Source organism: Methylovorus menthalis (assembly GCF_020523625.1).
GTDB classification, from domain to species: Bacteria; Pseudomonadota; Gammaproteobacteria; order Burkholderiales; family Methylophilaceae; genus Methylovorus; species Methylovorus menthalis.
Map to the genome: position 1 here is coordinate 132601 of NZ_JAJAQH010000001.1, position 115343 is coordinate 247943.

The following is a 115343-nucleotide window of genomic DNA, read 5'->3' on the forward strand; positions in this document are numbered from 1 at the left end:
TGCGTGAAACCCTGAAAACCGCTGAGCGTATCGGCATCGCCCAGATCGTGATGCGCACCAAGCAGCACCTGGCCGCGCTGATGGTGGTGGATCAGGTGATCGTGCTCAACATGCTGCGCTACGCGGAGGATATCCGTCCGGCCGAGGCATTGGGCTTGCCGGAGGAAAGTGCCAGCAAGGTCCGCGTGAGTGACAAGGAAATCAAAATGGCGCATGCCTTGGTCGAAGACATGACGGAACCCTGGAACCCTGAGCAGTTTCATGACCATTTTCGCGAAGACATTCTGGCGCTGGTGAAAAAGAAAACTCGCAACAAGCAAACGCATGCCGTCATGGAGCCCGAAGACGACATCCCGGCCGACACCTCATCCAGCAATATCGTGGATCTGATGGCGCTGCTGAAAGAGAGCATCGGCCGCCGTATAAAGCCTGAAAAAAAGCCATCTGAAAAAGCCGCAGATAAAAAAGCGGAACAGCATGAGCAACAGCCCGCCCCTCGCAAAGCCACTCGAAGATAGGAGCTCACCATGGGTCTCAATCATTACTGGCAAAAACGCAATTTCAATATAACCCCTGAGCCTGCAGGCACCGTCGCCAGCGCTGGCGATACCCTGGCGTTTTATATCCAGCGTCATCACGCGCGGCGCTTGCATTATGACTTTCGGCTGGAGCTGGATGGCGTGCTGAAAAGCTGGGCGATCCCCAAAGGCCCGACCCTGGACCCCAAGGAAAAGCGCTTGGCGGTACATGTGGAAGACCACCCGCTGGAATACGGGCACTTTGAAGGACAGATTCCCGAGCATCAGTATGGCGCCGGGCGCGTGGTGCTGTGGGACTGCGGCACCTGGGAACCGCTGGAAGAGCCGCATGCCGGTTACCAGAAAGGCGCTCTCAAATTCATGCTGCATGGCGAAAAATTGTCCGGCAAATGGGCATTGGTACGCATGGGTAAAAAGCCTGCGGAGGGATCCTCTGAAAAGGAAAATTGGCTGCTGATCAAGGAAAAGGATGATGTAGCGCAAAGCGGCGACGATGCCAATATCACCGAGACGCGGCCGGAAAGCATACGCAATCTTTTCAGCGGGGATGCGCACCGGCCCCTGCAGAGCCCTGACAGAAAAAGCATGACTGGCGCAACGTCCACCACGCGCGCGCGCAAGTCCACCAAAACAGAAGAAATACGGCAAGAAGACATTGTGCAATCGTCTGGCAAACCAGAACCCATGCCTACCACCATGCAACCGCAACTGGCGTTGCTGGCGAAAAAAGCACCGCTGGGGGAAGACTGGCTGACCGAAGTGAAATTTGATGGTTATCGCATGCTGGCGCGTCGTGAGCAAGGGAAAGTCAGGCTTTACTCGCGGAATGGCCACGACTGGACGGCAAAATGGAAAGGCATTGCCGACGCCCTCAAGCAATTGCCGGTAGACCAGGCCTGGCTCGATGGCGAGCTGGTGGCATTACAGGCCGATGGCAAGGTCAGCTTCCAGGCATTGCAGGATGCCATGCAAACCAATAGTGCAGCCACCCTGGCCTATTTCATATTTGACCTTATGTACCTGAATGGTCACGATCTTCGGCGGTTACCCTTGATCAAGCGCAAGGCCTTGCTGAAAACGCTGCTGGCGCACTCTGCCGAAGATGGCCCGCTGCATTACAGTGACCATATTGCAGGCAATGCGCCGGAAGTGTTTGACCATGCCTGCCTGCATGATCTTGAAGGGGTCATTGCCAAGCGCGCAGATGCCCCTTATCAGCCGCGGCGCTCTGACGACTGGCTGAAAGTAAAATGCGGCTTGCGCCAGGAATTTGTCATCGGCGGCTACACTGATCCCGCGGGTAATCGGCAGGGGTTTGGCGCGCTGCTGCTAGGGGTGTATGACGCCGACGGAGCCCTGCATTATGCTGGACGCGTGGGCACGGGGTTTACCGAAACCACGCTGACCCAGCTGAGCCGGCAATTTGGCCGCTTGCAACGGGCAAGCTCGCCATTTCGCGGCAAGCTGACCGGGCTGCAAATGCGCGGCGTGCACTGGCTGACGCCCAAGCTGGTGGCAGAAGTGCGCTTCGCGCAATGGACCGATAGCCAGATCGTGCGGCATGCCGCTTTTGTCGGTGTGCGTCAGGATAAACCAGCACGCGACATCGTGCATGAAACCTCGGTCACACCGCCCCTGCCATCTGCAAATACCGCATCCGCCACCGAGCCCCCCCGACCAAAAAGCCCGCAACGCGGCGCGTCTGAACGTGATATCGCGGGTGTGCGACTGACGCATCCAGGAAAGATCCTGTTCGCCCAAGCCCAGCTGAGCAAGCAGGATCTGGCGCATTACTACGAAGAAATCGCGCCATGGATATTGCCGCAACTGCAGGGTCGCCCCTTGTCCCTGGTGCGCTGCCCGACGGGTGCCGGACAGCAATGCTTTTTCCAGAAGCATGCCGCCATGACCATCCCGGACAATGTGCGGCGTATTCAGGTGCCGGTCAGCGGATTTTCGGATGATTACATGGTGGTGGATGATCTGCCCGCGTTAATTTCCCTGGTGCAAATGGGCGTACTGGAGATACACACCTGGGGTTCACGCGAGGGCCATCTGGAGCAGCCGGACCGTATCATTTTCGACCTCGACCCGGACGAAACCCTCAAATGGACCACCGTGGTGGAAAGTGCTCAACTGGTGCGTGCATTGTTGCAGGCGCTGGGCTTGGAGAGCTTTGCCAAAACCACGGGCGGAAAAGGCATACACGTGGTGATCCCGATCGTGCCAGAACATAGCTGGAAGACCATCAAGGCTTTCAGCAAGGCGACCGCGCAGTATCTTGAGAAACAACTGCCCGACCGCTTTACTGCAAACATGTCCAAGGAAAAGCGCACCGGCAAAGTGTTTATCGACTATTTGCGCAATGCGCCAGGTGCCACGGCGATTGCCGCCTACTCCAGCCGGGCAAAACCGACGGCTACCGTGTCCGTGCCGATATCATGGGATGAACTGAATATGGGGATAAGGTCTGATACGTTCACCGTTGCCACGTTGCCAGAGCGTCTTGCGCAGCTGAAACAAGACCCTTGGCAGGACTATGAGCGCCTGCGGCAACATATCACCACCGCCATGCTGGAGATGTTTACCTGACGGTGGGCTGAGGGCTGACCTTCATTCCTCACCTTCGTCCCTGACCTCTCACCAGCAGGGCGAAAACATCCAGGCCACTATCCATAGCACCAGCACCAGCAGGGAAAACAGCAATCCACTCCAGACACCAAGATAAGCCACAAAACTAACGGGCGTAGGCTGATCAGCTGTTACATGAGCATGAGCGCTGGATTGCTCCTGCTGTTTGGCAGCCGCGGTCATGCGCCGCCAAAGGCGCCAGGCATGCATGGCGATGAGAAAATTCACCACAAAAGCCAGGAGTGGCAAGCTCTGCAACACCAGGTCAGGCACATGCAAGGCAGGCACGCCGCAGGCAGGCATCGCCCAGACATACAGCAAGGTGAGGCTGATAAGCGCCAGGGCTGGAGCGAGCAACAAGGCTAGCCAGCTGCTCATGCCAGGCTTCCTGAATAACTCGCCTTATGTTGGATCGTCATGTTCATTCCCGATACGACTGACAAGACTATTCATCATGAGCTCTACCGTTAGCGCGCGGTATAAGACCTGGCCTTATCGCCATGTCGGATAATTTCATGGCTGGCTGGATTTTCCCGAGCACCCTGGCAAGCCAACGGGTATGTATGTCCGGTCTTCAACTCGCCGCCACAAAAGAAAAACGGGGCTAATGGTGAGCCCCGTTATCCTGACTTTTTCAAACCCGCGGATTAACCACGATTGGGGCGTACGCGCTCCCATAAATAGCGCAGGCTGAATTTATCGCGCGGGCGAGGCTTGTAGTTGGTCTTGTGCACTTCAATATCTTCGTAAATACGCTTGGAGGCCGTGTAGTAATAAAGCGCCATGGATTTGCGCGTGATGTCATCCGGGGTATTGAGTGGCTCGGGATGTCCGTGGTTACTTTCCTCGTCGGTATTGAACACCACACAGCGATTGAAAATGGGCGCCACTTTTTTCACGCACTGGGTCATCTTCTTGTCCCACAATTCCAGATCACCGCCATACTCCGGCTGCCAATCCTTGTTGAGGTAAATGATCATGTTGAGCCTGCGTTCCAGGTGCATGGATTTATTGATGCGAAAATCCGAATGCACGCCAAGCAGTCCGCCACGGCTGGTCTCATGAAAGCCGCCGCCATTGAAATAGGGATCGGGGATCAGGCCATCAATGCCTGTCATTTTTTGCAGGAACATCAATACAGGCGCCGAGTTTACAAAGGCAAACACCTCACGCAACTCGCGATTGCAGGCATTGGGGCTGATCTGGCGTTTATGCAGCCCGCGGTAACCACGCTCGTACACTTTTTCGTTGCTGGTCGCCTCGCGCGGAAACTGATCAAGAATGGACTGAGCCAGGGCTTCCGGCAAAAAATTGTCGATAACGATATGCGGAAAAGGCTCGGCCGCCTGGTACTGGCTCGCCAGTGTTTCCCCACAAGCCATGGCTAGAGACTCTTCAAGATAAGGCCCATCCTGCGTTTCAATCGGAAGGGTCAGGCTGACTGTTTGCATCAATGCTCCTTGCGTCTTTCGTGGTGCAAGCACACCTCATGATGTGCGATAGACGATGATTATAAGCGGGCTTGCGCCCTGTCGATAAAGCAAAGCCCCTTCCAAGGGTGGCAAGGGGCAAAACCGTTACCCATCGGATAAACGGCCATAACTACTGCAAATTTAACGCCATGCCAGCGCATGCCTGCCAGCAAGGTAAATGGCCGCTGCCGACGGAATACAGGCTCAAATTATCCCATCAACCCACGCGTCTTAGAACAGAAATTACATCTTCAGGCTTTAAAAATGTCAGCGATGGATGGAGGGGATGCCTGCGCCAGGATAAGCCTCCTCTGATACTGTACCCCATACCATGCATTCAGCCGCCCTTGCACTCAAGGCCGGGATTCAGCATTTTGAGTTGCTCAATTGCCGCTTGTATGGCGCCATCAGTCCCACCCGGCGCTTGGACTTCATCCGGCACCAGCGCCGGGGCATCATCAGACAGGGGGGCCACCTTGGCCACACCATATCCACTCGGGGCTTCATTCGGCAGGGCCGCACGACCGCTGATCTGATAACTGCGGTAAATGGAGGGAATCCCTTCTTCGTCCAGGGTGTCACTGGTAAAAAAGATGCGGATTGATACGGCGGGCAATGAATTCTCGGCTGTCATGTCATACCTCCATAAAATGATGATCAGTGCTGGGCCAACTATGCAGGCTGAATAAAGCATCATACTACTGATTGAAGAAGAGGCGTTTTACTCCACCTCTCCCTTCGCCTGGCTGCTCAGGAAGCTGCTGTGGCGGCTCACCTTCATGTGAGTACAGGCTGGCGCTTGCGTTCCCTGCCTGTAGCGGCACACGAGGTCAACCTGCCATTTGCAGGCTCCTCATGTAACGGCAAATGGGGTTAGAATGCCTGTCCAGTCGCTTAACCGTTGGTTTTTTTGGGGGGTGAACATGAGTGATCTTTATGGCGCGCAGCACCGCGTGTTGCAGCAGCAGTTTGATACCGTCAGCATGGCTGACCGGGTGAGCGAATTTATCGTCGTTCCCGACATTAGCGATGAGCATCGTGGTTTCATCGAGAGCCGTGACATGTTTTTTCTTTCCACCGTGGATCACCGCGGCTTTCCTACCTGCTCTTATAAAGGGGGCAGCACAGGCTTCGTAAAGGTGCTGGACAGCAAGACCCTGGCCTTCCCTAGCCTGGACGGCAATGGCATGTATCTGTCCATGGGCAACATGACCCTAAACCCGAAAATCGGCATGCTGTTTATCGACTTTGAGCACCCACACCGAGTGCGCGTGCACGGCACAGCGCAGATTGTGCCCAATGACCCCTTGTTGCAGGAATACAAGGAGGCAGAACTGGTGGTGCGCGTGACGATAGAGGAAATATTCATCAACTGTCCGCGCTACATCCACCCTCACCAGCGCGTGGCGACATCGCGTTATGTGCCGCAAGCAGATTGCCCAACGCCCCTGCCGCAATGGAAGCGTATTGACGGCCTGCAGGATGCCTTGCCAGCCCGCGACCAGCATGTGGCGGAATCGCTGGGAGGGACGATCAGCTTTGAACAATATGCCGAGCTGGTCATGAAAGGCGAGGGTTAGAAGATCGCTGCCGCGCATTCGGGACCCAATCCGGAGCCGGCATCTGCCAGCGGGCGCTATAATGCCAGCTGGCAGATCGGGCGCGTCAGGCGCCAGAAATAACAGGGATAACAATGGCAAGTTGTGAATTATGTGCAGTGCCAGGGGGCGAGCTGCAATGGCAGGACGAATTCTGCCGGGTAGTACGGGTGGAAGATCAGGATTACCCAGGCTTTTGCCGGGTGATACTTAACCGTCATGTAAAAGAGATGACGGACCTGGCTAGCGAAGATCAATTACGCCTGATGCAAGTGGTCTTCAAGGTGGAACAGGCCGTGCGCAAGGTCATGCGGCCAGACAAGATCAACCTCGCCAGCTTGGGCAACATGACGCCGCATGTGCACTGGCATGTTATCCCGCGCTATAAACGTGACCGGCATTTTCCTGCCGCCATATGGGCTCCCGCCCGCCGCGAAACCATGGCGCATACCCTGGATGCCGCCACGGCCAGTGCGCTGAAACAGGAAATCCAGCAGATGCTTGGCTAGCCACCCGCAGGGCCTGCCCGCTGAAAAGGGCTAGCCCTGCAAAATCAGCCGCTCAACCGGCTTGCCATTGATGAGATGCGATTCAATGATCTCATCAATGTCTTCGTTGTCCACAAAGCCGTACCAGACAGCCTCCGGGTAAATCACCAGCAGCGGGCCTTCACTGCAGCGATCCAGGCAGCCTGCCCGGTTGATACGAACATTGCCCTTGCCGCTCAGCTTGAGCTTTTTGATGCGCGATTTCATGTAATCAAAGGCCGCCTCAGCGCCGTGATTGGCGCAGCAGTCCGAACCATCCTCGCGCTTGTTAAGGCAGAAAAACACGTGATGCTGAAAATAGGGTGTCATGGCGTTCATTTTCATGAGGCAAGTTTATGAAGAGCATGGCCGCACAATGAAGGCGGCTATTCCGTGGTCAGACTGTCCTGACGGGTAAAGTTCCAGGTGCGGGTCACACTCAGGATATCCGTATCGGCGCGTACGTTTTCCGGGAACGGGGCAAAAGGCGCAGCCAGCTCCACAATGCGGCGCGCACCGTCATCCAGCTCTTTATGGCCTGAACTCTGGTTGATCTCAATCTTGTCCAGGGTGCCATCCGCACGGATGGAGACGGTCATGGTCAGCTTGCCGTACAGTTTTTTATCCTTGGCAGCTTCGGGATAGTTAAGGCTGCCGACCTTCTCGACCTTCTGCCGCCAGTTATCCACGTAGGCGGCAAAGCGATACTCCTGCGCGCGGGCTCCGATAAACTTGCGCTTGGGACGCTTCTGGTACTCATCCTGTTGCTTGGCAATCTGCGCTTCCAGTCTCGCCATATCCAGGCTGCTGGCCAGCAGATCGGCGGCTTTGAGCGACTTGCTGCTGGCTGCCTGCTCGCCGGTTTCCGGTTTCACGGCGGCCGCTTCCTGCATGGGGCGGGTATCCACCTTGTTGGTCGATTGCATCTGATGCATCAGCTCCTGCACCTGTTTCTCCAGCTCCGCCACTTTTTGTTGGCGACGCTCCGCTTCAGAGGTAGCAGAAGACGCCTGCATCGCACTTTGGCGGGACTGCGCTTCCGGCTTGGGGGTGGTTTGCTTGGGTGGCTGGTCAGGCGGTGGCAATGCCGATTTCATGCGGCGGTCAGCATCGGTATTACCGCCGCGATTCAGGTTGGCCTGGGCCAGTGCATCGGCTTTCTCTGGCCTGCTTTCCGTTTTGGTGTTGACCAGAACAATATCCATGGACGACATTTTGTCCTTGAGCACCTGCAAATCAGGCGCCTTGAAATCCAGGCTGGCAATGATCGCAATATGCAGCATGGCCGACACCAGCAAGGTGACGCCCAGCGCATCCAGTCGGCTTAACATGCGCAAGTTCAAGCAGCCAGCCTTTCCAGCAGTTTTTGATGGATACCGCCAAAACCACCATTGCTCATGACCAGAATATGGTCACCGCTGCGTGCTTCGCTGGCTATCGCTTCGACCAGCTTCGTCATGTCGGTTTCCACTTGGGCAATATCGCCCATGCCGTGCAGGGCTTCGGCTGCATCCCAGCCCAGATTGGCGCCATAGCAGTAAACACGATCGGCCGCGGTGAGGCTGGCGGGCAAAGCAGCTTTCATCACCCCCAGCTTCATGGTGTTGGAGCGCGGCTCCAGCACGGCCAGAATACGCGCCGCACCGACCTTGGCACGCAAGCCTTCCAGCGTGGTGGTAATAGCGGTGGGGTGGTGTGCAAAATCATCGTAAACCGTAATGCCATTGACTTCGCCGCGCACTTCCATGCGGCGCTTCACATTCTGGAATTCGGCAAGCGCAGCAATGCCCACCTCGACCGGCACGCCCACATGGCGTGCAGCGGCTAGCGCCGCCAGGGCATTCATGCGGTTATGCTCGCCCAGCAGGCTCCAATGCACACGTCCCAACACCTGCTCACCTAGCACGACATCAAAGCTGCCCTCGGCATCGGCTGCGCCTGCATGCCAGCCGTGAGCGTCGCCAAAGGTTTCCACCGGGGTCCAGCAGCCGCGGTCAATCACGCACTGCAAGCTCTCCTCGCGCCCATTGGCCACCACCAGGCCCTGCTGCGGCACCGTGCGCACCAGATGGTGAAACTGGGTTTCAATAGCGGTCAGGTCGGCAAAGATATCGGCATGGTCAAATTCAAGATTGTTGAGCACCGCCGTGCGTGGACGATAGTGTACAAACTTGGAACGCTTGTCGAAAAACGCCGTGTCGTACTCATCGGCCTCAATCACGAAAAAGGGCGAGCAACCCTGTGGTTCCTGACGCGGCGCACCCGGCAAGCGGGCTGATATACCAAAATTCTGTGGCACGCCGCCAATCAAAAAGCCAGGAGCCAGACCAGCGTACTCCAGTATCCAGGCCAGCATGGAGCTGGTGGTGGTTTTGCCATGCGTGCCCGCTACCGCCAGCACCCATTTATCCCGCAACACATTTTCGGCCAGCCACTGTGGGCCGGAAACATACGGCAAGCCACGATTGAGGATTTCCTCCATCAAGGGGTTACCGCGGGTCACCACATTGCCAATGACGTAAATATCAGGATTAAGCGCGGTTTGCTCGGGAGAGAAACCTTCGGTCAAGGCGATGCCTTGCGCCTCCAGTTGCGTGCTCATCGGCGGGTAGACGTTGGCATCGCAACCTGTCACGCGATGACCTGCTGCCTTGGCCAGCACTGCAATGCCGCCCATGAATGTGCCGCAAATGCCGAGGATGTGAATATGCATGATGTGTTCTTAACGAGTGATGACGGGAAAGGAATGTATCCGAGTTGTAAAAACTATTGCTTAATGATCCCGTTAGCTTTTAAAGTATTTAAACAATAGTGTCCTGCACCATTTTATGCATAATGATAAGCGATAGCAGGACTAAAAGGCAGTCAGTATCAGTTGAATATGGGGAGCATCGTTGATGAGTAGCGCAGTAATCGAGCCTTTCGGCTCAGGAGGGGCCGATGTCTTTCTCGGACGCCAGCCCATATTGACTGCGAATCGGAAAATCATCGCCTACGAGCTGTTGTTCCGATCGGAAGCCAGCCTCTCGGCGGACGTAGTAGACGATGTGCTTGCCACCTCCACCGTCATCGTCAACATGCTGAGTGAATTCGGCCTTGAGCTGGTGCTTGGTAATGAAGACGCCTTTCTGAATGTCTCTGCCAGCTTGCTGATGAGCGAGACGCTGGAATTGTTGCCGCCCGAGCGCGTGATCCTCGAAATTCTGGAAGATGTTCCCATCAATGCGCAAATTGTCGAACGCTGCGCAGCATTAAAAGAGATGGGCTTCCGCATCGCGCTGGATGACTTTCTTTACCGCCCGGAATACGACCATATCCTGCCGCTGGTCGATATCGTCAAAGTCGATCTGACGCTAACGCCCCTCAAGCACATGGCCCCCTCACTGACCGTGTTGCGCAAGCATGGTCACATTCAACTCCTCGCTGAAAAAGTCCAGAACGAAGATGAATTTGAAGCCTTCAAGAAACTCGGCTTCGAGCTGTTTCAAGGCTATTTTTTCGCCCAGCCCGTGATCCTGCAAGGCAAAAAACCCCAGCCCAACCAGATGACGCTGATGCGCATCATGGGCATGCTGATCAGTGATGCCAATCTGCAAGCGCTGGAAGAGCCCTTCAAGCAAAGCCCTGATCTGTCGGTCAGCCTGCTGCGCCTGGTCAACTCGGTTGGTATCAGTGGTGGCCGTCAGCAGGAAATCGGCTCCATTCGCCAGGCCATTGCCGTGCTGGGCCAGCGCCAGCTTCTGCGCTGGGTACAGCTCTTGATGTATGTTTCGCCCGAAGCCGGTAACGCCAGCAACCTGATGCAGCAAGTGGCCAGCCGCGCCCGCCTGATGGAGCTCATCGCGCTCAAGCTGCAATCGCCCGAACCGCGCTTCAGTGACCAGGCATTCATGGTCGGCATGCTGTCCTTGGTCGATGCCGTGCTGCAGGTGCCTATTGAGAAAATCCTGAATGAAATTGGCCTGATGGAGCACCTGAAACAGGCGATCCTTGCGCATGAAGGCCCGCTAGGCCAATTATTGCAACTGGCCCAGGAAATAGAACGCACCGACTTTGAAGCCGTGCGCGCTGACCTGCATGCGCTTGGCATCAGTGTCGGTGACTTTACCGCCATCCAGCTGCAAGCCATGCAATGGGCCGCAGAGCTTAACAAGCAGGCAGTCTGAAACCCTGATGTTCGCGGGTGATTAAGGGGTTGATTAAAGAAAAAGCCGGAGTGATTCCGGCTTTTTCATTTCGATGGTGCAGATTAACTGGTTAAATACAAAATCAGAACTTGAGCCGCAAACTCAGTAGCGCACTACGTGGCGCTCCTGGCGTATTGTATAAATCAGCGCCGCCATGGGCAGAGATGTAATACTCCTTATCTAACAAGTTGTTCAACGTCAGGCGCAAATCATAGCGTTTGGTCTCATAAAAAGCGCTGGCGTCAAAGCGGGTATAGCCGGGCAGTTTAACGACATTGCTGGCCGAGGCATACTGATCACCGACTAACACCACGCCCCCCGCCAGGCCAAAACCATTACCAAATCGGTGCGATACCCAGAGATTGGCGCTATGCCGCGGAGTGAGACTGGCTCGATTACCTTCCAGCGCCACACGCGTAGGTTCCCCGACGATATTGACGGCCATGGTCGAAGGCGAGTCGGTAATCTTGGCATCCATATAGGCATAACCAGCATTCACGTCCCAGCCTTCGGCCAGGCGCCCCATGGCGGATAACTCCAGCCCATCGGTGCGTTGCTCGCCGATGGGTATCTGTCGATTGCTGTTGGCAGGGTCTGCGCTCTTGATGTTGGTGCGCTCAAGCCGGAACAGCGAAACCATGGTCGACAGATTGCCATTCAGCCAGTCCAGCTTGGCGCCCACCTCATAATTGGTGGTTTCTTCAGGAGCCAGCTGGGCAGCATTGTTGGTGAACGACAAGTTGAAGGTTTCCTGCGATGGCTGGAATGACTTGGTAAAAGAGCCATACAAGCTGACATTATCCGCTGGCTGATAAACCAGGCCGGCACGCGGGCTCCATTCTTTGTCCACACGATCAAGCTTGGCCGGGCTCAGATTGTCTTTTGTCTCCTGATTGAAGCGGTCATAGCGGGCGCCCACCAGAGCTTTCCAGCGCTCGGACAAGCTCACCAAATCCTGCACGTAAAACGCAGCCGTCGTACTGGTGCCGGTAGAATCTGAAGGACTTAGGCCCACACGTACAGAAGGGGTCAACACTGGGTTGTACAGGCTCACGGATGCAGGGTTCTGGTAATTTCCAGACATAGCATCTTTCTTCTGTTCGCCAAACTCCATGCCAAACAGCAAAGCATGCTCAAGGCCAAATGCGCGCGTTTTGATACTGAGATCGGTCTGGTTGAAATAGCCATCCTCCTCGCGCTGAACGGTGCTGTAGCGCCGGTTGGCTATTGGGTTGCTGATGGTGCCAGTAATGCTGCTAACCACCGTGTTGTTGCGGTCAAGATCATAGTGATACATGCGGAAAGCATTGCGCAGCTTCACATCCTCGCTGAATTTGTGTTCCAGCACAAAAGAGCCAGCACTGACGCGGCTTTGCACATAGTCATCGCGCCGCGCATTGGCCGATCCATAATACGTATCTATATTGACCTTGACCGGACGACCATTGATGGCAGGCACGCCAAAGTCATTCAGTCGGCGATCGTCAAGATATTCAGCCTGCAACAAAAGGCGTGTTTTTTCGGAAATATCAAACTGGATGGATGGCGCAATAAATTCACGATCAGTAAAGGATTGATCGCGGAAACCATCGCTCTTCTGGCGAGCACCCGTGATACGCAAAGCCACATTGTCCCCTAGCGGCTGGTTGATATCTGCCTCGTAGCGTTGGAAATCATAGCTGCCAATGGTCGTGGTGAGATTAATCATCGGCTTGTCAAACGGCTTCTTGGTAATGCGATTGATCAGACCGCCAGATGAGCCGCGCCCATACAGCACCGCAGCAGGCCCTTTCAATACCTCAATCTGCTCCACATTAGCAAGATCACGGAAATAAAGCGCATCATCGCGGATGCCATCCACGAACTGATCGGCAATCGCGCTGAATCCGCGGATATTCACCTGGTCGCGCTGACCATCGCCATTGCTGAAGCCAATGCCGGGCACATTGCGCAGTGCATCTTGCAACGATATGGCACCCTGATCTTCCATCAATGCCTTGGGGATAACATTCACTGTCTGCGGAATATCACGCAAAGGCGCCTCGATTTTTGCTGCCGTGGTGCTGACAACAGCCTGATAAGGAGAAGAAACTTCTTTTTGCGCCTTTACCTTCACCTCCTCCAGCTCGCTGGGGTTGTCTTCGGAGTTTGGCATGGCGCCGAATGAAGCTGTGGAAATACTGCTGAATACAAACATTAATGCTAAATGCAATGCGGAATAGCGATACATGGCCCCCTGAGCCTTTCTAGTTTTTTTACTAACTGATGAGATGAATTGCATTGGGCAGATGTGATCTGCTGGGTGGGGACCGCTGAACTACGTCGGTGGGTGGTGACTTGCCTATCCAATGATGTTAATTATTGTAAATGACAATTGTTCTCAATTGCAACAGAAGTATTTTTATGCTGCCGCCTGGTCAGCAACCAGAGCTGCTACACATGTGTAGCAGTAACATCTTGAGGGACAATGGCAGGGCGCGATGCAAAACGAAAGCAAGGCAGAAAGAAAGATAGGGGAAACAAGGCCGCAGGGGAAGGACGCGCAGCAAAGGGAAGTTGAAGAAAGCAGCAATATCCAGCCAGAGACAAGACATTACCATGTGGAGAGCATGGCCCTCCCCACATGGCGGCATCAAGTCATTGCTATAAATTAGGCGCGAGCCAGCGTTCCAGATAGTCTTCTGTCAGGCCACGTCTTGCCGCCATATCCTTCAGTTGATCCTGGCCTATCTTGTCCACGCTGAAGTACTTGGCGTCAGCATGCGCCAGATAAAACCCGGACACGGCAGCGGCAGGCATCATCGCCAGCGACTCGGTCAGCGTCATGCCGATTTCCTCGCACTGCATGACCTGGAACATATCGGGCTTCACGGTATGATCTGGACAGGCCGGATAACCGGGCGCCGGGCGAATACCGTGGTATTGCTCCTTGATCAGCGCGTCATTATCCAGCTTTTCGTCAGCGGCATACCCCCACAGATCGGTACGCACACGGGCGTGCAGGTACTCGGCAAAGGCCTCCGCCAGTCTATCGGCCAGCGACTTCAGCATGATGCTGCTGTAATCGTCGTGATCGTTCTCAAAGCGTTGCAGGTATTTATCGATGCCCAGCCCGCCGGTCACCGCAAACATGCCAATGTAATCGGCCACACCCGATGCCTTGGGTGCAATGTAATCCGCCAGGCACTGATTGGGGCGTGCCACGCCATCAATCACTGGCTTGGCAGTCTGCTGGCGCATGCCATACCAGGTAAAGGCGACCTGGCTGCGGGTATCGTCCGTGTAGATTTCAATGTCATCATCATTGACAGTGTTGGCAGGCAATAGCGCCACAATGCCGTTAGCCGTCAGCCAGCGGCCTTCAATGATTTTTTTCAGCATGGCCTGGCCCTCTGCCAGCAGCTTGGTGGCTGCTTCGCCAACCACGCTATCGGTCAGGATGGCAGGATAAAAGCCCGCCAGATCCCATGTCTGGAAAAACGGACCCCAGTCGATGTATTCGGCAATGGTGGCCAGATCAATATTCTTGAATACGCGCCGACCAATAAACTTGGGCTTCACCGGGGCATGCTTACCATCAAATGCGACTCTCACTTTGTTGGCACGGGCCTGCGCCAGCGTCAGCATGGTGGGGCCTTTTTTATTGGCATGCTGGGTACGGGCACGGTCATAATCCGCCGCGACTTCGCTGATATAGCTCTCACGCTGCTCAGGCGTCAGCAGCGACTGCATGACGGATACCGAGCGCGAGGCATCCGGCACGTAGATCACGGGCCCTTCATAATTGGGCGCAATCTTGACGGCCGTGTGCGCACGCGAAGTCGTCGCACCGCCAATCAACAGCGGTATCTTCAGCATGCGGAAGTGCGGGTCGCGCTGCATCTCTTTGGCGACATAGGCCATTTCTTCCAGCGAAGGTGTAATCAGGCCCGACAAGCCGATGATGTCCGCATTCTCGACCTTGGCGGTGGCCAGGATTTCCGAGCACGGCACCATCACCCCCATATTGACCACCTCGAAATTGTTGCACTGCAACACCACCGACACGATGTTTTTGCCAATATCGTGCACATCGCCTTTTACCGTGGCGATCACCACCTTGCCCTTGGGTTTGGCAGCCACGCCGGTGCGTTTTTCTTCCGCGGCTTTTTCTTCCTCAATAAAGGGAATCAGGTGAGCCACTGCCTGCTTCATCACACGCGCAGACTTCACCACCTGCGGCAGGAACATCTTGCCCTGGCCAAACAGGTCGCCCACCACATTCATGCCGTCCATCAGCGGGCCTTCGATCACATTGATCGGGCGGCCGCCTGCAGCCATCACTTGCTGGCGGGCTTCTTCGGTGTCTTCCACAATAAATTCAGTGATGCCATGCACCATGGCATGCTCCAGCCGCTTGCCAACTGACACCGGCTGTTCGGGCGTGCCGCGCCATTCCAGCGTGGGCGCTTCCTTCTTGCCTCCCGCTGTCAGGGTGGCGGCAATTTCGATCATGCGTTCCGTGGCATCTTCGCGGCGATTCAGCACCACGTCTTCCACACGCTCACGCAACTCGGCTGGCAGATCATCATAAACACCGACCATGCCTGCATTAACGATACCCATGGTCATGCCCGCTTTGATGGCGTGATAGAGGAACACGGTATGGATGGCTTCGCGTGCCGGATCATTGCCGCGGAAGCTGAAGCTCACATTGGAAACCCCACCGGAAATCTTGGCGTAAGGCAGGTTTTCCTTGATCCAGCGCGTGGCATTGATGAAGTCCACCGCGTAGTTGTTGTGCTCTTCAATCCCCGTGGCAACGGCGAAGATATTGGGGTCAAAGATGATGTCTTCGGGCGGAAAATCCGCCTCCGTCACTAGCAGGTCATAGGCACGCTGGCAGATCTCGATCTTGCGCTCGTAGGTGTCCGCCTGGCCTTTTTCATCAAAGGCCATGACAATCACCGCCGCGCCATAACGCCGGCACAAGCGCGCCTGCCGCAGGAACTCCGCTTCGCCTTCCTTCATGGAGATGGAGTTGACGATGGACTTGCCCTGCACACATTTCAAGCCCGCCTCAATGACTTCCCATTTGGAAGAGTCGATCATGATGGGCACGCGGGCGATATCGGGCTCTGAGGCAACCAGATTCAAGAAATGCGTCATCGCCTTCACGGCGTCCAGCATGCCTTCATCCATATTGATATCGATCACCTGGGCGCCGTTTTCCACCTGCTGGCGCGCCACCTGCAAAGCTTCTTCATATTGCTCGTTCAGGATCATGCGGGCAAAGGCCTTGGAGCCGGTGACATTGGTACGCTCACCCACATTCACAAACAGGGAGCTGTCATCAATGATAAATGGCTCCAGACCGGCCAGCAGGGTGGCATGGCGAGGCGCAGGCACTTGGCGTGGGGCGATACTTTTCACCGTCTCGGCAATGGCCTGGATATGCGCAGGCGTGGTGCCGCAGCAGCCGCCTGCCACATTCACAAAACCACTCTCGGCAAACTCCTTGAGCAGGCTGGAAGTATCTTGCGGCTCTTCATCAAAGCCGGTGTCCGACATCGGGTTGGGCAAACCGGCATTGGGATAGATACAGACAAAGGTATCGGCGATCTTGGACAACTCTTCCGCATAAGGCCGCATCAACGCTGCACCCAGCGCACAGTTAAGGCCTATGGTCAGTGGCCGGGCATGGCGCACGGAATGCCAGAAGGCCGGTACGGTCTGGCCAGAGAGTATGCGTCCGGACGCATCTGTTACCGTGCCCGAAATCATGATGGGCAAGCGTTTTCCACTTTGCTCAAAATAGGCATCAATCGCAAACAGCGCCGCCTTGCAATTCAGCGTATCAAAAATGGTTTCCACCAGCAGGATATCGGCACCGCCTTCCACCAGCGCGATGGTCTGCTCCAGGTACGCCTTTACCAGCTGATCGAACGTGATATTGCGGGCAGCCGGGTCGTTAACGTCGGGGGAAATGGACGCGGTTTTTGGCGTAGGGCCGAGAGCACCTGCCACGAAGCGAGGCTTGTCCGGCGTGCTGTATTTGTCGCAAGCGGCACGCGCAAGCTTGGCGGCTTCCAAGTTCATCTCAAACGCGAGGTGCGCCATGTGGTAATCGTCCTGCGCGACCGTGGTCGCCCCGAAGGTATTGGTCTCGATAATATCGGCGCCTGCGGCCAGATATTGCTCGTGGATTTCCTGAATGATGTGCGGCTGGGTCAGGGTCAGCAGCTCATTATTGCCTTTGACGAACAGTTCACGCACCTCGCCTTCGGCAGGGGCCGCATGTGGCTGACCACACCCACAGCCATCACCATTGGGGCAGAACGCCACCCCTGGCTTGAAATCGGCAAACCGGCCCTGAGGCCCACCGCGGTAATCTTCTTCCGTCAGCTTGTAGCGCTGAATCATGGTCCCCATGGCGCCATCCAGAATCAGGATGCGCTTCGCCAGCAACTCGCGCAAGCGAACCTCGGTGGCAGAGATGGAGACGGCAGAGGATAAAGTAGACGGCTGGTTCATGGGGCGCTCATATATAGATGGCTAGTCAGCATGACTACCATGCGCAGACCTCGCGGTCGGCGGGTGTTAAGACAAAGGCGTCATTATAAAACAGGCACTGCTTTCAGGCACAGGCGATTGTTTATGCGCAGCTTTCCCTAGCTCATATGCAACGAGGGTTATAGGACTGCAATTGTGATATCGGGTTCAGATCAAGGCATTTTCAGAGATGATTTGCCTGCCACCACCTATCAGTGCCAGACATCGTTCCCGATTCAAACCACCGATGTGCCGAGCAAGCTGCCTATCCAGTAGGTCATGGCACCCGCAGCACCACCAATCAAGAGCATGCGCAGGCCACCCTGCAAGGCATTTCGCCCGGTAAACAAGGATAAGGCAGCGCCTATGCCAAACAAGGCAAGCGCAGTCAGCACAATCGCGCCCGTCAGTGCATGCGCGCCACCACCCAGCAGATATGGCAGCAAAGGCACCAGCCCACCCAGCGTAAACGCGAGGAATGAGGAAAGGGCCGCTGTCCATGGCGAACCCAGCTCGTCAGGATTCAAGCCTAATTCTTCACGTGCCAGGGCATCCAGACCTTTCTCCGGGTCAGCCACCATGCGTTGCGCCAATGCCTGCGCTTCGCTTTCATTCAAGCCTCTAGCCTGATAAATCAGCTGCAGCTCGCGCGCCTCTTGTTCGGGGTATTGCGCCAACTCATCGCGCTCAAGCCCAATCTGATATTCAAACATTTCGCGTTGCGAGCGCATGGAAATATATTCGCCTGCCGCCATGGAAAATGCCCCGGCCAGCAAGCCAGCCACGCCGGTCATGAGGATGGTCGACACATTGGCCGCCGCCCCGGCGACGCCCATCACCAGACAGGCAATCGATACAAGGCCGTCATTGACACCAAACACGGCAGCGCGCAAACCACCACTGGTACCCGCATTGCGATGGCTGAGCCCGACGTCATCAATCGAAAGCGGCGTAGGGTGTTCATTCTGCTGGCGCGGCTGCCGGTAAACCGATAAGCCGCGTATCTTGATAGCGGCCAGCAATGGCTTCAATCGCCTTACCCCCAGTTTACGTAGCAGCAGCAAAACCAAGCGAGTACGTAAATCCGGCTGATACGTATCCGGCATCGCCAAGCCTTTGGCAGCGCCTTGCTTATGCCATATCCCGGCTTGAAACTCCGCCTCGGCAGCCAGCTGCTTGAACAGAGCGCGATGCGCCTCGACGGGCTCCTGCACTGACATTTGCTTGTAAATGCAGGCAGATCGCATTTCTTCAAGCCAGGCCGAATGGTATTTTTCCATGAGTTAAGCCTTATATTTCGTGCTTGCGGTACTGAATGGCCTCAGCCACATGCGGGGTAGCGATATCATTGGCGCCTGCCAGGTCAGCAATGGTGCGCGCCAGCTTCAATATCCGATGATACGCCCTTGCTGAGAGATTCAGCCGGTTGATGGCCTGCTTGAGCAGGACTTGCCCGCTTGCATCCAGCTCGCACCAGGCATCTATCTCATGACTTTCCAGCAAGGCATTGGCTTTACCCTGACGCTGCATTTGCAAGCCGCGCGCCACCTCAACCCGGTGGCGGACTACCTCACTGCTTTCGCTACTTTCGCGCGCCAGCAACTCGTCATCGCGCAAAGCAGGTACTTCTATATGCATGTCAATGCGATCCATTAAAGGGCCGGAAAGGCGATGCCGATAGCGCGACACCTGGTCAGGCGTACAGCGGCATTTGTTGTTGTAATGTCCGAGGTAGCCGCAGGGGCAAGGATTCATGGCCGCCACCAGCTGAAAGCGCGCCGGGAAGTCTGCCTGCCGTGCAGCGCGCGAAATGGTAATGCGGCCGGACTCCAGCGGCTCGCGCAGCACCTCAAGGACCTTGCGATCAAACTCCGGCACTTCATCCAGAAACAGAATGCCATGATGCGCCAGGGATATTTCTCCGGGACGCGGCACACTGCCACCGCCCACCAGCGCCACCGCCGACGCCGTATGGTGCGGAGCGCGGTAAGGTCGCTGCCGCCATGCACTGGCCCGAAACGCACCATTGAGTGACTGAATGGCAGCGGATTCCAGGGCCTCCTCTTCGGTCATGGCAGGCAAAATACCGGGCAATCTGGCCGCCAGCATGGACTTCCCCGTACCCGGTGGCCCCTGCATCAGGATGCTGTGTCCGCCTGCTGCGGCCACTTCCAATGCGCGCTTGGCATGCGCCTGACCTTTCACCTCGGCGAAGTCAGCATAGGCTAGCGTAGATGAGAGCAATTCGGGCTGCTGCAATGCCAGCGAGGACTGCCCGAGCAGGTGGGCACATACTGCGAGCAAACTGCTGGCAGGCAGTATTTGCGCATCCGTCACCAGCGAGGCCTCAGCCGCACTGGCCTCGGGCAAAATAAAAGCCCGGCCATCGCGCCAGGCTTTGTAGGTCATGGCCAATGCCCCTTTTACTGGGCGTAGCTCCCCGGTGAGGGCAAGCTCTCCAGCCATTTCGTATTGCGCCAAGCCCTCTATGGGCAATTGGCCAGAAGCAGCCAGAATCCCGATAGCGATCGGCAAATCATAGCGTCCACTTTCCTTGTCTGAAAAATCTTGATAAATGAAAGCGGGTATGATGATATTTGATAATGGAAGAATTTCTAAAGCAGCTAGACCACAACGTTTACGACGAATCATGGCTTCGCCAATTCGTTGGGGACGCTGATATGCCCGCGCGGAAGATTGGCGTAAGCCGCTTTTACATGCGCGGTTACGTAGCGTCCCGCAAAGGGCTACCTTCGCAACAAGCTGAGTCTTTGCTTGAGCATGATTTTTTAACGCTGCTTGAATATGACCCCCGTGTAGAGAGATTTGTAGCTCAACCTTTTACCATTGAGTGGAATGACAAGAATGGAAAGCGGCGAAAATATACTCCGGACGTTATTGTAAAGTATTCCTGTTTGGCTCAGTTTCATGAACCATGGCTCAAGACTACTATTTTTGAAGTCAAGCCACGTAACAAGCTAAAGGAAGACTGGGATGAATTACGTCCAAAATTTCGCGCCGCCATTGGCTGGGCCAAGGAGTTTGGATGCACCTTTCATTTAGTCACCGACCAGGAAATCAGAACACCATTTCTAAAAAATGCTCGGCACCTTCTTGGCTATGGGCATCCCAGTCAGTTTGAAAGCAATGAAGCCCTGTGGCCTGATCGTTTCTTTCTCGTTCAAAATGCTATGGTTTATCTGAAACAATCCACTCCCAGCGAACTCATCCGTGCAATTACTGACAATACAGATCATCAAGCGGAATTGATCCCTTATCTGTGGAGCTGCATCAAAAAAGGCATTATTGGTGCCAATCTTGAATTACCTCTTTCTATGAACTCTCCCATTTGGTGGAACCGAAATGATGAAAACAGGCAATGAACTATTACTCGGCCCAGGTTCTATTATTGATGTGGACAACGAGCGTTTCATTGTTCTGGCATTCGATGGACTTGATGGTGTTAAAGCAAGAAATATAGCCACACATGTTGATAAACGGATTCAATTCTCAGCCATCACCAAATTTTATGGTGGTAAGCAAGATAGTCGAAGAGTGGATATCGAAGATATTCCGAAGCATGAATGGGATCGAATCTCGCATATCTACAAAACTATCAAGCCTTTATTAGAAAACCTTTCCCGAACAGAAAAGGATGTGAGGTCGATAGCCGATGTTCTTGAGTTATCCACTATTACAATTTATCGCTACATAAAGAAAATTCAACAAGAGGGCACCATTTCCTGTTTACTCCGCAAGCCACGAACTGATAAAAACACAAAAAGAATACTTGATGAGTCTGAAGTTGTCATTAAGCAGGTATTGGTGGAAGAGTTCCTTAAAGATAAAAAGATCAGCCCAACTGCTGCATTCGATGAAATTCGGAGAAGATGTAGGAACTCAAAATTACCTGTTCCTTCAAAGCAAACCGTGGTCAGAAGGATCAATGACATCAGCTTGTTGGAAAAAGCTGAAAAACGTGATGGCTATAATAAATCTCTAGATTTTCTGCCGAAGGAGGGATCTGTTCCTGATGCAGAAATTCTCAATTCATTATGGCAAATTGATCATACGATGATAGATGTCATGCTGGTTGATACAGAGCATCGCATCACTATCGGCAGACCATGGATTACTATCATTATTGATGTTTTCTCACGGATGGTGATGGGTTGGTATGTTTCTTTTGACCCTCCTGGAGCACTAGGCACAGGGGTCTGCATAACCCGGGCAATACTTAGCAAAGATGAATTTCTAACCCGGTTGGGTATTGATTACCCATGGCCGAGTCAAGGCTTCCCGAAAATAATTCAATGTGATAACGCTAAGGAGTTTCGGGGCAATATGCTAAATGCGGCGGCCTCCCGCCATCTGTTCGACCTGCGGTTCCGTCCGGTCAAGAAACCTCACTATGGTGCTCATATTGAGCGCCTTCAGGGCACGTTATTAAAACGAATGCATAGATTGGACGGTACTACATTCTCCCGGTCTCATGAGCGCGGCGAATATAACTCGGAAAAAAATGCCACGATGACATTGGAAGATTTTGAAAAGTGGCTAGCCAATCTAATTCTCGGCCAGTACCACCATGAGGTACATGGTGCCTTAGGTTGCTCACCCTTACAAAAATTCAAAGAAGGCCTATTTGGGACTGACACCACACCAGGCATCGGGAAAATCAGGATTAATACTGATCCACAACTTCTCACGTATGACTTTCTTCCGTTGGTGACGCGCACCATCCAGCCATACGGAATTGTCGTTGATGGTATCGAATACCATGACCCTGTGCTTGATAAGTGGATAGGTTCACATACTCCAGGAAAAACACGAGAAAAGCGCAAGTTCAATTTCAGACGCGATCCCCGGGATATTAGTGCTTTGCTATTCCTTGATCCTGATGTTCAGCAGATTTACCGTATCCCATATCGTGAAGCCACGCATCCCGCCATCAGCCTTTGGGAATTACGTGAGGTGAAACGCCACTTAAAGAAAACCACAGGACAAGACGAGGCTAGCGAGGAGATTATTTTTAGAGCCTTTAACGAAATGCGGAGTATTGAAGATAATGCTCGCAATCTCACGAAAGCGGCCAGACGTGGTAACGAGCGCCGTAGGCAGCATAAAGTGAATGCTGTCTCCAACCGAGTTTCTACAGTCGCGAAACCGACAATAGCCTCGCCTGAGAAAGTATTGAATTCGGATGTCGATTTCAACAACCTTCAACCCTTTGATGAAATCGAGTCTATGTAATGAAAGTTCGGACGGATAGCCTTCTGAGCCCTGAAGATCTAGGGCGCATTGGTAGCATGAAGCAAACGCCATGGGTTGGCTATGATCGGGCAGTCATGATACGTCAAGAAATGGACGCGTTGGTGCGACAGCCACGACTTCCTCGTCCATCTAATCTGGTATTGGTCGGAGATAGTAATAATGGCAAAAGTACAATTCTTCGGAATTTTTGCAAAAAACACTTTCCACAGAATCAACTCAACTCGCCAAATACAAAACTCCCCGTGGTAATGGTGCAAACCCCACCTCATGCAAATGAGGGACGCTTATATTACGAAATCCTGACCGAGCTTGGCGCTGCATCTTCCCCCAATGAATCAGAGACCTCAAAGCTAGCAAGAATTAAACTGATATTCGAACACTTAGATACTAAGGTACTCATATTAGATGACTTATTTAACATAGGCAGCAGTACGATCGCTCTCCGAAGACGTTTTCTAAATGCCTTGCGTAACTTGGGAAATGAATGCGGAGTTTCAATTATTGGCGCGGGAACTCCTGAAATTTTAAACATTCTTGCCAGCGACCCCTCCATACAAAATCGCTTCAAACCTTTATTTCTACCTAGGTGGAATAAAGACGAATCTATAGGGGAGTTTGCAAGAATCATGAGTTCATTACAGGAGAGCTTGATGCTCAAGGAACAAAAACCTTTTAAGGGTAGGGAATTTTTCGAGCGCTTACTGGTATTCAGTGAAGGCTTGCTTGGTGAAGCTATTGCTTTACTACATTTATTAGCAGAAAACGCTATCCGTACAGGGAAGGAGTGTATTGAAGCGGAAGATATAACACGCGAACATTTGAAAAAAATTAATTGGGTCTCCCCAAAAGATCGTTCCAGACATACCGGTGATCTCTACTAGAAATCGAGAATTCAAATGGCACTTTCGAACGCAGCCATTGCCAGATGAGCTGCTGTCGTCCTGGCTCGTAAGATACAGCACTGGCATGATCATGAAGCTGCAGGCCTTCACGACGCATAACCTGGGTCAGCAACCACAATTCTGGACTAATGACGTAGATCGCACCATTAATACTTCCTTATGTTCCACTCTTGGGAACGCAAGTGACATCGCGCCTGACGAATGCAAAAACACAACTCTTGAGGCATTCTCTACCGAAGAGGTGTAAGAATTTTTGTGTAAACAGTCATTTTGGCAGGAATCTGCCGCTACCTTAGTTAGGAGTAAAAATGACCGACTCAACTAAAGCAATACCCATGGAAATCGTCGACGGGGTGTTCTCAAAATATCAGAGGCCCGAAGATCTCACCGGTGAAAACGGCCTGATCAAGCAACTGACCAAAGCGCTGGTCGAGCGTGTTTTGGAGACGGAGATGGCTGAACATCTAGGCCACGCCAAAAACGAAACTGTCAGCAATGCCACGGGGAATACGCGTAATGGCAAATCCAAGAAAACGCTCAAAGGTGACTTTGGTGAAATGGACATTTACGTTCCACGCGACCGGGAAGGCAGCTTCGAGCCTCAGCTCATCCCCAAATACAAAACCAGGTTCACCAATTTTGATGAGCAGATTATTGCACTCTACTCCCGAGGAATGACCACCCGTCAAATCCAAAGCTACCTGGAAGAAATGTATGGTGCCGACGTCTCGCCTACGCTTATTTCAAACGTAACAGATGCCGTCAACGATGAAGTGAAAGCCTGGCAGCAGCGCCCACTGGACGAGGTTTACCCTATCGTTTACCTGGATTGCATTCATGTAAAAATCCGTGATGCTGGCAGTGTTCGAGCTAAGGCAGTCTACCTAGCTGTCGGCATTAATATGGAGGGCGAAAAAGAAATGCTGGGTATCTGGATCGCGCAGACTGAGGGAGCCAAGTTCTGGCTGCAGGTGGTGACGGAGCTAAAGAACCGAGGGGTTCAGGATATTTTCATTGCTTGTGTTGATGGGCTGAAGGGTTTCCCCGAGGCCATTGAAACCGTATTCCCTCAGACAGCTGTCCAGCTATGCATCGTCCATATGGTTCGCTACAGCATGAATTACGTCCATTGGAAGCTACGCAAAGAGGTCGCCACGGACCTAAAGCACATTTATCAGTCGGCGACCTTAGCGGAGGCCGAAGAATGCCTAACCGCGTTCGAAAAGAAATGGGATGCCACCTACCCTCCGATAGCGCAATCATGGCGGCGTAACTGGTATCGCATTACCCCATTCTTTGATTACCCTCCAGAGATTCGTCGCGCCATATATACGACCAATGCCATCGAATCCGTTAACATGAGTCTACGAAGAATCATTAAGCACCGTGGGTCGTTTCCGAATGATGAGTCCTTGATAAAGCTGTTCTATTTGGCATTGAACAACATCAGCCAAAACTGGGATATGCCGATACGGGACTGGAAGAGTGCATTGAACCGGTTTAGCATTCAGTTCGAGAGCCGAATGCGAACCTGTAAAGTCTGGCCGTTTACACAAAATTATACCCAGTCTCGGTGTAGCCTCTTAATTTTTTTAGAGATTAGATCGCGGCGTGATGTCCGATACAAATCCAATCGCATGCGGAGGCAGTATCCGGCGGATAGCATGGCTGTGGCAGGGCCCTGAGTAATTAAAAAACTTCACTCGGCTGAGCTCTCGATATTATTAGGGTGAGATTTGGGGCTATTGCTCACGCCAGCCTGAGTTTAGAAATCAACTTTAATCTGAGTTCACGGAGGCATGACCATGGACTACCCCCGCCATTCTGCACTGTCCGGCTTATCCATTGAGCAGCTTGAATCGCTACTAAACTCTCTGCCAGTTCCTTTATCGTGGGCACTTCTCGAAACCGGTGAAATTATGTTCATGAATGCAAAGTTTACTGAAACATTCGGTTATGTGAAGGGAGACTTTTCAACTATACCAGACTGGATTGCTACAGCTTATCCAACTGAAGAGCAACGCCAATTAACTACCTCAGAGTGGATGAAGTATATACATGCCCCTCCTGAAATGGCATATGAAATTCCTGTTCTAGAGGTAGTGGTGATTTGCAAAGATGGATCTCAAAAAGTAGCAGAACACTCTGGTGTCATTTTGCCTAAAGCAGGTTTAGCTCTTGCCACTTTTATTGATATCACTGAGCGGAAGGCGGCGGAACAAGAGAGCAAAGTACTTGCAGAAACTTGTCCACTAACAGGTTTGCTTAATCGACGGGCCTTTGATGCTCATCTAGAGCATGAGATATGGATGGCAAACCGCGAAAGTAAACATCTGGCGTTAGTTTTGGCTGATCTGGATCATTTCAAATCTATAAATGATACTTACGGGCATCAGACTGGGGATGCTGTATTGAAGGAGTTCGCTGGCAGGCTTAAGCAGTCGCTAAGAGCCACTGACAACGTGGCCCGGCTTGGAGGGGATGAGTTTTCGCTGATATTGAGTAATGTAAAAGATAAAGACGCAATCCTCGTCTGTGAAAAAATTCTAAAATTCATGGATGAGCCTATTCATGTCAATGGCATAGCCATTAACATTGGATGCAGTCTAGGTATTGCGGAGTTTCCCATTGATGCTCCCAATGCTTATAAACTCTTTATGGCGGCGGATGAAGCGCTATATGAATCAAAAGGTAAAGGCAGAGGATGTTGGACGGCTTTCAGCCAAACTGTTCCGCGATAAACTCGTCCAGCGCGCTACGCGCCTCCCACTCTTTAGTTGCGATAATCCATCATTGTTTCGCGCAGGGCCCGGCTTGGAGCTGGCCCACCATTTTCCAATGCCATGCGAGCTTCTGCATCGATTTCGTCTTCGGCAGTAATCATCGCAAGCTTTGCGGCTTGCCATCTCTTAGTCAGCAGATCTAGTTCAATAAGTACCTCTGGATGGGTCATTGTCATTCCTTAAAACACACCCTGGTCCGCCCTAATAATCTATATAAAATGACAGTAGTGCCTGATTGTTGTCAGATGAATATCGTTTGATTCATGCGCCTAGCTCCCTCCATGCCAACTCACGTCGTTCTACTATTACTCTTCGCAGCCCTTCTACATGCAGCTTGGAACGCACTCCTACGTAGCGGAGTCGACAGACTTTGGTCAATGACGGTCATGTGCCTCTCAATCGTGATAGCCAGTGCTCCAGCCGCTGTCTTTTTAAATCCACCCGCCAAAGCTAGTTGGATCTATGCAGCACTTTCAGCAGGACTGCATGTGGGTTACAACCTTTTTCTTATTAGGAGTTATCAAGTAGGCGAGCTCGTGCAAACTTATCCGATTGCACGTGGTTCCTCACCCATCATTATCACCCTCGCAGCTTCATTTTTTGCGAGTGAGAGTATCGGCCCAAGCGCTCTTCTTGGAATTGCCTTGGTATCAGGTGGCATTATTTCCTTGAGCTTTATTGGAAAAAAACTGGGAACTACTGGTGTCGCCCATTCCTTGGGGACTGGATGTTTCATTGCCGCTTACAGTGTGATTGACGGTATAGGTGTGCGATTATCTGGCGCTCCGATGGCATACACAATGTGGATGTGTGCCTTATGGGGCATCCTAATGCTATCGATGTATATAGGCATGCGCGACGCGAAAAGCTTATTTACTATTCGTGCAGGATTCATTCCTGCCTTTATCGGCGGACTGGTCTCCCTTCTGGCTTATGGCATTGTCATCTATGCAATGTCCGTTGCTCCCATGGGTGCCGTATCGGCATTACGCGAAACCAGTGTCCTATTTGTCGCATTCATTGGTTATTTTTTTCTTGGCGAGACGCTTAGTGTCCGAAAGGTATTGGCGTGCACAGCAATCGCCTTAGGCATAATAATCATTGGCTGATGGCTGCCTGATTTACAGCTCATCTCAAAAGAGTGATGAAAATATTTTATATATTTAGCGAGATGTGACCAATGGTCACGGATGACTGTTAGGACGCGATGACTTTTATGAAAGGATAAGTATGCTTGAATATCCAACCGTCGCACTTGTTGGTCCAGGTGCGATCGGCACGACCATAGCGGCGGCTCTTCATGAGGTTGGACGTACGCCAACCATTTGCGGACGCACGGCGCATGAGTTTTTAGAGCTAGTTTCCGATGGCGGCCGTATCGTTGTTCCTGGGCCCGTGCTGACTAATCCGGCCAGCATCACAAATACATGCGATCTAGTTTTTGTCGCGGTCAAAACAACACAGACTGAGGCCATCGGACCATGGCTTTCTGCCTTGTGTGGCCCTCGGACAGTAATTTGCGCCCTGCAAAACGGCATCGAGCAGAAAACCCTCTTCGCGCCATATTTATCCGGCAGCTCATTACTACCATCAGTGGTGTGGTTTCCTGCTGAACGAAAAGCAGATGCCTTGGTGCGGCTACGTGGCAAAGCCCGCCTTACCTTACCGGACACACCAGCAGCCAACGTGGTGCTCTCCGCATTAAGTGGCACATGGTGCTCGGTTGAAGTTGCGGGAAATTTCACATCAATCGCTTGGCAAAAGCTGTTACAAAATGCGGTGGCGGGTTTAATGGTTTTAACGGGCCGCCGTGCTGGCATGTTTTCCAGAGCGGACATTAATAGTTTATCGCTAGCCTATCTATGGGAGTGCCTTGAAGTTGCTCGCGCGGAAGGAGCAATATTAGGCGATGAAGTGCCGCAACAAATCGTGGAGAAATTCCGTCACTCTCCGGCAGACCTAGGCACTTCCATTCTTGCCGACCGCCAAGCTGGTCGCACTCTCGAATGGGACTGCCGGAACGGAGTAATTCAGCGACTCGGCCGACTGCATGGAGTTCCTACACCTATTAGTGATTTGATTGTGCCCCTTTTGGTAGCGGCAAGTGAAGGCCCTGGTTAATGCTTATTAAAGTGCAACCACCTCCTTTAAGGTGGTTGCTGTTTTTTTCTAGTCATCCAAAAAATAAGTAGCAACCCAGAAAAATAAATGAGGAGTAGAAGCCCGCTAGGACAACGATAAAGATTTATGATCCAAGAAATAGCCATGAGGAGGCCCGCACTGGGAAATGCTTGGATTGCCATTTTCAATGTGAAGAATTTTCATTTTGCTCTAATCGATCATTGAAAATTAACGAGTGGTATAGCCGCCGTTAGCAAAAATGGTTTGCCCGGTAATCCACCACCCCTCAGTTACTAAAAAACGCACAATCGGTGCAATGTCTTCGATATCAGTAAGTCCTTTTCGTGACCACCCACTCAAAGCTGCTGCTGAAGCATGATAGGCCGCCGCTTCTTTACTTTCTTGCCCATAGAAAAATGGAGTATCCATTGGGCCTGGCCCAATTGCGTTGACACTTATCCCTCTTGAACCAAATTCTTTTGATGCCGCGCGCGTAAAGTGCTCCACAGCGGCTTTACTGCCTGGGTAAATAGCATAGCTATCAGTGTAGGCGGCCAGCAGGGAAGTTACGATGGTAACAAGACTGCCGCCATTGCTAAGTGTGCGGCCGGCTTGCTGAATAAAAAAGAAAGCAGCTTTCGCGTTGGCATCAAATGACTGATCGAAATCAACCTCTGTCACATCCAATATTGGCTTCTTGATTACCACTCCCACCGTATTGATCGCAATGTCTATCTGCCCAAACCGTTTCAATGCTTCATCAAAAAGTTTTGCATTATTTTCCGCAATTGACAGGTCAGCTTGAAAGGCGAAAGCATCGACGCCTTCTGCTTTAAGTATGGACACTGTTTTGTCGGCATCTGATTTTGATGATGCGCTGTGATAATGAATGGCCGCGCCACGCAACCCTGATTCTGCAAATTGCTGCGCAATCAATGCGCCCAAGTTCTTACCCCCGCCTGCGATTACAGCAACCTTGTTTTTGAGTGTTCGTGATGCCATTGTTAAATCTCCATTGTTAAGATAAAGGTATACCTACAACTTTTTTTCAATATTCACCTGAACGATTGGTGATTACAATTCTTAAGTTTTGGATAGATAATCTATAAATCGCTAACAATGCAGGTGGCCTATGGATAGGATGGATACACTGAAAATTTTCATCCGAGTTACTGAGTTGAAAAGTTTCAGTAGGGCAGCTGAGGATTTGGCCTTGCCACGAGCGACTGTATCTGCGGCAGTTGCCCAGCTAGAGGCAGCGGTTGGGACTCGCTTATTGCAACGTACAACCCGAAAGCTCAGCCTGACTCAAGATGGATTCTCTATTTTAGAGCGTGCTCATATGCTGCTTGACGAATTCGAGGCCCTGCATCATCAGTTTCGGGCGAACTCAGCCCCTTTAATTGGGAAGTTGAATGTTGATTTGCCGAGCCGCATTGCCAGAAGAGTGGTAATACCTGCTTTGCCAGATTTTTTGGCCCGCCATCCAGAGCTTCATATCACTGTGGGAGCGGACGACAGAATTATTGATTTAATTGAAGAAGGGGTCGACTGTGCCATTCGGTTAGGGCCATTATCGGAAAATAGCCTCGTAGCCAAATATCTTGGGACGGTCGAAATGATTAACTGCGCTAGCCCCAGTTATGTGAAAGCGAACAGCAAACTAGAAACTATCGATGATTTAGTTTTCCACACTGCCGTCCATTACGGTAGTAAACGTAATGGCAACTTAAATGCAACGGAAACCGATTGGCTGTATTTAGATAGCGATGGGTTGCAAAAGTCCGTACCAATCCCCTGCCGCATCAGCGTGCACACGGCTGAAACTTATATAGCGTCTGCAGTCGCAGGCTTAGGTTTAATCCAAGTACCAGCTTTCGATGTTAGAAACCTGCTTGAAGAAAAACAATTGATTGAAGTGATGCCCCTCTTCCGCCCAGCCCCACTTCCTGTGAATGCACTATATCCGCATCGTAAGCATCTTTCGCCCAGAGTTAGAATATTTATTGAATGGGTGGGAAGCCTAATAGAGCGAAAAATAAATTTCTGACTAGTCATTTAGATAGCAATCTCATATCTTGAGTTAGTACAGAGATAGGAAGCTGCCTCGGCTCATGGAATTTCTCCCAGAGCTAACTTTTCTTAACCTGAGAATATTTAATTACGGTTGGCTACGTCAAGTAATGTGGCTGGCAAAGGAAAGTTTGCATCGTAATTCGAGTCGGATGGAGGGAAAAATCAGTTGAAAACAGCCGCAAGGAACCTCTCATGTTCGTTCTTTTGAAAAGTATGCTTAACCCTCTTTTCCTGTAATCCACTAGGCAACGGCACATCGGTCGACTTTAACTGTGCCATTTTATTTAGAATAAATTTTAACGCATCACTCGAAATCTCGCCTTGATTCTCATCCCAAATTATTATGGTCGCTGATTCCTTCGCTCGCTTATGCTGAACCTCAATTACATAGCGCGTCCTCTGATTATGATTGGTGATTTTTGCTATTAAGACAGTGCGCCTAATTCTTCTCGGTGGGTTATCAAGGAAAATCCAATTGTTGATGATATTTCCACCTCCCAAAACGTTGTAGTCGACCTCATCAATGAGCGCTTTCTCCGGCTGAGTCACAAGCATGTAATCGACGCTGGCCAAGCTAAGTGTTTTTATTCGTTTTAAATGATGCAAAACTTCCAAATTTTCCCGGAAGCTAACTTGAGTTTCAGTTTCTATTGTTTCAACAGTATTTGTCACATGAGGTATTAAACCCTTGATATGCGCTGTACCTACTGTCGACTTTGAGGTGCTTCTCGGCAATACCGAAGCAGTGACGACCTTTTTTACAAATCTCTTAGGTTTTTCACGTTTTTGATTTTCAAGACTTTTTTCTTTGAATATTTTGCTTGTCTGGATTTTAACGAGCTCCGGGAATCGCTCAGCTATTTCATTTTCCTCGATTTGGAAATTCCCAAAGATAGAGTTTGGGTTGTCAGGAACCAACTCTTCGAGCTCATCCAAGCGCCCTGGGTATGCTCTTGGCCAGGTGCTCGCTTTCAAAGTCTCTGAATTAATATTGATTTTTTCAGTTCGATCCCGGCTGTGACCATTATCCCGCCCCCATTTCAACTCGGTGTATTCACTTGGTATCCAGTTACATTTCAGCAACCGTGTAATTAAAAGGCTTCCATTCCCTAAGGAACGAGACCTAAAAGTAAACTCTACTTGACCATCAATGGGCGGCCTTGCATACAACATCCGAGAGTACCGCTCGTTTTTATGATAAACGGCACCTTTAATAAATATCTCCTTCGCTCGCTTCAGAGCAAACTCATTCCATACAAATCGTGCAAGGAAATGTGCATCTGCATCCAACATCCCCTTTCGCAACCATATTAATGCCTTTTTATCATTCAGCTTTGAGGCCTCAGCATCCCATAAATCAATATTGGGATTTAAGAACGCTCCCGATAAAAAAGCATTGGCCATAACGCTTGAGGTCGCGTAGAAAAAGCGAAATATCTCCGTACAAGGAACGATATAGCGAAATTTGTTATCCGGCTCACCTACAGTTAGAAAAAATTGGTTTGCCTGATAATCAGACTTCTCCAAGCCAGATTTATTCGGAATTATTAGTTTTTTCTCATGATCAAAAGTATATCGATCGATGATTTCGATATTGTTTTCAGCAAAATTCAGCTTTTCCTTTAACTCCTTCTCAAAGAAAGGCAGAGGTGCTGATTGAGGGATACCATTTTTAATCACCGTTCCGATAGGTATTCTTGCAAGTTCGCCAATGGGCATATCTACAATTTGATATTCGCCACTAACGCTAGCTCGGGAAAGGCCGCTTGATCCTTTATCAGTAAGTTTTTGTAAATACGCTTTTATGATCTTCGCATTTCCCTCATAAGGACCCAACTGATCTAATTTCCCATACCAAACTAATCGCCAAAATCCTTGTTGCGCAAGGCTTTGATGACGAATGCCCGAAATATCACTATCAGATACCACGGCATACTTTCAAATATCGTGGAACATTTACATTTATCGAGGTTTTTTGGGCCTTGGGCAGATCAGCGGGCGCCAGGTTGACCGTAATGCGGCGAGCAGGAAACTCGAACTGCGCCGTCTGCAAGGCAGCCCGCACTCTGTCCTTGCTCTCCTTCACCTCAGCTTCGGGTAAACCGACGATCGTAAAGCTGGGTAATCCATTTGCCAGGTGTACTTCCACCTCCACAGGTGGTGCATCCATGCCACACAATGCACGACTTTTGATGACCGCAAGTGACATATTCGGGACCTACCTGTTGGTTTTTTGCAACAAAACTTCAAGTTCTGTCAGTTTTTGTTCCATTTTTTCCAACTTCTGCTGCGCCTCACCTAGCTGTTGCCTTGCAACCCGCAACAAATCGGCCTGTACGTCAAATTCCTCGCGAGAAACCAGCTCCAACTTGGTGAATGCGCCCTGTAATAGTGCATTCAAATTCTTTTCCAGATCACCCAATGGGGATGATTTTGAAATTTCCTTTATTTTCAACGACAAGTCATTCAAAAAATCAGTGTTCATGTTTCATTTACCTCCATCCATTACGCCATATCGGCTGTTATTCAGTGCGCGCATACAACTGTAAACGCACCATAGGGGTGCCGCAAATTATTGTAAACAAGGAAATACTCTCATTGTTTCACCCAGCTCATTACTTTAGCATTGTAACTCAATGTTTTTCCGTGCTTTGTCTTTTTGGCACGAGTGTTGCTTTATGTTTGTTGCTCGTTTTATGTTGTTTTTTTACTCTGAAAGGAAATTCAATGCGTAAATCGCTTTTACTGGTAGCCGTTCTTGGCACCTTCGCAGCACCTGCTGCCGTTTTGGCCGCCGACGCTGCCGCTGAAGAAGCTACTTCGCCACACACTTTCTCTTACAACATTGGCCTCTATAGCCAATACATCTTCCGTGGCTTGACCCAAACTGGTCGCGAGCCAGCTCTGCAAGGCGGCGTTGACTACTCCCACTCCAGCGGTTTCTACCTGGGTTCCTGGGGTTCTAACGTTAGCTGGGTAAAGGATGGCGGCTACAAGCAAGATTCCAGCCTTGAAGTTGACGTTTACGGTGGCTACAAGAATACCATTGGCGACACTGGCATTACTTATGACATCGGTGCCCTGCAATACCTCTATCCAGGTTCCAAGGAAAGTGGCTTGGGCGCTGCTGGCCTGACCGATCCAAACACCACTGAAATCTACGGTGCTCTGGGCTGGAATTGGATCACTGTAAAGAACTCTTATGTTGTTTCCAAGGGTGCTTTCGGTGTTGAAGATGGTCGCGGTTCCAACTATGTTGAAGCTAACGTTCTGTACCCATTCGCTGACACTGGCTACTCGCTGATCGCTCACGTTGGTTATCAGTACTTTGACGGCACATCCACTGCCGGTGCAACTCGCCTCGACAACGACAAGGTATATACCTACACCGATTGGAAACTGGGTGCAGTTAAGACCTGGGCTAACGGCGTTAACGTTGGTGGTTACTACACCGGCACCGATGCTGGTGACGACGGCTGGAAAAATGCTGGTACCAACAACCGCAACCTGGGCCGTGATGCATTCACGTTCTTCGTTCAAAAAACCTTCTAAATTCATTTAACCCTCAAGGTTAAATTGTTTAGTTAAACTGGGATGAGGCGGCTGAGCAACCCGCCTCATCACTTTCAACACTCATCAGGAGACACGCATGAAATTCGTATCCGCGATCATCAAGCCATTCAAGCTTGACGAGGTACGGGAGGCTCTTTCCGCCATCGGCGTACAGGGGATCACCGTTACTGAAGTCAAGGGTTTTGGACGTCAAAAGGGCCACACCGAGCTGTATCGTGGTGCCGAATATGTCGTCGATTTTCTGCCAAAAGTAAAACTCGAAGTCGCCATTAAGGACGACATGCTCGATCAGGTGATTGAAGTGATTGAGAAATCCGCCACCACCGGCAAAATCGGCGATGGCAAAATTTTCATTTTTGATCTTGAGCAGGTTTATCGCATCCGCACCGGTGAAACCGGTCCTGACGCGCTCTAATAGGGGACAGCCATGAAACGATTTTTATCTCTGATTACATTAGTTGGTATGTTGGGCCTGGGCACACTGGGCGCCAGCACCATTGGTTTTGCCGAAGATGAAGCTCCGGCAGCCACCACCACCGAGGCGGCACCTGCTGCTGCCCCAGCTGAAGCAGCGCCAGCCGCTGAAGCAGCTGCTCCCGCAGAAGCAGCACCGGCTGCTGCTGCTGAAGAACCAAAAATGGATACCGGCAGCACTGCCTGGATGATCACAGCTACCGTACTGGTCGTGATGATGGCCGTACCTGGCCTGGCACTGTTCTACGGCGGCCTGGTTCGCACCAAGAACATGCTGTCCGTTGGCATGCAGGTATTCGTTGCTTTCTCCCTGATTTCCGTCCTGTGGGCCGTGTATGGCTACAGCATGGCCTTCTCGGAAGGGAATGCGATTGTCGGCGGATTAAGCAAAGCTTTCCTGGCAGGTGTGACGCCTGACAGCCTCAGCGGTGTTATCCCTGAGTATGTCTTCATCACCTTCCAGCTGACCTTTGCTGCCATTACGCCAGCCCTGATCATTGGTGGTTTCTCCGAGCGTACCAAGTTCCCAGCTGTACTGCTGTTCCTGGCACTGTGGGTGACCTTCGTTTACATCCCTATCGCCCACATGGTTTGGGGCGGTGGTCTGCTGAGCGATGCTGGCCCATTGTTTAACGGTCACGGCGCTAAGGACTTTGCTGGTGGTACTGTTGTTCACATCAACGCTGGTATTGCAGCGCTGGTGGGTGCACTGGTTATCGGCAAGCGCATTGGTTACGGCAAAGAAGCCATGCCTCCACACAACCTGGTGATGACGCTGATTGGCGCCTCCCTGCTGTGGGTGGGTTGGTTCGGTTTCAACGTAGGTAGCGAACTGGCTGTTGACGGTGTTGCTGGTCTGGTTCTGATCAATACACAACTGGCTACTGGCGCTGCTGTTGTTGGCTGGGTATTTGCTGAATGGCTGTTCAAGGGCAAACCAAGCATGTTGGGTGCTGCTTCTGGCGCGATTGCTGGTCTGGTTGCCATCACTCCTGCTTGCGGCTTCATCGGCCCAATGGGTTCCATCATCCTCGGCTTCCTGGCCAGCTTCATCAGCCTCTGGGCCGTTACCAAGCTGAAAAATGCTCTGGGTTATGATGACTCTCTGGATGTATTCGGCGTACACGGTATTGCTGGTATCCTGGGTGCTATTGCAACGGGTGCACTGATGTCTGCAGACTTCGGCGGCGTTGGTTATGCTGAAGGCGTGACCATGAGCCAGCAAGTGACAACCCAAGCCATCGCAGTAGGTATCACTGTGGTATGGACTGGCGTGATCAGCTACATCCTGTTCAAGATTGTTGACATCGTCATCGGCCTGCGCGCAAGCGAAGAGTCCGAGCGCGAAGGTCTGGACACCACTGAACATGGTGAACGTGCTTACCACTACTAAGCCTTAACGCTTAAGTAGCAGTTAGTCAAAACGGGCGCAGCAATGCGCCCGTTTTTTTATTGTCTAGACTCCATCAAAAGCCAACTCCTCTTACAGCCCAGCATCTAATCTCGTTCCGGTTGGCATGATAGGCAGCTGCTTGGTTTTGCACATCAATGGTGCACAAATGCACATTTTTAGCTTTGAGAAGCTATTCATACTCAGAGAATGGCCCCAAAATGGAGGCAGAAAAGCTGGCACAGCGTTTGCTTATGTATGACTAGGCATAAATTGCTCCACACCTCGGTGTTAAGAACATTTTATTGCTCGGTTTCCATGCATTATCTCCTCCTCTTCGGGCGCAATCTGCGCCCGTTTTTTTTAGGCAGATGGATGCAACTAAGCTAAAATCCTACGGACTCATACAATTTGATTGAATATGGTCCCTCATCTCACAACGGCCTTGACTGGCCCCCTGTTATCCCTTGAGCAACGCATGCTGGCAGCCATGCCGCAAATCGAACATTGGTTCCGTAGCCAATGGGCGGAATACAGCGTTCCCTTTTATGCGTCGGTTGATTTGCGCAATGCGGGTTTCAAACTGGCCCCGGTAGATACCAACCTCTATCCCGGCGGATTCAATAACCTTAATCCAGAATTTTTATCCCTCTGCGTGCAGGCCGCCATGAGCGCCGTAGAGAAGATCTGTCCGGATGCCAGGCGTCTGCTGGTCATTCCTGAAAACCATACGCGCAATACCTTTTATCTGCGCAATGTGGCAGCACTGACCAATATCCTGCGGCATGCTGGCCTGGAGGTACGGATAGGCAGCATTTCCCCCGAGATTACCGAACCCACCCATCTGGAAACTCACGATGGCGGCAGCATCCTGCTCGAGCCAGTACAACGCAAAGGCAACCGCCTGGTGCTGGATGATTTCGACAGCTGCGCCATTCTGCTCAATAACGATTTATCCGGTGGCGTGCCGGAGATCCTGCAGGGTCTGGAACAGACCCTGATCCCCCCCTTGCATGCTGGCTGGGCCACCCGCCGCAAATCGCAGCACTTCAGTGCCTACAACCGCGTTGCCAAAGACTTCGCCAACCTGCTTGGCATTGATGAGTGGCTGCTGAACCCATACTTTGATACCTGCAGCGGCCTGGATTTTCATGCGCGCGTGGGAGAAGCCGAGCTTGCGGAAAAAGTGGATCAGTTACTGGCCAAAATTCGGATCAAGTACGCCGAGTATGGGGTTGAGCAAGATCCTTTTGTCATCGTAAAAGCCGATGCAGGCACCTACGGCATGGGTATCATGACCGTGAAAAGCCCCGACGATGTCAAAGACCTCAACCGCAAGCAGCGCAATAAAATGGCTGTGGTCAAAGAAGGCATGCAAGTATCAGAGGTGATCCTGCAAGAGGGGGTATACACCTTTGAATGTATCCATGATGCGGTTGCTGAGCCTGTGGTCTACATGATGGATCATTTTGTGGTGGGCGGTTTTTACCGCGTACATACTGGCCGTGGCATCGACGAAAACCTCAATGCGCCGGGCATGCACTTCGAACCGCTGGCCTTCGAGAAACCATGCTCTCTTCCCGACTGTGCGGGTGCGCCTGATGCACCACCCAATCGCTTCTATGCCTATGGCGTGGTCGCGCGACTCGCCTTGCTGGCAGCGGCAATTGAGCTGCAAGAACACGACCCAGACCAATAATTATGCGGCTACTCTTCATCCTGGACCCGCTGGACAAGCTGGTCAGTTACAAGGACACCAGCCTCGCCATCATGCGCGAGGCAGCACGTCGCGGCCACGCCCTGGCTGTATGTGAGCAACAGCAAGTGCTACTGCGCCATGACAAAGTCACCGTGCAGTATCGCGACTTTGCCTTTGGCGAGCATGGCTATGTGCTGGGAGAGTTGCAGGAAACAGCGCCCGAGCAGTTTGAGGCGGTGCTGATGCGTAAAGACCCGCCGTTTGATAATGAATTTCTCTATAGCACATACCTGCTGGAAATGGCCGAGCGGCAAGGCGCACGCATATTGAACGCGCCACAGGCTCTACGCGGCTGGAACGAAAAACTCTCCATCACCCGCTTCCCACAATTTGCGCCGCCATTTCTGGTAACACGCCAGCGGGCGCTGATTCGTGAGTTTTTGGCCACCCACGGCGATATCGTGGTCAAGCCGCTGGATGGCATGGGCGGCAGTAGCGTGTTCCGCTTAACGCAGCAAGACCCTAACATCGGCGTCATCCTGGAAACCATCACCGATTTTGAGCGCCGCACCATCATGGCCCAGCGCTACCTGCCGGAGATCGTCAAAGGCGATAAACGTATCCTGATCATCAATGGTGAACCCGTGCCGTATGCCTTGGCACGCATCCCGCAAAATGGGGAAACACGTGGCAACCTGGCAGCGGGTGGCAAAGGCGTAGCGCAACTGTTAACCGAACGCGATCGCGAAATTGCCACGACGGTAGGCAAGGTATTAAAAGCGAATGGTCTCTTCCTGGTGGGATTGGATGTGATTGGCGACAGCCTGACAGAAGTGAATGTCACCAGCCCGACGGGCATGGTGGAAATAGCCGCGCAGACTGACTGCAATCCGGCAGTACTCATGGTGGATGCCCTGGAAATATTGCATCAGGCATAAAAAAGCGGCTATTTCTCGCGAAATAGCCGCTGCCTGTCCACCGTAACTTTCAACTATTCTGTCGTAATCTCGCGCCAGCTTGATCGAGTTGGCGTTTGAGAGGTTCCCGGCAATGGTGGTGGAGTACTGGAGGCTAAGGGGGCATTCGTATCCCCACCCACAGTAGATGTGGTATAGCGCAGACTCCCATTGGGCAGGGTATACAACGACAACCCTGTTACCAAACCACCCGACGAGTTATAGCTGCCCTGCGCGCTACTGCCCGCCGTAGTAAATCGTCCGGTTTTGTAATCAAAGAAATATATCCAGCTATCCCCGCCCGGACTGCAGGCATCCCCACTGGGAATCCCACTTGCCACCACCAGTGTCCCCAGTCCCAGCTGGGGATTGACGAATACGCGCTCGCCGGTAGTAGGAAGATCCGCATACCAGCTGCCATTGACACCCGTGCCACTTACGGTAGCCGAGTTCCCCGATTTAGTGATTGTGATGGGATTGGCTCTTGGATTACTAATTGCCGAGCCAGTATCGCGCAGAGCATAAATGCTCTGAACACCAGTCGTTGCCAAGTCGGTCAGTCCGAGATAAGCACCGGTGGCCACATACACGATATGCGCAGTGCTGCCTGAAATCGCACCTAGCTGAGGTTTGGTCGTGATGGGCTGCGCGGTGTTGCCATATTTCAGCTGTGCCAGTGTGGTGACATTGTAATCACTCATGTTAAAGCGCCAGACATTCCCTAACAGATCGCCGCCATATACCTGGGTGATGGTGGCATCCGCATTCGGGTTATCCGCCCAGCCAGCGATGCGGGATAATCCACTCGGTGTCGTCGTATCGCCCACGCCAGTTGACACCTTCTTGATCAGTGCGCCGGTGAGCGCATTGAGCACATACAAGTAGCCTTTGCCATCGCCTGGCGTAACATTGTTATACCCCGATGTAACCATCACCACCCAGGTACCATTGGGCAATTTACCGATCACCGCATTGCCAAAGCTGTAACCCAGGTTGTCATCAGCGACGTCGCAATAGGTACTGTCACTGCAAAACTCCCACAAACCTTTCGGTGCAGTAGGGTCAGTGACGTCAAGTGCGTAGTAGCCACGACCGCCCCCATTCAAGCCACCGACCAGGATGGTTTTCCAACCACCACCAGCAAAGATATCCATGACAATAGGCGAACCATCCACATAGTATTTATGTTTGGAAGAATAATTTTTATCAGCCAGCGCATACATATTCTGCATGACCACCCGCGGCACAAACGCCCAGCGCTCGGCGCCGGTGTCCGTATTGAATGCATGCAACATCCCGTCGTTGCCCCCCACATACAGCGTGCCTGGACGATTGCTATTGGCTGACTTGAATGTCCCATAGCTAGGCGAGACATAATCGCCAAAATTGTAGCGAGGCGCTTTCACATAAGCCGGAATGGAGTTGGCCAAGTCGCCCAGCACGTGATCGCGATCCCGGAAAGCCTTGCCGGCTTGTGGATTGCTTCCCACATTTTCATGCTGGCTTTGGCCGCGCAAGAAATTAATAAGATTGGTAGCGTTATTGGCAATGGTCTGGGTCGTCGAGTTAAGTACCGGGCACTGCGATAGCTTGCTGCACTGGTTGGTAAACAGTAGCACCTCGGTAGAGCTGAGGTTAGCGGTATTAAATGGCACCAAGGCTCGGCTGGTATTCATTTTGTAGATAGTACGCGTATCCGTATCAATACCGCCCTTGGCGTCGAGCTGGCTTTGGGCGGACCAAAGGTTGGCCGAGGTGGCCAAGCCAGTGGTCAAGTCGACGGTGCCCGCGACTATTTCACCATCCCACTTCACCGTGCGATAGGTGGCATTAAAAGCATAGTTATCCCCTGAAGTCAGATTCGGGCTACTGGTGGTCGCGGCAGATGCATCAGTTGACTTGGTATTCACCGCTGCCAAGGCAGTTTGTAACCCGGAAGTTACGGCAGAGGGATCGGATGCGCTGAAATAACGACCTCGGCCATTGACGGCGGCATGCCAGAGATCGTCCACAGCAGTCAGCGTGTCGGCAACCGGCAGGGGCCAATTCTTGACGCCATCGATAATGTCCTTGAAGTCGCCCTGTGGCGTCTGGTAATAAGGATCGTATTCCAGCTCACCATTCAGACCCAGACCCAAGGTAAAGGTCACCATATGCTGCTGGTTGTTATTGTCGGTAGGCGACTTCAACAGATCACTGGCTGGCATGGAAGGCCGCAGGTCGGTCTGGTAATAATACAGGGCCACATCCGCCAAAGTGTTGGTAGCGTTGGCGACGCCGCCATCGTATACACCATCGGCACGCTTGGCGTAGCCGGTGTTGGTGTTGTCCTGATTGCCGATGGCGCTTGTACCATCCAGCTGCACGCCAGCATTCCCATTCCAGTAGCCGTCCGTAGTCAGAATGGTGAAATTCTGCTGGCAGGAATACTGCATCGGGTCATCCGTCGTCATGGAGTTGATACCATTGGTCTTGCCACCATAGTAGCGTCCCACGCGCGAGAGCGCCTCGCGCAAGGGCGTACCACCACTCGGGTCCATGCCATACAGGCGCTGATACCATGTTTTCTTGTTGGTGGCGTTAAAGGTATCCAGCTTGAGGAATTTGCTGGCAGCGGTGTTCAGTGTAATAAACCCCACCCGGTAAGCATCATCCAGCGAGCTGAAAGCCCGACCTGCGGAGCTTTTCATGTTCATCATGCGCGTGCGGTAATAGGCATACCAGTTGGCAAAATTGTTCATTTCCTCGGTATAACTGCAAGTACTGCCACTGCAGTCTGTGCGATTTTCACCCTTGGTAAAAGTAGCCCCGGAAACAATATTCACACGCTTGAATTTTCCATACCGCGCATACCGAAACCCAGTGTTCAGGTTAAATGCAGCCTGGCAACTACCGGTAGCCGGGTTGGTAGTCGTTCCGGCATTGGCATTGCTGGAGCAATACCGCACATACGCCGGAACACTGTAGGTCGTAGTAGCCGCAGCCTGCACATTGCAGGTTTTCAAATCTGTTCTTGTGCAGTATTCGGTAGGGGTAATCAGGTAATAATGCGGAGAGGAATTAATCGTGGCGGGATACCGATAGGTTCCGGTCGTCGAAGTATAAGGCGTGGTTCTGTCATTATCAGGGAAGTCGTAATCGTCATAGGAACCGCTACTGCGATAGTCGACCCCATTACGCTTGCAAGTGGTACCGTTTGAATTGCAGTAAACCCGCTCAGGGAACGCCGTTTGAATATTCACGGTACCCGAAGTCTGCCCACAGCTGGTATTCATCGTATGCCCATTGGTACGCACCGCAGTCCAAGTGGTTTGACTTGGCAGATTGGAAGTCGGGTCACAAGGGTTAACTGGCGGTGTGTACGTAATATTCGGGTTGTAATAGGTACCGTTATGGTAAAAACTGTAAAACGGAGGGTCACCCCCATCCGTCATGGCCGCCCCATCGTCCCGGCCACCTGAGCACTCGGTTGAGCCACTGCTCATGCGGCGGCAGTTGTAGATAGTCCCCGCCGAGTTACTATTGCTTACGTTATCTGGCAAATAGTTGAAATCCATACTGCCCGAATCATCGAGAACGAACATGACATTCGGCTTTACCACGGTGCCTGAATTGTTGGAGATAGGCGCACTGGCGATATCGGTAAGGGCAGCCTCAGTGGGCAAGGCCATAGCCAAGCCCAGCGCAGCCAGAAAAACCGACAACCACTTTCCATGTTTTCTGTTTAGCATTTTCCTGACTCCTAAGGCTTCACTGTAACTGTGCTCTGGGTAATGCTCACCGCATTACGAGGGCCTTTTACACGGGTGGTTACGCGGTAATACACCATGTATGCGCCTGTATAGCCCCCCCCGCCACCGCCTTCCGAGCCTCCGGCGTTCTGCGGGTTGCCATCGGCGATCGTGCGCTTGATGCAGATTTGTCCATTCCCCCCCGTCGGATCAAAGGCGACACTTGCCAGCTTGCACATGCGCTGGATGACATATTGCGTAGTATTGCCCGCACCATCGCTCGACAGCGTGACGGCCTGGGTCCAGGCCGACTCTGCTATCCAATTGCGGTCATTCCATACGGCGAGGGTCGAGCCTGGCGAGCCACCGTTATCAGGCACCGATGAGAAATAACCATTGCCAGGACTATCCGAAGTGAGCGATGGCTGATTGGCAGACAGCCATTGGTAAGCCGTCTGAACTCCGCGGTCCGAGGACATCAATGCTGACTTTTTGAAAGCCACATTGCCCGCAATGATATTGCCGGTATCCACGGAACGCACCAACGCCACTCCTGCCAGCGTCATTGCCACCAGGAAGATTAGGGCTAGGAACAGCACCACACCGCGTTGTGAGTTGGGTAATGAGCGCATGATCAGGGAGTCCATATCAGGTTACGCAAGACATTGGTGGTCTCGAACACCCGATAGCGATAACACTGCCAATCGGCATTGGTGCCCACATTGCTGAAGGTCTTGGTGGTTGTGCCATCCGGCCGCCAGACTGGTAAGGTCGTGGTGACATTGCAGGCGGGTTCGCGCTTGATGCTACGCGCCACCAGACCATAACGTACCGCCTTGACCTGCTCCCAAGCGCTGTTGAGGGCAGCGAAGTTGGCTCCGGTAGGCGTCACCGTATCCCACGTTTCAATCACGTCATCGTTATCGGTATCCTTGCCATACTCGGCCTGCAGGTCGACGATATCAGCGGCAATAATGCTTTGCGACCCCGTCATATTATTGGTTTGCACCAGATTTCTACGCCCGGCGCTATCCTGCACGATGCTGTAACTATTATTAACTGGAGCTGGCCCCAGGTTGAACAACAAGCTACCTCCACCATACACCGGCAGAACGCCATCGTTATAGCGAAATGCCTGTGTTACAGGCCCCAGCTGGTAACTCCCCGTCTCATGTTTCACCCGATCGTCGGTGTTATCTGCACCGCTGTACTGGATCACATCTCCCGTTCCGGTGGTAGCATCCGCCAGCACTAGCACATCCCCCAAGCTGTAGCCATAAACGCTATAGGTTTCCATATTGTTGGAATTGACGTTAATGCTATCTGTACCGCTTCTCATGTCTCCTCGCGTATATTCGGGCACACTGGTAGTGGCGGCATTGCCATAGCTCACAACAATGGTATCGGGTGCATTGGCAGCGCCCTGCATAATCAGGATGGGCGCAAAGACAAAGGGTGTTGCAGCCACCGTGCGTGGACCAGAGTCGTTGATATTAACCGTTCCGCCCATGAAGCCTGAGCCTGCGCAAGGGCCCGTGCAGGCTGTAACGTTCATGCCATAGCCTGCCTGCCGCATATCCTTGTCCATCAGCAGCATCGCCAGGGCCCCATTTTGCTGGGCGTCGCTGCCACTGGTCGTGGTCTGCTTGCTCTGCTCGGTAATGGAAAACACTTGCAAAATGACCAGACTCCCAAGCAGAGCGATGATGATGCCCACCATCAACTCGACCAGACTGAATCCACTGGAAAAACGCTTGATTGTCATTATGTCTTTCCGCTGATATAGGAGACCGAACGGAAATTGTGCCGGCCTTCATTGGCCGTCGCCCCAGGCGCCTGCCAGAAAATACTCACTGTTACGGTCCAGCCATTGGCGGCACTGCCAGCGACGGTTATGGTAGGCGGGTTCAAGTTGCCTTGCACATTGACCCCCGGCAAGGTGTTGATATTGGAAAGCCAAGGTGCGAGTGCTGTTGCCGTCCCACCGGGGTAGGCATAGGTCGAAATATTGGGCACGTCGGCCCACATGAGAGAGACAATGCGCTCGGCATACAGGCTGGCCTCCAGGCGATATTGGGCGTCGGCCACGGTTTTGATCGCCGAGGCATGCAAGCCCACAATCGCCAGAATTCCTATCGAAAAAATCAGGATGGCAATCAGGCCCTCCAGCAAAATAGAGCCTTGCTGGGCAGACCGCTGTTGATGTGGCACAGGAATCAGCATTTACGGCCATCTCCACTCAAGGTGACATTCGGATCACAGCTGCGCACTGTGGAGCCGCGGATTTGAATACGCAAATCCTTGCTTTGCTCAGTAGTAATGCTGTCGTTATCAATCGTGATGTCGCTGATGGAACTCGCCAATGACACACCACCAACATCCGGATCCGGTATACGACCCAGACCATTAAAGGTAATAGTGGCAGCGCCGCCGGGGATCACCGTGGTTTTCACCGAGCTCGCGCTTTCTGAAGCTTCGCGGCTCTGGATAATGGCCGGGCAATCCTGCAGGCCGTCGCCATCGTTATCCCCCACCGCAGTCAAGCAGCCCACGCGCCATCCAGTCTGGTCTACCAGGGTAAAACGCACTTGGGCATTCCGCCGCACCGCCTCAGCCCGCGCAAGCTGCAGGCCATTCAGAATAGCCTCGGATGCCGACCGGATTTGCACATTCGCCATGAAAATACGAAAGCTGGGAATCGCCACTGCTGCCAAAATGCCGACGATACTGATCACAATCAGTATTTCAATCAGCGTGAACCCTGACGCACGAGCGGTTGGCATTAGCAGCTGCCCCCTGCCTTGGTGAGCCAACAGGTCGCCGAAGTCTGGGTCGTACTCCCAAACTTGGTCTGTGAGGTTTTCGCATTGTTCTGATCTATGGTGTAGATAAAGTTGAGCATAGGGCCAGTACCTCTGGCAGTGATCGTGTAGCTCTGCCCGCCATTATTGGTTACGCACGCCACATCAAAATGATCAACTGGTGAGGGCATCGCACCGCAAGCCCCTCCATTCACATATGTACGGTTATCCTGATAATAGCGTTCCATGCGGTTACGCATTTGCGACAACTCCGCCGTTGCCTGGGGAATCTGAGCCCGCTTCACGTAATCGGTGTAACTGGGATAGGCGATGGCAGCCAGGATGCCAACGATGGCAACTGTAATCATCAACTCGATCAATGTAAAACCAGCTTGCTGGCAATCTCGGAATACTTGGCGCATGGCATAACCTTTCTGGGTAGCTTGATCATGCTTATCTTAGCGTGCAAACGCCAGTCCCGCCCGACGTATGGTCAATTTTGGGCGATAAGCGGCATGGAAGGCTTACGCAATGCGATAAAAAGGCTTTGTGCTAAAATGAAGCGGCTTTCACTCGTACAGGCATACCCTTCATGCGCGCAGTTCTCATCGGCCTTTTATTCTCTATCAGCTTGGCTGCCTGTGGCACCAAGGGGCCGCTCTACATCCCCGAAAAGCAATACCCGCTCGACCCTGCCGAGCGGAAAGCGGTACCAAAATCTCCCAAACAAAATAACGATCAGGTGCCTTAATTCAGTGTTAATCCTGAATACCTGCACCCGCCCATACACCCATATTTCATAGACCAATATCACGTGAACGCATTTCAACTCAAGAACGGCCAGCTGCACGCCGAACAAGTGCCTCTTAAGCAGTTGGCAGAGGAATTCTCCACCCCTTGCTACGTTTATTCCCGACAAGCGCTGGAAACGGCCTATCGCGATTTTCAGCAAGGTTTTGCTGGCGTAGATCATCTGGTGTGCTTTGCCGTCAAGGCCAACCCCAGCCTGGGCGTATTGAGTGTATTTGCCAAGCTGGGCGCCGGGTTTGATATTGTGTCTGGCGGCGAGCTGGCGCGAGTGCTGGCAGCTGGTGGCGATGCATCCAAAGTGGTGTTTTCCGGCGTGGGTAAAACCGCTGATGAAATGCGGGCGGCCCTGGCAGCAGGGATTTTCTGCTTTAACGTGGAGTCGGCTGCCGAGCTGGGGCGACTGAATGATGTGGCAGGCAGCATGGGCAAGGTTGCCCCGGTATCTCTGCGTGTGAATCCGAACGTGGACGCCAAAACCCACCCCTATATTTCCACCGGCCTCAAGAACAACAAGTTTGGCGTTGCCTACGAGCAATCGCTGGCGCTTTACCAGCAAGCGGCTGCCATGCCCAATATTGATGTGCATGGCGTTGATTGCCATATCGGCTCGCAGCTGACCGAGCTGTCTCCATTTCTGGATGCGTTTGACCGCGTGTTGGCGTTGGTCGACCAACTGGAGGCAGCTGGCATTGCTATCCGCCATATCGATGCAGGCGGCGGTATTGGTATTTGCTACAACGAAGAAACGCCACCGGATTTTGGTGCCTATGCCGCTGCCATGCTGAAGAAGCTGGGAGATCGTAAGGTCAAGCTGGTGTTTGAACCTGGCCGCGCGTTGGTAGGTAATGCCGGTACATTGCTGACACGTGTTGAATATCTCAAACACACGGAAGCAAAGAATTTTGCCATTGTAGATGCCGCCATGAATGACCTCATGCGGCCCGCGCTTTACGATGCCTACCACCAGATTGCCGAAGTCAGCCCGGATGCCACGCCCAAGCAGGTGTATGAAATCGTGGGCCCGGTATGTGAAAGCGGCGACTTTCTCGGACATGACCGTGAGCTGGGCCTGAAGCAAGGTGATCTGCTGGCGATCCTGTCAGCGGGCGCCTATGGCATGAGCATGAGCTCCAATTACAACACTCGCCCCCGAGCAGCGGAAGTCATGGTCGATGGCACAAGCTATCAACTCATCCGCAAGCGAGAAACCATTGCCGAGCTGTTTGCGCTGGAAAATGTAGTCAAAGACTGATCTCATCCATCTGCAAACAACAAAAAAGCGAACGGTTGCACGTTCGCTTTTTTATTTGGCTCGACTACTGCCAGGCCGCTTTACTCCACCAGCTTAATCAAAAATCACTGTCTTGTTGGCGTAGAGCAAAATACGGTTTTCAATATGCCAGCGTACCGCACGCGACAGCACCACGCGCTCCAGGTCACGCCCCTTCTGGATCAAGTCCTCCACCTGGTCGCGATGGGAAATACGCGCAATGTCCTGCTCGATAATCGGGCCTTCATCCAGCACTTCGGTCACATAATGACTGGTCGCTCCGATCAGCTTCACGCCGCGTTCAAACGCCCGGTGATAGGGGCGAGCGCCAATAAAGGCAGGCAGGAATGAATGGTGAATATTGATGATGCGCTGCGGGTAACGCTGCACAAAAGCGGGCGACAATATCTGCATGTAGCGCGCCAGTACGATCAGGTCCACGCCGTATTGATCAAACAGCGCAAACTGCTGGGCTTCGGCTTCCGCCTTGTTGTCACGGTTCACCTCTACATAATGGAACGGGATGCCATGGTACTCGGCCAGCCGCTCGGTATGTCGGTGATTGCTGACAATCAGCGGAATCTCGCAGGCCAGCTCACCGCTTTGATGCCGGTGCAGCAAATCCACCAGGCAATGATCGTATTGCGACACCATGATCGCCATGCGGGTACTCTTCTGACCCAGCTTGAGCTGCCAGGTCATGCTGAAACGCTCGGCTATCGGCGTGAAATGCTCGGCAAAATTATCGGCATTGATGGCGGAATCACTCAGATCCCACTCAACCCGCATCAAAAACAGGCCGTTTTCCGCATCCTGATGCTGATCAGCATGCAGGATATTGGCATTGTGGCGGTATAAAAAATCCGCAATTCCTGCAACGATCCCTTTCTGGTCCGGGCAGGTCACCAGCAATGTGGCGGTATTCTTCATCATGGTCAGGTCGGCAATGCCGTCTTTTTTCGAAAAAACAGGATTATAGCAACTAAGGCCAGCACAAACGAATAGGCGCATCCTGAATCAGTGCAAGCCGGGCAGGGTTGTGGTATCTTTTACCTTGATAACTGCTTCCAAGCCGCCACCCGCCTCAAGCACCGATACCCGTGAAAAAACAACTACCCATTATCTTTATCGCCTTCATCCTGCCCATTACCGCCATGCTCTGGTGGTGGGGGCTTTTCAGCACACCCAAGCTGCAAATCGAGCAGGCAGGCGATTATCACTATGCCTACCTTGAAGCACAGGGTGTTTACTCCAAACTTGGAGAAACGCTGGCCGAGGTCAAGCAGGAGCTGGACAGGCAAGGCATCAGCCACGGCGCCGAGGTCACGCTGGTCATGACCGACCCTCGCAAAACCAAGCCTGCCGACCTGCTGGCGCGTACCGGCTACATGATTCCAGCAGATGCAAAACTGCAATCTCCGCTCAAAAGCGCGACCATCCCCAAGCGCGAAGTCGTCGCCGTCAGCATCAAGGCGCATCCTTTGCTGGCCTACGGCAAAACCTACGGTGCCCTATTGGACTATACGAATCAGCACCACTCTTCATTACAATTACCTACGCTGGAAATTTTCGACAACAGCGTATTACGGGTAGAAATGCCGTTATCGCATGAACCGCAGGATGCATCTCCATGAATTTCATTGTTCTGGTCAGCGCTCTCGCTCTCAGTTACTACCGGCCGCATAAAAGCCTGGATTGGCTTTTTCACGCCTGCACTCCTTATGCGCAACTGCTGGAGCGCAACTTTAATGGCGGCAAAAATCGGCACGGCGTCGTGGCCTGGACACTGGGCGCAATGCTGCCCTCCATCGTGATCGGATTTCTTTATTACGGGCTGATGGAGCTTAACGTCATCATTGGCATGCTGTTCGGCATTGCAGTGCTGTATCTCATCCTGCGCTTCAGCCGGTTCAGCCAGCGCGCCGAGCGCATTGCCACCGCCCTTGCCGACAAAAACATAGACGAAGCCCGCATGCTACTCAGTCAGTGGGAACCCCCGCTGGAAACCAGCCACTACAATGCCGCCGAAGTCGCGCGCGTCAGCATCGAAACCACGCTGCGCCGCGCCCACCAGGGGCTTTTCGGCCCTATTTTCTGGTTTGTGCTGCTGGGCCCGGGCGGCGCTCTGCTGTATCGGCTCTCGCATCTCCTCATGCAAAGCTGGGAACCCCATCTGGATAACCATTTCCATCGCTTTGCCCATCGTGCATTCGAGTGGCTGGACTGGCTGCCTATCCGCATTTCGGGCGCATGCTTTGCGATTGTTGGCGACTTTGAAGATGCCGTCTATTGCTGGCGCACGCAGGCTGCGGGCTGGCCTGAGCAGTCCTTGGGTATCATCTTGGCGAGTGGCGCTGGAGCCTTGGGCGTCAGACTAGGCGAGCCTCTGCCGTATCGCGGCGTGTTGCAGTTCCGCCCCGAGCTGGGCCTAGGCGATGAAGCCGATGCTGACTATCTCAAAAGCGCTGTCGGCCTAGTCTGGCGTGTACTGGTTTTACTGGTCGGCCTGTTGCTGCTGTTAACCTTTGCCCACTGGTTGGGCAACTAGGGCAGCCTCGCGCTACCCCTCATCGTTAAGCTGAATCGAAGACATTTTATGGATATCGTACTTGCCAACCCCCGCGGCTTCTGTGCTGGCGTAGATCGCGCCATCATCATTGTGGAACAGGCGCTTGAGAAATTTGGTGCGCCTATCTACGTGCGCCACGAAGTCGTGCACAACAAATTTGTCGTGGACGAACTCAAGCGCAAGGGCGCCGTGTTTATTGAGGAGCTGGAAGAAGTCCCGCCAGGCAACACCGTGATTTTCAGTGCGCATGGTGTATCGCGCGAAGTCCGTACCGATGCCGAGGCACGCGGCCTGCGCGTGTTTGATGCCACCTGCCCCTTAGTCACCAAGGTCCATAATGAAGTCGCCAAAATGCGCCAGGATGGCAAGGAGATCGTGATGATCGGCCATAAGGGGCATCCTGAAGTAGAAGGCACCATGGGACAGTCCGATGGCGGTATGCACCTGGTAGAAAAGCCGGAAGACGTAGACAATCTTCAGGTCAAAGATCCTGCCAAACTCGCCTATGTAACGCAGACGACGCTCTCCATCGATGATGCCGCGTCCATCGTCACTGCTCTCAAGGATAAATTTCCGCTCATCAGCGCGCCAAAAAGCGACTCCATCTGCTATGCCACGCAAAACCGGCAAGATGCCGTCAAAGCCATGGCCAAAGATTGCGATTTGGTGATCGTGGTGGGTTCGCCGAATAGCTCCAACTCAAACCGCTTGCGTGAAGTAGCGCAGAATCAGGGCATTGAGTCCTATATGGTCGACAACGCCAGCTATCTGAATGCCGAATGGCTCACTGGCAAAAAACGCATAGGTGTTTCGGCGGGCGCGTCAGCTCCTGAGGTACTGGTAAAAGAAGTCATCCAGCGCCTGCAGGAAATGGGCGCCGCCGAGGTCACCGAGTTGCAGGGTGTCGTTGAGAACGTGGTGTTTCAACTTCCCAAGAATCTCAAATCCGCCTGAAACAGACTCAATAAAAAAGCCCCGCAGTGCGGGGCTTTTTTATTGATGCATGAGCGCTTAATGGCCAATCACTTTTTGAGATTATCAAGACTGAAAGCCGTTTTAGGGTTAACCGCCAGAATGATCATGCCGCCCGCAATCGCCATATACTGCATAAAGACGATAGGCTCATTAAGCTTGAGAATGACCGCGACGAATACCGAATAGATCGCCAGAGCAATCGCCGCACCCCGGGTTTTGAAGCCCAGGAACAGCAAACTGCCAGCCACCAGCTGCACCAGTATCATGATAGGGGCGAACACGGTGCCCAGACCATGTTGTGCCAGAAAATCCTGATAGGCAGAATAACCGTCTGGATTCTTGAAAATCAGCATCAATTGGATAATGATGGAAACCAGATAAATTTGCGCCAGCAGCAGACGACCGATCAGACTGAAAAATTTGTTCATACACACTTTCCTGAGTTGGTAACATGGCAAAACGGCATGATGCCTGCAAGCATGACTGGCCGCAAGCCCGCAACACGGAGGAGCAAGCATGAGAATCGTCATTATCGTTGGAGCTTTATTGCTTGTCGCATGCAGCCCCGAGCCCGACCACAGCACCCCAAAAGTCGCCGAAGAGGCACGTGCGGCGCTGGATCAGGCCAAGCAGGTAGAAAATACCCTGCAGCAATCGGAGCAGTCACAGCGCGAGCAGATTGAGCATGCCTCCGAGTAATACCTGCCCAGGTTACGTCATCAAGCCAGTGTGCTGGCAGCAGGCAGGGGCATCCCTGATGTATGTGCGCCGCGCGGTGTTCATGCAGGAGCAACAGGTACCGGATTCTCTGGAGTGGGATGGGCTGGACGAAGATGCGCATCATCTGCTGGCCTGCACCTTTGGACAGGAGGTGATCGGTTGCGCGCGCATACTGCCAGACGGACATATTGGCCGCATGGCGGTGATGCCGACATGGCGCGGCCATGGCGTCGGCCGGGCATTGCTGGATAAAGCCGTGCTGCATTGCAGCCAGCAAGGACTGCACGCAGTCAAACTATCTGCGCAAACCCATGCCATTGCCTTTTACCAGAAGGCCGGTTTTGTGGTGTGCAGCGCAGTCTATATGGATGCGGGCATACCGCATTGCGACATGATCCTCACGCTTTAACCACCGCAACGACTGTTTGCCCCACCCTGCCCGCTTGGGTAAAATGCAGGGTCAAGATTTTCTTCAAACTCTCTCTTTTTCTTATCCCACAAAAGGAATTCCGCATGTCAAAAATTATCATGAAAGCCGGTGAAGCTACCGTATTCAGCGAAGGCAAAGACGTTACCGCAGCGATGCCCGAAATCGTCATTGGCGCTGTAGACGGCCCGGTTGGTACCGCATTTGCCAACATGATGGCGCAGAGCAAGGGCCACACGGCCATGTTCGCCGTACGCGATATCAACCAGCTGGTGCGCCCTGCCAGCATGATGGTACCTAAAGTCACGCTGAAGGATTCCACCAACATCGAACTGTTCGGTGGCCTGGTACAAGCTGCTACCGCTGACGCGATTCTGGACTGTGTGATCGAAGGCATCATCCCCAAGGATCAGGTCAACGACCTGTGCATTATCAGTCTGGTATGGATTGATCCGGGCTGTGCTGCATTGGCCAAGGAAGGCACGCTGGACAAGGCTGACATGTACAAGAACAACTACGATGCCACCAAGCTCGCCATCAAGCGCGCGCTGAACGATGAGCCGACCATCGATGAGCTGATCGCCAATCGTCACAAGATCAAGCATTGCATGTGGGAAGACAGCTGGGATCAGAAGTAATCAGCCCCGCTGAGCGCTGATATGGATAGTCTCGGCATCGTTAGCTGAGATCACCATCATAAAAAACCCCGGAAGGTTAACCTTTCCGGGGTTTTTTATTGGCTTGCAGCCTGAATTCAGCAGTGACGGATTCAGGTCTTACCTGTCAGTGCTTAATACTTCTTCACCAGCTCGGGGGAGAATGGCTCCAGCACGCAACGCAACTCCAGCACTTTTGCCTTGTTAGGGGCTTTGTCTGTCGTGGCGTCAAATTCAATCACGCTCTGGTCACGATTGGTCCAGATAAAACCACCGGCCTTGTTCACATTGCCTGCCATGTATTGCACGGCTTCGGAGCATGCACTCACATCATCATAAACCCCTGTTTTAATGAGGTAGTGATTATCCAGATGATCAAGTATTGCGACCATACTGCTCCATTGGCCCGCACGTGGTTGGGGAACACTCACATCGGCGGCCATGGCATTGCCAGCCAACATCAGAATAGCGGCGGCAGTCAGGGTTTTCATAGCTTGCATCGTCTTCTCCTTTTTTATATCAACATTATCAATCAAGCATAGGTACGACCATGCATGGCTTGAAAAGTTGAGATATTTATAGCGAGAACCGCCTGATGCGCCTCTGGAAAGCCTTGCGCAGGCTCATTTCAGTTGCGCCAGATCATCAATGACATTGACAGGACCAAGCTGCCCCAGCAGCCCGGCACGTTGCAGTTTGTACCGCACATTGGCACGCATTCCACACAGTACTAGGCGCGTATCGTGTTTATTGCAGGTATCACGCAGATCCCACAAGGCCTGCATGCCCGTCGCATCCACAAACGGCACGTGCTCCAGGCGCAATACCAGCACGCGCGCATGAGCATGCACATGCTCAAGCGTCGTTTCCAGCCGCTCGGCCGCCGCAAAGAAAAAAGGCCCTTCAATATCGAACACCACGGTTTGCGGTGGCAAGACATAGCCATGATGAGCGGCGTGCTGCTGCACCTGCTCATCCGGCTGCTGAGTGAGCACCACGGCATCGGACATCCGCTTCATGAACAGAAGGGCAGCCAGCAATACGCCGATATTGACGGCGATCACCAGATCGCCAAACACAGTCAGCAAAAAGGTAATCAGCAGCACCGCCACATCCGCACGCGGTGCTGTGGTAAGCATATGGCGGAAGCGGTCGATTTCACTCATGTTCCACGCCACCACAAACAGTATGGCCGACAGGGCGCACAAGGGAATATGCGCAGCCAGCGGCGCCAGTATCAACACAATCAACACCAGGGTGAATGCATGCACCAGTCCTGAAATCGGACTGGTGGCCCCATTCCGAATATTGGTCGCCGTACGCGCAATCGCTCCAGTGGAGGCAAAACCACCAAACAGCGGCGAGAAGATATTGGCAATACCTTGGCCCACCAGCTCCTGATTGGAATTATGGCGGGTGCCCGCCATGCCATCTGCCACCACGGCGGATAGCAGAGATTCAATCGCCCCCAGCAAGGCAATGGTAAACGCGGGGCCAATCAGATGCAGCACTTCTGACAGGCTGGTCTCAGGCCAGGCAAATTGCGGCAATTGTTGCGGAATACCGCCAAACGCACTGCCTATGGTCGCCACACCATCTAACCCCAGGCCGGCATGCAGCAAGGTTGCCGCCAGCATGGCCACCAAGGGCGCGGGAATACGCTTCAGCACGCGCGGGGAATACAGGAGGATTACCAGAGTAAATGCGGCCAACAGCAAAGTAGGAACATGGGCATGCGGAACGGACTGCAACAGATGCCATAGTTTCTGGTGAAAATGCTCGGCACCTGGCTGTATGGGCAAGCCGAGAAAATCCTTCCACTGCCCTACGAAAATGATGACGGCGATGCCACTAGTGAACCCAATGATGACCGGATCCGGGATATAGCGGATAACGCCCCCCATGCGCGCGAGCCCCATGCCGATAAGCATGAATCCGGCCATCAGCGTGGCAATCTGCAAGCCTGATATGCCGTACTGTGCGGTAATTCCCGAAAGGATGACGATAAAGGCGCCGGTGGGACCGGCAATCTGCAAGCGGCTACCACCAAAGAGCGAGGTCAGGGCGCCAGCGACGATAGCGGTGTACAAACCCTGCTCGGGTTTGGCACCGGAAGCAATGGCAAACGCCATGGCCAGCGGCAAGGCCACCACGCCCACAATCACACCAGACACAATATTCGCTACCCAATGCTCCCGGGTAAGCAATCCTGTGCGTTTGGCTTCAAGTATGGCAATCATGGTGGTGCAACCATTCTTGCACACAATACCCGCTCACTTCAAACGGGTATTACGCTACGTGGAAAATGTTGGTCATTCGGGAGGCAAAGTTGCGCAAGGCCACTCGAGCATTGCGCGAAGATGATGGCTTAAATCAGCGCTGTTTGCTGCCAGCGCAATTGCTCCAGCAGCACGCGCACCGGCGCTGGTATGCCAGCCTGCACTGCGGCTTCCAGCGTCAGCCATTGGGTATTGGGGGTTTGATTTGCCATCAGCGCCGTTTCGACCGCCAGAGGCTGCGGCAATATATGCAGCTTGAAATGGCTGAACACATGGGTCAGCGTGCCAAACGGCGGCAATTTCTGCGTCTGGACACCATAGCGCTCGGCGGCGGCCTGCTGCGCATCCAGTGCACTATCGACTTCCGGCAGACTCCATAAGCCGCCCCAGATGCCGGAGGCGGGGCGCTTTTCCAGCATAACCTGATTGTCATGCAGCAATATCAGCATGGTGGTGGATTTTTCCGGGATTACCTTGCGGGGTTTTGATGCGGGCAGTTCGCGCGTGCGCCCTTCCCGATAAGCCAGACAGCTCGTCTGCAAGGGACAGGCATCGCACCGTGGACGGCTGCGCGTGCACAAGGTCGCGCCCATATCCATCAGCGCCTGGGCATAGGGGCCGTGTTCGCTTGTGGGTTGCAAGCGCTCAGCCAGCGCCCACATCGTCTGCTCTACGCGCGGCAATCCAGGCCAGCCCTCAATGGCGAAATGGCGCGCGAACACGCGCTTTACATTACCATCCAGTATCGGGTGTGGCGCCTCGAATGCGAAGGAAGCGATGGCGGAAGCCGTCGAGCGGCCTATGCCCGGCAAGGCCTGTATCGCTTCCAGCGTTTGCGGGAACACACCACCATGCTCCTGCATTACCTGCTGGGCCGCCTTGTGTAGATTGCGCGCCCGGGAGTAATAACCCAGGCCGCTCCAGTGCTGCATGACATCATCCTGTGTCGCTGTCGCCAGACTGGCAATGGTAGGAAAGCGCTGCATGAAACGCTGGTAATAACCGATGACCGCCGCAACTTGGGTTTGCTGCAACATAATTTCGGACACCCAGATGGCATAAGGGTCACGCGTTTGCTGCCAGGGTAAATCATGGCGGCCATAGCGCTTCTGCCAAGCAATCAGCCTGCTGGCGAACTCGGCACCCAAGTCTTCTCCTGCAGGCTTTTGCGCAAGAGTATGTACCAACTCAGCCATGAGCAACTCCGTGACTGTTTTTCAACCAGGCCATGACGTGCAAGGCATCCTGATCTGGCGGGAATACGGGGTAAAAACAGGTGGCGATCACTCCATCGCGCAAGATCATCGTGAGCCGCTTGTTAAGCCGCTGCCCCGCGACCTCAAAGGTCGGCAGACGCAGGGCATCGGTAAAGTAGGCACTGGCATCACTCAACAGCGCGAAAGGTAAATGCAGGCGGTTCGCCGCTTCTTGCTGGTACGCCGTGGATTGCTGACTCAAGCCGAAAACCTGTGCGCCAAGGGCGTTTAGTTGGGCATGATGATCAGCATAAGCGCAGGCCTGCGGCGTGCAGCCACGGGCACCGGGTATCAAATCCCACCCATCAGGCAGCGCTGTATCCGGCCGCCCAGTCATGGGATAGCAATACAGCACCACCCAACCGGGGATTTGCCTGAGATTCACTTCCGCGCCATCGGTCGCCATCAAGGTTATGTTAGGCAAGGCAAGGCCCGGCAGGTGATCACAAGCACCGTCATCCAGCGGGACAGGCAAGTTGGCAGGCAGTTGCGTCAGCACAGGCCCCAAGAATTAAAACCCCAGCAACTTGTTGAGTTTTTTCTTGGCCTTGTCTTCTGTCGTCTCTTTGGGCGTAGCATCCGTACCGGATGACTTCTCGTCCGCAGGTGGCGTAGTGGTGGTGGCGTCTTTCTTGCCACCGAGGAGGGATTTCAATGCATCTTCCTTGTTGCCACCCATTAGATTCTTGACGGCCTCGCCCTTGGTGCCGCCCACGCCATCCAGCAGCTTGTTCTTGGCAATGGCAGCGCCCAGGCCAGCAAAGTCGATGGCGTAAGCTGGCTGGGAAAAGGTACCGCTGAGCTTGATGGGAATCGTCAGGCCATTCATCTCAGACAAGTCCGAGCCGCCTTGACCCTTGAGCGTATTCACCACCGTCGGCTTGGCTACGTAATCCAGGGTTTCATTGGCAATATCGATATCGCCACTGCCGGTAATGCGGAACAGGGGCGCCTTCATGCTGAGGTCTTCGTTATGCGCCACGCCATTTTTGATCGTAAAGCTGGCCGACATTTCACTGAAATCGGTCTTCTTGCTTTTATCCCCAGTCACATTGCTCTGGCCCTTCAGCACATTCAGCTTGTCCTTCACGCCGCGCAGCGTGCCTGCGATATCAATCCCCTTCACGGCACCATCGGCAAGGTTAAGTGCTGCCTTGCCGTTCAGGGCTTTTTTTAGGGCGCTGACGGTCCCTCCCTGCGTCGTGATATCGAGATTGAGCGTGCCCTTGCCGCTCAGCATGTCGTTGTTGATGGCATCGGTAAGCAAGGGGCCAATGGCGATGCCTTTCATGTCCTGCCTGACGGCGATGCTGGGCGTGCTGCGGGCATCCACCTTCAGGCTGCCATTCATACTGCCCTCATACAGATTGGCCGACAGCGGCGCCAACTCGGCCACGCCATCCTCCGCTTTCAGCTTGAGGCGCACGTTGGTAGACTTGATATTGGCGACCTTGAGCCACCCTATGCGCAGCTCACCATTGGCATTGAATTGCTTGAGCGCACTCAGATCAATGGGCGCATCGGTCTGCGGCTTTTTGCCCGCATCGCCAGGCTTGGCCGGAGGCGCATCGGACTTGGTGATGTATTTGTCGGCATCCAGCTTGTCGATATCAATATCAAAGCGGTAAATGGGATTGGCAAAGCGGCTGATACCGAGGCTACCGGCAATCTGGCTGTCATCCAGCTTCACGCTCAGCGGCTTGATATCCAGCGCCTGCCCGTCGGCTTTGACGCCAAGCTTGAGATTACTCAGCTGGTATTTGTCATACACAATGCGGCCCATCTGCACATTGCCTTGCAAGCGTAACTTGGCAAGAGCAGAGAGATCAGCGGGTTTGGCTGGCGTGGCTTTATCCGTGCTGACTGGCTTGCTGGTGTCCTTGCTGGCTGGTGCTCCCAGCAGGGCGTTCAGGTCCAGTGCATCGCCGGTCAGGTTAAAGCGGATGTCCGGCTGATCAAACTTGCTGAGAGCCACATCGCCCTTGAGTCGGGTGGCATCCAGATTCAGCGTGAAGTCACTATTCACCAGCTGCTGTTTGGCATCGGCATGCAGCTTGAAGGCAAAATCGCCCTGCAACTCGCGCTTGGGCAAGGTCGGATCATTCACCTTGATCTTGCCCACCAGCTTGGGCAGATCAAATACTTGGGTTTCAAGATTGCCTGTGAAGGGCGAATTGAAGGTGCTTTGCAGCTGATGCTGCCCCTGCTTCACATTCACCTCACCGCTAATACCACTACTCTGCACGGCCTTGGGCGAGCCTTTGAGATCGGCCAGCACCAGCTTGGCAGTAAGGGTGTCGCTGCCTTTTTCCTGGCTGACATCGATGCTGGCCTGCTTGCCGCTGACAGTATCCTGCTGCACGCGGATTTGCGGCGCATCCAGCGCCACTTTCAGCTTGGCGCCATCCTGCGTTGCCGCCAGAGCGAGCTTGAGGCTGTCCAACAGCAATTCCATATGCTCCAGACGCGCATCCACATCGCCACTGAGTGTCAGATCAGCGTCTTTCAGAGTGGCGATATCACCCTTGATGCCTGTATCCAGTCCCTTGACGGCAAAATGCTGTTGCTCGGGATCGGCCAACACATTGCCCTTGATGCTGACGCTTGCCTTAATGGCAGGATTATTCGCCTCCAGCTCAAAATCGCTCGCCAAGTCAAACGGGGTGCCAAGCGCCACATGCCCGGTCTTCAGGTTGAATTTGCGCAGCGCCAGCTGCTTGTCCGTCATCTCGTCGCGCAGGTTCAAGGCGGCATTGGTGACGTTGATGCCATCAATATCAAACTTGATCTGCTCGGACTCTTCCTCATCCTTGCTCATCAGATCGTCAAAGTTGGTGGTGCCATCCTTGTAGCGCACGATATTGGCACGCACGCCGTCCACATACACCGTATCCACCACCAGCTGCTTTTTCAGCAACGGCAGCAAGGCCAGTGAGACCTTGAGGCCATCGACGGCGGCAAACTCTTTGTCACTGCTGTGTTCGGATATGGAAATGCGGCCGAGATCAGCCCCGATGCTGGGCCAGAAGGCGAGCTTGATATCGCCATCGAGGTGTAGCGTGCGCTGCTTTTTTTCTTTCACCAGATTGATGACGGTCTGCTTGTAATCGTTGGGGTTGAATGTGGCGGCCACAATGCCGACCACCACCAGCAAGATGACAACAACACCTGCCAGGCCAATCAGGCCGAATTTGAGTAGTTTATTCATGCACAACGCCCCTCGTATTTGCAGCCTGCCTGGCACGGCGGCTACTTATTAGTGATTCAACGCACCCTGACAATCTGACGCATCAATGGCTGGGTCAGCCACCCCAACCAAATCTGGACATGGCCTCCGCCCCCAGATAGTAAATGCCAAAGAAGAAAAATCCAAAATAGACCGTGGTGAAGATCAACCAGAAAAAGGCAATCATCACCATCAGGCCATCGCGCTCCAGCTGGCCTATGCAATAAAACAGCACCGCCAGCCCCGGCAGCACATTATTAAGCGGCAACACGCCAAAGGGAATCGCCATCAAGAGACCAGAGGCGATGAGGATGAAACCGCCTATCTTGCGACCGCGCTCCCCTTCCACCAACCGTGGATAGCGTTGTGGTCGGCTGAAACGACGGCAGAACCCGACCACCTTGATGCTGATTTTTGCCAGCATACGCCAGCTTTTTTCGCTCATGGTCACGCCGCGGATTTTTTGTGGCAGTACCGGTGATTCTGCCCCGCGCCACAGTTGCCAACCCAGTGCGGCAAAGGTGAAGCCACCCAGCACAGTGAGAGGCCCCAGCGGAATTGGCTGCAACAAGGGCAATACCAGTATCAGCGCGATCAAGCCGAAGGCGGCATGATCCAGGCTATCCAGCGCCTCGCCCAGGGCGAGCGGACGCTGACGGGCTGTATCGGCAAAGCCACTCAGTATTTCGACAACCCGCTCGTAACTATGCATGCCTTAAGCAAACTTGAGGAAGTAGATCAACACCAGCGTGCCAAACACAATGCGGTAGTAGGCAAATGCACGGAAATCGTGGTTAGCCACATAGCGAATCAGGGTTTTCACCGCAATCAACGCGGCAATGAAGGCCATGATGAACCCCACGGCAAACATGGGAATATCGTCCGCGCTGAACAGGGCGCGGTTTTTGAACACGTCGTAACCACTGGCCGCCAGCATGACCGGGATCGCCAGAAAGAACGAAAACTCGGTAGCCGCCTTGCGCGACAAGCCAAACAGCATGCCACCCAGGATGGTGGCACCCGAACGCGAGGTACCTGGAATCATTGCCAGCGATTGGGCAAACCCGACCTTGAGAGCCTGCAAGGGCGTAATGTCATCCAACGTGGCCGCTTTGTGCACGACATCCTTGCCATCAAAATGGCGTTCAATCCACAGGATCAGAAAACCACCCACGATCAGCGCAACCGCCACATTAATGGGCGAAAACAGATGGGTCTTGATAAAGCTGTGAAAGATCAGCCCCAGCACTGCCGCTGGCAGAAATCCGATAAATACATTCAGCACAAAGCGTTGTGATTTCGGGTTGCTGGTCAGCCCCTGGGCGATCCCGGTAAGGCGCGTGCGGTATTCCCAGCATACCGCCAGAATGGCACCCAGCTGGATGACGATCTCGAATACCTTGCCTTTGTCGTCGTTAAAATTGAGCAGATCACCTGCCACGATCAAGTGGCCGGTACTGCTGATGGGGAGGAACTCGGTGGCGCCTTCAAGGATGCCGAGAATAGCGGCTTTGAGGAGTAACAGCAAATCCATGGATATTATTTCTCTTGTTCAGTGTGTAGTAAAAGGCTGAGCTTAAGCCAGCAACATGACCCCCATATTGCTATCCAGACCCAAGCAACTTATGGGCCTGAAAATCCCTTTGCTCGCCCTTAGAGACGACGCCAGGCTGACATGGCCTGCGCCATCAGCTCGGATTGGGTTTGCGGCACCTTGCCGTCGGGGCTGAGACGATCTACAACCTTGGGCAGGTAATTCGCCAAGGTTTGCGCGACGTCAGCAAGCGACATATGAAACTTTTGCGCGATATCGGTCAGTGTTTGTGTGCCCAATGCGCCCTCGACCTGTTCAGGTGCTAGGGGGAGATTTTCCCCATTGGCCAGCCAGGAGTCGACCTCTTCTGCCATGCCGGCATCCCTGAATTTTTTCAGTACGCCAGGCGCACCACCATTACGTTCGATAATCTCAAGGGCGACCTGAAACATGCGGCCTTGCTCGCCCCCCATTTTTGCGGCCACTGAGCCTGCAATGCTACTGAATAAACCCATGATTCAGCTCCTTTCAGTACTGCCTGGTATCTTCCCAGGCAATGTGATTCCCCCTGGGGCTTATAGAAATAAACCGCGTTGCATTAAAACCGTTCGCCGGGGCGCAGATAACGCCATTGGCCGGGTGGCAGCTTGCCCAACGCCACACTGCCAATACGCACGCGCTTCAGGCCCACCACGTTGAGGCCAACCTGCTCGCACATGCGACGAATCTGGCGCTTGCGCCCTTCGCGCAATACAAAGCGCAACTGGTCTTCATTCTGCCAGGACACCTTGGCCGGTTTCAGCTGCACGCCATCCAGCGTGAGGCCGAAATTAAGCTTGCGCAGCCCCTCATCCGACAGGGTGCCTTCCACCCGCACCAGGTATTCTTTTTCGGTCTGAGAATCCTCGCCGATCAATTGCCGGGCAACGCGGCCATCCTGCGTCAGCACCAGTAGCCCGGTGGAATCAATATCCAGCCGTCCGGCCGGGGCCAGTCCTTTGAGGAATCCACGTCTGAACTCTTTTTGTACCGGGTCTTCCGCCCAGTGATTATCGGGATGCACCAGCACCACAGCTGGCTCGTAGCCATCTTCCGCCTGGCCGGATACATAGCCCACCGGCTTGTGCAGCAGAATAGTAACGATCTCGGATTGATGCTTCTCCGCTTCTTTACTGACTTCGATGTTCGCGTCGGGTTCCACGCGGGAGCCCAATTCATCCACCACCTTGCCATTCACCCGCACCCAGCCATTCACAATCCACTCATCTGCTTCGCGCCGTGAGCACAAGCCCAGCTCGGCCATGCGCTTTGAAAGGCGCGGCAAATCGGGCTGCGATGCGACAGGTTTGGGTGTGAACATGGGATTCTGGGTACGATCCCGATTGAAATCACCAGCGACAAACCCATCCCGTGCCTTGCCACCCCGGCGCGGGGTATCGCGGTCACTGGCCAACCGATCAGCGCGGTCTGCTGCAGGGCGGCGTGGCCGCTCGCTACGTTCGGCCGGACGCTCGTCGCGGCTCCGGCTATCTGGTCGTGCGGTTTCCGTACGGGGGCGTGATTCGCTGCTACGTGCAGGCCGATCAGCAGCAGAGCGCTCTGGTCTTGTGCCATCAGGCCTTGCACCAGCAGACCGTGAACTATCCGGTCTGGCAGAGTCTGATCTTGCATTCTCTGATCTGGCACGGTCTGACGGGGAGCGATCTGCTGCTGGTCGCCGTGCGGGCTGGCGCTCACTTACATCCCGGGCTGCCACTACCCGGCGCGGGCGATCACTATCAGCGGGGCTTTCGGCCGCCTGATGTTCATGCAGGGTGCCATCATGACGATGATTACGCTGACGCTTGGGTGCAGCGCGATCAGCAGAAGGGCGGGCACTGACTGCACGTGCTGGCTTGTTGGCAGGAGCGCGCACTTCAGCATCCTGGACGGACACATTGGCAGCAGGCTTTGAGGCAGCATCACGTGGACGCTTGGCCGGGTCTGCGCGCCGCACCGGTTTACGGCCAGAGGGAGCATTGGAATCAGCGGGCGTTGCTTTGGGGGGGAGTTTTAAAGTGGTCACAGCTAGGGTCTCGTAAGACAAGGCTAGATTTTACCTTGATCGTGGGATGCATGCGCAGCGGAATCGCAAGAAATAAAAAAGCAGGCGCGAACGCCTGCTTTTCCAATTCAAGGGCTTAAGGTATCGGAAAAGGATTAAACCTTCTGATACACCTCGGAACCCTTCTTCACGAACTCAATCGCTTTCTCCTGCATGCCCTTGCTCAGGGCTTCTTTTTCGTCCAGGCCCAGCTTGTCAGCGTAATCGCGCACATCCTGCGTGATCTTCATCGAGCAGAAGTGCGGGCCGCACATGGAGCAGAAGTGAGCCTGCTTGGCGCCTTCCTGTGGCAGGGTTTCGTCGTGGAATTCCTTGGCTTTTTCCGGATCCAGACCAAGATTGAACTGGTCTTCCCAGCGGAATTCAAAACGTGCCTTGGACAAGGCATTGTCACGAATCTGCGCGCCAGGGTGGCCCTTGGCCAAGTCGGCTGCGTGGGCGGCAATCTTGTAGGTGATGATGCCCACACGCACGTCTTCCTTGTCTGGCAGACCCAAATGCTCCTTGGGCGTCACGTAGCACAGCATGGCACAACCGTACCAGCCGATCATGGCAGCGCCGATACCGGAGGTGATGTGGTCGTAACCGGGGGCAATATCGGTGGTCAATGGTCCCAGCGTGTAGAACGGGGCTTCGCCACAGTGCTCCAGTTGCAGATCCATGTTTTCCTTGATGAGGTGCATGGGCACATGACCAGGGCCTTCGATCATGCACTGGACGTCGTGCTTCCAGGCGATCTGGGTCAATTCGCCCAGGGTCTTCAGCTCGGCAAACTGGGCTTCGTCATTGGCATCGTAGATGGATCCAGGACGCAGGCCATCACCCAGACTGAAGGAAACATCGTACTGCTTCATGATCTGGCAGATGTCTTCGAAATGCTCGTACAAGAAGCTTTCCTTGTGGTGGGCCAGACACCATTTGGCCATGATGGAACCGCCGCGTGACACGATACCGGTCATGCGCTTGGCCGTCATCGGGATGTAAGCCAGACGAACACCCGCGTGAATGGTGAAATAGTCGACGCCTTGTTCGGCTTGCTCGATCAGCGTGTCACGGAAGATTTCCCAAGTGAGGTCTTCGGCCTTGCCGTCGACTTTTTCCAGCGCTTGGTAAATCGGCACGGTACCAATCGGCACTGGGCTGTTGCGGATGATCCACTCGCGGGTTTCGTGGATGTTTTTACCGGTGGACAGATCCATCACGGTGTCACCACCCCAACGGGTACCCCAGACCATTTTTTCCACCTCTTCGGAGATGGAAGAACCGAGCGCGGAGTTACCGATATTGGCGTTGATCTTCACCAGGAAATTGCGGCCAATGATCATCGGCTCGATTTCAGGGTGATTGATATTGGCAGGAATAATCGCGCGGCCACGGGCCACTTCATCGCGGACAAATTCCGGCGTAATCACCTGAGGAATGCTGGCACCAAAATGCTGACCCGCATGCTGGGTTTGCAGCAGCTCGCTCATGTTTTCGCGGCGCTGGTTTTCGCGGATGGCGATGTATTCCATTTCCGGCGTGATGATGCCACGGCGGGCGTAGTGCATCTGGCTCACGTTCATGCCGGGCTTGGCACGCAGTGGCGTGCGCGTCAGGTTGAAGCGCATTTCGGCCAGCTTGGGGTCTTCCTTGCGCTGCTTGCCGAAGTCGGAGGTCGGGCCATCCAGCTGCTCGGTATCATTGCGCTCGGCAATCCAGCCAGCACGCAGGGCAGGCAAGCCATTGCGGATGTCGATGTTGATATCAGGATCAGTGTAGGGGCCGGAAGTGTCATATACGACAACCGGTGGATTCTTTTCTGCGCCAAACGCCGATGGTGTGTCGGAAAGCGAGATTTCGCGGAAAGGTACGCGAATATCAGGACGCGAGCCTTCCACATAGATTTTGCGCGATTTGGCAAATGGCTGCGTCGCGCCCGCGTCTACTTCAGCGGTCTCGTTCAGGAATTTGTTCAGGTTTTTATCAGTGGCGTTCATGTGATGCTCCAAAAGATGCAGGGAGCACGAACAGGCTTCACGGGGAAATGTACAGGAGGGTACGGTGTGAGGCTTATCGGCTTCCCTACGGCGGGATTATCCGCGTCAGGTTCAAAGGGTAACTCTCACTCTATAACCCTGATTAGATAAAGGATTAAGAGACCCCCAGCAATAGGCGAAAGTTACGCGAAACCAGCAATAAAAGCAAGTTTGAAGGACTTGTGGTTGAAGCAGGCAAGCACCATAAAAAAAGGCACGGGCATGCGAAATTGCATACCCGTGCCCAAAGACGCAAGGCGCTAAGGGGCCAGCGCTAGCGTTTCTTTTCTGCGACTTTCAACCCCTCTTCCACATCCTGTCGGCGACCGGTATCGGCATCTTCACGACCGGGGCGGGCAGGCGCAGCCAGGGCCTTTTTGTAGTACTCCACCGCCTTGGCATAGTCGCCCTGTCCACTCAGGAAATCGGCATAGAAGTAGTTGGGATCTATGCCCGTAGGGTTGAGTTGCAGCGCTTTTTCCAGATACTCGCGGGCTTTTTTCTTGTCACCAAAACCAATGGGCCAGCCCGGTACCTTGTAATAGAGTGAACCCAGCGAGGTATAAATCGAACCATTCAGCGCATTCGGATTGATTTTCTCGGCGGCAAGCAACAGGTCGCGTGACTTTTCGGCGAGCTTGAGCGCACCCAGACCACCCTTGGCCTTGGCGTAGGTGCTGAGAATAATGGCTTCCCAGATCATGGATTCAGGCGCACCCGGGTTGGCTGCGCTTACCTGATGCGCTTCCTCCGACAGGGTTTTCAACGCGGCTTCCTGCTGAGCATCGGGTATCTGGTAATTGGCATGAGCCCAGTCATGCTGCAGCTTGACGATGGCAGGGTCTACCTTGTCATCGGCGTATACCGGGACGGCAAGCAGCGCTGTGCCGAGCAGGCAAAGGGCAATAAAAGTACGTTTCATCGAATTTCTCCTAAGGGATGTTGTTTGCGATTCACAAAGGGGGCAGCGAGGCGCGCCTGTTTTTTCATGCCGAAATTGACCAGTTTGGGCAGGGTGCTATTCAGCCAGGCAAAAAAGGATTCTGGCTGGCCGATGTAGTACTCCTCGCATTCGCGGGCAATGGCGCACACAATCTGGCGCGCCACGTCTTGCGGTGCATCCAGCGAAATATTGGCAGCACGCAACATATGAGTGGTGGTGGCATCGTTCAAAGGTGTATCTACAGCTCGAGGGGCAATATACGTTACCTGCACTGGCGTATCGACCAGCTCGCGACGTAGCGATTGCGAAAATCCGCGTATGGCAAACTTGCTGGCGCAATAGCTGGCGTAATGCGGAAAGCCAATACTGCCGAAAATGGAACCGATGTTGACCAGCTGCCCTTGCTGCCTGGTCAAAAAGTGCGGTAGTGCCGCCCGCGCTAGCAAGATTGGTGCGGTGACATTGGTCTGAATAATCTGCGCAATGCGCTCCGGGCTCTGCTCTTCAAACTGGATGAAATCCATGACCCCGGCATTGTTGATCAGGATATCCAGCCCGCCCAGCTGCTGAACGGCGGCGTCCACTACTCCCTGCGCAGCATTGGGATGCTCCAGATCCGCCACGATGGAAATACGCTCGCCGGGCATGCCACTCAAGGTATGCAGCAGTTCCTGCAATTTACCAGGGTGGCGGCCCACCAGCGCGAGATGGGCGCCTTGCGACGCCAGTTCGATGGCCAACGCCTGACCGATACCACCGGTGGCACCCGTCAGCAGGATACGGGCATTCTGGATATTCATGCGGCCTCCTGAAATGCGGCGGGCAGAAAGCGCTCACCCAGCTCGCGGAAAATATTGCCATACAACTGGTAAAACACGCGGGCACTGTGGATCAGCTGTGCCCTGTCATCCGTATCTTCAAGGCGATTGACCAGACCTTCGTAAAAAGCGGTATGCCCGACATCCAGCGCACCGTGGGAGGTGAGGTAAGTAAAGCTCCCATTGCCCAAGCCCAAGCTGGTTCGGATGGCTTCGCCGGCCTGTGTTGCCAGTGCGGTGCTGGTACCTTCAAGCACCAGCACCATGCCGAAGAATCCAATCGGATTGACGCGCTGTATGGTGTCGTGGGCATAGGCCACCATGATCTCGGTGGCAAGCCCGGGCTTGCCATGGCGCACGGCTTCGGCATCGCCACCACTGGCCTTGATGTCATTCAGAATCCACTCCTGATGCCCCAGCTCTTCTTCAATATATTCGGCCACCGCCTCACGCAACCATTCATAACGCTCAGGCAGGCGGGCACCGCAGGCCATCAATAGCGGCACGGTATGTTTGACATGGTGATAAGCCTCGGTCAAAAACGCGATATAGGCATCCAGGCTCACCTGACCGCTGGCACCCGCACGAATCAGGGGCAGGCTGAACAGGGCATTTCGTTGCGACTCGGTCGCAGCAAGCAATTCATCATAAAACGGCATGTTGGTCTCTTTCATACAAAGGATTTATACGCGCAGCATATTGCTGCCAGATGGCATCGCGCCGCAGCCTGCCATTCGGGGTGAGCTGCTGGTTTTGCGGGGTAAAGGGATGTTCGGCCAACATCCACTGCTGCACGCGGGCATAGTCCGGCAGCGTCTGGTTGGCCTGTTGCACGGCGGCTTCAATCTGCGCGTGTATATCGCCGGAAACGCGCGGCACAATCACAGCCACATTCCATGGACGCGCCTCACCGAACACGGCGACCTGGGCGATCACCGGCGACAAGGCGAGCTCGCTTTCTACCCATTCCGGCGATACATTGCGTCCATACGATGTGATGAAGATATTCTTTTTACGGCCCGTGATATGCAGATAGCCATCGCCATCCAGATAGCCAATATCGCCAGTCGGCCAATAAGTCACATGCATGGCAGGCTGGGCGGCGTAGCCCAGCAGGGTGCTGCCCGCCACCAGCAACTCACCATCACTGGCAAACGCCAGTTGCACATGCGGCAAGAGCTTGCCCACGCTGCCAGGGCGCTGCTGACCGGGCGAATTAAAAGCCACCACCGAAGCGCACTCCGACAATCCATAACCCTCGCATACCGGCAAGCCCAGCTCTTCTGCGCGCTGCAGCAAACGGGGCGCCACGCGGGCGCCACCCACGGCAATCAGGCGCAGGCTCGTGGGAGGAGCCCAGCCAGACTCGGCGGCCATGACCAGCGCACGCAAAAGTTCAGGAATCAGCAACAGAGTGGTCGGATTGGTTTCCTGTATGGTTTGCAGTAACTGCGGCACATTGAGGCCGGACGCACCACTCAAGCCGACGCGGGCCGAGGAATACAAGGTCGTGGTGGCACCCACCAGCAAAGGCAAGTAAAGCCCGGCGATGTTTTCCAGCAAGGTCGACAGGGGCAGGATACTGAGATGACTATCCTGCGCGGAAGCAGCCGTCGCATCGGCGAGCGAGCGGCTTACCTGCTCCATGGCCTGCGCACTAAGGCACACCCCTTTGGGCTGGCCAGTAGTGCCGGAGGTATAGGTCACCTTGGCCGTGCCTGGCGGCAACGCTCTGGGTTCGCTGTTTTCAAACTGCAGACGGCTGACCAGTTGCCCGCCCACCAGCTGGTGATGCTTGCTGATAAGGCGATACCCCTGAGCCAGAAGCAACTGCTCCATGACCATGGGCTGCTGGCAAAACAAGGTATCGATGCCAGCATCACGGATGGCATGCATAATTTGCTGCGGCGAGAAAAAACCGGGCACCGGTACTACCGGCACCTGCAGTTCCAGGCAAGCTAAGTCCAGCAAGGCCCAGGCCGGGTCATTCTCCATGGCAATAGCGATTGCTTGTGGCATGCCGGATTGTTTTATGAAGGCGGCGGCGGCATGGATTTCTGCGGGCAGGGCTTTGTAAGAGATGCTGCCATGACTGCCACGCAAGGCTGGATGATCGGGCCTGGACTCTGCGTGCTGCTGAATCGCGTTAAGTATCGACATATTGGCTCCTATTGCATCCGACGCACGGCAAGCACTTGCGGTGTATTGTCATAATAGCTGCCCCAGTCAGGACGCTCTTCGGCAGGCAAGCGCTGAATGTCGGCTGCCCCCAGATGTACCAGCTGCATGTTCAGCTTGAGCAGGGCATTGCGCAACACAGGCGTGGCGGTAAATACGGCCCACTCGGCCTGACTGCCATGCAGGTAAAGACTCACGCTGGCGAGCAGATGGCGAATATGTACGGGCTGGAATACGGCCAGATTGCCCACCTCAATAATCTGGTCGCGCGCCACTTGCTTGCCGGTAGCGGCACTCAGGATCAAATCGACCGGCTGATCGAGATAGGTTTCCAGAAACAGCGGTTGCTCGGCAGCATGTCGCACGCCACACACCGCATGCAGATTGCCCTCGTCATCGCGCAGGCTCATGAGTGTCGGCATGAAATGGCGTATGCGCGCGCCATGCACCAGACGAAACACGCTGCGGACAAACTGCTCCAGCTCAGCGCGATCATGGGCATCCGGCGCGGCCAGCGTGGTTTGCAAGCCACCCGCCATATGCAGCGGAACGATCGCTTGCTGGCGCTTGGTCGTATATGACTGATGCGCTTGAGTTATTTTCTGAGGATCAAAGCTCGGTGCCGGCAACATGACGACTCTCCTGTAAGTGATAGTCATCATGTCGCAATCGGCATGCCATCCCGAAAAAATATAAACTATATATTTACAATCAATAACTTAGCTTATATCATGGGAATTATAGAAGCGCAGGAATTGTGAGTACAACACCGAAATCATACAAAAATTGCAGGGATTGCCTGGCAAGCGAAGGGAGCAACCATCGCGATTCATCGAAAAAACCGCTATGAGGCAAGCACTTAGGGTGGGCAGTTCAGCGCAGGCTGACTGGTAGTAAACGACCCGTCGCCCAGCAACCAAGCCACGGCCTTGACCCGGGCATCCACCTTGCAGGCATCCACATAACCTATACCACCCGGCGTATCCGCCACGTAGCGCAAAACTGCCTCCTGCGAGGAAACCACATGTGGCGGTGTGGTGCCGTGGTAATACACTTCGTTCCAGTATTCGGCTTGCGCCTCAGGCAAACTGCCAAGCACGCGCTGCGAAAACTGTCGCCGCTGTGGACTATCCGTCGGCAGGTTAACCGGTTGCATGCGCACACCTTCTGACCAGTAGAGTTTTTTGCGCCAGTAAATCAGCGAGAGGTCTACCAGGCTGCCAATCTTGCCGCTCTGTGTCTTGGGCACCACCACGGCCAGAGTATCGGCGGGAGCAGCCAGCGGCTGACCCATGCACAGCAGCAATGTCCAGCCAAGCAACAACACGCTCATACACTGGCGGGGCGCAGGCATTATCAGACGGTCTCGATATCGCAGCATGGCCGGGCGGGATAGCATCAGAACAAAATAGCAAACGAAGTAAAGAAGCCCTTGGGGGCATCGGCGCGCTCCTCGTCGCCGCCCACATACTCGAGCTTCAATACCCGGTTAGGCTGCATCCGCCACGCGGCCCCCAACACCCAACGCTCAGCCGAGCCTTCTGCCGGGCGCTTGAAATTTTCCAAGCGGCCAACCGCAAACCAGCGATTACCCAAAGGCGCCACTGCCTGCACATAAGCACCACTGCCGCCGTCACGGTTATTGCTGTAATAGCGCTGATAGGCTTCGCCGCTGAACTCCCAGTCCTCATGCTTTACCATGAAGTCGGCCCCCATCATCCGGAATTGCGGGGTGCCGGGGATATCCTCGGTAAACTCCATCAGGGTCACGCCCAGGTTCAGTTTGCCTGTAAAGGCAAAACGCGCACCGTGGGTATCGCGGTACTGGATTTCATCGCCATCCAGATGCTGATCCTCCAGCGCCTCCATGAAAAACGTGTACTCGAACGCACGGTTATCAAACGACTTGGCGCCATACAGCATGACGCCATTAGTGGATTGCGGGAACAAGCGGCTGGTTGCCAGCGGACGGGTGGTGGTCCACACCAGCGGCGCTGCGTGGATGAGATTCCAGCGGCCAGCCGGGGTCAGGAATCGGCCAGCACGCAGATTGTATTGTTCGGAGATGTTGTAATCGAAGTAGAAGCGCTCAAGATCGATGCGCGCGCCATCGTTGGTCAAGCCATGGCCGGACTTCCAGCTGACGGGTTTTTCCTGCTCAAGCTCAGCAAAAAATCGCCAGCGGCCTTCGCCCTCCCAGCGCAGCAAAAAGCTCACTTCTTCCAGACTGGCTTCGGATTTGCCACCGGAATGCACATTCAAATACGCACTGGAGTAGCCGCCCAGCTTGAAGCCGTCGAGAAAACCGCCCGCCGTATCGTCCGCCGCAGCAGACTTGCAGAGGCTGAGGGCGACGACTACACTCAACACCCCATAGCAGCTTAATGCACGCATAAATTCCCCAGCGTATGAATCACCCAAATGACACCATCCCTTGCCTCAAGCGAGCCGCGTTTTGCGAAGAGCGCCTGATGCCGATTTGCGGATTCTCGCATTGAAACCATGCTGAGCAAAGCGCTACCGATCCGCTTGATCCTGTTAGGGGCGTTTCTGCTGGCAGGCTTGCTGCCGACCCTGCTGATTACCGGCATGGCATTCTACGAGGCCCGCAGCGCCCTCAAGACCGAAATCAAGCGTGACATGACCACGCGCGCGATCGCCACGGCCGATGAAGTGGATCGCATGATGTTTGAGCGTTTGCAGAACGTGGCGTCGTGGAGCCAGCTCGAAATCATGCAGGAAATCCGCATTGATGACGTCGACAAACGCCTGTCCAAATTCCTGAGCGACCTCAAACAAAGCTACCGCGACATTTATGTCGAGCTCTATGTCGTGAATAACGAAGGCCTGATCGTCGCTTCGAGCAATATTCAGCATATCGGCCAGCGCCATGCGCCTATCCAGCCCTGGCAGAAAGCCAGACTGCCACAAACACAGATCAGCCTGGGGACCATTGCCCATGACCAGTTGCCGATACTCGCCACTATTTACAGTACCTCTACCGAGGCGCCGGTCGGTCAATTGGTGGCCGTATTCGACTGGCTGCAGATACAGCATGTGCTGGAAAGTGCGGTCACCGGCCGTAGCGCAGCCGCGCTATACGATGATCAGCAGCATCTCCTCAGCAGCACCAGCCGCTGGCATGCCATCCACCTGGCAAAAAAGCTGAGCAGCCATGCCAAGACCAATGGCTATCAGAACTTTGCCGGGTTTGACTGGCGCGTGGACATTCTGCAAAACCGGGCACAGGCCATGACGCCGGTGCGCCAGATGGCGTATATCTTCCTGGCCTTACTGCTGGTCACCGTGGCGCTGGCGACCTTGATTGCGGTACCGGTCGCCCGCGCGATTACCCGGCCCATCGCCAAGCTGACGGATTTTGCCCTTGGCTTTATGCGTGCACCAAGCAATATGGCCCCGCCGCGCGGTGGCCCGGCCGAGATTGATGCCATGTCCCACGCGTTTGCGCGCATGATCGAGGATCTGGAGCGCTCCAAGGAAAACCTCACTCGCGCCGCCAAGCTCGCGGTCGTTGGCGAAATGGCGGCCGCCATGAGTCACGAAGTGCGCACGCCCCTGGGCATTTTGCGCTCGTCAGCGCAGGTGTTGCTGCGCGAACCCACCCTCAGCGAAGAAGGCCGCGAAGTGTGCGGTTTCATCATCAGCGAAACTGAGCGCCTGAACAAACTGGTCTCGACCCTCATCGACTCGGCCCGGCCACGCCTGCCCAACTTCACACCGGTAGACCTCAGCCAGCTGTGTGCGCAGTCGGCCGCCATGCTACGCATGCAGGCCGAGAAAAAGCATATCGTGCTGGAAACCCAGCTGGATGCAAGCTTGATTGCCACCTGCGACCCGGAACAGATGACGCAGGTATTGCTCAACCTGCTGTTGAATGCCATTCAGGTATTGCCGGATGGCGGCCATATCGTGCTGAGCAGCAGCACGGCCGGTGATCATGCCTGCATTACGGTTTCCGATAATGGCCCGGGCATTCCCGAAGACCAGCGCGAGCAGGTGTTCGACCCGTTCTTTACCAAGCGTAGCGGCGGCATCGGCCTGGGCCTGTCGGTGGTGCGGCAGATTGTGCAGGCACATCATGGCAGCATACGCGCAGGCACGAGCTCGCTGGGCGGCGCTGAATTTCGTATTTTGTTACCTCTTTCCGGAGTAGAAAAATAATGTCCACACTCAAACGCATCCTGGCGCTGGACGATGAACCCAATATGCGCCGACTGCTGGAAATCAGCCTGCGGCAAGCGGGTTACCAGCCCGTCATCGCCGAGCATGGCCGTCAGGCGCTGGATATCCTGCGCGAAGGCGGCGCCGACCTGGTGGTGAGTGATTTGCACATGCCGGTGATGGATGGCTTGCAACTGCTGCAAGCCATGCAGAAAGAAGGGCTGGAAGTGCCGGTGATCATCGTGACGGCACAGGGCGAGATCAGCACCGCCGTGGCGGCCATGAAGCTGGGCGCGTCAGATTATATTTTGCGGCCGTTTGACCTGGAAACCCTGGAAATTGCCATTGACCGCGCGCTTTCGCTCAGCCGCCTCAAACTCGAAAACCAGTTTTTGCGCGAAGAGGCACATGGCGAAGACGGCATGATAGGCCAGAGCCCGGCCATGCAGCGCGTTCAGCAAGCCATACGGCAAGTGGCCCCGGAAAAAGCGACGACCCTCATTGTGGGCGAAACCGGCACCGGCAAGGAGCTGGTGGCGCGTGGCGTGCATCAGCTTTCACCGCGCAAGGATGCGCTGTTTGTGGCGGTCAATTGTGCGGCGATTCCCTCCGAAATGCTGGAGTCGGAATTATTTGGCCATGAACGCGGCGCCTTTACTGGCGCTATCAAGGAACGCATAGGCAAATTCGAACTGGCCGATGGCGGCACCTTGTTTCTGGACGAAGTGACAGAAATGCCGGTCAATCTGCAAGCCAAATTGCTGCGCGCACTCCAGGAGGGCGTGATCGAACGCTTGGGCAGCAACCGCGCCACCGCCGTGGATATCCGCGTGATCGCCGCCACCAATCGCGACCCCATGCAAGCCGTCAAGGAAGGCAAGTTGCGCGAGGATCTCTATTACCGCCTGAATGTGTTCCGCATTGACTTGCCGCCATTGCGCGATCGCAGCGGCGACATACCGCTGCTGGTGTCGCACTTTCTGCAAAAACGCCAGGCCAGCATCAGTGAGGCCGCCCTGTTTGCGCTGCAATCGTATGCCTGGCCGGGCAATGTGCGCGAGCTGGAGAACGTGCTGGAACGCGCATGCATTGTCTGCGGCAACTCTGCTATTGAACCTCAGCATCTGCCTGCGGATATCCTGCAGTCCAGCCCGCTGCCCACCTCCCCATCAGGGGAAACTGCGACAGCAGTATTGTCGTTACCGCTGGCTACCGAGGCGCTGGAGAAAAAACTGATAGAAGCCGCGTTGCGCCAGAGCAAGGGCAATAAAAGCCGAGCGGCCAAGCTGCTAGACATCAGCGAGCGTTCCCTGTGGTACAAGCTCAGCCGGTATAAGCTGGATGATGAGCCAGCAGCGGATTCAAGTCATTGAAATCAGCCAGGTAAAACTGATTGAACCGGATTGATTGAAACTCGGAGTGCAGGCGCTATAATCAAGCACTCACTGACCATGCGATGGAAGCCACACTATGCATAAGGATGTAGAACAAGCGCGTTTCAACATGATTGAGCAGCAGATCCGCACATGGGAGGTGCTGGACGCGCGCGTGCTGGATCTTTTAAGCCAGGTGCCACGTGAGGACTTTGTGCCGGAGCAGTATCGCGGCCTGGCCTTTGCCGATCTGGAGATTCCCATAGGTGCTGGCCAGCAGATGCTTTCTCCCAAAATGGAAGGCCGCATCGTGCAGGCGCTGGAAATCAGCAAAACCGACCGCGTGCTTGAAATCGGCACCGGCAGTGGTTACCTGACCGCCTTGCTGGCAACGCTCGCCAAGGAGGTCGTCAGCCTGGAAATTCATGCCGACCTCAGCGTCGCCGCCCAGCGCAAACTACAGCAGCACGGCATACACAATGTGAGCCTGGAAATTGCCGATGGCAGCCAGGGCTGGGCCAATGGCGCACCGTATGATGTCATCGTATTCACCGGATCGCTGCCTTTGCTGCCTGTGATTGCTGAACAGCAGCTTGCCACCAATGGCCGCCTGTTTGCCGTGGTAGGCGAAGGCCCAGCCATGGAAGCTACCATGATACGTCGCGTCAGCGCCGACAGTTTCCGCCACGATGTGCTGTTTGAAACCTCGGTGCCTCCTCTGGAAAACGCGCCTCACCCAGCTCGCTTCGAATTCTAAGCTCCATCATGCGCTTTTATTGGTATGTACTCGTGCTGGCAGCGTACAGCCTGTCGGCTCAGGCTGCTCCTGCCCAGCAGAATCTGGTAGACCTTTACCAGCTCGCCCTCAGCGGCGACCCCAGCTGGGCCGCCGCCAAAAATGCCCATCTCGCGGCGCAGGAAAAACTGGAGCAGGGCAAATCCCTTTACCTGCCGACCGTGACTGCCAGCAGCAATGCCAGCCACTCGGAAACCGACATCCGCTACATGGGTAGCGCCACGGTATTTCGCAATGGCGGGCGCGAATCGTTTGATACCTTTGGCTATGGCGTCAGCGTCAGCCAACCGATTTATCGCAAGCAGATCAGCGCTCAATTTGCCCAGGCAAAAAGCCAGGTAAGCCAGGCAGATAAACAGCTGGTGCTTGCCAGACAAACGTTGATGCTGCGTATTTCGCAGGCCTATTTTGATACCCTGCAGGCGCAAGACAGGCTGGACCTGATCAATGCCCAGAAATCGGCCATCAGTGGTCAGCTGGAGCAAGCCCGCGCCAACTTTGAAGCAGGCACGGCCACCATTACCGATGTTAATGAAGCGCAAGCCCGCTACGATCTGCTGCAGGCGCAGGAGATTGCCAGCCTGAATGATATGGAAGTAAAACGCCGCACGCTGCAAGCCATCACGGGGCAGCAACCGGCTATCCGACTGGCCCCTGCCATGGCCGACCTGCAGCCGGCATCACCCGAACCCGCTAATATGGAAACCTGGGTTAGCATGGCCGAGCAGAGCAACCTGAATATCCTGATTCAGCAGCAGTTGCTGGATATTGCCACGCAAGAGATTGAGCGCCAGCATGCCGGTCACCTACCCACGCTGGATGCGGTAGGCAACTACACCGACACCCGCGCCAGTAGCGGAATTAACGGCTTTGGCACCGATCTGCAAAACGCCACGATAGGCGTGCAACTACAAATCCCCCTGTATCAGGGCGGGCTGGTAAATTCGCGCGTACGTGAAGCCGTCGCCAACAAGAACAAGGCGCTAGACGACCTGGAAGCCGCACGCAGACAGGCCGAGCTGGATACGCGCGAAGCTTACCTGACTCTGGTCAGCAGCATCGCCCAGGTGCGTGCTTACGAACAGGCACTGAGCTCAAGCCAAAGCCAGCTGGACTCTACCAATCTCGGCTACGAAGTCGGCGTGCGCAATAGCGTGGATGTGCTCAACGCCCAGCAGCAGCTTTTCAGCGCCAAGCGGGATTTGCTGCAAGCCCGCTACAACTACCTGCTAGGGATGCTCAAGCTCAAATCTGCCACAGGCCAGCTTTCGGATGCCGACATGATCACCGTCAACCAGCATCTGGCATCCGGGGAATTGGCAAAGCCATGAGCAAACCGCCTTTTCTTGCCCAGCGCCACTTGAGCCAAGTGGTCGTGATTGATGTGCAAGAAAAGCTTTGCGCCGCCATGCCTGCCGAGGAGGCACAAACGGTGGTTCGTAACATCGGCATATTGCTGCAGGCAGCGGCCTTGCTGGAAGTACCACGACTGTATACCGAGCAATATCCGCAGGGGCTTGGGCCTACCCTGGAAACATTGCTGCCTTGGCTGGGCGATGTTCCCCGCATTGAGAAAACCGTGTTTTCGTGCTGGCAGGCGCCGGGTTTCCGCCAGCACCTGACGAGTGACAGGCCGCAGGTCATACTGACCGGCATGGAAGCGCATATTTGCGTGTTGCAAACCGCGCTTGACCTGCAAGCCCATGGGCATCAGGTGATTGTCGCGGCGGATGCCGTGCTTTCACGCCAGACACTGCACCGAGACAATGCCCTGCAACGTTTATCGCAGGCGGGCATTATCGTCAGCAACACCGAATCCATCGCGTTTGAATGGCTGGGCGCTGCTGGCAGCGATGCCTTCAAGCAGATCAGCAGGCTGATCCGTTAACCGACCATGACGTTTGCAGGCCTTTCCTGGCGACGTCTTGCGTTTATCCTGCTGATTGCCTGGGGCGCGTATCACCACTGGCAGCAGCGTGCCGAACAGCATGGGCCGGGCGTCATCGCCGCCGACAGTCCGCAACAGCAGCGCATCTCCCACGCCACCTCATTCCTACTGAACAACTACACCATTACCCCGCTGGCAGAGTTCAGCCTGCAAGCCCGCGTACTCTCCACCCAGCGTTACCAGCTGGACCGGGCGGCGCAGCTGGCACCGGTAGACCTGGCGCTTGGCTGGGGCCGCATGTCGGATGAGACAGTGTTATCCAAGATCAATATTAGCCAGAGTGGTCGCTTTTACTTCTGGCGCGTCGAGCAGTTTCCCATCCCGCGCGAAGAAATCGAAAGCCACAGCGCCAATATGCACATGGTGCCTGCGGACGACACCATTGCGCGACAACTGAGCGCCATACGGGTGGGGCAACGCGTGCGGATTCAGGGGCAGCTGATTGAGGCAAAAGGGGTGGATGGCTGGACCTGGCGCAGCTCGCTTACCCGCACCGATACCGGCAATGGCGCATGCGAACTAGTGCTGGTGAAATCACTCGCCGTGGAATGACCCTGAAGCAGGGCATGGAACCCGGATGTCGATGGAACGAAGCTATACACCTGAGAGTGGCCGGGGAACGCAGATGATTGCGGTTGGATCAACGGTTGTCGCCAGTAGTGAAACTGAGCAGCCGGATGGTTTAAACCATCCGGATTAACTAAGGGGTCTGCGGTGCCAGGTAGCGCGCCACCAGATCACATACTTTGTGCACAGCCCCGCCTGCACTGTGGCTGAACTCAATGGCCGCCCAGCCCATAGCCTGCCTGGCCTCGGGGTCACCGAGCAAGCGCTGCATGGCCTTGGCCAACTCACCAGAGTCTCGCACCCGCCAGGCGGCACGGTCCGCAATGGCAAACTCGGCGGCGGCCTCAAAATTAAAGGTATGTGGCCCGACTAGCACAGGCTTACCCATGGCGCAGGCCTCAATCAGATTCTGCCCGCCATAGGGCAACAAGCTGCCGCCGATAAACGCCAGGTCGCAAGCCGCATAGTAGGTAAACATCTCCCCCATGCTGTCGCCGAGGATGACTTCAACATGCATGGCCGCGGCTTCTTCCACGGTGATATGCGCCAGCCGCGAGCGCTGCAGATAGGAATATCCGCGTTTTTTCAGTAACTGGGCGACTTCCGCAAACCGTTGCGGATGGCGAGGCACCAGAATGGTCAACAGATGTGGCACATCCGCCGCGCGTATCGCATCCAGAATCTGCTCTTCTTCGCCTTCCCTTGTGCTGGCCGCCAGAAACACCGGGCGATTGCGCCCCACCAACTCGCCCAGCCGCTCGCGCAAGGCAGCGCCCAGTACATCAGCATCGGCAGGTGGCTCCACATCAAACTTGAGATTGCCGCATATGGTGACGTTTTGCGCCCCTAGCGATTGCAAACGCTGCTTGTCCTGCTCGGTCTGGGCGGCGATAGCGCTCAAGCGCACCAGGCCTTGCTCGGTGAGGCGGGCCACTTTGCCATAGCCATGGGCCGATTTGGCGGACATGCGGGCATTGACCAGCAACAGCGGAATCTGCCGTGCATGGCAGGCTGCGATGAGGTTGAACCACAACTCGGTTTCCAGGATCAATCCTATCTCAGGCTTGAAATGACGCAGAAAACGGGCAACGGCGCCTGGGGTATCGTAAGGCAGGTAAACGCGGTCTACCTTTTCGCCAAACAATTGCTCGCTGGTGACCCGGCCCGTGGGGGTGGTGTGGGTAAATAGAATGCGGTGACGTGGATAGCGCGCTTGCAAAGCCAGCACCAGCGGCGCCGCGGCGCGGGTCTCGCCCACCGACACGCAGTGCAGCCAGATCACAGGCTGGGCAGGCGCCCCACGATAAAAACCAAAGCGCTCACCCCAATGGTGCAAATACTCTGGCTGACGCCGCAGACCACGCCACAACAGCTTGATAGGGGCGAATGGCAACAGGCCATAGAGCAGCAAGGTATAGAGGAAGCGAGGCATAAAGCTATTTTCGCACATATCCTCCGCCGGGTTCATCCTTGATCACATGCGACGGCGTCATGACAGGCCAACAGTACTGAAACGGGCATGCAGCAATGCCTGAAAAGGTCAATATCGCGGACGGAAATTTATTTTTACGGTTGTTAGCAAGGGCTCACCTTTACGCTAAAGCCTGCCCGCTGGCGTCTTGTCATTTCATGCACAAAAGCGAGCACTGAAATGGCGCGGATGCACCGAAAAATCTTCTTGACCATCACAAGGAAATGACATAATTTTGCACAAAAGCACAATATATTGTGGTCTTGCCTTAAATCAGACCTAGAAGGCCAGGCCTAAAATAACCAGCTTGATTAACCCATCAAGCATCGCCACAAGGAAGGATCCCTACATGCTAAAAGCTGTGAAAGCTTCAGACAACGCCACGCAAGAAGTCCCCATGCAACCGGTTTCACTCGACATCTGGGACAAGAAATATCGCCTGAAGACCAAGCAAGGCGATCATATCGATGCGGACATGGATGACACCTACAAGCGTGTTGCCCGTGCATTGGCCGATGCTGAAGAAACCGATGCCAAGCGCAGCTTCTGGTACGAGCGTTTTCTGTGGGCACTACGTCGCGGTGCCATCCCTGCTGGCCGTATTACTTCCAATGCTGGTGCGCAAGAGCACAAGCCCGCTACCAGCACCATCAACTGCACCGTGTCCGGCATTATTGAAGACAGCATGGACGGCATTCTGGAAAAAGTACACGAAGCTGGCCTGACCCTGAAGGCAGGTTGCGGCATTGGCTATGAATTCTCCACGCTGCGCCCCAAGGGCGCGTTTGTGGCTGGCGCCGGTGCTTATACCAGCGGCCCGCTGTCGTTCATGGATATCTACGACAAGATGTGTTTCACCGTGTCCAGCGCTGGCGGACGCCGTGGCGCACAAATGGCCACTTTTGATATTTCGCACCCTGATGTCACTGACTTCATCAAGGCCAAGCGCGAAGCTGGCCGCCTGCGTCAGTTCAATCTGTCGACCCTGATCACCAAAGAATTCATGGAAGCGGTGAAGGCCGATGCCGAGTGGAAACTGGCTTTCCCTGTCACCGAAAAAGAGGCCAATCAGGACAGCCTGAATCTGGAAGACCCCAACCAGGTGGTGTGGCGCGAATGGCCAGTCAAGAACAAGTACCTCACCCGTGAATCCGACGGCAAAGTGGCTTGCCGCGTGTACAAGATCATCAAGGCGCAACGTCTGTGGGATGTGATCATGTCCTCGACTTACGACTTCGCCGAGCCAGGTTTCATCCTGATCGACCGCGTCAATGAAATGAACAACAACTGGTTCTGCGAAAACATCCGCGCCACCAACCCTTGCGGTGAGCAACCACTGCCCCCTTATGGCGCCTGCCTGCTGGGCTCGGTCAACCTGACCAAGTTCGTACGTGAGCCTTTCACCGACAAAGCCTGGTTTGACTGGGAAGAGTATCGTGAAGTCGTCGCCACCTTCACCCGCATGCTGGACAACGTGGTGGAAGTGAACGGCCTGCCACTGCCACAACAGCAAGCTGAAATCATGCGCAAGCGCCGTCACGGCATGGGCTATCTGGGCCTGGGTTCTACCCTGACCATGCTGAAGATGAAATACGGCGATGATGCATCGCTCACCTTCACCGAAGAAGTGACCAAGATCATGGCCGAAGTGGGCTGGCAAGTCGGTGTTGAACTGGCCGAAGAAAAAGGCGCAGCACCCATCATGGATGAAGAATTCGTGGTGACTGCTGACCTGCTGGCAAAACGTCCGGAAATGGTCAAAGACGGCATCAAGCTGGGCGACAAGGTCAAAGGCAAGGTGTTGATGGGCCTCTACAGCCGCTACATGCAGCAGTTCCCCGAAAAGCTGCGCAAGCAGATCGCCAAGAATGGCGTGCGCTTTACGCACCACAGCTCGATTGCGCCAACCGGCACCATCTCGCTCAGCCTGGCCAATAACGCCAGTAACGGCATTGAGCCATCCTTCGCCCACCACTATGCCCGCAACGTGATCCGTGAAGGCAAGAAGTCCAAGGAAAAGGTCGACGTATTCTCATATGAACTGCTGGCTTACCGCGAGCTGATCAATGCCGGCGCCATGCCTTTCTCGGATAAACCCGAAGAGCAGTTGCCGGAATACTTCATGGATTCCTCCACCATCAGCGCCAAGGCACACGTGGACATCCAGGCCGCTGCACAGAAGTGGATCGACAGCTCCATCTCCAAAACCATCAACGTCCCCACGGACTATGACTTTGGTGACTTCAAGGACATCTACCTCTACGCCTACGAAAAAGGCCTGAAGGGCTGCACCACCTTCCGCTTCAACCCGGAAGCCTTCCAGGGCGTGCTGGTCACCGAAAAAGACCTCGAAAACACCACCTACAAATTCACGCTGGATGACGGCTCGGTAGTCGAAGTCAAAGGCAATGAAGAAATCGAATACGACGGTGAAATCCACTCAGCAGCCAATCTGTATGACGCGCTGAAAGAGGGTTACTACGGCAAGTTTTAATCGTAGCGCGTGAAGCGCTACGGTATGGGCATGGGATATCGATCCCTGCCCAACTGACAGGAGAACAATATGGCTATCAAAATAGAAAAAAAGATCACCGGCTACAGCGTAGTCACCGAAGAAGACAAGGCCAAAGAAGCCGCCAATATTGCGCAACAGCAAGCTCATGAGCAGCAAGCCGCGCAGAAAATGGCCGAGATTGTGCAACTCGGCGAGCCGCTCAGCCGCCCGGAAATGCTGGTAGGCAACACCTACAAGATCAAAACCCCGGTCACCGAGCACGCGCTCTACATCACGATTAACGACGTGATCATGAACGAAGGCACCCCGCAGGAACACCGTCGCCCATTTGAAGTCTTCATCAACTCCAAAAACATGGAGCACTTCCAGTGGATCGTCGCCCTCACCCGCGTCATGTCCGCCGTGTTCCGCAAAGGCGGCGACGTCACCTTCCTGGTAGAAGAGTTACGCAGCGTGTTTGAACCCAGCGGCGGCTACTTCAAAAAAGGCGGCAAATTCATCCCCAGCCTGGTCGCTGAAATCGGCGAAGTGCTAGAACAACATTTCTACCAGATCGGCATGCTGAAAAAACCCGGCCTGGACGAACACCAGAAAAAACTGATCGAGGAAAAGAAAACCGAATACCTCGAAAAGCACGCCCACGAACCGAGAAACGAAGAGGGCTTTCCGCCTGGTGCCCAGCTTTGTAACAAGTGCAATACCAAAGCCGCCATCGTCATGGACGGCTGCCTGACCTGCCTCAATTGCGGCGACAGCAAATGTGGTTAATGTGATGTGAATAAACCCGCGAAAGCGGGCTGCTGTTCTGCGCACCATAAGATGCAAGTTTGACCCATAAGCCGCAAGTTGAGACACCATAAAATGCAAGTAAATAGAAAGTCCGCGATTGCGGGCTTTCTAATCAGGAGATTTCAAGGTTTTTCCTTTTTTAGGATATCCATTTACCTATGTACTCGCATAATGAGTAGATGAGAAAACCACGGACCAGCCATTTCCACCAGACCTTAGACTCTCTGGATCCCCTCCATAAAGCCACCGTAAACCATATGCCCAGAATGCTACAGGTGGAATAAATGAGTAAAAGCGTTAAACCTAACAGCGTTTTTGAGTGAATCAGGGAAATTGATAGGAATAATATTATTGAATAGACCATCCCTGTAAAAATGAGGGCTAGAAATAGGTCCAATGGCCTATATTCGCCGTTCCAACCCTTTTTTAAGATAAGCTTCATACAGATTCTGTTTTGTGAATTCTCAATCTTGATTCCAAGCCCCGTGCCTGGCCAGCTTCGCTAGCCGTCACTACTCCATCTGGCTCCCCATCAAGATTTACTCTGGGGGCACCTTCAATAATGGAAGCCCAGTATCTTCGGGTTCGGCACCATTTGCTTAACGCTTCCTTAAGCCTAACCTCATCAAGCGCAATCTCACCTTTTCTTGCCACGAGGTCAGCATAGATGCCGATCTTCAGCGGAAGCTTGGGGGCAGGGTTCTTGGGAAAGGTGCGAGGGAACAGTTTCTGCAAGCGCCCAATTGCCAGGAGAACCGGATCGACCGGTGGTCCAGGTTTCTTTGGGCTTCCTGATTGTTTCGGTGAACGGGAGGGCTTCTGGGGAGCCGCCGCTGCGAGTTGTTTCTTAAGTTCTGCTAGTTGTTCGAAGCCCATGGTGTGCAAAGTATTGGTGTAGAAAAATTTGGTAAATTAAGCCTGTTTATTTAGGTTGGACAAACTCTGATTGATTTCCTCTCCAGTGATTAATTCGTCCGAGTCTTCGTAATCTTCAGGCTTGTTGTAATCGTATTCGATATTAATACTTGCCGTTAGGGTAGAGTGTGAAGGTTAAACCCCAGATTCGTTCACCCGTTGTGGCTAGGAGGTCGTCTCGAAGGAAAAGCGCTGCATCCAGCCCATCCCAAATGATAATACGATCATTGGAGAACCCACCTAACTCGTCTACTATGTCGCCATACTCTAGCCAATGCATGCCTCTTGCCATGCTATTCAAAATTCTCATATTACATACTGCGCGGTCCCACTGCCGCCCATCAATAAACCCTACTAAATATTGAGCCAACAACCCGTAGGCGTCTTCAACAGAATTAATTTTCATGAAATTCTCACTGAGTAAAGCGGAAAGGCACGATTTTTCCATTTATCGTAGCCTCAACAACAAATAAATTGGGCCTTCCTGCACCGTTAGCCGGATATCCCACATCAATCTTAACATTTACAGTTTTACCAGCCTTGAGTTCCCCCGCCAGATAGCGCTCCATATCTCGCCAATCCTGTCGGTTCAGGGTGGCAGCTTGCGGAACAAGATTGATTTTATCGCCCGTGCCACCAAGACTTGATGCAATTAGGTGTCCACCTTCATCCCCTGCATCGCCGCATTTGCCTGTTGTGCATTGTTGGTAGAGGCTGCGGTCCACAGTTTTTTCCTCAGAATCCATCTATCAGTTGCTTGAAATATTCAATAACGAAATTAACACCCCCCCCCAAGCGGACTCAGATCAATTCAGAAACGTGCGTTCGACCTCTATAGAAGAGTTACACAATTTTAATAATCCCTGATGTAAAAAGACCTAAGCCAAACCAAACAATCCCGATAACTATTGCTTTGGAAAAATCTCCTTCTTGAAACTTTCCAAGTAGCCCTTTAAGTACGTAGAAAAGTAGAATTAGTTCAATTGCCCAGTGGATAAATTTTATGATTACCATAGCGGATATGGTACGACTTGAATAAGCCGACGTAATATTTGATTAATCAATAGTTATAATCTGTTGGCTACAAAGTCGCAGGGGTTGTAGCGATTCACAGCATCTCCATTTCACGTAGTTTACTCAGCATCGCAGCCAATTTACGGATTTTCCTACCAAGTTCGGTCGCCTCTGGCCCTAATGAAATATATGCACCTACATGCTCACCTTGGTTTGTCGACTCTACGTATTTACATTGAATGAGCAAGGCACTATTGATAGTTTTGATCTCAAATCGAATAGCGTTAGCGCGAAATTCTTTCAGTGTCTTTGCTTTTGAAGCTTTAAATACAGGCCAGTCGCTAGGTTTCATTATGGTTTTGTTCAAGATATCTGGAGAGATTGAGTAGCATTCGAGTAATTTGTCATAAATAGCATTTCCAATCTCCTCGTCACTTGCGTTTAGGAAGTCTAAATTAATGACTTCGCCGCACTCCATAATCGAAGTGGTGGTTGTGACAAAAATCTTTGCATGATAAAGATAAAGAACAGCTCGCAATTCTTGATACACAAGACTGTTAGGGTATTTTTTCCTGATTAATTCTCGCCTGCTATGTAGGCCTCGACCATCTCTTTTATAATCAACATGAGATAGGTCAAGCTTTTTGCAAAAAATGCTGAAGATCATTGGTTCACCGTTACTAGTTTCAACACATCAGTCGGATTTTCAAAGCTGATAAATCGTGCTTTTGGCAAAGGCTTTCCATGATCGAGTCTGTCAGAAGAATTAGATTACCATCTGGTAACAAGACTTTATCTTCAGTAGATACAGATTTAAGTGCAAATTTATATTGAATCTGTGCTGCACTTAAGCTTTTGATGTCTGATTCGCTCATCATCCAAGATTTACCAATCACGTGTAGGAGACTCTGTAATATTGGTGGCAATGCCAGTATCTATGTCAATTTGATACCGTCCGCCATAGTTAACGGATAGCCCATACAGAGTGAGTCCATCTACCCATTTTCCAGTTTTTGTGAGATCGTTTCCTTCTGAATCCAGCAAGTAAAGAGTTGTGAACGGCTTCCTTGCATGTCGAATGGTTTCAGGATCGCCTTCATCGCCCTTATCCACTTCCGCCATGATGCGCTCCCAGTTAATGGCACCTTTATCATCTCGCTGCACCTGCCACAATACGTTACCATTCTTGTCGAGACGGAAGATGTTGTGGTTGTGGTCGTAAATTGGAATGATTTCATCTTCATCTCCGATTAAACAATTGGATATGGCGATGACTCCACCATCAGGTAACGCTACGCTTATTGAAATGTTTCTTGCAATATCATCAGTCATTTGAGCGGCCTCGGATTTGTAAACCATGAATTAAACGCCTTTTGTTCAGCTTCAGTTTTTGGCTTATTCGTTACCTCAAACTGCACGCCCCCACCACCATTCCCAAGAATACCGTTCGCCGTACTCGCACGCATGGTTTGACCAGCGGGAATATTGACATCAGTAACGTATGTAGGCAGTTGGCTTAAGGCAAACTTGTCCTTGATCTGTTGGGGGCTGAGTCCCTCAATATCGGAAGCACGCATCATCCAACTGGCGGCTTGTGATGTTTGACTTGCTCCTTCTCCAACATACACTCGCACAAACTTATCCCCACTGGCAGGCGTGGTGTAAGTATAGACTTTGGTGCCAGGCAAATAGGAAGGTAGGTATGAAGGATTATCATCAACTATTTTTTTGTTCAGTGGCGCCACAGACTCTGCCTGTACTTCAACGCCTGCGGGCAGCTTGCTTTTGACATCGCTATTGGCTTTGGCAAGCAGACCGCCTCTCACCACTGGTAATGCCGTGTTGCCAACTAGCGCTGCTGCGGTTTCACTGATTTCCAGCCATTTGACGTAGCTATTCTGCTTGTCTATCGCCTGGACAATATCTTGGATGTCAGGGTCAGTGATGCCAGTGGAGAAGGGTACTTCAAGCACATAGTATAAAGCCTTGGGGTTAGGGTCGATACCCGTTGCCAGGGTCTCGTCAAGAAAGTTATTTTGCTGTTGATCGCTGACTGTTTTCCACTTTTCTGCAATGGCGCGTTTCTCTGCCACCGTGCAATTTCTGGCCTTGCAATCAGACAATTCCTGGTTGAATTTTTCAATATCGGCATGTTTTAGATAATTGTTGGCAGTAGCAGCCAGGCTCGCGCCTGCGCCGCCATCTCCCGCCAAGGCTGCGCCAATCGCGACCGCAGTGGATTCGATGAGCGCCTGCTTGGCGACATCAGGCAAATCCATCTCGGCGATCTTGTTGCCTATGAATGGAATGACGCTTTGGCTGGCACCCGCACCCACTGCGCCAGCCAGACTGCCAGTTGTTAATCCACCCAAAGCTGCATGCAGGGCTACGCGATAAGCACCACCTTCTTCCCAAAGCTTGGACTCATCACGCAATTGCTGTGCGGTAGCAGTATCGCCAGCATCTTGTGCTTGCTGCGCCTGATCTTTGAGGTCTTTCGCTTTGTTAGTTGCATAATCGCCCAATGCCTTGGGAGCCACCTGGCTGAATGCCTGGGTGATTTGCACCTGAGCATTGAGGCTGCGCTCGACTTGCTCTTTGTCAAATATCTGACCGAGTGTGCCAGCGGTGCTGTTGCCTTGGTTGTCAACGGCGTTGCCGTTGTCGTCGATATGGACGTCGCGGTTAAGGGCGAGCACGGTGGTGGTGGCGTCTTGCCCGGTCTTGGTTTGTTGGGCGGTGCTGTCGGTGATGGCGAGGCTGCCACCACTGATGCCACTAACGGTGACGCTGCTACTGCTGCCACTTTCACTGCCGGTGCCTGCTGCTGCGGTGGGGCTATTTTTGTAGCCGCCGCCATTGGGTTGCTCGGTTAAGCCGATACCGCCACTAAAGCTGCTGCTTTCGCCTTTGTATTCTGCACTGTTGTTGATATTGCTGACCGTTAGGGTGTCGGTGGTGAGGCTGTTCTTGTTGCCTGCGATGGCCGTCTCATTGCTGGCGATCACAGCACCCTTGAGATCCGTGTTGCCATTCACATTGACCTGGAAGCCACCGTCACCGGCATAGATGCCCGCCTGCTCATTGACGCTGGCGTAGTCGCTGTTAATTTTGGTGTTGCTGATATTGGCTGAGGCACCTAGCTGGCTGGTGCCGACGGTGATGCTACCTCCGACGCTTTTTTGTTTGCTGTCATAATTGCTGGTGTCTTGCAGGCTCTGAATATTGAGATTGCCTTCACCACTGGTGCCGACATTGGCCACCACTTGCTCACCTTTAACCTGGGCGCCGATCAGATTCGTGTCGGTGCCACTTTCCAGCGTGACTTTGTTGCCACCTTGCACGTTCGTTTCAGTCCAGGTGACGTCATTGCCGCTGGCCTTGCCTTTGCCTGCACTGGCGCCTACGGTGACAGCGGGGCCAGCACCTCCGGCGCCTACGCCGATACTTACCCCAACGCTGACACTACTGCTTTTGTTTTTGCTGGTGAGGGTGTCGGTATTTTGCGCGGCAACCAGATTGATTTCATCATCCGCTTTGAGGCTGACGTTGTTAGTGGCTTTGACGCTGCTGCCGGTGATGTTGATGTCAGAATCCTGGCCTGCACCGGTGGCTTTGATGCTAAGGTCGCCGCCTGCCTGCACGGTGCTGCCCTGGGCCTGGCTGCTGGTCTGCGTGCTGCTGCTCTGGCTCTTGCTGGTACCTAAGGAGAGGCTCAGGTTGATGCCGCCTGCCTGCTGCGCAAGATCAGATCCGGGCTTGGCAGCATTGACGGCATCATAGGCATTTTTTGCGCTAAGACCGGTAGTCGCCGCGGCGAGGAGCTGCATGCGACCGTCGCTGGTTTCACTGGCCGCCTGTTTCATCTGGTCTGCAGTCTGAATCGCGCTGACGACCGGATTGGTGAGGGTGAGGCTTAAACCGGTCTGCTTGTACTTGGTTTCGGTGGTTTGCGTGCTGGTGTTGTTGCCCGCAGCTATGTTGACCTGCTGCGCCGTGATGCTAATGTCGCCATTGGGGGCCAAGACATCGCTGGCCGTCTGGGTGTAGGTCTTGCCCGCCTCTATCGTGACATCGCCATTCACACTGCCGACCGTGCTGCCTTGCTGGGTGACGGTAGTGCCGTTCTGGTTCTGCGTCAGCTTGCTGCTGCTGTAGCCGATGCTGCTGCCGCTCGCGGAGAAGCCACTTTGCTTGACCTTCTTGAGGTGGCTTTCGGTGAGGGTGTTCTCGACAGCCGTAATGCTGACATTGCCCGTGGCCCCGAGGGTGGTGCCATTGGTGGACACGACATTACTGCCTTCGATAGTGAGGTTGCCGGTGGTATTGGTCGCGGTCGTTGCGAGGGTCGCAGCGCTAGCACTGGGCACGCCAGCTTGCAGGTTGATCTTGTCGGCACTCAGGGTGCTGCCTGTCTGCGTGGTCTGGTCAATGGAATCGCGGAACTCTTTTTTACGGGTGGTGGTTTTGACCTTGCGGTAGGCATCGCTTTCCAGGGTACTGGTGGCGGCCGTGATGCTAATGTCGCCACCTGCCGTGGCACTGAGGGTGCCTGAATCGGAAGTAATGTTGGCACCCTTGATGGCGAGGTCTTTGCCGGCCAGGATGCTGATGTCGCCCGTCGTGCTGATCTGGCTACCAATCTCATCGGTGGTGTGTTCCTTGCGCCAGCTGTTCATGCCGGTGCCATAGGAATCCCCTGTCTCTTTGACGACGCCAAGATTGACGTTATTACCAGCACTGAGCAGGGTGCCACCGGTGTTATTGGTATTGGCGCCGCTATTCTGGATGACGGCGGCCATCAGGTTGAGGTCCTTGCCGGCACTGGCGACTAGTACGGCATCGGGATTGCTGACATACAGCCCGGCGACACGGTCGATGACATGGCTGCTGACAGTGGCCGTGCCATCCTGCATGCGGTCTTTCAGGTCAACGGTGCTGCTTTTGACGGTGATGTCGCCGCCAGCCTGGGCGATGAGGCTATCCTGCCCTTTGATGCTGCCCCCTTCGACGGTGATATCTTGCGTGGCGGTAACGGCCACATCCTTGCCGCTGATGAGGCCACGCACATTCTCGATATTGTCGGCATTGAGGCTGACCACATTGCGTCCGGCGATGGTGCCGCTGGTGCTGATATCGCCATCGGTGACCTGCAGATCGACATTATTGCCGGCGAGCACGGCGCCGCTAGGGCTCAAGTCGCCTGCCTGCAGTTTGACGTAGACCTGGGGCACCAGCGCTTTGGTAACGGTGCCATCGGGCAGCGTCACGCTTTGTTCTACCAGCCAGACGATGTCGCTGGTGAGCTGGGCAATCTGCGCGGCAGTGAGAGCAATGCCGGGGATCAGCTGCAAGCCCGTGGCCTGGGTCAGACCATTGTTCATGAGCGCCTGGTATTGCGCTTCGTCACTGGCATAGCCCTCCAGAAAGCGCCGACCAGTGAGCTCACTGATTTGCTCGCGAATCAGCTTCTGCTCATAAAAGCCATCGCCCAGGCGCTTTTGTGTGATCGCCGGGTCAAATGCGAGTTGGCTCGTCATATAGTCCGAGGAGAGCCAGGTTTTGTAATTGGTAAAGCGCGGATCGGTCTGGATCAGGTAATCCGCCGTGGCATCCGGCACCTGCTGGAACAGGCTGCTGGGGCTGACGGTGACGCCGGTCGATGTAGACGTTGCTGGACTGTTACCTTGGGGATTGGTGACCGGGGCGGTGTTTTCGCGGATGGTGGTGTTGTCGATGCGGGCGGTAAAGCTACCGCTCAGGGTGCCACCAGCGCTGATGATGCCGGGCACCGTACTGACCAGTGTACTGGTGCTGCTGGACGTCACCGTGGTGCCATGATCACGGTCACCCCAGTGGATAAGGTTTTTGCGGACGATGGTATCGGTCTGGTGATAAAGCTCAGCCCCTTCATTGGTGAGCGTGTTGCCGGTGAGCGCTAAATCGCCACCGGCTTCGATCGTGCTGTAACGATTGGTGAGGTTGCCCACGAGTAACGTAGCCTTGCCGCCAGCCGAGATCGTGCCCGCGGGCGTGCTGGTCACGACCTGGTCTTCGTATTCGGTCTTCTGGGTCGTGATGTGATTCACATAGTCACAATCATCATCCACGCACTCTTCGCGATAGCTGGAGGACGAGCCGACCTGCACACGCTGGGTGGTAAACGTGGTGCGCTGGTTGGTGAGGCTGTCGGCGTTGACGGCCAACTCCCCCAGGGCTTCCACATTGGCGCTGCTATTGATAATGGATTGCGCCGTGCCCGTCGCCTGATGGTTGCTATCCAGGCTGCCACCGATCGCCATGTCCCCACCACTGAAGATGAGGCTGCCGTTCTGATTGGTCAGGGTGTTGACCCCGAGGTCGAGACGTTCACGCGCAGCCAGCGTGCCACCGGCTGTCGTGCCATTCAAGGTTTCGGCATCGTTGGTGAGGGTGGTGGCTTGAATGGCGAGATGGTCACCGTAAGTACGACCCGTGCCGGTGTTATGGAGGGTGGCAGCTTGCAGATAGGTATTGCCACCATCGATCAGGCCGCGGTTGCTGAGCGTGTCACTGGCGGTAAGGCTGGTATCGGTGCCGACCAGGCTGCCGTCGGCCGTGTTGGTGATTTGCTGGGCGCTGAGGGCGAGCGCTTGTCCTGCTTCGATCTTGTTGCTATTGGTAAGAGCACCATCGGTAGTGAATTGCAGATCGCCATTGGCCAGCATGCGGCCGCTATTGCTGACATCGCCTTGCGTGGTGATCGCGAGATTACCTTGCGCCATGATATCGCCATCGCCTGTAAGCGAGGTGCTGCTAAGATTGAGATGGCCATCCGCCTGCAAGGTACCCCCGGTGTTCACCACGGCGCCGGTGGTAATGGCCATGTCGCCTGCGGATGCGATATTACCGCCGGTATTGGTTAGCGCACTGGATTGCACAGTCAGGGAGCCGTTGGCCGCTATCGTGCCGCCCGTATTCTCCACCCTGCCTGTGGTGGTGAGGCTGGCCGCGCCCTGGGCGCTGATATGGCCGGTGTTGATGAGCTGCCCGTCATTGGTGATGGTGAATTCGCCGATACTGGCACCCAGCGTGCCGGCATTGCGCACGCCTAAGCCAGCTTCGGTGCCGATCAGGTGGATCTTGCCGGCATACATGCCGCCCAGCGCCGCCACATCCACGGCAAAGGTGGGCGTGGCGCCACTGCCTGGGGCGATCGCGGTCATGCCGGTCGTGTTGCCATTGGCATCGACATTGATCTGGTGGGTGCCGGTGGTGACATTGAGCGTATTGGCCCAGATGCCAGCATTGACTTCAACAGCCCGGGCAATGATGTCGGTGTAATTAGCCTGGCTCGCGTCCATGCCATTGCCTGATACCTGCACCGTGCCACCACCCACCCGGTAACCCAGCAGATTGCCACTGTTCATGATGGGTGTGCCAGTGGTGAGCGTGGTGCGATTGGCGTTGATAAAGCCGCAGCCATTGCAGCTAATGCCCGCCGGGTTGGCAATCACCAGTTGGGCGCGACTGCCAGCAATCTCGATAAAGCCATTCAGCAGGCTGGGGTTGCTGCTGTTCACTTCGTTCAAGATCACGCGCGCCGTGCCGCCGGCCAGATTGGGGTTGCCTTGTACCCAGCCGCCCAGCTGAGTTTGCACATTGCCCGCACTGTTGTTGAGGATGGCGCCCTGCGCATTCACGTCAAACTGACTGTAGGTATTGCGCGATACCCCGGCGCTACTTGGTGTCTGGATGTTGACCAGTGGAACACCGCTGGCCGTATTGCTGATGATGGGCTGCTGACCGGCAGCAGCCGTGGGGTCGGCCACGATATCGGCATGGGCAACTGGCGTATAAATGCACGCAGCCCCCAGCATCACCATCAGGCTGAACGGAACAGGCGCGAGGTTCGCCCATGTCATGGTAAGGGCTGGCTGGGTGACGGTTGCCTGGGGGCCGCACGCCGGGCTGGATACGCCGCCCTGGCGGGCAGACACATGCTCCGCCACGGCCATCATCACGCCGCGTGCGCGGTTGAAGATCAAGCGGTAACGATGATGATTCATGGTGATTCCCCTTTATTGCGCCGACACGGCCGGCCACAGCATGGTCTAAAACGACCAGTTGAGATTGAAGCCAGCTGCCGTTTTTGCGGTGTCAAACCCATCCGGCTTTTGAATCGGCTTGCCTAAAAATACGTCGTAACTAAATCCCTTGAGCCCACCGCGCAGCCCGATAACGGCACCGGCCAAGCGCTTGCCCAGCAGCAGGTCGCTGGAGGGCCCGCTGACTTCGCCATAGTCCAGCCCCAGATAAGCCGATTGGCCGCTTTGCCCCAGCACGGCGTTCATCTCGTTGCGGATGAACCAGCCGCGCTCTGCACTCAGGGATAGCTGGCCGTCAAACCCGCGCACGGTATAACGGCTGCCAATGGCGAAGCGATCCTGCGGCGTTAGCGGGGTGAGATTGGATTGCGCCCGGATGTTGGCGCTGTAGCGCAGGGCTTGCTGCCCCCAGGGCATGGTGAGATTAAACGGCTGCATGAAACTCACATCGGCAGTGACCACCTCCATGCGCGAGGTGCCTTCATGCGACGCTTCTTCAGGCGATTTAAGCGATTCCATGGCCCCCGTGCCCCGGCGATAGGCCAGGGTGTAATCCAGTATCGCCTGCTGGATATACCAGCTCTGGTTGAGGCTCATGGTCCAGCCCGCAGTGCGCCGCCGCTGCACCTCGACCTCGGTGTCATCCACATAGTTATAGGATTTTTTGAAGAAACTGCCGACGGCGAGCTGTGTCTTGTTGACCGCGGAACGGTACAGCATGCGGCTTAACTTCAACTCCATGTTCTGGCTGCGGCCACTGTAGAGATAGGATTGATTCAGCCCGGCGACTTCCTGATGATAGGTGTAGCTGGAACCCGTGGCACTGACCAGCCAGCGGCCAAACGGCAGGCTGTAATGCACGGTGCTGCCGCGTGAGCCTCGGCTGCCGCTGTCACCACCGCCCAGGTCATGATTGAAGTTCACATAAAAAAGATCACTCAGGCCCAAGAGGCTGTCGCCAGACAGGGTAACGCCCCCCTGGTATTTGCCGGTGCTGTCAAAGCCGCCGTCATCGGCACTAAAACTTAAGCGCAAAGGCAAGCCTTGGCGGTAGCGAATCACCAGATCGCTTTCGCCGGGTTTGGCATTGCCTTCGGCGGGCGCAATCTGGATATCAGCCTCGGCCGTCGGTACTCGCTTGAGGTTTTCCAGTGCCTGCTCAATGGCACGGAGGTTGAGAATATCGCCCGGTGCCAATGGCAGCAAATTGGCAAGATGCGGATGCGGGCTGGCATCCTCAGCAAAGCGAATCTGGCGCACCCGGCCCGGCAAGACCGTCAGCACCAGCACGCCGCTGGCAAGATCCTGCGGCCCGACCAAGACCCGACTGGTAACAAAGCCTGCGGTCACCATGGCGTTTTGCACATGGGCCATCGCGGTGTTGATGCCTTGGGTGCCGAGGCAACGCCCGATAGCGGCGTGCTCACCTTGCCTTACCACCGCTAGCGCAAACTGGAAGCGCGCAGCTTCCTCGCCATGTAACTCAATATGGGAAATAGGGAAACACGGTGATTCGGTATCGGGATACACCAGCGCGGCCGCTTGCGGGGCTGGCTCGGTCGGGCGCACATCGGGCCTCACTTCCTGTTGCTGGCGCAAGGCGCGCTCCCGTTCCTGCTGACGCAATAGCTCTTGCGAGGAGGTATCAACCGGATCTGCCGCAAAGGCCTGAAATGCCAATAGGCATAGCCCCATGGCCAGCCACGCCTGTCGCGAATGATGTGTATGAAGCGGCAGCAATTTATCGTATCCCTGGTTTGAGAATGCCGCGATGTGTCTCGCGTACATTGGTTAAAGCGGGGTGAATTGTGCTGCGAATGGCTTCGTTGCGGATAGTGCGGATATCACAAAAAACGGTCGGTCTTTGGCTATATTTTTTGTGATCGTTTGTCTGTCAGACGCACGAACATAAGATGGATGACAGCATCCATTCCGCACAAACTCCACAACGCCAAGCAAAGCCTATGGCATCGCGATATCAAGAAAGTGAAAAACGCCGGATACATTCACCCTTGCGGTAAACGGCGGCCCCGCTGTCATAGGCAATTGCCCTTAGACCGGAAGCTTTGCGTCGCTGCCTTTCGGCAGGTTTGCCCTTTAATGATGCAACTAGTTCATCAAAAAACTTATGCAATGTCAACTTCGACATGCTGGGAATGACTTCACGCAGGCATGTTAACAAATAGAAAGGGGCCTTTATTGAGGCCCCTTGGGTACTTGCTTATCCCGGATTCTTCACTAGCATTATGACCGCTAGGAGAGGACTTAGCCGTGGCATACATCATCAGATAACTATCGAAAAACTGACACGCCCCTAGAGTTTTCGGGAGTTAAATTATCAGTTTCAGCGAGCTATACCAGTAGAGTTGCAGCTTTGCGATGAGTTGTTGCTAGCCTACTTTTGTTCGATCGGTTAGCCTAACCATATCGTTCATTACGCCATCCAAGCCGCCATACACATTGAGCGTGCTGATACGACCAGTGATTTTCTCCAGACTCTCTAATGGACCTGTAAAGTCTGGCCGTTTACACAAAACTCATTATGCGCCAAGAAGTAGGATGGTGGCAGAATCTGGAACATTTTCGTAAATACTATCTATCGTTATTTTTTGCGAATTCAGTAAATATACTGGTTACAGCGTGATTGCACCTTGTGCGTAAACCCATAGAGAAACCTGCAGCTTTTTTGGGTAATTGATTGCAGCTTATGCTGATCAGAAGAGTGCCAATAGACTGATGTTCTTGGCACTTTAAATTTCATATTATTCGTCAACCGACATAAGTTTTCAGCTTGTATAAGCATAAGTTTCAACCACAAATAAAACCTGTTTCTGCTGGCTTTTATCATGCACTATTAGCCCGAAAATCCCCTTCAAGAAGCCTTTCAAGTTCTTTTAATAGTAATGCTATGCTGCGAATAGGTGGCTTGATCACAGATCGTGTGCATGAACTCCCACTTTCATCCGAAAGTGCTCTCACACTAATTTAATTGATGGGCAAATCATTTAACAAGCTTTTCACCATCGTATCAGCGGCATGACTAAACTCTGTTGAAACATTACTAGGACTTTTCAAGAGAAGCTTTTCAATACTTTCACTTTCGGCTTGATATAAGCCATTGTAAGCAGTCCTTTTTTCCCACAATACCTTATCTGCCGAGCTCAACAATTTCGTATTTAATACGATCACGAAATGTCCACTTCCTGCTATTGTGAAAGTTTCATAGCTCATGCTGATATAGCTACCCGAGATTGCATTTTCAGTATCGGTATTTGTTAAATTAACGATTTCAGTTGGGGGCCACCACTTCCTACTTTTTAAAGCAGTTTTTAGTTTTTCTGCAAAGATCAATCCAAAATCTGGTATCTCTGGGGGTTTTAAACCTGGCGGCTGTACCGAATCAGCATATATGCTTGCAGCAAGTAGGCTTTGTGGGTAAGCCTGCATAAAAGACTTACTCCATGTACTTTTGGTTAGAGGAGGAGTGTTTACAATGATTTTTACATTCTGCAAATCATGGATTTCTGAAGTGGGCGCTAGGGTTTGGCAACCAACAAGTAAAAGCATCAACACACTAGTGAATAGTACGGCTATATAAGATTTATTATTCAATTTTGTTTTACCCTTAAAAAGTATGTTGATGAATTATTGGTTTAAACTTTTATATATTTAATGATATATAGATTAAAATTATTTATCTATTCGCAGAGTGGAAGTTTTTTGGCATTATTTAATGGGATTTTAGTAATACCATTTTGAGTGTTTAATATTTCATAAATCTTTTGATAGCATCCAATACCTCTAGCACGTATCTGTAAAGCCTCATAATCCTTATTTTCGTCAGGAAAAAAACTTACAGCCGTAACACATCTTGATTCAAGAGCGTTATGTTCTGAAACAATACTTAGTTTATAAGGCGCATTAGCACCAATTCTGTACTCTTTATAAATAGCGTTAGGGCCAGGGGGCAATGGGATGCCTATTGACTGATGAGAGGAAGATGAAATCATATCCATTTTAACGACTGAATACCGCCAGGCGTTTCCAAAACCAAATACACAATTTTTATCTTCTTTTAGTTCACCAAAAGAAACTGTTTGACCATCTTCAGCAATTACTCTAATTCTAGCTGTTGGTTTGTCTTGTAAATTTTTCTTTTCTTCGATTGTTGTACAACTGGCTATTAACAAGCAAACATAAATAATGGAATTATTCTTTTTTTTCATAATTAGATGCTTTTAAGAATTTCACCAGTACGTACGAGCACTAGTGGGATAAACTGAGTGCCGCCTGTACTGTAAAAGTGATTGTAAAACCGTCTATAGCCCTTAATAGCTCGCCAACATCCAGCCTCTGTAAAGAGCTAGCATGTAGATCCTATTTTAGGACATCCGTTAGGCAAATGCGCAGAATTATATTTTTCTCATTCTCCACGGTCAGGCCTTTTCCCGCTTTGCTAGACCCTTTTCAGGTTCCAGTTTATAGCTTCTCGAACTCCGTTGGACTAATCTGATTAAGATGGCTGTGACGCCTGTAAAACACTCCGACATATGAATCGCAACCGCTTTCATAGATAAATCTCGACTAATAGCAGCTTGGCAGCTTACATGTTCAGGATCGCAATCGCTTGATTCAGGCATACATTTGATTGCTTGACGCGCGTAAGCATTCGGTCAGTGTGGTTAAAGAAAATTGACGTTCAAGAACTTACTTGAAGGTAGATTCTGTGGTCAATTTAATGCCCTGCCATAACTTGAAGGGGAAAATCGTAGCGCCAGGAAGGCAATCATGACGAGTGCTACAAACATTCCCACCCATGCGTGCGAGAGGCTAGAAAACTCTTCCCGTACCCAACCAGCCAGGAATGGCATGATACTGGCAATAATATATCCTCCCCCTTGCATAAATGCCGCCAAGTCACCTGCCATTTCCGGGCTGTCGATATGATCCATGGCTAATATTAATGACAGGGGAAACAAGGCACCTATCCCCAAGCCCAACAGGATCATCGCGAGCAAGGCCATTTGCAAGGGAGACTCATGCAACACGACTAAACCAGCGAGGGTAAAAACCAAAGCTGAAATAAGAAGTGGGCGGCGGTCATGGAATTTTCCTACTAATACAGAGATTGCCAGACCCGACAGAACCTCTGTCATGGTGAGTCCAGCGAGTAGATCGCCTGCCATTTTGCGATCTTGTCCAAGATCTACATAAAATGGCGGCAGCCATGCAAGGATAAGGATATAAGCGCCCGTGCTTATCCCGAAAAACAGCATGAGCGACCAAGCTCTTGAGTTCCGCCAGAATGAATAGCGAGGGATAGCCACATGCTCGCTGTTTAAGCGGACTTTCCCACTGGTAGCGATCCACCATACAACCCAGGCAAGTAGCGCAGGAACCGCCCAGATGGCCAATGCGGATTGCCAGCCGAATTGCATACTTACTCTGGGGGTAATGGCAGCTGCCATGGCTGCTCCACTCATGATTCCTGTGCTGTAAAGAGCCATCATGCTGCTTGATCTGGACCCTAAGGTTTTTTTTATGAAGCTTGGTAAGAGGGCTTGAATCAAGGCAATTCCCAAGCCTACCAACGCCGCACTCAACAACAACCCAGTGGCAGAATGATCGAGCGCTCGACCCGCGCAAGCCAATGTCACCAAACACATCCCTAGCGTGACACCATTAATTTCGCCCAACAGCTGACGGAGAGGCCGCCCCAACAGGGCTCCCACTCCCATTAAAAAAACTGGCACCGTCGTCAATAGCCCTGCACCGGCAGATGTGAGTCCTGTTGAGTGCTCGATCAAATCAAGTAATGGTCCAAGAGAGGCCATGGCAGGGCGTAAATTGATGGCGATTAAAAGGATAGACGCGACCAAGCCAAACCGATTTGCATTCATACTGCTCCCATTCTCAATATCAAATTATCTCGTCATCGAGATATAATCAGTCTGAGTAGAATTTATCTTGATGTCAAGATAAAATGGGAGTGTAAAAAATGTCCAAACCAGATGCTGTCGATGAGATTCTTGCGCAATGGCGCCGGGAACGTCCTGATTTAGACCCCAGCCCGATGGGTCCTATCGGACGCCTTGCCCGATGTGAAGCCTTGATTCGCCGCAAGCTGGACCAGACGTTTTCACAGTTTGGGATGTCGAGCTGGGAGTTTGATGTTCTTGCCGCCTTAAGGCGTTCTGGCAGCCCCTATTGTTTGGCACCTACGGCACTTTATTCGTCATTGATGGTGACATCTGGCACCATGACAAACAGAATACAACGCTTGGAGCAGAACGGATTGATAGTGCGTGTGAAGAGTACTCTGGATGCACGCAGCATGCTGGTAAAGCTTACCCCGCAGGGAATTGAAATCATCGACCAGGCCGTAGAAGCTCATCTCGCTACAGAGCGAGCCATATTAGCCGCTCTGCCATCTGACTCGCTCAAGCAACTAGACCACCATTTAACCAAGCTGCTTAGCATAGTTGAAGCTGATGAAAGAAAATAAACTCTTAAAAAGAGTATGTAGACAGACTCATTTGACGAAAAATAAATACGGCGCAGCTTATGAATCAAGCTACAGCTTTGTGCGCCATAAGCTGCAACTTCAAAAAAGCTCGCAGTTGCGGGCTTTTTTATCGTGCATACGCTGGGGAGTCATAAACTGCACGTTGCAGCGTAGATACAATCACTTATGAAAGCTTACCCGCTATGCTAATAAGTGCAGGAGTTTTGATGCACATACTCTGTCTCGCTAGACATCTTTGTCCCTGATCTCGTGCTCAGGGCTGCGGCATTCAAGGTGGATAAAAGCGTAGCTAAATGTAGCCGAGTTTGAAGAACGTGCAGATCATCTGTCGGGGTTTATCTATGAAATTAGAAAATCATAGCCTAGCAGTTCAGAAGTAATATTCCGTATGGTGTTGCGCATATGTTGCAGGCATTCATGGAGTTGAGCTTCATTACGCCAGCCAGTGATGTAAGTTGTGCCGATGCCAGCAATTGGATACCCACTGTCGTCGCAAATTGCCATGCCTACCCCACTGGTAGTGCGATCCAAAACAATCCCATCATAGGTGCTATACCCATTTTTGATGGCCTCATCCACTGCGGCGTAAAATCCCGTCTCATCAAAACCTTCAATGCGGTGGTAGCGAGATAGATTTGTTTGGATGATATGTTTGATATCTGCCGCAGGCAATTTAGCAAGGATGGCCATGCAACTAGGACTTAAGCCTAACGGACCGAGCAAGCCTACATGTCCCTTTCCGACCTGTATCAGCGAAGAACTTTCGTAACGGCCTATACAGACCATGTCGATGCCAGAACGAACCCCCAGGTACACTACCTGATTCAGCTCTCCTGCCAATTTAATTAAGTGCTTGGCTGCAATGCGCTCTATAGGGTTGCGGCTAATGGCACAATAACCAAGCGCTGCAAGATTGACGCCAATATTGAAGCGCGCAGTTTGGGCATCACGTACCACCCAACCAAGTTCTATCAGCATATCCAGCACTCTGTGGATAGTTGGACGAGGCAATGCGGTCTTGGCTACCAGGTCAGTGAGCAGGCTGCCGCGACGAGAGCCCTGGGCAATTGCCCGAAGCAAAATCACGGCACGATTTAGACTGCCAGGCGGCAGGTCTTGCGGTAACGCTACCTCTGGTTTGGCAGACGGATCAGACATGCGGCGATTATCCATCTATTGGATGGCAATATCCAGCACCAGCACCGGTAGCTACACCATTGCACTATCTAGCGAATGCCTGCCTTTTAATACCTTTGCGTGCGATAAATAGTCTCAATGCGCTGCAGCGCTCATCACTGTCTGTTCTGTGGCGTCTGCGATGTCCATGATCGCCGTTATCCGTCCCTCCCGCATAACCACAATGCAATCGGCCAACCTGAACACCTCAGGCAAGTAGGAGGACACCACAACCACTGTAGCTCCTTGTTCGGCAAGTTTATCGATGACTTGATGTAGCAATACGATTGCGCCTACATCCACGCCATGAGTAGGCTCATCCAACAAGATGACCTCGGGATTCTGCAACATCGCTCGCGCCACCGTTACCTTCTGCTGGTTGCCCCCGGAATATAAGCTTAGAGGCTTGCCAGGCTGCAAACCGGCAATCGCCAGTCGGGCGCTCCAGTCACGTGCCAACTGCTCTGCTTGCGTACGTGAATACCAGAAGCGCCATCCGGTCGGCGTCGCTAGTTGCGCCAGGTATAAATTAGCAGCGACATCCATTGTGTTGAACAGACCATCGATATTGCGATTTTCAGTCACATAGACCACACCGTCGGCGATGGCCTGCCTGGGCGTGCGATAGCGCACCTCCCTGTCGCCACGCAGCACCTGGCCCCGATAAATGCTATTAGACTTCAAGCTGCCCGCCACCAGCCTGGCCAGAAGCGTACGACCGGAACCCACCAATCCGGCCAATGCCGTCACCTTGCCGGGAAGTAGCGTCACAGTGACATCTTTCAACCTCTGCTCCAGTGTCACCCCACGCAACTGCAGCCCAACCGGATTGCTGCCTGAAGTGCTAGCAGTATGCGGACCGGCACGAGGCCCTGCCACCAGTTCACGCCCTACCATCAAGTGCACCAGGCTTTCGCGATCCAGCGTATGCGATGGAATGCCTGCGCCGACACAAACACCGTCGCGCAGAACGCTGATGCGATCTGCAGCTGCCAGCGCCTCTTCCAGCGCATGGGTAATGAAGATGATGGCTACTCCCTTGGCTTTGAGCGTTTGCAGCAACGCCAGGAATCGTTGAACCTCCTGCGGGGTGAGACTGGCAGTAGGCTCGTCAAAAATAAGCAGGCTGGCCTTTCGATTGATTGCACGCGCAATCTCGACAAGCTGGCATTGCGCCAAGCTCAGTTCGCTGGCTTCCGTGCCAGGATCGATGTCCAGACCGACCTGTAGCAGCAACTCCCTGGCAGCATAATGGCTATGCTTGCCCCAATTAAACCAGGGCTCGTCACCCAGACGCAGGTTCTGCGCCACGCTCATGCTGGAAATCAGGCTGCTCTCCTGATAGACCATGGCGATTCCGCTACGTAATCCGTCTTCGGGGGAATGCAATACCAGCGGCTGGCCGTTCAGTTCCAGCTGGCCTGCACTGGGAGAAATCGCCCCCGCGATGATCTTGCACAGCGTACTCTTACCAGCCCCGTTTTCGCCGATCAGGGCATGGATCTCACCGCTATTGATAACCAGGCTTACCTCACGCAATGCGTAACTGGCGCCGTAGGTCTTGCTTAAGCGGGTCACGTTTAGCAAGGCCGCGGCTTGAGCCACGGCTGTTGTTGCCAACTGTACTGCCGGTGGAATTCCGTGGGCGTGCCCTTCATGCGACTGTCCATGCCGCCTCTTTAGCGTCCGCGCAGACAAGGCGACGGCGCCCAGCAGTATCACCCCGGTGATTGCCGAGGACATGCTGCCGGTCATATCCATACGCAGCAACCCATTCATCACCAGGAACAGCAGCAACGCTCCCAGCAGTGCACGCAAGACGCTGCCGCGCCCTCCGCTGAGACTGATGCCGCCCAATACCACCGCGGCGATAGCGGCAAGCTCCATGCCGCTGCCTGTGTCTGATCCGGCACTGTTCTGACGAGAGGCATACAGCAATCCGGCTATCGCCGAGATGGTGCCACTCACGACATAAGCGAGGCATAGACTGCGGTTGATAGCGATACCTGCATGACGGGCTGCCTTGCGGCCCGCCCCAACGGCACGAATATGGTTACCGGCGCGTGTGTGCGTCATGAAGACATGCGCAAGTATTGCGACCGCTATCAAAACCCACATGCTTAGGGGCAAACCCAGAACATTACCGCTGCCCAGCAACTCCCAGCCCGGGCTGTCATACGTTGCCTCTGCTAGCTGCACGGCATGGCTATCTGCTGCCAGGTCGTAGCCAGCGCGCAGGATCAACAGCGTCGACAGTGTCGTCAGGAAGGGACGAGTGCGCATATAGCCGACAAGCACGCCATTGAACATGCCGATCAGCAAACCGCTTAGGGCGGTGAGCATGATAGTCATTGCCAGTGGGCAGGCATGGACCTTGAACAGGTATAAGGCAACAAAATTGGCAATGGCGAAGGTCGCGCCTATCGAGAGGTCTATCCCACCTGAGAGCACCACGATGGTCAAGGCCAGGGCGATCAAGCCAGGCTCGGCGAAGTCGCGCATGAGCTGCTGCAGATTCACACTGCTTAGATAGTCGGGGACGGTATAGGCGAAGCCTGCGAACAGCAATACCACCCCGATTGGCAGCAAGGCTGCTTCCAATACACGTCGAAAACGTTGCCGTGTACTAGATACCATGCATATTGCCATTAGCCGCCATTAACAAAAACACTCCCAGCCTGGTCACGGTCATCCTACCCGCCTCACTTGGGGAGGTCGTAGCAATAGTTGCGCTCGTTCTTGCCGCTGACCCAGTAATTATTGGACAGCAGCGTAATGCGCTTGCTACCCGGTTTGTTACCGCTCTGCAGCAGGCTCAATACTGCATTGGAGATCTGCTCTCCCTGCACGTCGGCGCGAAACGATAATATCTTGTGGAATAGCTTCTGTTCCACCAGGTCGCAATCCGCACGCGGACCGTCGCTGGAAGCGTATACCTTGACCCTGCCCTGTAGCCCTGCCGTCTTGACTGCCTGTGCCGCACCCTGCTGCATGGTGCCCCAGAATCCATAGGTGGCACACAGGTCCGGATGCTGCTGCAGGGTGGTCGCGGTCAATGCATTGGCCTTGCTGCTATCCCATTTGGCCGCTTGGGTGGAGACTACTTTGATGGATTTATCCTTGTTGAATACCTCCATGGCGCCTTTCATCTGGTCTATGCTGTCGGTGGCGGTTACCTCGCCCTGCACCAGCGCCACTTTTCCTGAACTCTTGCCCCCCCCGCACTCTGCCACGATATCGGTAGCTATCTGCCTGCCTACATCGACATAATCTACCCCGACATACGCATCAGACGCCTGGTTGGACAGCAGATTGACCTGTACCACGTATATGCCGTTATCCATGGCGCGCCTTAACTCCTTGGTCAGCAGGGATACATTGGCATTCTGCACAATGAGTACGTCAGGTTTCTGGTTGATTAGGCTGGTAACGGCCTGCAGTTGCGCAGTGCTGCTGAAATTGGGATCGCGCACCAGGAACTTGATACCATACTTGGCGAAGTTCTCGCGCATAACTGCGGTCCACATATCGCCTATGGGATTACCTAGCGTGATAGGCACCCAGGCGACCGTCTTGCCTTTTACCGCCTGGTCAAAATCCATGCGCATTTGCGCGCGCGGGTTGTTGTCCGCCATGACCGTCGGGCTGGCGGTTGCGCTTATAGCCAGGGCCAATACCGATATGCCGGTTTTTATTGTCATTTTTATTGTCGCATTCATGTTGAGTCCTCAGTTTTTCGATTAAACACTTTGCCTGGCATCTTCCTCGTCGTAGGGGTGGAGCCAGTGATCCACCATAATCACCGCCAGCAATACGCCACCCTTGATGATATTCTGCAGTTGCGCGTTGACATCCATCAGCGTCATTCCGTTGAGCAGCACACCTATCAACAGCAGGCCGGCAAGGACGCTGGCTACCCCACCCCGGGCCCCTGCAAGACTGCCTCCGCCAATCACCACCACCAGGATAACGTCGAAGATCATGGTGGAATTGACCGTCTTAAGGTCCACCATCGCCGTCGTGGATACCATCAGGAGACCGGCCACGAACCCCAGCAGCGCGCACAGTACATATTGGCTAATCACGATGGCGGTAACCGGCATGCCAGACAGCCTGGCGGTCTCGGCATTGTCCCCATAGGCATAGATGAAGCGGCCCATCGTTGTTGCATGCAGGAATAGATGAGTCAGCAGCGCACACGCTCCGAATACCATGACCGGGATAGGCACGCTATGCCAGTTCTGCCCCACCGCGACCAGGCCTGTTTGCTGCGATGGCAGGTTAATGATCATGGAAGGCAAGATACTGACGCGGGCCAGCCCGACAAACACGAAGACGCTGGTCAGGGTAGTGAATAACGGGGGGATTGCCAGCGCGTGTATCAGCGCCGCATTGATCGAACCCATCGCCATCGCTGCAGCCAACCCGGCCAGCAGGGCAAGCGGCAGGGTCATCCCGGCCGCCAGTAGCTTGACGGAAATGGCGGCCGACACCATACCGATGGCAATCTGCGACAGGTCGATGCCACGACCAATGATGACGATGATCATGCCGAGGGCAAACACGCCCAATATCGCCATGCTACGCATCAGTGCGATGGCATTGCCCCAACTGGCATAGCTATCGAGACTAAGGCTGAAGGAGATTGCCAGAATCAGCGCGACCAGCGCGACCAGGCTTTCCTGCTTGAATGATCCTAAGATATGCATGTCATTATGGCTAGCATGTCGATTAGCGACCCAGCTGATTGTCCTCTATGAACGTGGTCTTATTGTAGCGCACACCGTCTGTGCGTACAGGCGGCCACGGGTCACTGGGCTTGCTGGTCAGATAGCTCAGCACTTCGCCAACACTCCTGGCCTGCCGCAGATCGATCCAGGCCTTTTTGAATAAATGAAAACTGATAGTGACAGGATTATTGCTACGGATCGGCTCTACCAGGCCATATTCAATCTTGATATCGTCGCGCTCCGGCATATAGGTTCCGAATATCCTGTCAAAAATCACGGTAAGCGCACCGAAATTGGCGCCCTCCTTTTCACCGATGTATTCCGGGTTTCGCGCATGGTGCACACGATGCGCCGATGGCGTGCTCAATATTCCTTCCAGCGGCCCCAGCTTTCCTATCCAGGTGGAATGATTCCATAGGGCAATAGCCCCACCTATGGCGGCCGCGCCCAGGATGGTGATCGGGTCGAATCCAAGCAGGCTGAGGGGGATGACATGGAACAGCATTGCACCCATGAGTATCTCCCCTACCGAGACACGGAAAGCGACCGATAGATTGAGATGATTCGCTGAATGATGTACTTGATGGCTAATCCAGAACCAGCGTGTCTGGTGTGCGAATCTATGCCTGAAATAAAAGCCGAATTCATACCCGATGAACAACAATAGATATGACATTGCTCCATAGTTGGATAAGTCCACAATAGGATGCCTGCTCAGCCAGTAGCCTATGGGCACAGTGACTAGCAGTGGAATAGACTGCGAGAACACACGTACAATCTTCAGCGAAAAAGAACATGCCGCCCCAGCGAGGTCGTACTCCTGCTTCAAGACATATTTGAGTACTACTGCCTCCACTACCGCGAGTGAGAAGATGATCCAGGTGACATATACCGATATATGTGCAAGCGTGCGTAAGCTTTCTTGAATTTCAGTCATAAATGTCTACCTTATAAATACTGCAGCCAAGTAATTCATTACCTGTTCCCTGCAAGCCTATCGCTCAGGCTTGCCCCTGACCCACCATATGTTCGTATTCCTCGGGCGTGATAGTGCCGCCCAGGCTTTGTGCAATGTGCTGGTCGCGCGATGGCAACGCCTCCTGCAATCCATCAATGCGCTTCCACTGGGCCAGCGGCGCTTTCTTTCCTTGCACAGGCACATAGCGCGAATCGGCAAGCTTCTGGTATTGATGGATATAGCGCGTACAGTTAACAAATATTTCCAGCACCTTGACCCTTACCACCAGTTCGGCTCCGGTGAATTGCGCCAGTAATGGATCATCGCGACTGACGCTGGCGTTACCGTGGATACGTATGCGATGCGGTGTTTCGAAGTCCATCAGCAGCATGCCGACCTTGTTATTCAAGGTGATATTGCCCATGGACAGGAACATGCCGTTGCCGTCGTAGCTTGGAAAAGCCAGGGTATTCTGATCAAGCGCTTTGATGAAACCGGCATGCCCGCCCTTGTAGGAGCAAGTGGGATATCCTCGATGATCGATAGTGCTCAGGAAGAACATGTCGCGGCTTTCTATGAAGTCCTTGTGCCTGGCGTCTATCTCATGGCTGACAATGTTGTTATGAACCGCATTGGCAAGCTTCACTGTCTCGAATTCCTGCTGGAATGCACGATGCTGTTCGCCGTAAAAGTCATCCACGATTATTCCCCTTTTCAAGTCTGGTCATATTGAAAGGCCAGCGTATGGGCCTGAAAAGGCCAGGGCCGGCTTGTCCCAGATAAACTCCGGTTAGCCCCATACCAAGAGCGATGCCGTGGTAAAGATGGAATGATTCTCCCAGCATCAGGACCGCACAAAGCGCTCCCAGCGCCGGCACCAGGCATGGAAAGAGACTTGCGCGTGACGGGCCAATCAAGTCCACGCCTCGCATATAGGCAAGCTGGGCCGTCAATGTCGGGCCGAACGCCACAAACAGCAGCACCCACCACCCAGTAACACTGGGCCAGTAGGCGTAGCCTGCTGCTATCTCACCGATTGCCAGCGGCAATGCCGATGCCAATGCCGACAGCGACAGCCCGAAAAAAAACTGAAGAGCAGGGATGGCGGGCCTGCTTCTCAGGGATAAGGTATATCCCGCGTAGAGGATGCAGGCGGCGATGATCGCTATATCGCCGATATTGAAATTCATGGTGGCCAGGATCTGCATGTCGCCGCGGGTAGCGATTAACACCATGCCAGCCAGGGCCAACAGCATGCCTGCTAGCCGCCATCCAGTCACTTCCTCTTTATAAAATAGAAAAGCGCCAAGCAGCACCATGGGCGGCATCGAGGTCTGCAACAAGGTGATATTGACTGCAGTGGTCTTGTAGGCAGCCAGATAGAACAAGGCACTGAAGCCAGTGAATCCAGCGAAGCCCATCCAGATAAACCTTCGCCATGACATTCGCATCATTGGCAGGATTTTCCCAAGGCTACGGTGCATGCAGGCGAACAGGATGGAACATACGATCAACCATCTGAGCAAAACCAGGCACATAGGCGAAATGTTGCCCGCGGCGAGCCTTGCAGCTACGGCATTACAACCCCATATGCTCGCGGTATACATTAAGAGAACAATCGGGCTGTGCCATAGCCATTTTGCAAAGTTAGAAGCTATCCTGATCATCGCTGGTATTGGCTGGTAGCAATCGATTGAGGCACGGGCATGTCTTGCCCACCTGCCGGATGCTGGCGCAAAACCCGTTGCAGATGCCTGGAGATGGTGCGTGAGGCAAACCCCGCCCCGAGAGCGAATCGCATCACTGGACCAAAAGTATTCGCAGTGGATGGGCCGGCAAAATAAAGACCGGGCACCGAAGATTCGAAATTGGCCGACAACCTGGGCGTTTTACCCACTAGCTGGATTGCCAGTTCGATCTCTGGATTGAGGAAACTGATGGTGTTGACCTGCGCCTTGTATCCGGTTGCGGCGATCACATGGTCGACCTGTATGCTGTGCTGTTCGCCTTTAACATCGATGAACTGCAACTCGGCTTTGCCTTGCGCAGATGTTGCCGACAGCAGCTTATACCCGAGAAGGATGGGGATATCCTTCATACGCGGCTTGATGAACCAGCCTCCCGATGGCCCGAGAAATTCCTTGACCACCTTGATACGGAAATTCGCCGGCAGATAGCGGAACAAGCCCGGCATAGCAGCGCAAAACAGGTTCTTCCAGCCGGGGCCTAATCCTGACATGGGAGCCACCAAGCGGCTCAGCCGTGTACGTACCCGCCCCTCTTTCTGTCCGAAATTCAGTGCCTGCCGTCGCGCTACCAGAATAGGCCTGGCCTTGATCTCATGCAGCAATACTGCCATGTCGATGGCGGAAGAGCCGCTGCCGATGACCACGACCTCTTTGCCCCTGAATTTCTCTAGTTCATGATGCTCAGCACTGTGCGAGTAATGGCTTTGGTCCAGGCCATCCAAAGGCTTTGGCAGGTACCTGAAATAATCAATGCCCACGGCCAGTATCACCTTGCGCGACAGGAATTTTGACCCATTGTCTAAAACTAGCTCGAACATATCACCCTGCTTACGCAAGCTCTGTAATTTCGTTTCCTCCAGATTAGGAGCAAAGCGCCGCTGGAATTCCATGCCGTATTGGGTGAATAACTCCAGTGAAATAGGCAAGCCTTCGTCTTCATACGGGATGTCGTTTTCCCGGCAATATTGTTTAAGCGTGAAGCTGTGTTCCGGATCAAACAAGGTCGCGGATAAGCCGGCAGACTTAAGATGCATTCCCTTGGGCATATGCGTACGCCAGGTATGCATAGGGCTGCCAATAATCCGGAAGTTCACATTCATGTGGCGCAGGTGCGCAGCGATGGATAGGCCGTATGGTCCAGCGCCGACAATAGTGACTTCAGTGGTTGTATCCATGGCTATCTCCAGTGATTGCGGCTGTTGTTCTTAAACACATATCCCGTAGGGAATATGAAGTCTGTGCCTGCCCTGGAGGCAGCCAGAAACGCTTCTATGGTGGGGGTGGTGTAACCTACGGCGCCCTCACGTATGGCAGTTGCCGAAATGCAATCTGATCGAATGACAGGATAGGGATATATACCGCCGGAGATCTCGAAGATATTCCTGACCCATATACCACCGACGTCACTGCCATGAATGCCGTGTATGGGGGTCCCGGGAGGCAGTGAGCGCCTGATCTCGGCAATCACGCCAAAGAATCCCTGACTGTCGTATACATCGGGCCAGTCAAGCACTTCTACTATCGCCTCCAGCCCAGCATCGCCAACCCCGGCGCGCAAAAGCTGGTGCCGCACCTCGTAGGGATAGAATTTACGGCCGGTGGGGAAGTAGTTCTTACTTTTATCTGCAAGTTCGGTCTTGTGGTAAACCCGCATACCCTCCTCTTCCGTCATGGCGATTTCTCCATGGCTAAGCGCGAGCCTGTGCAGTTTGGGTACCGTAGTGGGATGCAGGTACACCTTGCTCAAACCCCGGTCGGAGATGGCCTCTTGCAATATTTTGATATGCGTCTTATGCACCGGGTTGAAGGTGCCGAAGAAGACCCCCACGCCTTTTTTGGGATGTAGCCAGGTGCGTATATCTGAGCGTGCACCCAGAATGAGATGGAGGCACAAGGCGGCCATACCGAGGTATACAAGGTTCCACGCACTCGGATATAGCACGCTGGCACTCATAGCTCCGGACACGAGCAGGAACGCCAGTAAGGAATTCGATACACGATCCCCCCAGCCACGGTAAGCCGCAGTGATTGCCCAGGATTGAATACCGGTAGACCCGGCAATATATAGAAGACAGGCTTGCGCAGAAAACGAGGACTGGCTCAACACGACAGTTGCACCATACAGAATGCCCACTACGGGAACATGCAGTAGCACCCGGCAGATTCTGGCAGGCGTGACTAGGCCCAACTTCAAGTTAATCCTGTCTTCAATCGCCAGCATTCCCTGAACACAGGCTGGAAAATGCCTGCCCAATACGATAGCAATCACCGCATAGGCTAACGGCAACCATGGCGGCAGAGCCTGGTTTGCCAGCAGCATGGACAGTGGAAATAACGAGGCCAGCATCGAATACAGCTGGGACTTATAGCGGAGCAGCATAGAAATCTTGAAGTCAACTTTCATGGCCGCTCCTATCGTCTCACCATGGCGATATGCGGGATCCTGTCCTCAATATACATTTCGCCGACCGCAACAAAACCAAAGCGTGAGTAGAAGTTTTTCAGGTACAGCTGCGAAGATATCTTGACCGGAACATTGCCCCGTATTGAGTCAAGGTGCTGCATGCCCTGTCTTACCAACTCATGCCCAATACCGGTACTGCGTAAATCCTGCTTCAACACCACGCGGCCTATGCTAAAAAAACCGGCTTCAAAAAGTCCGACTGGCAGGATGCGCATGTAGGCTACCAACTCCCCATGCAAGCAGCCCAGCAAGTGAGTGCAGTGCGGGTCTTTTCCATCAATGTCAGCGTAAGGAACATCCTGCTCGACAATAAATATGCTTTCACGCAGGGCCAATAAGGCATACAGATCGTGGTTGGATAATTCATTGAATGCTAATAGCCTCCAATGAATAGGTTGCGCGTCTGCCTGCTCATCGCCCACGAGTGTTTGGGGATTAGCTTCATGTCTATTACTTACTGCCATATGTGATTCGCTTATTGGGTTCATACGCACCTCAACTCCTTGGTGGAAATAGAACTAGCCGGCAACCATAGGCGCTGAGGTTACGGGCATACCGTAAAGCAAATCCGCGGTATCCCCATAGTCGACGCAGGCCATGGACTGAAATGCAAGATTGACGACCGAGCGCCTATCCCCCATGTTCTTCAGTGGCGACACGCGATGCAGATTCTTGTCTGCGCGCAACAGGTAGGCGTCGCCAGATTGATGGTTATGCCTGTCTACCAACCCATTCGCATCTGCCCACTCCACCAAATCCAGGATGTCCTTATCCGGACTTCGTTGTTTACGCCGGCACAAGTCGGTCCAATTGGCAATGAACTCAACCTCTCCACCTCCACCTTCCTGTGGTGTCTCGGCAAAGATGATCAGTGCATAGGCAGGGTCATCCAGGTGCCATCCATGCGTATCGCCGCTGTTATGCAGGAAATTGGCCACCATATATTCTTCAGGGTGTGTGCAGGTATAGATGGGCCGCCCGACAATAGTTTCGATGCATGTGCGCAACGCAGAATGGTGGTAAAGGCTGTAGAGCAATGGTGAGTGGTGCCTGATAAGGCCGCCGCCAGCCACCGACAATCTGCGTGGTGACAAATAGCCAGGCATCACGAATTTCTTGCGTATGGCAACGTCTTCAATCTGTTCCATTTCTTCGCGGAATACAGTTAAAGCCTGCGGATCAAGGAATGCTGGCAGTTTCACATAGCCGGAACTGGCAAACTGCTCGCGCACATCTAGTAAGGCATCGTGATCGAATATCTTAAACGTGATGAGGTCATAGATTTCTGTCCACCTGCTCGGGCTAACCAATGGATTGGTTTGACTTAGTACGGCTGAGGTATTTTGCACGACTTGCCCCTTTGAAACTTGGATCGTTTGTCTGGAATGGCGTATAGCAAAAACATGCGCTTCTCTGAGTCTGCAAGGCAGATAGGAGAAACTTACAGAAGTAGTGGGATGGATTATATGAAGCTAAAGGTGGAGGCGAACCTAGCAGATTTATCAGGTTGCAAAGGAGTTTTGATTTCCTAAGATACGTTAATCACACAGTGGGGACGATGATGGATGATGAGCTATTCACGCAACTGCAGATTCCTATCATAGACATCGAAGGATTGCGCAATGGAAACTCTCAAGCCGCGCAGGCAGTCGCTAGTCAATTAGGCGAAGCCTGCAGAGAGGTAGGGTTTTTCTATATCAAAAATCATGGTATCGCCGATGACCTGATACAACAGACTTTTGATTTTTCCAGCCAGTTTTTCAACCTGCCTCTCCAAGAAAAACTGCGGTACTCCATGGAAAGACACAGTCAATGTTTTCGTGGATATTCTCCCGTCCTGTCAGAACTTGCAGACGGCAAGCGCAACTCGTATGAACTCATGGAATTCAGTGTGGATTTCGCACCCGACAGTATGGAAGTGGCGCAGAAGAAACCCATGCATGGACCTAATATCTGGCCGGAAATAGCTGGATACCGTGAGGCGATCAATGCTTATATAGAAGAGATGAACAAGCTGGGTTTCGATTTAATGCGAGGTATTGCCCTAAGTCTTGATCTTGACCGCGACTACTTCAGGCATGCTTTCGATGACCGCTCTTTCTGGCAGTTTCGCACCGTTAATTACCCAGTATCGCGCGATGTCGACTGCATGTCGGGGCAAATGCCTGAGTTGGAACAGAGGATGCAAGGCATACAGGTTGGCGATCACAATTGCGGCGCACACACTGATTACGGCTGCCTCACCATTTTATTAGCCAATAGCCCGGGGCTGCAGGTGCTGGGCAAGAATAATACCTGGTTCGATACCCCGGTAATCCCGGGCGCTTATATCTGCAATATCGGAGACATGTTGCAATACTGGTCGAGGGATGCCTACATTGCCACAAAACATCGCGTAGTCACCGGTAAGTCGCGCATATCACTGCCATTCTTCTTTCAGCCCAACTTCCATACTCTGATTAAACCGGTGGATACAGTTAAGGGGCTATTGGGCAAAGAATATCCGGTTATCCAATACGGTCCTTATGCCTATCGCAACTATCAAGGCATCTATCCTGCATGTGCGACTTATGAAAGTTCATGATGAATATCCCAACGTTAGCATCATGCATGATCGACTCACTTGGACCAGACACTATTGATCAAGAAGACTTTAGCGTAATACGGCGATCACTACATACCTGGCCAGAAATTGGATTTGAGGAGATCAATACCAGTCAATTAATTGCCGAAAAACTAAGCTCGTGGGGCATAGAAGTACATCGCGGAATTGGAGGCACGGGAGTTGTAGGCGTGATTCATGGCCTGGATGGAGGCAAGCGCATTGGGCTTCGTGCAGATATGGATGCACTCAAGATAGAAGAAGATAATCAGTTTGCACACCGTTCACGAAACCCTGGAAAGATGCATGCCTGCGGCCACGATGGCCATGTAGCTATGCTGCTTTCTGCGGCAAAGGCACTCGCCGCTAGCCGCAATTTCTACGGCAAAGTTAATCTTATCTTTCAACCCGCAGAGGAAGGTGGCTCGGGTGCAGCAGCGATGATAGCCGATGGTCTTTTTGATCGTTTTCCTTGCGATGCCATTTTTGCACTTCACAATTGGCCTGGTTTGAAAACCGGAGATTTTGCAACTTGCCCGGGGCCCATTATGGCATCTTGTAACGAATTCAGGATTCGTATTACCGGCAAGGGAACTCACGCCGCACTGCCGCATCATGGTAACGATCCTATATTCGCGGCTACACAGATTGTCTCGGGTTTGCAGGCAGTCATCACACGAAATAAACGTCCCATCGATAATGCGGTGCTTTCCGTAACACAGCTACACGCAGGAACCAGCTTTAATGTCATTCCAGACACGGCTAGCATAGGCGGGACGGTTCGCACCTTTAGCGACAAGGTATTGGACATGATAGAAGCGCGCATGCGCAGCATCAGCACATTGACTGCAGAAGCCCATGGCTGCAGAGCCGAATTCGACTTCATCCGTCAATCGGGCGCGACCATTAATGATGAAGTACAAACCGAGCTTGCTGGCAAGGTGATGAAAAAAGTAGTGGGAGCAGCAAACGTCGACACTCAAGTCGAACCGACCATGGGGGCAGAAGATTTCGCTACTATGCTGCGACTGGTACCGGGTTGCTATGCCTTTATTGGCAATGGTAATGGTGAACATCTTGAGTCAGGTCATGGTCTGGGGTCGGCGTCACTGCATAATGCGAGCTACGACTTTAACGATGCACTTATACCGTTAGGTAGTCGTTACTGGGTGGCATTAGCTGAGGAGTTTTGTTCCCAAGAGAACTGACATCCCCAAAAAAATGGGCATTGCTTCAGGCATGGATGATGCCCTGTTGAATGGCCTTAATCACAGCCAATTGTGTAGTACTGACATCGAATTTATGACGCACGTTTAGAAGATGAAAATTTACTGTCGATTCGGAACAATTTAGTATTTTGGATATCTCCCAGCTGGATTTACCGGCGGTCGACCATTTCAAAACTTCCGTTTCGCGAGGCGTCAAGCATACAGGCCTAGTGCCTGTCTTCTTAGGAATAAATTTTAGAGATGATTCAAAAACATGGTCTTTCAGTATAGATAGTGTTTGTACTACGTGCTGGAACTCTTTATTGCTTTTGGCTAGTTTGGCTTTGGGTGCTACAAAACTCATCATTCCAAACTCGCCACGCGCTCCATGGATAGGAAAAATTAGTCCAGAGCATAATCCATATTGCTTGGCAGTTTCATATAACTCTTTCTGTGCTGCCCCGCTGAAGGATTTGTCTTCCCAAAGTAGTGGCAGATTACTGTTAAGGCAGTGATGTACAGTGGGATCGACTAAGGCAAGATGCTTTTCATCATATGTTTTATGCCAAGCAGGTGAATAGTTGCTCTTGATAAAGGCATTTTCCATGGCTTCGTGTTTATTGTTTAAAACGGAATACAGGCATTTGTCAAAGCCATAGCCTTTGGCAAGGCCAAACACGGCGCTGGTCCAAGCGTCCAAGGTATTCATTTCAAACAGACTGGCGTATTGGCTAAATAACATTCATCTACTTTGATTTGTACTTCCACCATGAGGAGATTTGCAATGGATTTTGATACCGCAAAAGAGGTAAATGATAATCGGCTGCAACTCTCGGTCAATACGATGCCATCATTTATGTGTCCGATTATCAGACACTTTCATCTGATGTAAGACGAACAATGGCTGACATACAAACCAGTACAGGAAGCCTAAAGAGAGCCCACATCCTACTCAGCGCGATTGCTAGTGGCTCAAATCAAGGCAGTACATTAGTCGAAATCGTGAAAAGTACGGGGCTGCCGCGCCCTACCATACATCGGGTAATAGGTATGCTCATCACAATGGAATGGATTAGGCGGAATAAGGAAGATGGTAGATATAGACTGGGTACTGCTATCGCAAAACTAGGTTATTGCGCCATGAATTATCATGTAACGGAAAAACTTATACCTGAAGAATACGAAAGCTCGGAATAGTTATATTTTGGTATTTTGAGCAGATTGCA

99 protein-coding genes, 3 pseudogenes and 2 riboswitches (1 of these 104 running past the window's edge) are annotated in these 115343 nt (G+C 53.4%); of the genes and pseudogenes, 39 read left to right on the plus strand and 63 right to left on the minus strand.

Annotation, left to right across the window (positions count from 1 at the left end):
- Positions 1-518: the 3' portion of a non-homologous end joining protein Ku gene (ku, locus tag LG204_RS00615; protein WP_230335458.1), read on the plus strand. Its footprint begins 376 nt before the window's first position; the window shows 518 of its 894 coding nt (coding positions 377-894); its start codon lies beyond the left edge, outside the window; its stop codon occupies positions 516-518.
- Between the two features lie 9 nt (positions 519-527).
- Positions 528-3131: a DNA ligase D gene (ligD, locus tag LG204_RS00620; protein ID WP_230335459.1), complete on the plus strand. Its 2604-nt coding sequence runs from the start codon at positions 528-530 to the stop codon at positions 3129-3131.
- Between the two features lie 48 nt (positions 3132-3179).
- On the opposite strand, the gene LG204_RS00625 is transcribed toward ligD, so the two are convergent.
- The 3 genes from LG204_RS00625 to LG204_RS00635 all read right to left on the minus strand — a co-directional run bounded on the left by LG204_RS00625 (position 3180) and on the right by LG204_RS00635 (position 5276).
- A complete protein-coding gene (locus tag LG204_RS00625; RefSeq protein WP_230335460.1) occupies positions 3180-3548 on the minus strand; it encodes a hypothetical protein in 369 nt (122 codons plus the stop codon).
- Between the two features lie 269 nt (positions 3549-3817).
- Complete coding sequence (locus LG204_RS00630; RefSeq protein ID WP_230335461.1) at positions 3818-4621, minus strand: 2OG-Fe(II) oxygenase; 804 nt, start codon at positions 4619-4621, stop codon at positions 3818-3820.
- Positions 4622-4979: 358 nt separating this feature from the next.
- Positions 4980-5276: a hypothetical protein gene (locus LG204_RS00635; protein ID WP_230335462.1), complete on the minus strand. Its 297-nt coding sequence runs from the start codon at positions 5274-5276 to the stop codon at positions 4980-4982.
- Positions 5277-5565: 289 nt separating this feature from the next.
- Between LG204_RS00635 and LG204_RS00640 the strand changes: the two genes are divergently transcribed.
- Together LG204_RS00640 and LG204_RS00645 are read left to right on the plus strand one after the other, a co-directional pair.
- On the plus strand, positions 5566-6222 hold the full coding sequence (locus LG204_RS00640) for a pyridoxamine 5'-phosphate oxidase family protein (RefSeq protein WP_230335463.1): 657 nt from the start codon (positions 5566-5568) through the stop codon (positions 6220-6222).
- A gap of 113 nt (positions 6223-6335) precedes the next feature.
- Positions 6336-6749 (plus strand): HIT family protein, encoded by a 414-nt coding sequence (locus tag LG204_RS00645; RefSeq protein WP_230335464.1) that lies wholly within the window; start codon positions 6336-6338, stop codon positions 6747-6749.
- 30 nt (positions 6750-6779) lie between these two features.
- Here the strand turns inward: LG204_RS00645 and LG204_RS00650 are convergent, their stop codons facing one another.
- The 3 genes from LG204_RS00650 to mpl are packed head-to-tail and all read right to left on the minus strand — an operon-like array spanning position 6780 to position 9480.
- Positions 6780-7097: a (2Fe-2S) ferredoxin domain-containing protein gene (locus LG204_RS00650; RefSeq protein ID WP_230335465.1), complete on the minus strand. Its 318-nt coding sequence runs from the start codon at positions 7095-7097 to the stop codon at positions 6780-6782.
- A gap of 56 nt (positions 7098-7153) precedes the next feature.
- Positions 7154-8098, minus strand: coding sequence for an energy transducer TonB (locus LG204_RS00655; protein ID WP_230335466.1), 945 nt, complete (start codon positions 8096-8098; stop codon positions 7154-7156).
- 8 nt (positions 8099-8106) lie between these two features.
- Complete coding sequence (gene mpl / locus LG204_RS00660; protein WP_230335467.1) at positions 8107-9480, minus strand: UDP-N-acetylmuramate:L-alanyl-gamma-D-glutamyl-meso-diaminopimelate ligase; 1374 nt, start codon at positions 9478-9480, stop codon at positions 8107-8109.
- Positions 9481-9664: 184 nt separating this feature from the next.
- Between mpl and LG204_RS00665 the strand changes: the two genes are divergently transcribed.
- The gene (locus LG204_RS00665) at positions 9665-10933 is read left to right on the plus strand and encodes an EAL and HDOD domain-containing protein (protein ID WP_230335468.1); all 1269 of its coding nucleotides are present in this window, start codon (positions 9665-9667) and stop codon (positions 10931-10933) included.
- A gap of 103 nt (positions 10934-11036) precedes the next feature.
- Here the strand turns inward: LG204_RS00665 and LG204_RS00670 are convergent, their stop codons facing one another.
- From LG204_RS00670 to LG204_RS00685, 4 genes and pseudogenes are all read right to left on the minus strand, one after another.
- Positions 11037-13109: a TonB-dependent receptor gene (locus LG204_RS00670; protein ID WP_230335469.1), complete on the minus strand. Its 2073-nt coding sequence runs from the start codon at positions 13107-13109 to the stop codon at positions 11037-11039.
- Between the two features lie 488 nt (positions 13110-13597).
- Positions 13598-17467: a methionine synthase gene (gene metH / locus LG204_RS00675; RefSeq protein WP_230335470.1), complete on the minus strand. Its 3870-nt coding sequence runs from the start codon at positions 17465-17467 to the stop codon at positions 13598-13600.
- A gap of 254 nt (positions 17468-17721) precedes the next feature.
- Positions 17722-18765 (minus strand): VIT1/CCC1 transporter family protein, encoded by a 1044-nt coding sequence (locus LG204_RS00680; RefSeq protein ID WP_230335471.1) that lies wholly within the window; start codon positions 18763-18765, stop codon positions 17722-17724.
- Positions 18766-18775: 10 nt separating this feature from the next.
- Positions 18776-20041, minus strand: a pseudogene (locus LG204_RS00685) (YifB family Mg chelatase-like AAA ATPase); the annotation flags it as partial.
- 47 nt (positions 20042-20088) lie between these two features.
- Between LG204_RS00685 and LG204_RS00690 the strand changes: the two are divergent.
- From LG204_RS00690 to LG204_RS00710, 6 genes and pseudogenes are all read left to right on the plus strand, one after another.
- Complete coding sequence (locus tag LG204_RS00690; RefSeq protein ID WP_230335472.1) at positions 20089-20868, plus strand: heteromeric transposase endonuclease subunit TnsA; 780 nt, start codon at positions 20089-20091, stop codon at positions 20866-20868.
- Positions 20849-22738, plus strand: a complete 1890-nt coding sequence (locus LG204_RS00695) for a Mu transposase C-terminal domain-containing protein (protein WP_230335473.1) — start codon at positions 20849-20851, stop codon at positions 22736-22738. Before LG204_RS00690 ends, LG204_RS00695 begins: the two co-directional genes overlap by 20 nt.
- A 56-nt stretch (positions 22739-22794) precedes the next feature.
- Entirely contained in the window at positions 22795-23640 is an 846-nt protein-coding gene (locus LG204_RS00700; RefSeq protein ID WP_230335474.1) for a TniB family NTP-binding protein, read from the plus strand.
- The gene (locus LG204_RS14130) at positions 23627-23908 is read left to right on the plus strand and encodes a TniQ family protein (protein ID WP_407664148.1); all 282 of its coding nucleotides are present in this window, start codon (positions 23627-23629) and stop codon (positions 23906-23908) included. Before LG204_RS00700 ends, LG204_RS14130 begins: the two co-directional genes overlap by 14 nt.
- Before the next feature lie 88 nt (positions 23909-23996).
- A pseudogene (locus tag LG204_RS00705) lies at positions 23997-25187 on the plus strand (IS256 family transposase); the annotation flags it as partial.
- A 279-nt stretch (positions 25188-25466) separates the two neighbouring features.
- The gene (locus LG204_RS00710) at positions 25467-26402 is read left to right on the plus strand and encodes a sensor domain-containing diguanylate cyclase (RefSeq protein WP_230335475.1); all 936 of its coding nucleotides are present in this window, start codon (positions 25467-25469) and stop codon (positions 26400-26402) included.
- Positions 26403-26434: 32 nt separating this feature from the next.
- On the opposite strand, the gene LG204_RS00715 is transcribed toward LG204_RS00710, so the two are convergent.
- On the minus strand, positions 26435-26614 hold the full coding sequence (locus LG204_RS00715; RefSeq protein ID WP_230335476.1) for a hypothetical protein: 180 nt from the start codon (positions 26612-26614) through the stop codon (positions 26435-26437).
- Between the two features lie 231 nt (positions 26615-26845).
- Between LG204_RS00715 and LG204_RS00720 the strand changes: the two genes are divergently transcribed.
- Together LG204_RS00720 and LG204_RS00725 are read left to right on the plus strand one after the other, a co-directional pair.
- Positions 26846-27553, plus strand: coding sequence for an EamA family transporter (locus tag LG204_RS00720; RefSeq protein WP_230335477.1), 708 nt, complete (start codon positions 26846-26848; stop codon positions 27551-27553).
- Between the two features lie 121 nt (positions 27554-27674).
- Complete coding sequence (locus LG204_RS00725) at positions 27675-28565, plus strand: oxidoreductase (RefSeq protein ID WP_230335478.1); 891 nt, start codon at positions 27675-27677, stop codon at positions 28563-28565.
- Between the two features lie 228 nt (positions 28566-28793).
- Here LG204_RS00725 and LG204_RS00730 read toward each other — a convergent pair whose 3' ends face one another.
- Positions 28794-29567: an SDR family oxidoreductase gene (locus tag LG204_RS00730; RefSeq protein ID WP_230335479.1), complete on the minus strand. Its 774-nt coding sequence runs from the start codon at positions 29565-29567 to the stop codon at positions 28794-28796.
- Positions 29568-29706: 139 nt separating this feature from the next.
- Between LG204_RS00730 and LG204_RS00735 the strand changes: the two genes are divergently transcribed.
- On the plus strand, positions 29707-30615 hold the full coding sequence (locus LG204_RS00735; protein WP_230335480.1) for a LysR family transcriptional regulator: 909 nt from the start codon (positions 29707-29709) through the stop codon (positions 30613-30615).
- 188 nt (positions 30616-30803) lie between these two features.
- On the opposite strand, the gene LG204_RS00740 is transcribed toward LG204_RS00735, so the two are convergent.
- From LG204_RS00740 to LG204_RS00750, 3 genes and pseudogenes are all read right to left on the minus strand, one after another.
- On the minus strand, positions 30804-32570 hold the full coding sequence (locus LG204_RS00740) for a hypothetical protein (RefSeq protein ID WP_230335481.1): 1767 nt from the start codon (positions 32568-32570) through the stop codon (positions 30804-30806).
- A gap of 52 nt (positions 32571-32622) precedes the next feature.
- Positions 32623-32850: pseudogene (locus LG204_RS00745) on the minus strand (magnesium chelatase domain-containing protein); the annotation flags it as partial.
- 9 nt (positions 32851-32859) lie between these two features.
- Complete coding sequence (locus LG204_RS00750; protein WP_230335482.1) at positions 32860-33126, minus strand: accessory factor UbiK family protein; 267 nt, start codon at positions 33124-33126, stop codon at positions 32860-32862.
- Positions 33127-33368: 242 nt separating this feature from the next.
- Here LG204_RS00750 and LG204_RS00755 point away from each other — a divergent pair, with 242 nt between their 5' ends.
- The 5 genes from LG204_RS00755 (at position 33369) to gshB (ending at position 38715) form a co-directional block, all read left to right on the plus strand.
- On the plus strand, positions 33369-34193 hold the full coding sequence (locus LG204_RS00755; protein ID WP_230335483.1) for a TorF family putative porin: 825 nt from the start codon (positions 33369-33371) through the stop codon (positions 34191-34193).
- 97 nt (positions 34194-34290) lie between these two features.
- Positions 34291-34629 carry a P-II family nitrogen regulator gene (gene glnK, locus LG204_RS00760; RefSeq protein ID WP_013443291.1) on the plus strand — a complete coding sequence of 113 codons (339 nt, stop codon included), beginning with the start codon at positions 34291-34293 and terminating at the stop codon, positions 34627-34629.
- Positions 34630-34641: 12 nt separating this feature from the next.
- Complete coding sequence (locus LG204_RS00765) at positions 34642-36081, plus strand: ammonium transporter (RefSeq protein WP_230335484.1); 1440 nt, start codon at positions 34642-34644, stop codon at positions 36079-36081.
- Positions 36082-36499: 418 nt separating this feature from the next.
- The gene (gshA, locus tag LG204_RS00770; protein ID WP_230335485.1) at positions 36500-37777 is read left to right on the plus strand and encodes a glutamate--cysteine ligase; all 1278 of its coding nucleotides are present in this window, start codon (positions 36500-36502) and stop codon (positions 37775-37777) included.
- A 2-nt stretch (positions 37778-37779) separates the two neighbouring features.
- Positions 37780-38715, plus strand: a complete 936-nt coding sequence (gshB, locus tag LG204_RS00775; protein ID WP_230335486.1) for a glutathione synthase — start codon at positions 37780-37782, stop codon at positions 38713-38715.
- A 53-nt stretch (positions 38716-38768) separates the two neighbouring features.
- Here gshB and LG204_RS00780 read toward each other — a convergent pair whose 3' ends face one another.
- From LG204_RS00780 to LG204_RS00805, 6 genes are read right to left on the minus strand one after another with little or no spacing between them, the layout of a single operon-like run.
- The gene (locus tag LG204_RS00780) at positions 38769-42464 is read right to left on the minus strand and encodes a pilus assembly protein (protein ID WP_230335487.1); all 3696 of its coding nucleotides are present in this window, start codon (positions 42462-42464) and stop codon (positions 38769-38771) included.
- A gap of 11 nt (positions 42465-42475) precedes the next feature.
- Entirely contained in the window at positions 42476-43096 is a 621-nt protein-coding gene (locus LG204_RS00785; protein WP_230335488.1) for a pilus assembly PilX family protein, read from the minus strand.
- Between the two features lie 2 nt (positions 43097-43098).
- The gene (locus tag LG204_RS00790; protein WP_230335489.1) at positions 43099-44229 is read right to left on the minus strand and encodes a PilW family protein; all 1131 of its coding nucleotides are present in this window, start codon (positions 44227-44229) and stop codon (positions 43099-43101) included.
- Positions 44229-44687: a type IV pilus modification PilV family protein gene (locus tag LG204_RS00795; RefSeq protein ID WP_230335490.1), complete on the minus strand. Its 459-nt coding sequence runs from the start codon at positions 44685-44687 to the stop codon at positions 44229-44231. Before LG204_RS00795 ends, LG204_RS00790 begins: the two co-directional genes overlap by 1 nt.
- Complete coding sequence (locus LG204_RS00800) at positions 44681-45247, minus strand: GspH/FimT family pseudopilin (protein WP_230335491.1); 567 nt, start codon at positions 45245-45247, stop codon at positions 44681-44683. Before LG204_RS00800 ends, LG204_RS00795 begins: the two co-directional genes overlap by 7 nt.
- A complete protein-coding gene (locus LG204_RS00805) occupies positions 45247-45687 on the minus strand; it encodes a type IV pilin protein (protein ID WP_230335492.1) in 441 nt (146 codons plus the stop codon). The genes LG204_RS00800 and LG204_RS00805 overlap by 1 nt, the downstream gene beginning before the upstream one ends.
- 170 nt (positions 45688-45857) lie before the next feature.
- Between LG204_RS00805 and lptM the strand changes: the two genes are divergently transcribed.
- Together lptM and lysA are read left to right on the plus strand one after the other, a co-directional pair.
- Positions 45858-46016, plus strand: a complete 159-nt coding sequence (lptM, locus tag LG204_RS00810; protein WP_230335493.1) for an LPS translocon maturation chaperone LptM — start codon at positions 45858-45860, stop codon at positions 46014-46016.
- A gap of 63 nt (positions 46017-46079) precedes the next feature.
- A complete protein-coding gene (gene lysA / locus LG204_RS00815; protein ID WP_230335494.1) occupies positions 46080-47327 on the plus strand; it encodes a diaminopimelate decarboxylase in 1248 nt (415 codons plus the stop codon).
- A 93-nt stretch (positions 47328-47420) separates the two neighbouring features.
- Here the strand turns inward: lysA and purU are convergent, their stop codons facing one another.
- Positions 47421-48275: a formyltetrahydrofolate deformylase gene (purU, locus tag LG204_RS00820; protein WP_230335798.1), complete on the minus strand. Its 855-nt coding sequence runs from the start codon at positions 48273-48275 to the stop codon at positions 47421-47423.
- Between the two features lie 170 nt (positions 48276-48445).
- Between purU and LG204_RS00825 the strand changes: the two genes are divergently transcribed.
- From LG204_RS00825 to ispH, 3 genes are read left to right on the plus strand one after another with little or no spacing between them, the layout of a single operon-like run.
- The gene (locus tag LG204_RS00825) at positions 48446-48979 is read left to right on the plus strand and encodes a GyrI-like domain-containing protein (protein ID WP_230335495.1); all 534 of its coding nucleotides are present in this window, start codon (positions 48446-48448) and stop codon (positions 48977-48979) included.
- Positions 48976-49893, plus strand: a complete 918-nt coding sequence (locus LG204_RS00830; protein ID WP_230335496.1) for a CobD/CbiB family protein — start codon at positions 48976-48978, stop codon at positions 49891-49893. The genes LG204_RS00825 and LG204_RS00830 overlap by 4 nt, the downstream gene beginning before the upstream one ends.
- A gap of 48 nt (positions 49894-49941) precedes the next feature.
- A complete protein-coding gene (gene ispH, locus LG204_RS00835) occupies positions 49942-50868 on the plus strand; it encodes a 4-hydroxy-3-methylbut-2-enyl diphosphate reductase (protein WP_230335497.1) in 927 nt (308 codons plus the stop codon).
- 68 nt (positions 50869-50936) lie between these two features.
- Here ispH and LG204_RS00840 read toward each other — a convergent pair whose 3' ends face one another.
- A complete protein-coding gene (locus LG204_RS00840; protein WP_230335498.1) occupies positions 50937-51317 on the minus strand; it encodes a DoxX family protein in 381 nt (126 codons plus the stop codon).
- Between the two features lie 88 nt (positions 51318-51405).
- On the opposite strand from LG204_RS00840, the gene LG204_RS00845 reads away from it, so the two are divergent.
- The 3 genes from LG204_RS00845 (at position 51406) to fae (ending at position 52674) form a co-directional block, all read left to right on the plus strand.
- Positions 51406-51588, plus strand: coding sequence for a hypothetical protein (locus LG204_RS00845; RefSeq protein WP_230335499.1), 183 nt, complete (start codon positions 51406-51408; stop codon positions 51586-51588).
- The gene (locus tag LG204_RS00850; protein WP_230335500.1) at positions 51575-52018 is read left to right on the plus strand and encodes a GNAT family N-acetyltransferase; all 444 of its coding nucleotides are present in this window, start codon (positions 51575-51577) and stop codon (positions 52016-52018) included. The genes LG204_RS00845 and LG204_RS00850 overlap by 14 nt, the downstream gene beginning before the upstream one ends.
- Before the next feature lie 104 nt (positions 52019-52122).
- Entirely contained in the window at positions 52123-52674 is a 552-nt protein-coding gene (gene fae / locus LG204_RS00855; protein WP_230335501.1) for a formaldehyde-activating enzyme, read from the plus strand.
- A 152-nt stretch (positions 52675-52826) separates the two neighbouring features.
- Here fae and LG204_RS00860 read toward each other — a convergent pair whose 3' ends face one another.
- The 17 genes from LG204_RS00860 to LG204_RS00940 form a co-directional block, all read right to left on the minus strand.
- Positions 52827-53192, minus strand: a complete 366-nt coding sequence (locus LG204_RS00860; RefSeq protein WP_230335502.1) for a hypothetical protein — start codon at positions 53190-53192, stop codon at positions 52827-52829.
- A 123-nt stretch (positions 53193-53315) separates the two neighbouring features.
- Positions 53316-54932 carry a SulP family inorganic anion transporter gene (locus LG204_RS00865; RefSeq protein ID WP_230335503.1) on the minus strand — a complete coding sequence of 539 codons (1617 nt, stop codon included), beginning with the start codon at positions 54930-54932 and terminating at the stop codon, positions 53316-53318.
- 128 nt (positions 54933-55060) lie between these two features.
- Positions 55061-56167, minus strand: coding sequence for an A/G-specific adenine glycosylase (mutY, locus tag LG204_RS00870; RefSeq protein WP_230335504.1), 1107 nt, complete (start codon positions 56165-56167; stop codon positions 55061-55063).
- Entirely contained in the window at positions 56160-56726 is a 567-nt protein-coding gene (locus LG204_RS00875; RefSeq protein WP_328440871.1) for a peroxiredoxin, read from the minus strand. Before LG204_RS00875 ends, mutY begins: the two co-directional genes overlap by 8 nt.
- A 12-nt stretch (positions 56727-56738) precedes the next feature.
- Entirely contained in the window at positions 56739-59435 is a 2697-nt protein-coding gene (locus tag LG204_RS00880) for an AsmA family protein (RefSeq protein ID WP_230335506.1), read from the minus strand.
- A gap of 94 nt (positions 59436-59529) precedes the next feature.
- Positions 59530-60165, minus strand: a complete 636-nt coding sequence (locus tag LG204_RS00885) for an exopolysaccharide biosynthesis protein (protein ID WP_230335507.1) — start codon at positions 60163-60165, stop codon at positions 59530-59532.
- 3 nt (positions 60166-60168) lie between these two features.
- Positions 60169-60987, minus strand: a complete 819-nt coding sequence (locus tag LG204_RS00890; protein ID WP_230335508.1) for an undecaprenyl-diphosphate phosphatase — start codon at positions 60985-60987, stop codon at positions 60169-60171.
- Between the two features lie 119 nt (positions 60988-61106).
- Positions 61107-61502, minus strand: a complete 396-nt coding sequence (locus LG204_RS00895; protein ID WP_230335509.1) for a YidB family protein — start codon at positions 61500-61502, stop codon at positions 61107-61109.
- 83 nt (positions 61503-61585) lie between these two features.
- Complete coding sequence (locus LG204_RS00900) at positions 61586-63052, minus strand: pseudouridine synthase (RefSeq protein WP_230335510.1); 1467 nt, start codon at positions 63050-63052, stop codon at positions 61586-61588.
- A gap of 134 nt (positions 63053-63186) precedes the next feature.
- Positions 63187-65070: a phosphomethylpyrimidine synthase ThiC gene (gene thiC, locus LG204_RS00905; RefSeq protein ID WP_230335511.1), complete on the minus strand. Its 1884-nt coding sequence runs from the start codon at positions 65068-65070 to the stop codon at positions 63187-63189.
- Positions 65071-65135: 65 nt separating this feature from the next.
- Positions 65136-65247, minus strand: a riboswitch (TPP riboswitch).
- 136 nt (positions 65248-65383) lie between these two features.
- Positions 65384-66031, minus strand: coding sequence for a tetratricopeptide repeat protein (locus tag LG204_RS00910; protein ID WP_230335512.1), 648 nt, complete (start codon positions 66029-66031; stop codon positions 65384-65386).
- A complete protein-coding gene (locus LG204_RS00915; RefSeq protein WP_230335513.1) occupies positions 66028-66852 on the minus strand; it encodes an SDR family oxidoreductase in 825 nt (274 codons plus the stop codon). The genes LG204_RS00910 and LG204_RS00915 overlap by 4 nt, the downstream gene beginning before the upstream one ends.
- Positions 66849-67529, minus strand: coding sequence for a TenA family transcriptional regulator (locus LG204_RS00920; RefSeq protein WP_230335514.1), 681 nt, complete (start codon positions 67527-67529; stop codon positions 66849-66851). The genes LG204_RS00915 and LG204_RS00920 overlap by 4 nt, the downstream gene beginning before the upstream one ends.
- Complete coding sequence (locus LG204_RS00925; protein WP_230335515.1) at positions 67516-69030, minus strand: AMP-binding protein; 1515 nt, start codon at positions 69028-69030, stop codon at positions 67516-67518. Before LG204_RS00925 ends, LG204_RS00920 begins: the two co-directional genes overlap by 14 nt.
- A gap of 8 nt (positions 69031-69038) precedes the next feature.
- A complete protein-coding gene (locus tag LG204_RS00930) occupies positions 69039-69680 on the minus strand; it encodes a thermostable hemolysin (RefSeq protein ID WP_230335516.1) in 642 nt (213 codons plus the stop codon).
- Between the two features lie 227 nt (positions 69681-69907).
- Positions 69908-70381, minus strand: a complete 474-nt coding sequence (locus tag LG204_RS00935) for a type 2 periplasmic-binding domain-containing protein (RefSeq protein ID WP_230335517.1) — start codon at positions 70379-70381, stop codon at positions 69908-69910.
- Positions 70382-70446: 65 nt separating this feature from the next.
- Positions 70447-71442 carry a hypothetical protein gene (locus LG204_RS00940; RefSeq protein WP_230335518.1) on the minus strand — a complete coding sequence of 332 codons (996 nt, stop codon included), beginning with the start codon at positions 71440-71442 and terminating at the stop codon, positions 70447-70449.
- Positions 71443-71550: 108 nt separating this feature from the next.
- On the opposite strand from LG204_RS00940, the gene LG204_RS00945 reads away from it, so the two are divergent.
- The 6 genes from LG204_RS00945 to LG204_RS00970 all read left to right on the plus strand — a co-directional run bounded on the left by LG204_RS00945 (position 71551) and on the right by LG204_RS00970 (position 77899).
- On the plus strand, positions 71551-73230 hold the full coding sequence (locus tag LG204_RS00945) for a sensor histidine kinase (protein WP_230335519.1): 1680 nt from the start codon (positions 71551-71553) through the stop codon (positions 73228-73230).
- Positions 73230-74603 carry a sigma-54-dependent transcriptional regulator gene (locus tag LG204_RS00950; protein WP_230335520.1) on the plus strand — a complete coding sequence of 458 codons (1374 nt, stop codon included), beginning with the start codon at positions 73230-73232 and terminating at the stop codon, positions 74601-74603. Before LG204_RS00945 ends, LG204_RS00950 begins: the two co-directional genes overlap by 1 nt.
- Positions 74604-74700: 97 nt before the next feature.
- Positions 74701-75360 carry a protein-L-isoaspartate O-methyltransferase family protein gene (locus LG204_RS00955; RefSeq protein WP_230335521.1) on the plus strand — a complete coding sequence of 220 codons (660 nt, stop codon included), beginning with the start codon at positions 74701-74703 and terminating at the stop codon, positions 75358-75360.
- An 8-nt stretch (positions 75361-75368) separates the two neighbouring features.
- The gene (locus LG204_RS00960) at positions 75369-76730 is read left to right on the plus strand and encodes a TolC family outer membrane protein (protein WP_230335522.1); all 1362 of its coding nucleotides are present in this window, start codon (positions 75369-75371) and stop codon (positions 76728-76730) included.
- Positions 76727-77287 carry an isochorismatase family protein gene (locus LG204_RS00965; RefSeq protein ID WP_230335523.1) on the plus strand — a complete coding sequence of 187 codons (561 nt, stop codon included), beginning with the start codon at positions 76727-76729 and terminating at the stop codon, positions 77285-77287. Before LG204_RS00960 ends, LG204_RS00965 begins: the two co-directional genes overlap by 4 nt.
- Positions 77288-77293: 6 nt before the next feature.
- A complete protein-coding gene (locus LG204_RS00970; protein WP_230335524.1) occupies positions 77294-77899 on the plus strand; it encodes a hypothetical protein in 606 nt (201 codons plus the stop codon).
- A gap of 148 nt (positions 77900-78047) precedes the next feature.
- On the opposite strand, the gene waaA is transcribed toward LG204_RS00970, so the two are convergent.
- Positions 78048-79364 (minus strand): lipid IV(A) 3-deoxy-D-manno-octulosonic acid transferase, encoded by a 1317-nt coding sequence (gene waaA, locus LG204_RS00975; RefSeq protein ID WP_230335525.1) that lies wholly within the window; start codon positions 79362-79364, stop codon positions 78048-78050.
- Positions 79365-79734: 370 nt separating this feature from the next.
- Between waaA and LG204_RS00980 the strand changes: the two genes are divergently transcribed.
- Both LG204_RS00980 and LG204_RS00985 read left to right on the plus strand, forming a co-directional pair.
- Positions 79735-81879 carry an adenosylcobalamin-dependent ribonucleoside-diphosphate reductase gene (locus LG204_RS00980; RefSeq protein ID WP_230335526.1) on the plus strand — a complete coding sequence of 715 codons (2145 nt, stop codon included), beginning with the start codon at positions 79735-79737 and terminating at the stop codon, positions 81877-81879.
- Positions 81880-81948: 69 nt separating this feature from the next.
- Positions 81949-82668 (plus strand): TSCPD domain-containing protein, encoded by a 720-nt coding sequence (locus LG204_RS00985; RefSeq protein ID WP_230335527.1) that lies wholly within the window; start codon positions 81949-81951, stop codon positions 82666-82668.
- A 459-nt stretch (positions 82669-83127) separates the two neighbouring features.
- Here the strand turns inward: LG204_RS00985 and LG204_RS00990 are convergent, their stop codons facing one another.
- The 10 genes from LG204_RS00990 to LG204_RS01035 form a co-directional block, all read right to left on the minus strand.
- Positions 83128-83565 carry a ProQ/FinO family protein gene (locus tag LG204_RS00990; protein WP_230335528.1) on the minus strand — a complete coding sequence of 146 codons (438 nt, stop codon included), beginning with the start codon at positions 83563-83565 and terminating at the stop codon, positions 83128-83130.
- Between the two features lie 142 nt (positions 83566-83707).
- Positions 83708-84010 (minus strand): hypothetical protein, encoded by a 303-nt coding sequence (locus LG204_RS00995; RefSeq protein WP_230335529.1) that lies wholly within the window; start codon positions 84008-84010, stop codon positions 83708-83710.
- Between the two features lie 7 nt (positions 84011-84017).
- Positions 84018-84350 carry a DNA/RNA non-specific endonuclease gene (locus LG204_RS01000; protein WP_230335530.1) on the minus strand — a complete coding sequence of 111 codons (333 nt, stop codon included), beginning with the start codon at positions 84348-84350 and terminating at the stop codon, positions 84018-84020.
- A 362-nt stretch (positions 84351-84712) separates the two neighbouring features.
- A complete protein-coding gene (locus LG204_RS01005) occupies positions 84713-85285 on the minus strand; it encodes a hypothetical protein (protein ID WP_230335531.1) in 573 nt (190 codons plus the stop codon).
- Between the two features lie 218 nt (positions 85286-85503).
- A complete protein-coding gene (locus LG204_RS01010) occupies positions 85504-85977 on the minus strand; it encodes a hypothetical protein (RefSeq protein ID WP_230335532.1) in 474 nt (157 codons plus the stop codon).
- Positions 85947-92666, minus strand: a complete 6720-nt coding sequence (locus LG204_RS01015; RefSeq protein WP_230335533.1) for a two-partner secretion domain-containing protein — start codon at positions 92664-92666, stop codon at positions 85947-85949. The genes LG204_RS01010 and LG204_RS01015 overlap by 31 nt, the downstream gene beginning before the upstream one ends.
- A 45-nt stretch (positions 92667-92711) precedes the next feature.
- Complete coding sequence (locus LG204_RS01020) at positions 92712-94400, minus strand: ShlB/FhaC/HecB family hemolysin secretion/activation protein (protein WP_230335534.1); 1689 nt, start codon at positions 94398-94400, stop codon at positions 92712-92714.
- Positions 94401-94725: 325 nt separating this feature from the next.
- Positions 94726-94810: riboswitch (cyclic di-GMP riboswitch) on the minus strand.
- An 880-nt stretch (positions 94811-95690) separates the two neighbouring features.
- Positions 95691-96317, minus strand: a complete 627-nt coding sequence (locus LG204_RS01025) for a hypothetical protein (RefSeq protein ID WP_230335535.1) — start codon at positions 96315-96317, stop codon at positions 95691-95693.
- Between the two features lie 86 nt (positions 96318-96403).
- Positions 96404-96931 carry a hypothetical protein gene (locus LG204_RS01030; protein WP_230335536.1) on the minus strand — a complete coding sequence of 176 codons (528 nt, stop codon included), beginning with the start codon at positions 96929-96931 and terminating at the stop codon, positions 96404-96406.
- A 504-nt stretch (positions 96932-97435) separates the two neighbouring features.
- Positions 97436-98605 carry an MFS transporter gene (locus tag LG204_RS01035; protein ID WP_230335537.1) on the minus strand — a complete coding sequence of 390 codons (1170 nt, stop codon included), beginning with the start codon at positions 98603-98605 and terminating at the stop codon, positions 97436-97438.
- A 98-nt stretch (positions 98606-98703) separates the two neighbouring features.
- Here LG204_RS01035 and LG204_RS01040 point away from each other — a divergent pair, with 98 nt between their 5' ends.
- Positions 98704-99210 (plus strand): MarR family winged helix-turn-helix transcriptional regulator, encoded by a 507-nt coding sequence (locus LG204_RS01040; RefSeq protein WP_230335538.1) that lies wholly within the window; start codon positions 98704-98706, stop codon positions 99208-99210.
- Between the two features lie 360 nt (positions 99211-99570).
- Here LG204_RS01040 and LG204_RS01045 read toward each other — a convergent pair whose 3' ends face one another.
- The 11 genes from LG204_RS01045 to LG204_RS01095 form a co-directional block, all read right to left on the minus strand.
- The gene (locus LG204_RS01045; protein ID WP_230335539.1) at positions 99571-100389 is read right to left on the minus strand and encodes an IclR family transcriptional regulator; all 819 of its coding nucleotides are present in this window, start codon (positions 100387-100389) and stop codon (positions 99571-99573) included.
- Positions 100390-100503: 114 nt separating this feature from the next.
- Positions 100504-103044, minus strand: coding sequence for an ATP-binding cassette domain-containing protein (locus LG204_RS01050; protein ID WP_230335540.1), 2541 nt, complete (start codon positions 103042-103044; stop codon positions 100504-100506).
- Positions 103045-103109: 65 nt separating this feature from the next.
- The gene (locus LG204_RS01055) at positions 103110-104108 is read right to left on the minus strand and encodes a sugar ABC transporter substrate-binding protein (RefSeq protein WP_230335541.1); all 999 of its coding nucleotides are present in this window, start codon (positions 104106-104108) and stop codon (positions 103110-103112) included.
- A 39-nt stretch (positions 104109-104147) separates the two neighbouring features.
- Positions 104148-105116 carry an ABC transporter permease gene (locus LG204_RS01060; protein ID WP_230335542.1) on the minus strand — a complete coding sequence of 323 codons (969 nt, stop codon included), beginning with the start codon at positions 105114-105116 and terminating at the stop codon, positions 104148-104150.
- A 22-nt stretch (positions 105117-105138) separates the two neighbouring features.
- Positions 105139-106074 (minus strand): sterol desaturase family protein, encoded by a 936-nt coding sequence (locus LG204_RS01065; protein ID WP_230335543.1) that lies wholly within the window; start codon positions 106072-106074, stop codon positions 105139-105141.
- 64 nt (positions 106075-106138) lie between these two features.
- The gene (locus LG204_RS01070; RefSeq protein WP_230335544.1) at positions 106139-106795 is read right to left on the minus strand and encodes a pyridoxamine 5'-phosphate oxidase family protein; all 657 of its coding nucleotides are present in this window, start codon (positions 106793-106795) and stop codon (positions 106139-106141) included.
- Positions 106788-107762, minus strand: coding sequence for a DMT family transporter (locus LG204_RS01075; RefSeq protein WP_230335545.1), 975 nt, complete (start codon positions 107760-107762; stop codon positions 106788-106790). The genes LG204_RS01070 and LG204_RS01075 overlap by 8 nt, the downstream gene beginning before the upstream one ends.
- Positions 107759-109018: an NAD(P)-binding domain-containing protein gene (locus LG204_RS01080; protein ID WP_230335546.1), complete on the minus strand. Its 1260-nt coding sequence runs from the start codon at positions 109016-109018 to the stop codon at positions 107759-107761. The genes LG204_RS01075 and LG204_RS01080 overlap by 4 nt, the downstream gene beginning before the upstream one ends.
- Before the next feature lie 2 nt (positions 109019-109020).
- Positions 109021-110247, minus strand: coding sequence for a nucleotidyl transferase family protein (locus tag LG204_RS01085; protein WP_230335547.1), 1227 nt, complete (start codon positions 110245-110247; stop codon positions 109021-109023).
- A gap of 8 nt (positions 110248-110255) precedes the next feature.
- Complete coding sequence (locus tag LG204_RS01090) at positions 110256-110795, minus strand: GNAT family N-acetyltransferase (protein ID WP_230335548.1); 540 nt, start codon at positions 110793-110795, stop codon at positions 110256-110258.
- A gap of 30 nt (positions 110796-110825) precedes the next feature.
- The gene (locus LG204_RS01095) at positions 110826-111656 is read right to left on the minus strand and encodes a HalD/BesD family halogenase (protein WP_230335549.1); all 831 of its coding nucleotides are present in this window, start codon (positions 111654-111656) and stop codon (positions 110826-110828) included.
- 209 nt (positions 111657-111865) lie between these two features.
- On the opposite strand from LG204_RS01095, the gene LG204_RS01100 reads away from it, so the two are divergent.
- Together LG204_RS01100 and LG204_RS01105 are read left to right on the plus strand one after the other, a co-directional pair.
- Entirely contained in the window at positions 111866-112891 is a 1026-nt protein-coding gene (locus LG204_RS01100) for an isopenicillin N synthase family dioxygenase (protein WP_230335550.1), read from the plus strand.
- A gap of 26 nt (positions 112892-112917) precedes the next feature.
- The gene (locus LG204_RS01105; protein WP_230335551.1) at positions 112918-114117 is read left to right on the plus strand and encodes a M20 aminoacylase family protein; all 1200 of its coding nucleotides are present in this window, start codon (positions 112918-112920) and stop codon (positions 114115-114117) included.
- Positions 114118-114142: 25 nt separating this feature from the next.
- Here LG204_RS01105 and LG204_RS01110 read toward each other — a convergent pair whose 3' ends face one another.
- Entirely contained in the window at positions 114143-114859 is a 717-nt protein-coding gene (locus LG204_RS01110; protein ID WP_230335552.1) for a LuxR family transcriptional regulator, read from the minus strand.
- A 158-nt stretch (positions 114860-115017) separates the two neighbouring features.
- On the opposite strand from LG204_RS01110, the gene LG204_RS14135 reads away from it, so the two are divergent.
- Positions 115018-115314 carry a helix-turn-helix domain-containing protein gene (locus LG204_RS14135; RefSeq protein ID WP_407664150.1) on the plus strand — a complete coding sequence of 99 codons (297 nt, stop codon included), beginning with the start codon at positions 115018-115020 and terminating at the stop codon, positions 115312-115314.
- Positions 115315-115343 lie beyond the last annotated feature (29 nt).

Coding starts and splice junctions, on each gene's coding strand:
- thiC (WP_230335511.1), bottom strand. CDS start 65,070: ATGAACGCCACTGATAAAAACCTGAACAAATTCCTGAACGAGACCGCT.
- LG204_RS00865 (WP_230335503.1), bottom strand. CDS start 54,932: ATGATTGCCATACTTGAAGCCAAACGCACAGGATTGCTTACCCGGGAG.
- LG204_RS01090 (WP_230335548.1), bottom strand. CDS start 110,795: ATGAACCCAATAAGCGAATCACATATGGCAGTAAGTAATAGACATGAA.
- ligD (WP_230335459.1), top strand. CDS start 528: ATGGGTCTCAATCATTACTGGCAAAAACGCAATTTCAATATAACCCCT.
- LG204_RS00995 (WP_230335529.1), bottom strand. CDS start 84,010: ATGAAAATTAATTCTGTTGAAGACGCCTACGGGTTGTTGGCTCAATAT.
- LG204_RS00655 (WP_230335466.1), bottom strand. CDS start 8,098: ATGTTAAGCCGACTGGATGCGCTGGGCGTCACCTTGCTGGTGTCGGCC.
- LG204_RS00635 (WP_230335462.1), bottom strand. CDS start 5,276: ATGACAGCCGAGAATTCATTGCCCGCCGTATCAATCCGCATCTTTTTT.
- LG204_RS00765 (WP_230335484.1), top strand. CDS start 34,642: ATGAAACGATTTTTATCTCTGATTACATTAGTTGGTATGTTGGGCCTG.
- LG204_RS00920 (WP_230335514.1), bottom strand. CDS start 67,529: ATGCCGTTTTATGATGAATTGCTTGCTGCGACCGAGTCGCAACGAAAT.
- LG204_RS00950 (WP_230335520.1), top strand. CDS start 73,230: ATGTCCACACTCAAACGCATCCTGGCGCTGGACGATGAACCCAATATG.
- LG204_RS01100 (WP_230335550.1), top strand. CDS start 111,866: ATGATGGATGATGAGCTATTCACGCAACTGCAGATTCCTATCATAGAC.
- LG204_RS01010 (WP_230335532.1), bottom strand. CDS start 85,977: ATGGTTTACAAATCCGAGGCCGCTCAAATGACTGATGATATTGCAAGA.
- LG204_RS00880 (WP_230335506.1), bottom strand. CDS start 59,435: ATGAATAAACTACTCAAATTCGGCCTGATTGGCCTGGCAGGTGTTGTT.
- LG204_RS00650 (WP_230335465.1), bottom strand. CDS start 7,097: ATGACACCCTATTTTCAGCATCACGTGTTTTTCTGCCTTAACAAGCGC.
- LG204_RS00790 (WP_230335489.1), bottom strand. CDS start 44,229: ATGACAATCAAGCGTTTTTCCAGTGGATTCAGTCTGGTCGAGTTGATG.
- LG204_RS00915 (WP_230335513.1), bottom strand. CDS start 66,852: ATGAATATCCAGAATGCCCGTATCCTGCTGACGGGTGCCACCGGTGGT.
- LG204_RS01075 (WP_230335545.1), bottom strand. CDS start 107,762: ATGATCAGGATAGCTTCTAACTTTGCAAAATGGCTATGGCACAGCCCG.
- LG204_RS00990 (WP_230335528.1), bottom strand. CDS start 83,565: ATGGGCTTCGAACAACTAGCAGAACTTAAGAAACAACTCGCAGCGGCG.
- LG204_RS01050 (WP_230335540.1), bottom strand. CDS start 103,044: ATGGTATCTAGTACACGGCAACGTTTTCGACGTGTATTGGAAGCAGCC.
- LG204_RS00960 (WP_230335522.1), top strand. CDS start 75,369: ATGCGCTTTTATTGGTATGTACTCGTGCTGGCAGCGTACAGCCTGTCG.
- LG204_RS00970 (WP_230335524.1), top strand. CDS start 77,294: ATGACGTTTGCAGGCCTTTCCTGGCGACGTCTTGCGTTTATCCTGCTG.
- LG204_RS00910 (WP_230335512.1), bottom strand. CDS start 66,031: ATGAAACGTACTTTTATTGCCCTTTGCCTGCTCGGCACAGCGCTGCTT.
- LG204_RS00735 (WP_230335480.1), top strand. CDS start 29,707: ATGGATACACTGAAAATTTTCATCCGAGTTACTGAGTTGAAAAGTTTC.
- LG204_RS00690 (WP_230335472.1), top strand. CDS start 20,089: ATGGAAGAATTTCTAAAGCAGCTAGACCACAACGTTTACGACGAATCA.
- LG204_RS00785 (WP_230335488.1), bottom strand. CDS start 43,096: ATGCGCTCATTACCCAACTCACAACGCGGTGTGGTGCTGTTCCTAGCC.
- LG204_RS00670 (WP_230335469.1), bottom strand. CDS start 13,109: ATGCCAAACTCCGAAGACAACCCCAGCGAGCTGGAGGAGGTGAAGGTA.
- LG204_RS01030 (WP_230335536.1), bottom strand. CDS start 96,931: ATGAAAAAAAAGAATAATTCCATTATTTATGTTTGCTTGTTAATAGCC.
- LG204_RS00645 (WP_230335464.1), top strand. CDS start 6,336: ATGGCAAGTTGTGAATTATGTGCAGTGCCAGGGGGCGAGCTGCAATGG.
- LG204_RS00755 (WP_230335483.1), top strand. CDS start 33,369: ATGCGTAAATCGCTTTTACTGGTAGCCGTTCTTGGCACCTTCGCAGCA.
- LG204_RS00860 (WP_230335502.1), bottom strand. CDS start 53,192: ATGCAAGCTATGAAAACCCTGACTGCCGCCGCTATTCTGATGTTGGCT.
- LG204_RS00665 (WP_230335468.1), top strand. CDS start 9,665: ATGAGTAGCGCAGTAATCGAGCCTTTCGGCTCAGGAGGGGCCGATGTC.
- gshB (WP_230335486.1), top strand. CDS start 37,780: ATGCGGCTACTCTTCATCCTGGACCCGCTGGACAAGCTGGTCAGTTAC.
- LG204_RS00710 (WP_230335475.1), top strand. CDS start 25,467: ATGGACTACCCCCGCCATTCTGCACTGTCCGGCTTATCCATTGAGCAG.
- purU (WP_230335798.1), bottom strand. CDS start 48,275: ATGAAGAATACCGCCACATTGCTGGTGACCTGCCCGGACCAGAAAGGG.
- LG204_RS00695 (WP_230335473.1), top strand. CDS start 20,849: ATGATGAAAACAGGCAATGAACTATTACTCGGCCCAGGTTCTATTATT.
- LG204_RS01110 (WP_230335552.1), bottom strand. CDS start 114,859: ATGTTATTTAGCCAATACGCCAGTCTGTTTGAAATGAATACCTTGGAC.
- LG204_RS00725 (WP_230335478.1), top strand. CDS start 27,675: ATGCTTGAATATCCAACCGTCGCACTTGTTGGTCCAGGTGCGATCGGC.
- LG204_RS00640 (WP_230335463.1), top strand. CDS start 5,566: ATGAGTGATCTTTATGGCGCGCAGCACCGCGTGTTGCAGCAGCAGTTT.
- LG204_RS01060 (WP_230335542.1), bottom strand. CDS start 105,116: ATGCATATCTTAGGATCATTCAAGCAGGAAAGCCTGGTCGCGCTGGTC.
- LG204_RS01105 (WP_230335551.1), top strand. CDS start 112,918: ATGATCGACTCACTTGGACCAGACACTATTGATCAAGAAGACTTTAGC.
- mutY (WP_230335504.1), bottom strand. CDS start 56,167: ATGGCTGAGTTGGTACATACTCTTGCGCAAAAGCCTGCAGGAGAAGAC.
- LG204_RS01015 (WP_230335533.1), bottom strand. CDS start 92,666: ATGAATCATCATCGTTACCGCTTGATCTTCAACCGCGCACGCGGCGTG.
- LG204_RS01080 (WP_230335546.1), bottom strand. CDS start 109,018: ATGGATACAACCACTGAAGTCACTATTGTCGGCGCTGGACCATACGGC.
- LG204_RS00940 (WP_230335518.1), bottom strand. CDS start 71,442: ATGCGTGCATTAAGCTGCTATGGGGTGTTGAGTGTAGTCGTCGCCCTC.
- LG204_RS00680 (WP_230335471.1), bottom strand. CDS start 18,765: ATGGAAAAATACCATTCGGCCTGGCTTGAAGAAATGCGATCTGCCTGC.
- LG204_RS00985 (WP_230335527.1), top strand. CDS start 81,949: ATGGCTATCAAAATAGAAAAAAAGATCACCGGCTACAGCGTAGTCACC.
- fae (WP_230335501.1), top strand. CDS start 52,123: ATGTCAAAAATTATCATGAAAGCCGGTGAAGCTACCGTATTCAGCGAA.
- LG204_RS01045 (WP_230335539.1), bottom strand. CDS start 100,389: ATGTCTGATCCGTCTGCCAAACCAGAGGTAGCGTTACCGCAAGACCTG.
- LG204_RS01005 (WP_230335531.1), bottom strand. CDS start 85,285: ATGATCTTCAGCATTTTTTGCAAAAAGCTTGACCTATCTCATGTTGAT.
- LG204_RS00730 (WP_230335479.1), bottom strand. CDS start 29,567: ATGGCATCACGAACACTCAAAAACAAGGTTGCTGTAATCGCAGGCGGG.
- LG204_RS00930 (WP_230335516.1), bottom strand. CDS start 69,680: ATGTTGCCGGCACCGAGCTTTGATCCTCAGAAAATAACTCAAGCGCAT.
- LG204_RS00895 (WP_230335509.1), bottom strand. CDS start 61,502: ATGGGTTTATTCAGTAGCATTGCAGGCTCAGTGGCCGCAAAAATGGGG.
- LG204_RS00630 (WP_230335461.1), bottom strand. CDS start 4,621: ATGCAAACAGTCAGCCTGACCCTTCCGATTGAAACGCAGGATGGGCCT.
- LG204_RS01040 (WP_230335538.1), top strand. CDS start 98,704: ATGTCCAAACCAGATGCTGTCGATGAGATTCTTGCGCAATGGCGCCGG.
- LG204_RS00885 (WP_230335507.1), bottom strand. CDS start 60,165: ATGCATAGTTACGAGCGGGTTGTCGAAATACTGAGTGGCTTTGCCGAT.
- LG204_RS00935 (WP_230335517.1), bottom strand. CDS start 70,381: ATGAGCGTGTTGTTGCTTGGCTGGACATTGCTGCTGTGCATGGGTCAG.
- LG204_RS00945 (WP_230335519.1), top strand. CDS start 71,551: ATGCTGAGCAAAGCGCTACCGATCCGCTTGATCCTGTTAGGGGCGTTT.
- LG204_RS00955 (WP_230335521.1), top strand. CDS start 74,701: ATGCATAAGGATGTAGAACAAGCGCGTTTCAACATGATTGAGCAGCAG.
- LG204_RS00625 (WP_230335460.1), bottom strand. CDS start 3,548: ATGAGCAGCTGGCTAGCCTTGTTGCTCGCTCCAGCCCTGGCGCTTATC.
- LG204_RS01000 (WP_230335530.1), bottom strand. CDS start 84,350: ATGGATTCTGAGGAAAAAACTGTGGACCGCAGCCTCTACCAACAATGC.
- LG204_RS00780 (WP_230335487.1), bottom strand. CDS start 42,464: ATGCTAAACAGAAAACATGGAAAGTGGTTGTCGGTTTTTCTGGCTGCG.
- LG204_RS00890 (WP_230335508.1), bottom strand. CDS start 60,987: ATGGATTTGCTGTTACTCCTCAAAGCCGCTATTCTCGGCATCCTTGAA.
- LG204_RS00845 (WP_230335499.1), top strand. CDS start 51,406: ATGAGAATCGTCATTATCGTTGGAGCTTTATTGCTTGTCGCATGCAGC.
- LG204_RS00850 (WP_230335500.1), top strand. CDS start 51,575: ATGCCTCCGAGTAATACCTGCCCAGGTTACGTCATCAAGCCAGTGTGC.
- LG204_RS00800 (WP_230335491.1), bottom strand. CDS start 45,247: ATGCCAACCGCTCGTGCGTCAGGGTTCACGCTGATTGAAATACTGATT.
- LG204_RS00715 (WP_230335476.1), bottom strand. CDS start 26,614: ATGACCCATCCAGAGGTACTTATTGAACTAGATCTGCTGACTAAGAGA.
- mpl (WP_230335467.1), bottom strand. CDS start 9,480: ATGCATATTCACATCCTCGGCATTTGCGGCACATTCATGGGCGGCATT.
- LG204_RS00925 (WP_230335515.1), bottom strand. CDS start 69,030: ATGTCGATACTTAACGCGATTCAGCAGCACGCAGAGTCCAGGCCCGAT.
- LG204_RS00805 (WP_230335492.1), bottom strand. CDS start 45,687: ATGCGCCAAGTATTCCGAGATTGCCAGCAAGCTGGTTTTACATTGATC.
- LG204_RS00980 (WP_230335526.1), top strand. CDS start 79,735: ATGCTAAAAGCTGTGAAAGCTTCAGACAACGCCACGCAAGAAGTCCCC.
- lptM (WP_230335493.1), top strand. CDS start 45,858: ATGCGCGCAGTTCTCATCGGCCTTTTATTCTCTATCAGCTTGGCTGCC.
- LG204_RS01020 (WP_230335534.1), bottom strand. CDS start 94,400: ATGGGGCTATGCCTATTGGCATTTCAGGCCTTTGCGGCAGATCCGGTT.
- LG204_RS00965 (WP_230335523.1), top strand. CDS start 76,727: ATGAGCAAACCGCCTTTTCTTGCCCAGCGCCACTTGAGCCAAGTGGTC.
- LG204_RS01085 (WP_230335547.1), bottom strand. CDS start 110,247: ATGAAAGTTGACTTCAAGATTTCTATGCTGCTCCGCTATAAGTCCCAG.
- LG204_RS00795 (WP_230335490.1), bottom strand. CDS start 44,687: ATGCTGATTCCTGTGCCACATCAACAGCGGTCTGCCCAGCAAGGCTCT.
- LG204_RS01035 (WP_230335537.1), bottom strand. CDS start 98,605: ATGAATGCAAATCGGTTTGGCTTGGTCGCGTCTATCCTTTTAATCGCC.
- ispH (WP_230335497.1), top strand. CDS start 49,942: ATGGATATCGTACTTGCCAACCCCCGCGGCTTCTGTGCTGGCGTAGAT.
- LG204_RS01065 (WP_230335543.1), bottom strand. CDS start 106,074: ATGACTGAAATTCAAGAAAGCTTACGCACGCTTGCACATATATCGGTA.
- metH (WP_230335470.1), bottom strand. CDS start 17,467: ATGAACCAGCCGTCTACTTTATCCTCTGCCGTCTCCATCTCTGCCACC.
- LG204_RS01055 (WP_230335541.1), bottom strand. CDS start 104,108: ATGACAATAAAAACCGGCATATCGGTATTGGCCCTGGCTATAAGCGCA.
- LG204_RS00830 (WP_230335496.1), top strand. CDS start 48,976: ATGAATTTCATTGTTCTGGTCAGCGCTCTCGCTCTCAGTTACTACCGG.
- LG204_RS14135 (WP_407664150.1), top strand. CDS start 115,018: ATGGCTGACATACAAACCAGTACAGGAAGCCTAAAGAGAGCCCACATC.
- waaA (WP_230335525.1), bottom strand. CDS start 79,364: ATGTGCGAAAATAGCTTTATGCCTCGCTTCCTCTATACCTTGCTGCTC.
- LG204_RS00700 (WP_230335474.1), top strand. CDS start 22,795: ATGAAGCAAACGCCATGGGTTGGCTATGATCGGGCAGTCATGATACGT.
- gshA (WP_230335485.1), top strand. CDS start 36,500: ATGGTCCCTCATCTCACAACGGCCTTGACTGGCCCCCTGTTATCCCTT.
- LG204_RS00750 (WP_230335482.1), bottom strand. CDS start 33,126: ATGAACACTGATTTTTTGAATGACTTGTCGTTGAAAATAAAGGAAATT.
- LG204_RS00840 (WP_230335498.1), bottom strand. CDS start 51,317: ATGAACAAATTTTTCAGTCTGATCGGTCGTCTGCTGCTGGCGCAAATT.
- glnK (WP_013443291.1), top strand. CDS start 34,291: ATGAAATTCGTATCCGCGATCATCAAGCCATTCAAGCTTGACGAGGTA.